Origin of the sequence: Limosilactobacillus mucosae DSM 13345, from assembly GCF_001436025.1 — a bacterium.
Taxonomy (GTDB): domain Bacteria; phylum Bacillota; class Bacilli; order Lactobacillales; family Lactobacillaceae; genus Limosilactobacillus; species Limosilactobacillus mucosae.
The window spans coordinates 57,672-154,520 of the sequence record NZ_AZEQ01000003.1; the positions used below are offsets into that span (position 1 = coordinate 57,672).

The following is a 96,849-nucleotide window of genomic DNA, read 5'->3' on the forward strand; positions in this document are numbered from 1 at the left end:
GGTTAAAAAAGAACGCAACATGCGGTTCCATATCATCGCGGCCGTTTTGGTGATTATCGCGGCCTTTTTGATGCAGGTCAACGTTTTTGAGTGGCTGTGGCTGCTGTCGGCCATCTTTGTCGTGTTTGCGGCTGAGTTTGCCAATACGATCGTTGAAGAGCTGGTTGATCTGGTCGTGCACCATCACTATGATCTTGATGCTAAATACGCTAAAGATATTGCCGCTGGGGTCGTCTTGCTGGCAGCTTTTTACGCGGTTTTGGTCGGGCTGCTGATTTTTTGGCCGCGCTTCAAGAATTTGTTAGGCATTTAGGAAAGGGAAAAATATGGACAATCCAAATTTTAAATCTGGTTTCGTTGCTCTGATTGGTCGGCCCAACGTCGGCAAGTCAACGCTTTTAAACTATGTCGTCGGACAAAAGGTTGCCATTATGAGCAACGTTGCCCAAACGACGCGTAATAAGATTCAAGGGATCTACACTACTGATGAGGCTCAGATCGTCTTCATCGACACGCCGGGGGTCCACAAGCCGCAAACCAAACTGGGCGACTTTATGGAGCGCTCAACGCTTTCGGCTTTGGATGAGGTCGACGCGGTTTTATACGTGGTCGCTGCTGATGAAAAGCGCGGTCCTGGCGATAACTTCATCATGGAGCGGCTCAAGCAGGTGCAAAAGCCGATCTACCTGGTCGTCAACAAGATCGATAAGGTACATCCAAACAAGCTGCCGGCAATCGTCAAGCAGTTTGAGGATGGCACGGTCAAGCTTGCCGATGTCGTTCCGGTTTCAGCATTGAATGGCAATAACGTCAATGCTTTGATCAACAAGTTGGTCGACCAGCTGCCAAATGGTCCGCAATACTATCCTAGCGATCAGATCAGCGACCACCCCGAACGTTTCGTGATTGCCGAGATGATTCGTGAAAAAGTCTTTATGCTGACGCGCCAGGAAGTGCCGCATTCGGTTGCCGTGGATGTCATGTCGGTCAAGCGTCAAGATGATGAGACGGTCCACATCAATGCCAACATCATCGTTGAGCGGCCGGGACAAAAGGGCATCATCATCGGTAAAAAAGGGCAGATGCTCAAACAGATCGGGACCATGGCCAGAAAAGACATCGAGCATCTGCTGGGCGATCGGGTCTATCTGCAGCTGTGGGTCAAGGTGGTTCCCGGCTGGCGCGATAAATCGGCAATGCTCAAAGACTACGGCTACCGCAGCAACGACTATTAAAAGGAGCTGAGAGCATGGCGCGGGAAAATACTTCCTTTGCCGGCATCGTAATGTATCGGCGCCCGTATAAAGAACGCGATCTGCTGGTTAAGTTTTTGACTGACAAGCGCGGACCGATGATGTTTTTCGTGCGGGGCGGCAATCGTTCGCATGCCAAAATCACCAGCGATATTCTGCCTTTTACGCATGGACAGTATACCGGCTGGCTGGCTGATGATGGCTCGCTCAGCTATCTGAGTGCCGCGCGTGATACGCGTCAATACGTTCATCTAGGCGAAGATCCCCTGCGCAGTGCCTATGCTACCTATATTCTTGAATTGGTGGATGCAACGTTTGAAGAAGGCCGATCGATTGGCGGCTGGTTTAATCAAGTGGCGGCCGCACTCGAGCTGATTGATAAAGGGCAGGATCCCCAAATCGCAGCCAACGTCTTGGAGGTGCAGTTTCTGCCTTTATTGGGAGCCGCGCAGACTTGGGACCGTTGCACGATCTGTGGTTTGAACGATCGCCCGCTGGATTTTTCCGAGGCTAACGGGGGAATGCTGTGCAGTCGGCACTGGAACCTGGATGAGCATCGATTTCACTTGGATCGCCGGACGGTTGGCTATCTGCAGCTGTTTGCCTCTTTGAATCTGGCCCAGGTCAATCAGATTCAGGTTGATCAAAGCGTTAAGAATCGGCTGCGCTATACGCTGGATCGGATTTATGACGATGAGCTTGGCCTGCACTTAAAGAGCAAGCGGTTCATTGATCAAATGGCGACCTGGGAAAATCAATTGAAAAATCTTCGCTCTGAAAATTGACAAGTGTAAAGTAGTTGTCTATGATAAAAGAGCAACTAAATTTAAATCTAATCGACGATGACAAAGAATCGCTGCTTACTGTCGAACCAAAGCGATCATGGGATGGTGGAAGCCATGATAACGATCAAGCAGCGTGGCACTTTAACAGTCGCTTAATTAAGCTGTTCTGCATGTCTAAGGTGCAGAAAAGCAGGGTGGAACCGCGAATTAACTTCGTCCCTGCAATGACCAGTCCAGCTGGCCATTGTAGGGGCTTTTTACGTTGAAAGGAGTCAGATTATGTCAAAGAAACTCACCGTTCAAGAGATTATTTTTACTCTTGAAAAATATTGGGCCGATCAAGGCTGTATGCTGATGCAGGCCTACGACAACGAAAAAGGTGCCGGGACGATGAGCCCATACACTTTCCTGCGGGCAATTGGACCTGAACCATGGAACGTTGCCTACGTTGAACCTTCTCGGCGGCCTGCCGATGGGCGCTACGGTGAAAACCCCAACCGTCTTTACCAGCATCACCAGTTCCAGGTTTTGATGAAGCCATCACCAGACAACATTCAAGAGCTCTACTTGGGCAGCTTAAAGCAGCTGGGAATTGAGCCGCTGGAACACGATATTCGTTTTGTTGAAGACAACTGGGAAAACCCATCAATGGGCTGTGCCGGGGTTGGCTGGGAAATCTGGCTCGATGGGATGGAAGTTACGCAGTTCACTTATTTCCAAGTCGTTGGTGAGCTGCAGATGGATCCGGTAGCTGCCGAGGTTACCTATGGCCTGGAACGATTGGCTGAATACATTCAAAACGTTGACAGTGTCTATGATCTGGAATGGGCAGACGGCGTCAAGTATGGCGACATCTTCAAGGAACCAGAATATGAGCACTCCAAGTACAGTTTTGAAGAAAGCAACCAAGACATGCTGCTTCAAGAATTCAACGACTACGAGGCTGAAGCCAAGCGTCTGATCAAGCTGGGGCTGGTTCACCCGGCATACGACTATGTTTTGAAGTGCAGCCACACGTTCAACCTGCTGGATGCACGCGGGGCGGTTTCAGTAACGGAACGGGCCGGCTACCTGCACCGAATTCGGATCATGGCCAAGTCTATTGCCAAGGCTTTTGTCGAAGAACGGCGCAAACGGGGCTTCCCATTGATTCATGATGAAAAGGAACGCCAGGCAACGGTCGAAAAATACACCAAGCTGGCTGAAAAAGCAGCGGCACGGGCGGCCAAGCAAGCTGCCAAGGCCAAGAAGGAGGACAAGTAAATGGCACATTCATATTTGTTGGAAATTGGGCTGGAAGAAATGCCTGCGCATGTCGTAACGCCAAGCATCAAGCAGCTGCACGAACGCGTTGCTCAATACTTAAAGGAACAGCGCATTGACTTTGCAAAGATTCAAGAATTTGCCACGCCGCGTCGCTTGGCTCTTTTGATTACCGGGTTAGCCGACAAACAGCCTGATGTCAACGAATCCGTTAAGGGCCCGGCCAAAAAGATTGCTCAGGATGCAGACGGCAACTGGACCAAAGCAGCGATTGGCTTTACGCGCGGTCAAGGCGTTAGTGTTGATGACATCGAGTTTAAGGAGATCAAGGGCGTTGAATACGTCTACGTTGAAAAGCACGTTGACGGCAAGCCGGTTGCTGAGGTTCTGCATGGCTTAAAGGACGTCATCGAAGCCATGAACTTCCCAACGATGATGAAGTGGGGCCGCCACTCGTTGCAGTTCGTTCGGCCGATTCGCTGGCTGGTATCGCTTTTGGATGATGAGGTCGTGCCATTTTCGATCCTGGACGTAACGGCTGGCCGCATGACGCGTGGTCACCGTTTCCTGGGTCATGACGTGGAGATCAAGCATGCCGAAGACTACGAAGCTGAGCTGAACAACGACTTTGTGATCGCCAATCAAAAACAGCGCAAGAACCTGATCAAATCTCAGATTGACGAGATCTTGGCGGAAAACGACTGGATCATCGACTGGGATGAGGACTTGTTGGAAGAAGTCAACAACTTGGTTGAATGGCCAACCTCATTTGCCGGTTCGTTTGATGAAAAATATCTGGTCTTGCCTGAAGAAGTCCTGATTACCTCCATGAAGGACAACCAGCGCTTCTTCTGCGTTCGCGATCATGAGGGCAAGCTTTTGCCGCACTTTATCGCGGTCCGCAACGGTAACAGCGACTACCTGGAAAACGTGATCAAGGGTAATGAACGGGTGCTGGTACCACGTCTGGAAGATGCCAAGTTCTTCTATGAAGAGGACCAAAAGATTACGATTGACCAATACGTGGCTCGCTTAAAGAAGGTCAGTTTCCATGACAAGATCAGCTCCATGTATGACAAGATGGCGCGGACGGCGGTCTTGGCCCAGCTGCTTGGTCAAAAGCTGAACCTTAGTGATGAAGAAATGGCGGACCTTGATCGAGCTGCTCACATCTACAAGTTTGACCTGACGACGCAGATGGTGGGCGAATTTGCCGAGCTGCAAGGGGTCATGGGTGAGATCTATGCCAAGCTGCTTGGTGAAAAAGCTGACGTCGCTGCAGCCATTAAGGAACACTATATGCCAATCTCTGCTGAAGGCGAGCTGCCAGCCGGCAAGATCGGCGCGGTTTTGGCAATTGCCGACAAGCTGGACAGCATCATCAGCTTCTTTGCCGTTGATATGATTCCGAGCGGCTCCAATGACCCATATGCACTGCGGCGGCAGGCTTACGGGATCGTGCGGATTATTGCTGCTCGCGGCTGGCATCTGCCGGTAATGGGGATGGCCGCTGAATTTGCAGAAGCATTGGCAGCTCAAGGACTGACGCCAGAATTTGACGTTTTGCACAATGCTGAACAGGTACACGCATTCTTCTTGGATCGGCTCAAGCAGTTCTTCAACACGCAGGATCTGCGCTATGACGTAATCGATGCCGTTGTGGACACAAAATCCGATGACATTGCCAACGTTCTGGCAGCTGCCGAGACGCTTGACGCGCACAAAGACGATGATGGCTTTAAAGAAGACGTCGAAGCCTTGACGCGGGTACTGCGGATTGCCAAGAAGGCTGACTTTAAGGATGGCGTACCAGCAGTTGATCCGGCCAAGTTCCAAAACCCATCGGAAACCGAGTTGTTTGATCTGGTGGCTTCCTTAAACAAGAAGTGGGATACGCAGACGCTGGCACAAAACTTTGCTGATCTGCGGGCAATGGCACCAGCCATCACCAACTACTTTGAAGAGAACATGATCATGGACAAAGACGAAAGCATCCGCAGCAACCGGCTGGCACTTTTGCAGCAGCTGGCTGATGATGTCTATGCACTTGGTAATCTTGACAAGCTGATCGTTAAATAGTTCCGGTTTATCGAGCAAATGAATTGTATTGTCCCAGACTTGTGGTATCATGTTAAATAGGTATATTAGGTAGTGTCTAAAAGCAGATGCTGTCTGAAGTCGTTGAAGGTCGCATTCCATCTGGAGGCGACCTTTTGCTACTATTCGCGGGAAATGGGGTGAACGAATGGCGCGACTTTCACAGGAACTCATCGATCAGGTGCGGCAGTCCGTTGATATTGCTGATGTCATCAGTCAAGACGTTCAGCTGCAGCGGCAAGGCAAGAACCTGGTTGGGCACTGTCCGTTTCACGAAGATAATACACCATCATTTTCAGTCAGTGAGCAAAAGCAGTTCTTTTATTGCTTTAGCTGTCATCGCTCGGGTTCAGTATTCGACTTTTTGATGGAGCTGCATCATCTATCATTTCCGCAGGCCGTTGAGCAGGTTGCCAAGCTGGGCAGCGTGGCCTTGCCAACTGATTTTCAAGCTGGTGCCGAGCCTAAAACGGAACAGGCGCCGGATTCGCAGCAGGGTCGCTTGATTAAGCTGCATGAAACGACCATGCGACTCTATCATCATATTTTGATGAATACGCCAGCCGGCGAGTCTGCCCGCCGCTATCTGCAAAAGCGCGGTCTGACTCAAGAGCTGATCGATCAGTTTAATCTCGGCTATGCTCCTAAAGAAGAGGTCTTAAAGGCCGTTTTGGAAAAAGAAGGACATGACTATCAGCTGCTGCGCCGATCGGGACTGTTTACCGAGGATCGCTCCGGCAGCCTGCATGATCGTTTCCATGATCGAGTCATGTTTCCGCTCAAGGATGGGCAGGGGCGACCGGTTGCCTTTTCAGGACGGCTATTGCAAAAAAATACTGACGCGCCGAAGTATCTCAACAGTCCAGAAACGCCGATTTTTAACAAGCGTCGTTTGATCTTTAATTTTGATCTAGCCAGAAAAGCAGCCAGAGAAAATGGGAAACTGCTGCTTTTTGAAGGTTACATGGACGTTATTTCGGCATATGGCGCCGGCGTTCATAATGGCATTGCCTCCATGGGGACCAGTCTGACCGATGAGCAGCTGGCGATGATCGTCAAGACGACCAATCAGCTGAACATTTGCTACGATGGCGATGCACCGGGACAAAACGCCATTGAGCGGGCGCTGAAGCTGATCGAGGCCAGTGCGGTTGCCAGTCAGCTTAAGATTCGCGTCGTGCAGCTGCCAACCGGACAAGACCCTGATGAATACATTCAGCAAAATGGCGGGGCTAAGTTTCGCGATTATCTGAAAAATACCGAAGAAACACCGACTGCATTTCGCTTGCGCTATCTGCGGCAGGGACTGAATCTGAGCAATCAGGCCGAGCTTTTGAGCTATTTGAATGCAGCAATCGGCGTAATTGCCAAGGTCGGTGATCCGGTTGCCAGAGATTTGTACGTACAGGAATTGGCCAGGGAGTTTCAGGTCAATCCGCAAAATCTGCAGCAGCAGCTGACGACTCAGCTTCAAAAACAGCCGGCTGCTCAGCCAGGCACGGCACCGCCAGTATCACAATGGCCTGATAATCCGCCAGCTGCCCCCAAGCGCCGGTCGTTTAATGGATCGTTTACGCGACCGGCTTACGGCCAAAAGCGGCGTGCTCAAGCACAACCGGCACCACAGGCAGTCACGCTGACGGCAGCCGAGCAGCAGTCATTGGCGCTTGACCAAACTGAGCGGGCAGAGCGCTTATTGCTGACGGCTGTGCTCCATGACTATGGTACCAGGGCTCAGCTGAAGGCAATGCCTGATTTTGCCTTTGTTCATGATCAGTATCAAGAACTCTATCAGCAGGCCTTGAATTACTTTACCGAGCATGATGAGTATGATTTAGCCAGTTTTTTAGACTACGTGGACGATCCGGCTTTAAAAGCGACTTTAACGCAGCTGGATGGCTTGAATGCGGCAGCAGTCCCACCAGCTGCAATTGACGATTGTCTGCGCATCATCATGCAAAAGACACCTTTAACGCAAAAGATCGCTCAAGCCAAATTGGCGCTGCAGGAAGCCAAGGCACGAAGCGATCACGAACTAATCACCCAGCTGACGATTGAGCTCATTCAGCTTTATAGTCAGCAGCAACGATTAAAAACGGAGGAGACCAGTTAATAATGGCAAACAGCAAAAAGAAAGACATGGTAATTTCCAACAAAGACGACTTTGATCAGACTGAATACGACAAAGCCGTGGGCAAGCTGATCAGAAGCTATAAGAAAGCCAAGGAAATTCAATACGATGACCTGACTGACCAGATCGCGACTCCGTTTGGCTTAAATGCCCAAGGAATGGATAATCTGCTTCAAAACGTTGAAGATGCGGGGATCAGCGTCGTTGACGAAAAGGGTGATCCAGATCCGCGCGCTTTGAAGGCCACGGAAAAACTGTCCAACAAGGCCTTAAAGGATACCGCTGCCCCAACCAACGTCAAGATCAATGACCCCGTACGGATGTATCTTAAGGAAATCGGGCGGGTCAACCTGCTGACGGCGGACGAAGAAATTGCTCTGGCTCAGCGGATCGAAAAAGGCGATGAACAGGCTAAGCAGGAACTGGCGGAAGCAAACCTGCGTCTGGTGGTTTCCATTGCCAAGCGTTATGTTGGCCGCGGCATGCAGTTTTTGGATCTGATTCAAGAAGGTAACATGGGGCTGATGAAGGCCGTTGAAAAGTTTGACTACCGGAAAGGATTCAAATTCTCAACCTATGCGACCTGGTGGATTCGGCAGGCCATTACGCGGGCGATTGCCGATCAAGCACGGACGATTCGGATTCCTGTGCACATGGTCGAAACCATCAACAAGCTGATCCGAATTCAGCGTCAATTGCTGCAGGATCTGGGTCGGGAACCGCTGCCTGAAGAAATCGGTGCTGAAATGGACATGCCAACCAAGAAGGTCCGCGAAATCCTCAAGATTGCCCAAGAACCAGTCTCTTTGGAAACGCCGATTGGTGAAGAGGATGACTCGCATCTGGGCGACTTTATCGAAGACCAGGATGCTACCAGTCCAGCTGACCATGCTGCTTATGAAATGATGAAAAAGCAGCTGGAGAACGTTTTGGATACGCTGACTGATCGTGAGGAAAACGTCTTGCGGCTGCGCTTTGGTCTTGATGACGGCCGGACGCGTACGTTGGAAGAAGTCGGCAAGGTCTTTGGCGTTACGCGGGAACGGATTCGTCAAATCGAAGCTAAGGCTCTGCGTAAGCTGCGCCATCCATCACGTTCCAAGCAATTAAAGGACTTCTTGGAATAATTGGTTTATCTTGATAATTGATAATAAAAGGTCTGCTCCTGAATTGAGGAGCAGACCTTTTGTCGTATTTAACGATTCTTACTTTAGGCTGTCAGGCAGGTTAAGCGTCGTCTTAGCCGGCGTGGTCTTGGCCAGCACCTTGCCACGGCGAATGTTGTAGAGAACCTCAACGTGCTTGTTTAAAGCGTTGTAGAAGTCTTCAGCGTTCAGCAGAATGCAGTTGGCTTCCAGACCTTCTTTAATGCCATAACGATCAGCAATATGCAGCGTCTTAGCGGCATTGTAGGTTACGAACTTGAATGAGTCTTGCAGCTGGCTGTAACCCATCAGATGAGCCGCATAGACTCCCATTGAGACTGAATCAAGCATGTTGCCATTGCCAAGCGGGTTCCATGGATCCTGAATGTCATCTTCACCAAACGAAACGTTGATGTTGGCAGCATCCAACTCCTTGATGCGGGTCAGACCGCGCCGCTTTGGATAGGTATCGAAACGGCCGCCCAAGTGCATGTTGACCAGTGGATTGGAGACAAAATTGATGTTTGACATCTTCAGCAGCCGGAACAGCTTGTAGGTGTAAGCATCATTGTATGATCCCATAGCTGTCGTGTGGCTGGCGGTTACCATGTCGGCAAGACCAGTCTTATAGGCCATCGTTGCCAAGACTTCCAGGTTGCGAGAAGCCGGATCGTCAATCTCATCACAGTGGACGTCAACCAGCTTGTCATATTTTTCGGCCAGCTTGACTAGGAACTTGACTGATTTCCAGCCATACTCAGTCGTAAACTCAAAGTGCGGAATACCGCCAACGACATCGGCCCCTTCCTTAACGGCCTGCTTCATCAGCTTCTTGCCGTGTGGATAGGAGAGAATGCCTTCTTGTGGAAAGGCAACCAATTGCAGATCAACCACATCCTGCATCTCATGCTTTAATTCCAGGAGCGCCTGCAGTGCAATCAGGTGCGGATCGGTAACGTCAACGTGGCTACGTACGTGCTGAATCCCATGACCAACCATATTGAGCAGCGTCTTTTTAGCCCGCTGCTTGACGTCTTGAATGGTGAGATCCTTTTTGCGTTCTGACCAGATGCGAATCCCGTCAAACAGGGTACCAGTTTCGTTCCATTCTGGCTGGCCGGCCGTCAGCGTGGCATCCAGGTGAACATGAGAGTCGATAAATGGCGGCAGCAGCACCTTGCCTTGACCATCGATAACTTCTTCGCCAGGCTTAGCACTCAGACCAGGCTTGATGGCTGCAAACTTGCCATCTTCAATCCGAACGTCAACGGCATCTTTTTGGTTATCTACATGAACGTTTTGAATCAGCATAGATTAAGCGACCTTTCGATTAAAAATTAGCATTAAGACATAGTAGATGGCACCGCTGATCAGCATGACCAAAAACGTTGCCCCAATCGTGTTCTTGAGTGCAGCAACGTTATGCAGCATTAAGAACAGTGCCGTACCGATGATCCAGGTAACTACGGCTGACCAGTTGATGCCGTGCGAGTACCAGTAGCTGCCGTTTTTCTTGGCCAGCTGCGTGACGTCGTATTTCTTGTGGCAGCGCAGATAGAAGTCGGTACAGATGATGGCAATGATTGGTCCCAGTACCATACCTACATAATCCAAGAAAGCGGTAAACGTGTCAAGGAAACTACCAACAATCATTGGAATAAAGGTAACGATAGTGGCGACGATGGCAACGATCCAAAGCGAGTACTTCAGCTTGATGTTAGTGAAGATGTTGGAAAGTGCCGAACCGGCTGCCAGCAGGTTAACGGCATTGGCGGTCATCGAAGTCAGAATGATAACCAGCAGTGCAACGACCCCCAGCCCCAGCCGACTGGCAATCGTACTTGGATCGGAGTTGTTGGCATTATAGGCACCAGAGGTAATGGCGATACTGATGGTTGAGATCAGGCCGATAAAGGCAAACCAGATTACCCCGACCATGGCACCGAAAAATGGCGTCAGCGTTGAATTTTGCTTTTTTGGCGTGAAACGAGTGAAGTCAGCCCCTGCCGTAACCCAGGCCAGATTGAAGGCTGCTACATAGTCGATGGCGGCTCCGGTAGCCATTTTGGCGCTGGCTGGGACCTGCCATTTAACGATATGCGAGAATGGTACGGTCTTTAAGACGACTACCGATTCCCAGATGACAAAGATCAAAACCAGGATAATCCCCAAGCGCTCAATCATCTGAACGGAACGCGAGCCGCTGGCGATGCTGATGATATGTAAAATGCTCATTACCACGATCCCGGCAACGATGCCTTTCCAACCGCCGGGCTTACCCCAGACTGGCCAGCCAAGCAGGTCATTTAAAAGCAGGCTGACGGATTGGGCCGCGATAAACGTATTGACGGCCGTCCAGCCAATAAACTGCGTCAGGTTGACCAAAGATGGCAGATAGCTGCCGCGCACCCCGAATGATGCCCGACTGACGGCCATGGTCGAGACACCGGTCTGATAGCCGATGTAGCCAATCAGACTCAAGAAGACGTAAGAAAGTGCTGATGACAGAACCAGCACGTTCATGGCGACTGAAAAACCGCAAGCTGCCAAAACCCCGCCGACAAACCAGGTGCCGTTGTTGGCATTGGCACCAACCCAGGTCGCAAACATATCCCAGGTTGAGGTCTTGCGTTGATGCATCGCGATGCTGGTAATCTGATCATTGTCGTTTTGCATGGTGTTACCCCCAAAGAAAAAAATCGTCACTGGCCAAGTGAGACCAGTGACGATGCAAATAATGTCCTCCCTAAAAAGGGCGAAGATTTTATTTTAACGAACATCCTTGGAGGCCTCACGGGACCAGATTAAAGGTTGAATAATAATTGATAAACTAAGTGTAAACAATGTTAATGTTCGTTGTCAATGTTTATTTTCCAATTTGTAGATCGTTAACGTGCGGTAAATCCGCAACAAACTTTTCATAAGCCGTTTCTTCACCAGTTGCGCTGGTTTGAGCATCCGCAAAGCCTGCTTGATGCAGTTCGGTTTCGGCAACCGTGATATGATGCGTGAAGGTGGCGTTGCCAACGAGTTCAATCCAGTAGCGATCAGCTTGATGGTGAACGATGGTCTTGACCATGCCACCAGGGTTGTAGATGGTCATCGGCTCATCAAAATGCGCCAGTTCAGGATGCGTCAGCGCAAAAGCCAATGAGGTTGCTGACATCCCGGTTCCGCAGGCATTGGTGAAACCGACGCCGCGTTCAAACGTCCGGACAAACAGCTCGTTTTCGTTCAAAATCTGGGCAAAGTTCACGTTGACGCCATCAGGGAAATATGGGTTTTGACCATTCAGTCGTTCACCTAAGACGCCTAAAACGTTATCGGACAATTCAGCGGCTGAAACAAAACTGATCAGATGTGGATTAGGAACCGCGATGCTGGTAAAACGCAGTCCAGGAATAAACTCGGGAACCAGCGTATCAAGCAGCCGTTCATGGCCCAGATTGTCAAACGGCAGGGCTTCTTTGTTAAAGCGGACGGGTGAGATCTCAACGGCAAAAGCAGGTACGCCCGGCGCAAAATCATGCTGGCGCCGAACAAGCAGGTTGGCATCGCGCGTATCAACCTGGAACTCGTCTTGATCAAATTTTTCGGCCAGATAGCGGGCCACGGTACGCAGCCCATTGCCGCACATGGATGCTTCGCTACCATCGGCGTTGATGACACGCATTTGCGCCAGGGCTCCGGCTTTAGTTGGCTGATTGACAACCAGAATGCCATCCGCGCCGCCTAAAAGGCCAGTCTGGGGATTGGTGATTCTAGGAGCAAGTGTCTGCAGCTCAGCATCGGTGAGTGGTTGTTCCAGCGTTGTCTGATCCAGGATAAAGAATTGGTTTTGCGATCCATGAACCTTTAGTAGTTCCGTCATAAAAATACCTCTTTGTCTGATTAATTTGCGAAGAATTGATGATAGATGACCTGGACGGCTTTATCGGCATCTGCCCGCTTGGTCCCCAGCATGATTGAGATCTGAGAGGCCCCTTGGTTGATCATCTGCAGCGAGATGTGAGCATCGGCTAATGGCTGCAGAATGCCGGCAGCAGCGCCAACGCGATCACGCATTCCTTCACCGACGATCATGGTAATGGAGTAGTCGTCAATCCATTCCAGACGATCGGGATTGATCTTATTTTGAATCTCATCGCACAAAACGTCAATCAATTGATCATTCAAAAACTTTTTGTCAAAGATAATCGAAATATCATCGATCCCAGATGGCATGTGCTCATAAGGAACGTTGTGCTTTTCCAGAATATCCAGAATACGCAGGGTGAAGCCGGCTTCTTTGTTTAAGAGATACTTGTGCAGATAAAGTGCCGAAAAATGCTTGCCTGAAGCGACACCAGTGATGATGTTTTCCGGCTTGAAGCCCTTTTCGGGAACGATCATGGTACCAGGCTTTTCTGGGGCATGCGTGTTTTTGACGTTGATGGGAATCTGCCCTTGAATAGCAGGAATCAAGGCCTCATCGTGGAAGACCGAAAAGCCGGCATAGGAAAGCTCACGCATCTCACGGTAGGTCATCGTGCGGATCGGCTCAGGATTGTCGACTACGTTTGGATTAGCGGAGAAGATTGCATCCACGTCGGTAAAGTTTTCATACAGTCGCGCGTGAAAGCCCCGGGCCAGGATCGCGCCGGTAATGTCAGAGCCGCCCCGTGAGAACGTTGCGATATGACCAGAAGGCGTGATGCCAAAAAATCCTGGAAAGACCAGCCGATCATAGACCTCATACTTGAAACCGGCCAGATTACGGTAGGTTTCTGGATTGACGATTGCGTCGTTGGGTGCCCCTGTAACCATGATGCCGGCTTCAGTTGGATCAACGAATCGTGCCTTGATGCCCAGATGGTTCATAATCATTGCGATCAGCCGGGCATTAAGCCGCTCACCGTGGGCCTTGAAAGCGGCCAGCAGATATTCATCGTTTGGGTAGTCTTTTTTAGGCAGATCAACCAGCAGTTCCTTGATGATCTTGATTTTTTCATCCGGCAGATCAAAAAAGTGACCGATCGTTTCGTAGCGCTCGAAAATTTCTTGAACCGTCTTGGCGGTATCTTCTCCGTTGATCGTTTCATTGGCATAGCGGATCAAAAGGTCGGTTACCTTGATATCGCCGTCGTGTCGTTTACCAGGAGCCGAAACCACAACGATTTGACGAGCTGGGTCAGCCGTGATGATGTTCAATGCCTGTTTAACGGCAGCCCCCGTAGCCAATGAGGTGCCACCGAACTTTACAACTTTCATATTACAGACTCCTTTGTGCGTTGAAAATAATAAAGAACGCGAATTAATTTAATAGGATTCTAACATTTATTGACATCCTTGCAAGTCTGCTTTTTTAAAATTCGATAGCATAAACGTTTTACAAATCATAGTAGAAAAAATAAATGAGAAAAATTATCAGAATTTACTTGACGATTATTAAACTTAATTATAGACTAACTATTAAATCGAAGAGGCGCAGTCAACATGAGTACCGTATGTTAGTCGCAGACCAGACAATGATCGTACGGAAAAGGGGCGATTGCCGAAGCTTTCAGACCGGGTCGCGGCTTGATTGCTGGGGCGTGGCTGAACAAGTCACGGACTGTCGCGGAGAAAAACTTCGCGGAGCGCTATCGACCAATCAGATTAAATTTGACAACAGCCGCAGTGGGTGGCTTTTTGAAAATGGGATCCGTTGTTTGTGTGCGCACGAACAATGGATTTTTTCTTAGCGTTTTCCCCGTCAGAACAACGGAGGTTTTAGATTATGAATTCTCAGATTGCACCGGATCAGATCAACGCAGCAGGTCATTTGACGATTGGCGGTGTTGACTCGCTCGAACTAGCCAAGGAATATGGCACGCCGCTGGTAGTCTACGACGTGGCCCAGATTCGCCGCCAGATTCGTGCTTTTAAAAAGGTGTTTGAGCAGCGCCAGGTTGACTACGCGGTCAGCTATGCCAGCAAGGCGTTTGCCGCGATTGCCATGTATCAGGTTGTAGCTCATGAAGGCGGTCATGTTGATGTGGTTTCGGCCGGTGAGCTCTATACGGCAATCAAAGCTAACTTCCCAATGGAAAACGTATCTTTTCATGGCAACAACAAATCGCGGGCCGAATTAGAGATGGCCGTTGATCACCATGTGGGCATGATTGTGATCGACAACTTTCATGAAATTGAGCTGCTTAATGAAGTACTGGCCAGTCGTGATCAGTCAATCGACGTTATGATGCGGATCACACCGGGGATTTCCGCACATACGAATAAGTATATTCAAACTGGTCAGGTTGACAGCAAATTTGGCTTTGATCTGCAGTCCGGTCAGGCTGATGAAGCCCTGCAAAAGATTCTGGCCAGTCCACGAATGCATATGAAAGGGCTGCATGCCCATATCGGTTCGCAGATTTTTGAATTGAATGGCTTTCAGATGGCGGCTGCTAAATTGGTTGAGATTGCAGCTCATTGGCGCGACGAGTTTGGCTATGAGCCAGAAATCGTCAATGTCGGTGGCGGCTTCGGGATTCGCTACGTCAGCGCCGACCATCCATTGAAGCCAGAAGATTTTGTGGCAGCGATCATCGAAACTATTAAGGAAGAAACGCAAAAGCTGAATCTGAAGATGCCGGCTGTCTGGATCGAACCAGGCCGCTCAATCGCTGGTCCCGCCGGCTATAACCTTTATACAGTGGGCTCGCGTAAAGACGTTCCCGGCTTGCTGCCATATGTCATGATCGATGGCGGGATGGGCGACAACATTCGGCCAGCGCTTTATGAGGCGGAATACGAAACGGTGCTGGCTGCCGATCCGCAGGCGGAAAACGCTGAAACGGTGCGGCTGGCCGGTAAGTACTGTGAATCAGGCGATATTCTCAGTCAGCATCAGCCACTGCCAAAAACCAAGCCAGGCGATGTTTTGGCAATGCTGGATACGGGAGCCTATGGATATGCGATGGCTTCTAACTATAACCGCAACCCGCGGCCAGCAGTAGTCTTTGCCGAAAATGGTCAGGCTCACCTGGTAATTGAACGCGAATCACTTGATGATCTGGTTCATCTTGATCGTTCCTATTCTCAAGCCTAAGACGTTTTAAAATTTGAATATTAATAATAGTAGAAAAAGATTGGAGTTAATCAAAATGGCACAATTAGACGCACAAAGCATTATCAACTACATCGGCAATGCACCCAAGAAGACGCCCGTAAAGGTATTTGTCAAGGGTGATCTGGCTGCCGTAGACGTTCCGGAATCAATTCAAAGCTTTTTAGAAGCACGTACCGGCGTTTTGTTTGGCGACTGGGCCGACGTTAAGCCATTCTTGACTGCCAATGCTGCGCAGATTGAAGACTATCGCGTGGAAAACGATGCCCGCAATTCAGCCGTGCCGCTGCTGGATCTGAAGGGAATCAACGCGCGGATCGAACCTGGTGCCTTGATTCGGGATCAGGTTTTGATTGGCGATAATGCCGTTATCATGATGGGGGCAATCATCAACATTGGTGCAGAAATCGGTGCCGACTCCATGATTGACATGGGCGCGGTGCTAGGCGGCCGGGCAATCGTCGGCAAGCACTGTCATGTCGGCGCTGGCGCGGTTTTGGCCGGGGTAATCGAACCAGCGTCGGCTGAACCAGTCCGGATCGACGACAACGTTTTGATTGGTGCCAATGCCGTAGTAATTGAAGGCGTGCATGTTGGCGAGGGTGCCGTGATTGCTGCTGGTGCCGTCGTAACCCAAGACGTTGCTCCTCACACGGTCGTTGCCGGCGTGCCTGCTAAGTTTATCAAGAACGTTGATGACAAGACCGAATCAAAGACGGGCCTGGAAGAAGACTTGCGGAAGCTGTGATGATCGATGACAGAATTAAATGAAACACAATTAATCAAGATTCGCCGCGATCTGCATCAGATTCCAGAACTGGCGCTGCAGGAAAAACAGACGCATGACTACCTATTAAATACAATCAGCGGATTTAACCAGACTTATCTGGAAATTCGCCAACCGGAAAAATTGCCAACTGCATTGATGGTGTTGGTACACGGTAGTCAGCCAACTAGAACGATCGGCTATCGAACCGATATCGACGCGCTGCCGGTAGCAGAACAGACCGGCCTGCCGTTTGCTTCCAAGCATCCCGGCGTCATGCATGCCTGTGGCCACGATATCCACATGACGGTTGCGCTGGGGGTTTTAAGCTGGTTCAGTGAGCATCAGCCAAAAGACAATCTGCTGTTTTTCTTCCAACCAGCCGAAGAAAGCGAAAACGGCGGCAAGCTGGCCTATGAGCAGGGACTGTTTGATGGCAAGTGGCGACCAGATGAGTTCTACGGTCTGCACGATAATCCGGACCTGCCGGCTGGCGCGATTGGCTGTCGCATGGGCACGCTGTTTGCCGGCACGACTGAAGTCAACATTGATATTACCGGTAAGGGCGGTCACGCGGCCTTTCCGCAGGATGCCAATGATACGGTCGTGGCGATGGCGTCTTTGATCATGCAGGTTCAGACGATCATTTCACGCAGCATTGATCCGATTCAAAGCGGTGTGATCACGCTGGGTAAGGTTGAAGCCGGCACGATCCGCAACGTGATTGCCGGTCATGCCCATCTGGAAGGCACGATTCGCGGTCTGACGCAGGAAATGATTTTGAAGATCGATCAGCGTTTAAAAGACGTCTGCGAAGGAATTGCCAAAAGCTTTAACGTTAAAGTTGACCTGCAGTTGAATCAAGGTGGCTACTGGCCCGTTGAAAACAATCCCGAACTGACCAAACGCTTTATTGAATATATGAAACAGGCTGCTGGCGTTGAATTTATCGAAACTGCGCCGGCAATGACCGGTGAAGACTTTGGCTATCTGCTGGCCAAGTTCCCCGGCACCATGTTTTGGCTGGGAGTTGAAGATGACTCACAGTTGCATTCGGCGACCTTAAAACCGGATGAACGCGCTATTAAACGGGGCGTGGATGCTATTACCGGATTTTTGAACTATCGTATGCAAAACTAGGGGGATTTAACTATGAATTTACAAGATGCTGATTTGTTAACTGCCATCGTAACACCATTTAATGAACAAAATGAATTGGACTTTGCCAGTTTGGCCAAGCTGACCAACCATTTGATCGAACAGGGCAGCAACGGTTTTGTCATTGGCGGTACGACTGGTGAGACGCCAACGCTCAGCCATGACGAAAAGCTGGCGCTGTATCGTGAGTTTGCTAAGATCATTGATGGCCGCGTTCCGGTGATTGCCGGCACTGGCAGCAACAATACTGCCGAAACGATTGCCTTTACCAATGAGGTGGCTGAGATCGAAGGCATTGACTATGCGCTGGTCGTGGTACCGCCATACAACAAGCCTAATCAGCGTGGCATGATTGCCCACTTTACGGCGGTAGCAGATCAGTCCAAGTTGCCAATCGTGATCTATAACATTCCTGGTCGAACCGGCGTTAAGATGGCTGCCGAAACGATCGTGGAGCTTTCACATCATGAAAACATCAAGGCCGTTAAGCAATGTGCCTCGCTGGAAGAGATGCAGTACGTGATCGATCACAAGGACGAGGATTTCCAAGTCTTTACCGGCGAAGACGCTCAAGCATTGACAGCGCGCGTCTTAGGAGCTAATGGCGTGATCTCGGTTGCTTCGCATAATTACTGTGCCCAGATGCGGGAAATGTATGATCAATTGTATAATGGTAATTGGCAGGCGGCCGCACGTCTGCAGCGCTGGCTGACGCCAAGAATGGCCGCGCTGTTCATGTACCCATCACCATCACCAGTCAAGGCGGTCTTAAACGCGCAAGGCTTTGGCGTGGGTGGCTGCCGTCTGCCGATTGCTACTCTGAACGACAACGAAAAGCAGCAGCTGGCACAGGCGCTGTCATTGCCTGCCGATGCGCTGGCTCATGAGTTGCCATTGAATCTTGGAAAGGGTGATGTTGATGACTAGTGTACTGATCGCCGGGTTTGCTGGTGCAATGGGACAAAAGGCCGTTGATCTGGTCAATGGCATGGCGGATTTTCAAATCGTTGCCGCTTTTTCGCCACAAGCCGACCGTAACGATCCGGAACGCTATAACTTAAATGACGATGTCCAGATCTTTAATGATTTAGCAGCGATTCCCGATCAAGCAGCTGATGTCTGGATCGACTTTACTGTTCCCAGTGCGGTTTATGAAAACGTCAAATTCGCGCTGAATCACGGGATGCGCCCCGTGGTTGGCACGACTGGTCTGACTGATGAACAGGAAGCCGAACTCAAGGCCCTTGCCAAAGCCAATCATTTAGGTGGCCTGATCGCGCCTAACTTTGGCATGTCGGCGGTCTTGCTGATGAAGTTCGCCCAGGAAGCCGCCAAGTATTTCCCAGACGTCGAGGTTATTGAAATGCACCATGCCGATAAGAAAGACGCACCATCAGGAACGGCATTGAGTACGGCTAAGATGATGGCACAAAATCGTCAGCCGCACGAAAGCAATCCAGATGAGGTCGAAACGCTTGCCAACGTCCGCGGTGGCGACTATCAAGGCATTCGCATTCACTCGGTCCGTCTGCCGGGCTACATTGCCCATGAGCAGGTGCTGTTTGGCGGCACTGGCGAGGCATTGACCATTCGCCAGGATTCATTTGATCGGGGCTCGTTTATGAGCGGCGTTAAGGTAGCTCTAGAAAAGGTTGCGTCGCTGAATGAACTGGTTGTCGGTTTGGAAAATATTCTTTGATGTAAAGGGGAAATTTGTTTATGCCAACTCTAGCAAAAGATCTTAATGAAACGGTCAACCCACGCGTGGCCGCAATCTCACCATCTGGAATTCGTTCTTTTGATGCGCACGTCTCTAAGATTCCAGGCATCGTTAAACTGACGATTGGCGAACCTGATCTTAACGTTCCTGAACACGTTAAGCAGGCAGCCGTGCAAAGTATTGTTGAAAATGATTCGCACTACACTTCTAACCGCGGCAAGATTGAACTGCGAAAAGCCATCAGCGGTTATCTGGAACGGACGCGCGGCGTGCACTATGACCCAGAAACCGAAATCGTTGCTACGGTTGGTGCAACCGAGGCTCTGGCAGCGACGATCTTTTCTCTGATCAATGAAGGCGACAAGGTGATCATTCCAACGCCGGCCTTCTCGCTGTACTTCCCGCTGGTTTCTCTGGCAGGTGGGACGCCGGTGCAGGTTGACGTTTCTGAGGACGATTTTGTCTTGACGCCTGAGCTGCTGGAAAACGTTTTGAAAAAAGAAGGTCCAGCGGTTAAAGCCGTTTTGCTGAACTACCCAGTCAACCCAACCGGCCGTGAATATCCACGCGAAGTGCTGGAAGGCCTGGCTAAGGTTATTGCCGATCATCATCTGTACGTATTTGCTGATGAAATCTACAGTGATCTGGTTTATGGTGTGGAACACACGTCAATGGCTACGCTTTTGCCGGACCGGACCATCTTTATCTCTGGCCTGTCCAAGTCGCATGCCATGACTGGTTATCGAATGGGATATTTTGCTGGTCCTAAAGAAGCAATCGACAACATCACCAAGCTGCATTCATTCTTGGTAACCTCAATTACCGACTCAACACAGGCAGCAGCCATTGAAGCCTACACCAATGGGGATGAGGATCCGGTTAAGGCACGGGCCATCTACCAAAAACGGCGTGACTATGTTTTGAAGTCTTTAAACGACATGGGCATCGAAACGGTTCCACCACAAGGCGCGTTCTACATCTTCGCCAAGATTCCAGCCAGCTATGGTACGGATGACATGCAGTTTGCCTTGGATCTGGCCAAGGAAGCCCAGGTCGGCGTAACGCCAGGCAATGCTTTTGGTGCTGGTGGTGCCGGTTGGGTACGGCTGTCATACGCGGCTTCTGATGAGGATCTGCACACGGCCATGGAACGCATGAAGCCATTTATTGAAAAGGTTAACGCAAAGAACTAAAGGAGCGATTATACTATGAGCAAGCAATACAATGTCGCAATTCTGGGTGCCACGGGGGCGGTCGGCACGCGGATGATTGAACAATTAGCCCAATCTACGATTCCCGTTAAGCATGTTAAGCTTTTGGCATCCAAAAAATCGGCCGGTAAGACGCTGCAGTTTAAGGGTCAGCCGGTAACCGTTGAGGAAACGACTCCTGAATCCTTTGACGGTGTTGACATTGTATTGTCGTCTGCTGGCGGATCGGTTTCCAAGAAGTTTCTGCCAGAAGCCGTTAAGCGCGGGGCAGTCTGTGTTGACAATACCAGCGCCTTTCGGATGGAGCCGGATGTGCCGTTGGTCGTACCAGAAGTCAACGAAGCCGCTCTGAAGGATCATCATGGCATCGTGGCCAATCCCAACTGTTCGACGATTCAAATGGTAATGGCTTTGGAACCAGTTCGCCGCAACTTCGGCTTAAAGCAGATCGTGGTTTCCACTTATCAGGCAGCTTCGGGTGCTGGTCAATCCGCTTTAAACGAAATGTATCAAGAAGCCCAAGACTTTTTGGATGGCAAGGACATGCAGGCGGATGCTCATATTCTGCCAACCAAGGGCGACAAGAAGCATTATCCACTGGCCTTTAACCTGTTGCCGCAAATTGACGTTTTGGAGGAATCAGGCTACTCGCATGAAGAATGGAAGATGATTCATGAAACCAAGAAGATCATGCTTGGCGACATGAATTCACAAGACATTAAGGTTACGGCTACCTGTGTCCGCGTACCGGTGCCAATCGCGCATGGCGAAAGCGTCTACTTTACGGTTGAGGATGAATCGGCTACGGCTCAAGATATTATGCGCGTAGTGGCTGACTTCCCTGGCAACGTTTTGGAAGACGATATTGCTCATCAGATCTACCCACAGCCAATCAATGCAGTCGGCAAGCGGGAGACGTTTGTTGGCCGGATTCGTCCTGATTATGAAAACAAGGGTGCCTTCAACATGTGGGTCGTTGCTGACAATCTGTTGAAGGGCGCTGCCTGGAATACGGTTGAAAATGCCGAGCGTCTGGTAGCACTGGGTCTGGTCTAAGCGATGTCTTGAAACTAGAATCAACTTAAACTGAAAATCCGTCTGGCTGATTGCGGGACGGATTTTTTGTTATACTGGAAATATAATTTGGAACCAGGAAGGAAGATTTATTTATGGATGCCAACCATCTTTCATTACGATTGGCGCGTGTTGCCAGCTATGTACCTAAAGGAGCCCGCATGGCCGATATTGGCTCTGATCATGCCTATCTGCCGGCACACCTGGCATTAAACGGACAGATTGAGTATGCCGTTGCTGGGGAGGTTGTCAAAGGACCTTTTGAAAACGCCGCGCATGAGATCAAGCAGCTGCAGCTTGACAACGTGATTCAGCCGCGGCTTGCCGATGGACTGGCGGCAATTCAAGCTGATGATCGCATTGATACGATTACGATTGCTGGGATGGGCGGAACCTTGATTGCCAAGATTCTGGCTGCCGACACGCAAAAACTTGCCAAAGTCAAGCGCTTGATCCTGCAGCCCAACGTTGGTGGTGAGCGCGTCAGAGAATGGCTCTTGGCTAATCAATGGCAGATCATAGCTGAAGAAGTGCTTGAAGAAGATGACCATATTTATGAGATCATCGTGGCTGAGCCTTCGATCGTGCCATTTACCTATAACGACCGTGAGCTTAAGTTTGGTCCTTTCTTATTGGAACAGGATCAGCCTGCTTTTCGAAAAGAATGGCTGGCCGAGCTTGAGCGAGAGCAGGTTGCCATTGAACAGATGAAAAAAGCGGCCCAGCCACCAGTTGCCAAGATCAAGGAGTTTGAACGCGAGGTGCAGATGATTAAAGAGGTGATCAAATGACGACTGGAAACGATCTTATTCAACGGTTTGAAATGTTTGCCAATCCGGCTTTGGCTGAATCATGGGATCATGTCGGCCTGCAGCTGGGTAATCCCGAACGACCGGTCAAACGGGTCATGACAGCGTTGGACTGCCGCCCAGAAGTCGTTCAAGAAGCAATTGAAAAAAACGTTGACTTTATCTTCAATCACCATCCAGCCATGTTTCATGCCGCTAAGACGCTAGACGTGCGCGACCCGCAGATTGCCATGTATCAAACGCTTTTGGAGCATGGTATTACGGTTTATGCGGCACATACCAACCTTGACAATGCCAATGGAGGGATGAACGATTGGCTGGCGACCCAATTAGAACTGACCAACGTTGAGCCGCTGCAGATTACGGGGATTGATCCGATCTCGGGACGCGACTATGGAATGGGACGGCTGGGCGACTTATTGCAGCCAATGAGTCCAGCGGCGTTTGGTCAATGGTGTCTGGAAAAGTTTCAGCTTAATGGGGCCCGTTTGATCGTTAATCCAGCCGATCAAAAGCAGCTGATCAAGCGAGTGGCGATTTTGGGCGGCTCCGGACAGGATTTTTGGCAGCTGGCGAAAAAGCGCGGGGCTGATGCGTATGTAACTGGAGATGTGAGCTATCACTTTGCTCATGACATGATTGCCAGCCATTTAACGGTGGTTGATGCCGGTCATCATATCGAAGCCGTCTGTCAGGATCAGCTGGCCAGTCTGCTTAAAAAATGGCGCCAGGAAAACGACTGGGATTTTGAGATCATAACCTCTGAGATCAATACGGAGCCGTTTAAGTTTATCGTCAAATAGGCTGACTTTGCCTGCTCTGTTTATTGAAAAAGTGATAAAGTTGACGTATTGGTAGTAATGACTAATTCATAAAGAAAAGGTGATCGATTTGACTGAAGAAAAATATCCTGAACTGCTGCCGCGTTTTTTGAAATACGTTCAAGTTGAAACGCGCTCAGATCCACAATCAGCCACGGTGCCTTCCAGTCCTAAAGAAACGGCCTTTTTAAAACAGCTGGCGCAAGAGCTGCAAGACCTGGGACTGAGCAACGTGCGCATTCATCCGCAAAACTCATATCTGTTGGCAACGATCCCCAGCAATCTTGATCATGACGCGCCGGTTGTTGGCTTGATTGCCCATATTGATACGGCGGACTTTAATGCCGACCATGTCCGGCCGCAGATGATTGACGATTATGATGGTCAATCTGACATTGCCTTGTCGGACAGCGGCTACCAGCTTTCACCGGCCGAGTTCCCATCATTGAAAAAATATGCGCATCAGACGCTGATTACGACGGATGGCCGCACGCTTTTAGGCGCTGATGACAAATCAGGCGTGGCTGAGATCGTAACGATGGCGTCATATCTGCTGAAGCATCCTGAAATCAAGCATGGCACGATTCAGATCGGTCTGGGGCCGGACGAGGAGATTGGTACTGGTGCCGACCACTTTGACGTTAAGGACTTTGGGGCTGATTTTGCCTATACGGTTGATGGTGGTCCACTGGGAGAGTTAGAGTATGAAACCTTTAACGCTGCTCAAGCCGAGATTACGATTACTGGTAAGGACGTCCACACTGGGGTTGCCAAGGGAACGATGATCAATGCCATTCAAGTCGGCATCGATCTGCACAACCGTCTGCCAGAACACGATCGCGCTGAGGAGACGGCCGGTCGCGAAGGCTTTTACCATCTCTACAAGTTCAATGGCGGCGTTGACCATGCCGAAATGACCTACCTGATTCGGGATCATGATCGCCAAAAATTCGAAGAGCGCAAGCAGAATCTCAAACAGATCGTTGCACAGCTAAACGAACAGCTGGGTGAAGAGCGGATTCAAATGAAGCTTTACGATCAATACTATAATTTAAAGGACGCGCTCAAGGATCACATGGAAGTCGTTGCAATTGCCAAGCAGGCGATGGAGAATCTGGATATTGAGCCAGTGATCTATCCAGTGCGGGGCGGTACGGACGGCTCCACGATCTCTTATCTGGGGCTGCCAACGCCAAACCTGTTTGCGGGTGGCGAGAACATGCACTCGCGCTTTGAGTACGTTTCTTTGCAGACCATGGAAAAAGCCTTGGATGTTTTGCTGGAGATCGTCAAGCTGACGGCCCAGACACCGATTAAATAGTTTTGCCGTTTAAAGAGTATATAGTATAAAATCCCTGCCGCAGCTGAGTGGTAGGGATTTTTAAGTTGAAATGTTTGAAAACGCTGTAATGATTGATTAGTTGGTGATATGCTTAAAAAAACGGCTTGAAATTGGAAAGGATGATGAGTCATGCAAACCGTTACGATCAATCAGCGCGTGCTGGCGGCAGTCGGTCTGGGCACCTGGCACATGGGAGATGATCCTGCTAAGAGTACGATGGAGATTCAAGCGCTGCAGGCAGGCATTAAAGCCGGTGCGCAGGTCATCGATACGGCCGAGATGTATGGCAATGGCAGGGCCGAGCGTCTGGTTGCCGAAGCCATCAAGCCGTTTGATCGGCAAGACCTGTTTATCATTGACAAGGTCTTGCCACAGCACGCGAGCCACGCGCAGCTGGAGCAGAGTCTGGATCGCAGTCTAAGAAACGTTGGCACGGATTATTTTGATTTATATCTTTTGCATTGGCGCGGACAGGTCCCATTGGCTGAAACCGTGGCCGAACTGGAGCGGGTCAAGCAGGCTGGCAAGATTCGAGCCTGGGGCGTCTCTAATTTTGACGTGGCTGATCTAAAAGAGCTGTATGCCCTGCCAAACGGCGATAACTGCGCGGCGAACGAAGATCTTTATAATCTTGATCGGCGGGGGATCGAATATGATCTGCTAGCCTGGCAAAAAAATCAAGGACTGCCGTTGATTGCTTATTCGCCGGTTGCACAAGGCGATACGTTAAGTGGCCGACTCACCGCGGATCCAACGCTGCAAAAACTGGCTGCTCGGCATCACGCTACGGTTTATCAGATCATGTTAGCCTGGACCATTCGCTGCGGCAATACGCTGACGATTCCTCAGACCGGCAACCCTGAGCATGCTCGGCAGAACGTAGCGGCTGGCGAGCTGGAATTTAGTGACGCGGAGTTGTTGGAGCTGGAACGAGCCTTCCCATCACCGCGCCAAAAACAGCCGCTGGCCACGATTTAGTCACTGCAATCGGAAGCAGCTCAAGAAAAGTTTAGCTGACTTTATACTTTGAAAATGATGTAAAGGGCGTCGCGTCACTAATTAAAACGTGTTACTATAGTTTTAAGGATGGAGCGGTTGAACGAAATCGCTCCTTTTATTATTGGGGGAGTAGTTAATGAAACAAAAAATGCTAAAGCTGCTGCTGATGCCGCTGCTGGCACTGGGAATCGGCATCCAGACGCCATCAATGCCGACTGGATCGCATACGGTGCAGTCAACAGTCGTTAAGGCAGCCAAAAAACATCAGTCGCAACGCGTAAAAAAGCAGGCCGCTGCGTCTTCCAGCCAGTCTGATGAGCAGCTGGCTCAGCTTAACTATCAAGGAACGCAGACCATCAGCGTCAATAATGGTCAGCCGGATTTTACCAGTGAGGATCTGGATACCAGTCATGGCGCCTGGCAGCAATACGGCAATCTGGATCGTTTAAATCGTGCCACGCAAGCCAACGCACTGCTGAATCGTTCTTTGATGCCCAAAGCCAAGCGCGAGCCGTTAAACGTCACGCCCACCGGCTGGCATAACAAAAAGATCAAGGGTGGCTATCTGTATAACCGCTCGCATCTGATCGGCTATCAGCTGACGGGGCAAAACAACAACTGGAAAAATCTGATTACCGGAACGCGCTCGCTCAATGATCCTGAGATGGTTCGCTATGAAGATGAGGTTGCCGACTATCTGCGGACGCATCCTAATGACTATGTCCGCTATCAGGTGACGCCGATTTTTCGGGGCGATGAGCTGCTGGCGCGGGGCGTGCACATGCAGGCTCAGTCAGTCAACACTCAGGCCATCAAGTTCAACGTCTATATCTTTAACGTGCAGGATGGCGTAACGCTCAACTATGCTGATGGGACCAGTACGGTTGACAATAGTGCCCAGAACGTCAGCTCAACGCCGGCTGTTTCTAAAACCGCAAACAGTCAAGCACCCAGCCAAGGCAATAATGACCAGACCACCGTCTATGTCACGCCTAATGGCACCAAATATCATCTGAACCGTAACTGCCGCGCCCTGGCCCGTTCCAAAACCGTTGATTCAATGACGCAGGGACAGGCAATTGCTGATGGTTATACGCTTTGCGGCTTTGAGCGCTAAGCAGAAAACAAAAAAGAGCACTGAAGACTTTCAGTGCTCTTTTTATAATTGCTGAGTAAAATTATTTAGCAGCCTTTTCTGGGTTAGCCTGCTTTGAAATCAGGGAAATGCAGTTGGTTGCCAATAATGCTACAACAACGGCAACAATACCAGTAGTTACGTAATTAACCGTGCAGCTTTCCAGTTGACCGGCAATGTAGCCCAAAACGTCACCCAGAATAAAGCTCCAGATAATGATCATAATTTCTTTGCCAATTGTACGCATTTTAGTTCACCCCTTAGTTGGATACAAAACTATTCTAACATAAAAAATCTGACTTGAGTATTGATAATCTAAGGCATTATTAAGCAACTGACTCAGGTGCCAAGCTGCCTGGTAAGAAAAGAAAAGCGTTCTCAGGTCGGTTGATTGATTCATGGTTCCAGGACTGACTGAGCCTGCGGAATTCAGATCAGATTTGGCGGAACGCTTTTAAGCCGAATAAATTTATAAAATAGCGCTTTGAATGTGAAAATGATGTTATAATTCCAATAATTTTCTAATTAAGGGAGGAAGAAACTATGTCAGCATCGCTCGGTGACTCGCAGTTGCTGTTAGAGACTATCGATGGTCAACAGCTGTTCGTTCGCCAAAACCTACCCGTGGCGCCGGCTGCCGTATTGGTTATCGTTCATGGTCTGGGAGGCCATCAAGGTCGTTACGACTATATGACCAATTATTTCGTTCGTCACCACGTTGCCGTTTATCGCTATGATCATCGCGGTCACGGTCAGACACCTGGGCCGCATGGCGTTTATGGCGATTTCAATCATTTTCCTGATGATCTTAAAACCGTCGTTGACTGGGCCAAGAAAAACACGCCGCATCTGCCGATCTTTGTGGTTGGACACAGTCTGGGCGGCGGTACGGCGATGGCATTTGGCGCCAAATATCCCCAGACGGTCAATGGCATTATTTCGGTAGGAGCCTTGACGCGCTATCACCATCAGATTTTTGGTCCGGTTCGTCATTTTGGCGATGATGAAACGATCAGTGGCAGCTTTGGTGATCGCAGCAACAGCAGTGCCTGGATGCGGCAAGACTATCAAGACGATCCATTGAACCTGACTGAGATTAAAGGCTCGCTGCTGAATGCGGCGATGGATCTGGTGACTTTTAATCGAACACATGCGGCCGATTTTGTCGATCCGGTCTTGATTCTGCATGGTGCCGAAGATGGCGTTGTCAGCGTCACGGATTCAATGGACAGCTACCGTGAGATTTCGTCGCGCGACAAAGAGCTTCACATCTATCCATTTTTAAGACATCAGGTATTAAATGAGCCATCGCGGCGGCTGGCGGTTTATCAAGAAATTTTGGACTGGATGAAAAAATATGGCTAAATCAATGAAAAGTCAGCTGATTGGGTACACACCAGTCAACTGGCTTTTTATTAATGCTGTAGCGCGCTTTTCAGCATTGGCTTCTGCTATAATTTTTAAGGAAAGGATGGATGCCAAATGGAAATTGTGCCGCTCAATGTGATCAGCACATACAGTCTCTTGCAGAGTCCGCTGCGCCCGACTGAATTGGTTCAAGGAGCCAAAAGCAGGGGCTATCGGGCGGTTGCCTTGGCTGACTGGAACGTGATGTATGGGGCAATTGATTTTTATAATGCTGCCAAAGCGGCGGGCATTAAGCCTTTGCTGGGGTTGCGGCTGCATTTGAAAACCATGGCAATGACCACGCAGGGCTTGGAAGTTTTGTTTTTGGCCCGTACGCAGGCTGGCTACGTTAACCTGATGCAGCTGTCGACCTTAAAGCAGACACAAGCACAGGGACGTTTTTTGACGCAGCAGGAGATCGAGCCGTTTTTAACGGACCTGGATCTGATTTTGCCTGCTCAGCCGCTGACGCTTGATCAAACGATGATTGACCAATGGCTGCCGGCGCTGATTGAGAAGACGGCAGGGCATTGCTGGCTGGGGGTTGATCTGGAGCTTGATGCCATTCAGCGCGAACAGATTAGACAAACGGCGCGACAATATGCCGTTTCACTGGTAGCAGCCCCTAAAATCGAGTATCTGGAAAATGATGATGCCTTTGCGACCGATGTTTTAAGACATATTGATGAGGGTGCCAAAATGACCAATCCGTTTTTCCAGGCTCAGAATACGATCAGTCACGCCTTGCCAACCAGAGAACAGCTGCAGCAGGCCTTTTTGGATTCTGAATTTGAAGGTGCGGCTGCTCAGACAGCGATCATCGCGCAGGAATGCAATGTTGAGATCAAGTTTCAAATGCCTATCCTGCCTAAGTTTCCTACGCCAAACCAGCAAAGCGCGGCCGATTATCTAAAGCAGCTTTGTTTGGCAGGTCTGAAAAAGCGTCCATTGGCAGCTGGCTATTCGCCAATCGATTATGAGAAGCGCCTGCAGCGTGAACTGACCACGATTCATGAAATGGGCTTTGATGATTATTTTCTGATTGTCTGGGACGTTATGCGCTTTGCCCACCAAAAAAAGCTGGCGACTGATCCAGGGCGTGGGTCGGCAGCTGGCTCGCTAGTGGCCTACGTGTTGGAGATTACTGAAGTCGATCCCCTAAAATACCAGCTGCTTTTCGAACGGTTCTTAAATCCAGAACGAGCTCAGATGCCGGATATCGACTTGGACCTGCCAGATAATCGGCGTGATGAGGTTTTGCAATACGTTCATCAAAAATATGGTCATGCCAGAGTTGCTCAGATCATTACCTTTGGGACGTTCGGTGCTAAGCAGGCCGTCAGAGACGTGGGCCGCGTTTTCGGTATGCCGGTCTATGCCATCGACGAACTAGCCCGAGCGATTCCCAACCTGCCTAAGATTACGCTGCAGCAGGCATTGAGCGAATCACGGGCTCTTAATAATCTGCTCAGTGATTCTGCGCAGAACGCACTTTTGATGAAGACGGCACTCCGTATTGAGGGACTGCCCAGACACTACTCGACGCATGCGGCTGGAGTCGTCTTGTCGCAAGCACCATTGAATCAGCTGGTTCCGTTGCAAAACGGCAGCGATGGCCTCTTAATGACGCAGTTTCCTAAAGACACGGTTGAGGCACTGGGACTTTTGAAGATGGATTTCTTGGGCCTGCGCAATCTGTCAATCATGGATTCAGCCCTGCAGCTGATTGAAAAAAGCCAGCCTGACTTTGACCTGCATCAGATCAATCTCAACGATCCGCTGACTTTAAAGCTGTTTCAAAAAGGAGCAACGGGAGGGATCTTTCAGTTTGAGTCAAGCGGGATTCGTCAGGTCTTGATTCGGCTGCATCCAGAAAACTTTGAGATGATCGTAGCAGTCAATGCCTTATATCGGCCCGGTCCAATGGATAACATTGCCCATTTTATTGCACGGAAGGAAGGGCGTGAAAAGGTCACTTTGCCTGATCCTTCATTGGCATCGATTCTGGCACCGACTTACGGCATTCTGGTGTATCAAGAACAGGTAATGCAACTGGCCGCTAAAATGGCGGGTTTCACTTTAGGACAGGCCGATCTGCTGCGCCGTGCCATGAGTAAGAAAAAAGCCGATGTGATGGAACGGATGCGGGGACGCTTTATTAACGGAGCAGTTGCCAATGGTTATTCCAGACCGGTTGCTGAACAGGTTTTTGAATATATTGATCGGTTTGCCAATTACGGTTTCAACCGTTCACATGCCGTGGCCTACTCAATGATGGCTTTTGAAATGGCCTATCTTAAATGTCACTTTGCGCCGGCTTTTTTTGCCGCGCTTTTGAATGCTCACGCGGGATCAGAAAAGATGCGGGCCTATTTTGAGGATGCCAAATCATTTGGCGTTGTCATTGCCGGCCCCAGCATCAATTTTAGTCAGGCTGATTTTAGTCTGTACCAAGGACGCGTCTTGTTTGGTCTGTCCATGATCAAGGGCGTGCGTCGTGATCTGATCAGCGAGATTCTCCTAAAAAGAAAGGATGGTCAGTTTGCCAGCCTGGCTGATTTTATCGGCCGCATTGACGTCAGATTTAGAAAGCCTGAGCTGATTGCACCGCTGATCTATGCCGGTGCGTTTGATCGTTTGGGCAGCAATCGTGCTGAAATGATTGATGCTTTGGCTGATTTAATTGAAGGTGCCGAGTTCAACCAGGCGCTTTTAGGCAGCGACACCTTTCAAACGATGATTCCGGCTCGTCCTGAGTATCCGTTGGCCCAGCGACTGGAAAAAGAGCATGAGTATCTGGGCGTGTATCTGTCAGGACACCCGGTCAGTCAATATCGATCATTGGCTGGTCAGCTGCACGCGGTTACGGTCGCCCAGCTAAAAGAAGGGATGAACGCGACCCTGATTCTCTACGTCAGCCGCGTTAAAACGATCAATACCAAAAAAACGCGTCAGCCGATGGCATTCGTCAGTACCTCAGATGAAACGGGCAGCATTGAGGCAACCGTTTTTCCCAAACAGTTTCAGCGTTACCAAGAACTGATCGCTGCACGTAATGTTTTGATTATCAGCGGTCGGGTAGAAAATCGTAACGGCAGTCTGCAGCTGCTGGCCAGTCGCATTCAGCTGGCCTCTTCTGCCGGTGAGCGTGGATCGGCGCCAGCTAAGACGCGCTGGTTTTTGCAGCTGAGAAAGAATGCGCTGACGCCGCGCTTGACCGCCCAGCTTCAGGAATTTATCAGCAGTCACCATGGCAACGTGCCGGTGATGGTCTACTATCCCGAAACGCGGCAGACGCGTCTGCTTCCGCGCAGTCAGTGGCTCAGTGGGGATGAGGCGACTAAAAAAGGGCTGATTGATCTTTTGGGAGTCAGCAACGTGGTCTATCAATCCACGTCGTAAAACGGTTTGTCGCCAGCGTCAAAAATAATTGAAGTGTTAGCGCTTTCTTGATGTAATTAGTAAAGACAACGAATTTAAAAAGTGCTATGATAAGTGTTGTGCAAATGAGGTGCGCAATGGCGCAGTTTCTGCATTAATGCAAAGGAGAGATGTCACTTATGAAGAAAACCAAGATTGTAAGTACCCTTGGTCCTGCAAGTACTGATGTTGACACGATTGTAAAGCTGATCAATGCTGGTGCCAACATTTTCCGTTTCAACTTCTCACACGGTGATCACCCAGAACACCTGGGCCGGATGAACAATGTTAAGAAGGCTCAAGAAATCACCGGTAAGCACGTTGGTCTGATGTTGGACACTAAGGGTGCTGAAATTCGTACTACTGTTGAAAAAGACGGTAAGATCGAATTCAATGCTGGTGACAAGGTTCGGATCTCAATGGACGACTCTATTGAAGGTACGCACGAAAAGATTGCTGTTACCTACCCAGGTCTGTACGACGACGTTCACGTTGGCGGCCACGTTCTGTTTGATGACGGTCTGATCGACATGATCATCGACGAAAAGGACGAAGCCAACCATGAACTGGTCTGCACGGTTCAAAACCATGGTCTGCTGGGTTCACGCAAGGGTGTCAACGCACCTGGCGTTTCCATCAACCTGCCAGGTATCACGGAAAAGGACTCCAGCGACATTCGCTTTGGCCTGGAACAAGGTATCAACTACATTGCCGCTTCCTTCGTTCGTAAGCCAGAAGATATCGAAGACATTCGTGCACTGCTGAAGGAAAAGAACATGGAAGACGTTCAAATCTTCCCTAAGATCGAATCTCAAGAAGGTATCGACAACTTCGAAGCAATCATGGCAGTTGCTGATGGTCTGATGGTTCCACGTGGTGACATGGGTGTTGAAATCCCAGCTGAAAACGTGCCATTGGTACAAAAGAAGATGATTCGCCGCTGCAACGAAATGGGCAAGCCAGTTATCACGGCTACCCAAATGCTGGACTCCATGGAAGAAAACCCACGTCCAACGCGTGCCGAAGTTTCTGACGTTGCCAACGCTGTCTTTGATGGTACTGATGCAACGATGCTGTCTGGTGAAAGTGCCAACGGTGACTGGCCAGTAGAAGCCGTTTCTACGATGGCTCGCATCGATGTTAAGGCTGAAAACAACCTGGACCTGTTCGGTACGGAAACGTTCAACTTTGACAAGAGCGACGTTACGGAAACGATCGGTTCTGCAGTTGCTCAAGCCGCTAAGGATCTTGACATCAAGGTTATCGTAGCCGCTACTTCTTCAGGCTACACGGCCCGCATGATTTCCAAGTACCGTCCAAACGCCGACATTCTGGCTTTGACGTTTGATGAACGGACTGAACGCGGTCTGATGGTTAACTGGGGTGTTCAACCATACGTTGTTGACAAGCCAGCTGACACTGATGAAATGTTTGCTCTGGCTGCTAAGAAGGCAGTTGAACTTGGTTTTGCCAAGTCGGGCGACAAGATCATCGTGGTTGCCGGTGTTCCTATGGGCACGCCAGGTGCAACCAACCTGATGCGGGTTGAAACGATCAAGTAGTCTTGATTATTTCATCCACAAAAACCGTCTGTCATTAGACAGGCGGTTTTTTTACTCCTTTGCTTTTATTTTGTTCTAATATTATGTAAAATAAGCTAGATACCCAACTGAGAAAATTAAGGATGATAAAATGATAAATTCAGTACTTGGCAAAGTCGTCGATGCCGTAATGATTGACGAAAACGACCATGATTATTTCGTACAGCCTGCGCGTAACGGTCAAACCTATCGCCTGCCAAAGGATGAAAGTCCCCAGGCCCTGCATATTGGTGGTTCCGTTCGTGGCTTTGTCTATGAAAATGAAAATCACCAGCTGCAGATGACCTGCCAGCATATTCCAACGATTCAAGTCGACCATTATGATTTTGGGACGGTTGTCGGTGTTCGCCGCGACTTAGGCGTTTTTGTCGATATTGGTCTGCCCAATAAAGATATCGTCGTGTCACTGGATGATCTGCCAAGTCTCAAGCATCTATGGCCGCAAAAAGGCGACCGCTTGATGATGGCGCTTAAGGTTGACGAAAAAAATCGAATCTGGGGCCAGCTGGCAGATGAAGGCGTTTTCGAAGCCATTGCCAACCGTCCGGATCCTCGGATGAAAAACAAGGACGTTAAGGCAACTGTCTACCGCTTGAAGATGGCGGGGACGTTTGCTATTACCGATGACTATTGCCTGGGCTTTATTCACCCAAGCGAGCGGGATCAAGAACCGCGGCTGGGTCAGCAGGTCTCGGCACGAGTAATCGGTCTATCCAGTCATGGCAGTCTTAACCTTTCGCTAAAGCCGCGTGCCTACCAGGCAATTGGCGAAGATGCCCAGATGCTTTTGGAAATGCTGCGCCGGACGCCAGACCACACGCTGCCATTTACCGACAAGAGCGATCCCGAGAAAATTCGTCAAGAGTTTGGCATCAGCAAGGGCCAGTTCAAGCGTGCGGTCGGCCGTCTTTTGAAAGTTCGGCTGGTCAGCATGGTCAATGGCAAGCTGATATTAATCAAGGATCCAGATGATGAATAATGAATAAAGCACCGCTGCAGCAAGCCGCTGCTGATTATATTGAACAGCTGCACACTGAACGACGGCTGGCCCGAAACACCATTGCCAGCTATCAGCGCGATCTTCAGGATGCCATCCGCTATCTGCAAGATGAGCATACAGATTGGCAGGAAGTTGATCAAACCGCGATTCTGGCTTTTTTGGATCAATTAAAAAAACAGGGCGTGGCTCAAGAAACCATCAATCGTCATATCGTTAGTCTGCGTCAGCTTTATAAGTTTCTGCGCCAGACGGGTCAAGTCGATAGTAATCCGTTGGCACAGCTGACGACTGCGGCAGCTCCGGCTAAGCCGACGCCGGTTTTATCTGCTGCTCAGGCTGCCAGTCTTTTAAGCATCCCTAATGTCAAAAATCGGACTGGACTGCGTGATCGGGCAATCTTTGAGCTATTGTACGCGACGGGAATGCGCGTCAATGAGCTGCTAAGTTTAAAAATGGCTGACGTTGATCTTAATGCTCAGTTGGTCATGCCGCATGATCGCGCTGGGCGCAGGCGAGTCGTGCCAATCAGTGATACATGCAGCAATTGGCTGAAGCGTTATGTAAGCGAGGCGCGGCTGGAATTGATGCGAGATGATACCGATGTCTTCTTTTTGAATAATCGTGGCCGAGCATTGACGCGGCAGGCAATCTGGCAAAAGCTGCGGTCAGCTGGCAGTCAGGCGGGAATTGATTTAGACGTGACGCCAGATGTCTTACGGGCTACGTTTGCCCATGAGATGCTGGCTAATGGTGCCGATCTAAGAGCCGTACGAGTGATGCTTGGTCATCAGTCGCTAAGTACGACGGAACGCTATGCACCAACTGCCGACGTTCATTTGGCTGCCCAGTACCGTCAGTATCATCCGCGATCAGCTGACAAGGAGGGATAGATGATGCTGGTACCGTATCGTAAAGACTATCGCAAAATCATTCTGGGTATTTTGTCATTTATTCCAGGACTGCATGACTATGACCGCGTGGCTGAAGAAGTCGACTGGTCGTTAGGCGTCGGCAATCCGATCTATTTGTGGCAAAATGATGAGAATGGCGATTTTAGCGGCGCGGCAATTGTTGAATTGGGGCCAGAGTATGTCTTGATTCGGCGGATTTCTTTTCTGCCCAGTGAGCGTTCTGGCAAAAACGTCTATGCTTTTTTAACGGCCCTGCATCAGAAATATGCCAATCGTCGTTTGATGGGAACCATGGCAACGCAGCCTTTGATTACGAACTGGGAGAAGATGCATGAAAAACAATGAAAATCAGCTGCTGCAGCATCCTTATCAGCCCAACATCAAACTGGCTGACTTTGAAGGCCCGCTGGATCTGCTGCTGCACTTGATTCGGCAGTCAGAGATGGATATTTATGATATTCCGATTGCTGAGATCACAGGCCAATACATGCAGTATCTGCGGCAGATGCAGCGCCATCAGCTAGAAGTTGCAGGGGAATATTTCGTTATGGCGGCAACTTTGATGGCCATCAAGAGTCAGATGCTTTTGCCCAAACCACCAGTGTCAGAAGATGAGGAATCGATTGAAGAAGATCCGCGTGAGGAACTGGTTGAGCAGCTGTTGGAATATCAGCGCTATAAGCAGGCGGCAGAAAAGCTTAAGGATAAAGAGGCCTTTCGTCAAAAAGAGTTTACGCGCACGGCAATGGCGGTCCCGTCAGAATTCATCCATCCGCAGACAGCGCCAGGAACGACGATTGAACAGCTTAAGGAAGCCTTTGAGCAGGTTCTAAAAAAACATCAGTCGCTTGAACCAGAAACGGCTACCGTTGCACCGGAAAAAACCACCGTTGAGCAACGAATTCGCTTTGTCATGCAGCGTGTCAGCCAGGGGGCAGTTGCTTTTGAAGAGCTGTTTGCCGACTTAAAGACGCGTGATAATCTGGTAACGACTTTTCTGGCAGTCTTGGAACTGGCCAAGCATCGTCGCATCGTCTTGCATCAGGCAGCGCGTTTTGCTCCATTGATTCTGACGCCAGGAAAACTAAGTGAGGAAGATTAAGCTTGAATCCATTAGCTGAAATTGAAGGGCTGCTGTTTATCAGCGGCGATGAAGGAATCTCACTGGGCGATCTGGCCAAGGTAACGGGATATCTAAAACCCGCGATTTTGGAAATGATCGCTCAGCTTAAAGAAAAATATCAACAAGACGAAAACTGTGCCTTGACGCTTTTGGACAGCGACTCGGTTTATCGTTTGGCAACCAAGGCCCAGCTTGCAGACGTCATGCAGCATTATTTTGAGGAACCGCTGACGACGCCATTGACGCAGACGCTGTTAGAGGTCCTGGCCATTGTTGCCTATAAGCAGCCATTGACACGGCTTGAGATTGACGAGATCCGTGGCGTGCAGAGCTCTGGTTCGCTGCAGAAACTTACGGCTCGCGGCTTGGTTGAGACGCATGGTCGGCTGGCAGTTCCGGGACGACCGTTTTTATACGTTACGACGCCGGCCTTTTTGGACTACTTTGGGCTGACGACTTTAGACGAGCTGCCAGAACTTGATAAGAATCTACAGCCAGAAGATCTGGATGGCGATATCTTTTTAAGAGCTCTGCAGTCACGACAAATGAGAAAGGAATCGTTAGAAAATGAAGATGGAAAGACTCCAAAAAGCAATGGCTGAAGCTGGGGTAGCCAGTCGGCGGGCTTCGGAAAAACTGATCGTCGAAGGTCACGTCAAGGTCAACGGCAAGCTGGTCACCGAACTGGGCACCAAGGTCAGCTCCAGTGATCAGGTAACGGTTGATGGGGTACCGTTGGAGCGCGAGCAGCCGGAATATTATCTGCTTAACAAGCCCCGCGGCGTAATCACGTCGGCCCATGATGAGCACGGCCGCAAGACGGTGGTCGATATCTTAAAAGAAGGCGGCGTAACCGCACGCATCTATCCGGTTGGCCGCTTGGACTATGATACGACCGGCGTTTTGCTTTTAACCAATGATGGTGCCTTGGCAAATAAGCTGATGCATCCCAGCTTCGAGATTGAGAAAACGTACGTTGCCAAGGTCAAGGGCTTGATTTCCAACCACGATCTGGAACAGCTGCGTCATGGCGTTGTGATTGACGGTAAAAAGACCAAGGAAGCCAAACCTAAGCTTTTGAGCGTTGACAAGCAGCATCGCGTCTCGATCGTGCGCCTGACGATTCATGAAGGTCGTTATCATCAAGTCAAAAAGATGTTCAAGGCAGTTGGTCATCCAGTTGAAAAACTTACGCGAGAAAGCGATGGCATTCTAAATCTTAAGGGGCTGCCTGGTGGTCAGTGGCGTGAGCTGAAGATGGATGAGATCAATGCCTTAAAAAAACTGTAAACTTTTGATTGAAGACGCGGAATGATTATGCTATAGTTTAGACGATCATGAAATTAATTTAATCATAGGTTTATCTTCAAGGCAGGGTGCAATTCCCGACCGGCGGTAAAAGCCCGCAACCCGATGACGTCCTTCGTTATCGGTGGAACCTGGCGCAATTCCAGGTGCCGACAGTACAGTCTGGTATATAGAAGATTTTCGCTCAAACGAAAGCAATGTTTGCCGCAGATGAACCGTTTTCATCTGCGGCTTTTTTTGTTGGGCGATCAGCCCCGGAGATGACCTTCATTTATTAGGAGGTTTTAATCATGACAGTTTCTAGCATTCGTATTCAGCGCCTGGCTGGGATTGCTTGCTTGAGTGCATTGGCATTTGTTTTGATGATGCTGGAGTTTCCAATTATTCCAGTTGCCGCATACCTAAAGCTGGACTTTTCTGACGTGCCGGTATTATTGGGAACGCTGATCTATGGACCGGTCAGCGGCATCATTATTGCAGCCGTTAAGTGCCTGATCCATGCCTTGGTCTATGGCTTTTCAATTGGCGAGCTTTTGGGCGTGGGCAGCGACTTTATTTCATCTTTGGCGCTGCTGCTGCCATTTGCATGGGCGGCCAAGAGAACGTCGCTTAAGCCGGCACAGCGCTATTTATTGGGAACCGGCGCGGGAATGCTGACTTTGACGGTGATCATGTCGCTTTTGAACTTGTGGGTCTTGACGCCGCTTTACATGAAAATCTGGGGCTGGAAGCCAACGATGCCGATTGCTTCCTTGGTGGCAATCGGGGTCGTCCCATTCAATATTATCAAGGGTCTGTTAGTTGGCGGGGTCTCCTCGCTGTTGGCAATGCGGCTTGCCAATTGGCTGGCTAAGCATCAAATGTAAGATTGATCAATAAAACGACTGTTAATGATGATCCGCGAACTGATTGCAATTGGCTTGCGTGGATCGATCAGCTGCAGTCGTTTTTTATTTTGGTGAAATTTCGTATAATTTGCATATAGTATTTCAAGGGGGTGAAAAATTGAAGAGCTATTTTATTGAGATGTTGACCGATCAGCCCAGGAGAACGGCGGTTTTGCGCAATACCGTCAAAAACAAGCGAACCGTTGCAACTTTGTTTTGGGCTCGCGAATATGGCGTCTTAAAGTGGCTGGGGTGCAATCCAAGACTTACGGTCAACGAATTTGAGCAATGGCTCGTTCAAATGCGACAGGCTGGCCTGATCAAAATGAATGATCAGACGGCATGGCTTACTCCCAGCGGCATTGCTGAAAAAGAAAAATTTCTAAAAACGCATTATCAGCCGCGGTTTGGAAACTGGTCTTGGCTGGCGCGACCTGATCAGCTGGCGCCACGCGTCTTGCTGGCAACACAGGCGGTCAGTCAGTATGCCCACCGACAAAAGCATTACGTTCCCTTGAATCTGGCCCCGGCTGAGCTATATTTTGTCCGTCAGTGGTTTTATGGAAATCGAAATCGGATCGTTGACGACTGGTCAGCAGAATTGCAGCAGGCAGCCGCTGCGCTAGCTAAAATGGATGAAAGACTGGCTAAGCTGCTGGTGTTTTCTTTGCCTGGCTATCAAACGACCGGCTGGACGATTGATCAGGCGGCACAGGCTTTAAAAATCTCGGTCGATGAAGTCATGATCATGGAGCGGGATGTATGGCTGGGAATCGGCTATCTGGCAGCCAGTCAGCCAGCAGGCTTGTTAAGGAGTCTGCTGTATGATCATCTGCATGATACGCCGCTTAATCACAGTGCCACGATTACTCTAAGAATGTTTGAACAGGGACTTTCGCTTAAACAGATCAGTCAAAGAAGGCGTTTGAAGCTGGGGACCATTCGCGAACATATTCTGGAAGCAGCAATCTTTATGCCAGAAGCGCTGCCGCTTGACCGCCTGCTGACTCCAGCACAAATCGACCGGCTGGCGGCGCAGTATCATGGCAAACCAGCTACCTGGGAATTTCTGCCGCCGATCGTTGAGCCGCAATCACCAGCCGACAAATTGCAAAACGAACAGAGCTTCTTTGAGTACCGGCTCTTTCAGATTATTAAGGGAGGTGAGCATAATGGATGAGCAGCGGCTGTATCAAACGCTGAAGCAGCAGTTTGGCTTTGATGAATTTCGGCCAGGTCAAAAGGAAACGATTCAAGCCGTCTTGAATCAAAATGACGTCTTGGCGGTTCTGCCAACGGGGGCCGGCAAGACGCTGCTGTATCAGCTGCCAGCCTATCTGATGCCGGGCAGCGTCTTGATCGTTTCGCCACTGATCTCTTTAATGCAGGATCAAGTCGACCGCCTGCGTCAGCATGGTGAGCGCCAAGTCGTAATGCTGAACGCTACTTTAACGGGTCGCTCGCGTCAGCAGGTCTTAAACCGGCTGGCGGCCTATCGCTTTATCTTCGCCTCGCCGGAAATCCTGGCTCAGCCTTCAATCAAGCATGCATTAAGAAAGTGTCGGATCAGTCTGTTGGTAATTGATGAAGCACATTGCATCTCGCAGTGGGGTCCTGATTTTCGCCCCGAGTATCTGCTGCTAAAAGAAGTCAAAAACGATTTGAGGCGGCCGCCGATCCTGTTGTTGACGGCCACTGCCACGCCACGGGTTCAAAATGATATTCTCCAAAAAATGGGGCTTGATGAAAAAAACGTCAAGCGGGTGATTCGCTCAGTCAATCGTCCCAATATCTTTTTGGCAGTCGATCAGGTTGAAAATGATCAGCAAAAGCGGCAGCGGCTAGCTAAATGGCTGCATGAGCTGGGTGGCGGCGGGATTATATATTTTTCCAGCCGCAAGCTGGCCAATGAGCTGGCAGACTGGCTGGGTGAAATGACTGGACTTGAGATCGCAGCATATCACGCTGGGATTTCGGCAATTGATCGCTTTCGCATTCAGCAGCAGTTCATGCAGGGACAATTGCAGGTCGTTTGTGCTACCAGTGCTTTTGGCATGGGCATTAATAAAGACGATATTCGCTATGTGATTCACTATCATCTGCCTGGCAGTCTGGAAAGCTACGTACAAGAGATCGGGCGGACAGGTCGCAATCAAAAACCAGCCCTCGCGCTGTTGATGTATTCACCAGGTGATGAACAGATTCAAAGACAGCTCAGTCAGATTGAACTGCCAAGTCAAGCAGTCGTGGAAAAAGTCCAGCAAAAAAAGCTGCCGGGAAATGCGCTGGGGCCGCAAGCCGAATTGATTGAGTTCTATCTTAGCCATGGCTGGAACTATGCACGATTAACCGCGATGCTCAAAAAAAGAGGCCGCCTGGTCAATCAGCAGCTGGCAGCCATGCTGAGCTACGTTAGTGAAAAAAAGTGCCGTCGTGCCAATATCATGCGCTATTTTGGCGAATTGCCGGTTGATTGTCCCAACTGCTGCGACTGTCACCAAAACGACTGGCGATTGAGTGATCTTAAGCTGCCGGACGCGGTGGATCCGGTCGTCAACGATCAGCTGGATTGGCAAAAGCGGCTGCAGTTTCTGTTTGCCAAGGAATCGAAAACTGGCTAGACAGGCATGGCTTTTTTGCGCTACAATCGACTCAATCACTGAAATATAAAGGAGCGTTCGTTAATGAGTGAACGACGTGAAGACCATCGCCAAGAGGCCGGCAAACTTTGGGACAAGACCTTTGAAGACAATCAAGATCTTGATGATTCCGGTCACCTGTCGCGAACGGCCCATCGCAAACAAAGCTCGCATAATTCACGCATCACGACGATACTGATCGTCTTGATCGTGATTTTAGCAGCAACCCCAATTATTTATTGGGTTCATCATGAGCAGTCATTCAATCATCCGCAGCAGACGGAAAAGGTTGCTCAGTCTGTATCGAGCAAGGCAAAAAAAGCATCCAGCCACGCGAAGTCTAAAACCAAGTCCAAGTCAAGCGCTGCTGAGACTGCCAAAACCAAGACGGCTAAAGCCAAAAGCAGCAGTCAAGCGGATTCAACCAGCATTACCAGTGCCCAGAGCAGCTCATCTTCAAGTGCGGCTGCCAGTACCTCATCAACCAGTGAGAGTGGGGCAAAGTATACGACGGTTGGCTCAGGACAGGGCATCTATCGCGTGGCAACCAATAATGGGCTGACAGTTGCGGAGCTGGCCAGCCTTAACAATATATCACCCAATACGCCGCTGTATCCAGGTCAGCGACTGCGGGTCAAATAAGGGGAGAATTTGAAAACTTATGGAAAAAGGATTGCAAGTGGCCATTGATGGTCCAGCTTCATCAGGAAAAAGCACGGTCGCAAAAATTATTGCCAAGCGGTTTGGCTACGTCTACTGCGATACCGGCGCCATGTATCGTTCGGTAACGTGGGCAGCGTTGGAAAATGGAATTGACGTCAGCGATACCAAGCAGGTAATCGATCTGGCCCGCCGAATCAAGATCACGTTTGAGCCCGGTCAGCCTGATCAGCGTGTTTTCGTTGATGGTCATGAGGTCACTAAAGATATTCGCACAGAAAAGATCGCGGCCAACGTTTCAGCAGTTGCCGCCATTCCAGAAGTCCGCGCTCAAATGGTTGAACAGCAGCGACAGATTGCTCAGGCTGGCGGGATCGTGATGGATGGTCGCGATATTGGCACGACGGTTTTGCCAGAAGCTCAGGTTAAGGTGTTTTTGGTTGCCAGTGCTCATGAGCGAGCCCGGCGCCGCTATGAGGAAAATCTGCAAAAAGGTCTGGCAACGCAATCACTGGACGAACTGGAAGCAGCCATCAAACTGCGTGATCAAAAAGATTCAACGCGCAAGGTCTCGCCATTGACCCAGGCTAAAGATGCGATTTTAATTGATACGACGAGCTTAACGATTGATCAGGTAGTTGATGAAATCAGCGCACTGATTAAAAAAAACCAGGACAATTAATTCTAAACACTGGTAAACTTGGTTCAACTCTAGTAAAATAGTGGCTAGAGTTGATTGTTGCAAGGAGGATTTTTTTTAATGGCTGAAAACGAAAACAAAGACGCGATGTTAGAAGCGCTCGACAGCATCAAAGAAGTTAAGGTTGGCGATGTTGTTAAGGGCAAGGTACTGCAAATTGATGATCGTCAAGCGATCGTTGGTATTGAAGACTCAGGTGTTGAAGGGGTTGTCCCGGCTAACCAACTGTCTTCCAAGCCCGTTGAAGACATCAACACGGTTGTGAAGGTCGGCGACGAACTGGACCTGGTTGTCATCTCCAAGATTGGCAGCGACAAGGAAAACGGCAGCTACCTGCTTTCACACCGGCGCTTGGAAGCCATGAAGGTATGGGACGATCTGGAAAAGAAATTCGAAGCTGGTGAAACGATCACGGCTAAGGTTACCCAAGCTGTTAAGGGTGGTCTGGTTGTAGATGCTGGCGTTCGTGGTTTCGTACCTGCCTCAATGATTACTGACCACTACGTTGAAGACTTGAACCAATTCAAGGGTCAAGAACTTGAATTCAAGATTGTTGAAATTGAACCAAGCGACAACCGCCTGATCCTTTCTCACAAGGAAATCGTTCAAGCTCAACACGAAGAAGCTGCTAAGAAGGTCTTCTCTGAACTGCAACCTGGCGACGTTGTCGAAGGTAAGGTAGCTCGGATGACTAACTTTGGTGCCTTCATCGACCTTGGCGGCGTAGACGGTCTGGTTCACGTTTCCGAAATTTCCTACGACCACGTTGACAAGCCATCTGACGTACTGGAAGTTGGCCAAGACGTTAAGGTTAAGGTTCTGAGCGTTGACCCAGAACGCGAACGGATTTCTCTGTCCATCAAGCAAACGCTGCCTGGACCATGGGATGACATTCAAGACAAGGCTCCAGTTGGTGCTGTCTTGACTGGTACTGTTAAGCGCCTGACCAGCTTTGGTGCTTTTGTTGAAGTATTCCCTGGCGTTGAAGGTTTGGTACACATTTCCCAAATCTCCCACAAGCACATCGCTACGCCAGCTGATGTTCTGAAGCCAGGTGAAGAAGTCAAGGTTAAGGTTCTGAACGTTGACCCTGAACACCAACGTCTGGGCTTGTCCATCAAGGCATTGGAAGAAAAGCCAGCTGGTTCTGACAACAACGAAGGCCACCGTGGCGGCAACCGTCGTCCTCGTCGTCGTAACAACGACTACAAGGCCAACATGCCAGAAGAAGAAAACGGCTTTACGCTGGGCGATCTGATCGGTGATGAACTGAAGAACGCTCGCAAGTAATTTAACATTGCGTTAAGAGCAAAGCTGGGATTTTTCCCAGCTTTGTTTTTTCATCAAGACTTTTTAGGCGCAAGTCGGAAAGTTTTATTTAAGAACAGATTAAATCTAATTAGAAAGAAGGTGCCGCTTTATGGCAAATCCAATTGTTGCTATTGTTGGACGCCCCAATGTTGGCAAGTCCACGCTGTTCAACCGGGTTGCCGGCGAACGAATCTCAATCGTTGAAGATACGCCAGGCGTTACGCGTGACCGCATCTATGCCCACGGCGAATGGCTGGGCAAGCATTTTAGCTTGATTGATACTGGTGGGATTGAAATGTCTGATCAGCCACTGTCAACTCAGATTCGTGAACAGGCTGAAGTAGCCATTGATGAAGCCGACGTAATCGTAATGGTCGTCGACGTGCGCAGTGGGGTTACTGATGCCGATGAGCAGGTTGCGCAGATTCTGTATCGTTCCGATAAGCCGGTCGTTTTGGCGGTCAATAAGGTTGATAATCCAGAACGACGCTCGGATGTCTATGACTTCTACTCGCTAGGTCTGGGTGAACCATATCCCGTTTCCAGCGTCCATGGCGTCGGGGTCGGGGATCTTTTGGATGCCGTCATCAAAAACTTCCCCGAAAATGCCGCTAATGAAGAAGATGACACGATTCATTTCAGCTTGATTGGCCGGCCCAACGTTGGCAAGTCCTCAATCGTCAATGCCATGCTGGGTGAAGACCGGGTAATCGTATCCAATATTGCCGGGACGACGCGTGATGCGATTGACACTCATTTCAAGGCTGATGGTCGTGAGTTTACGATGGTTGACACGGCTGGGATCAAGAAAAAAGGCAAGCTTTATGAAAATACCGAACGCTATGCTCTGATGCGCTCGATGCGGGCGATTGATGGCAGTGACGTGGTATTGGTCGTTTTAAACGCCGAAGAGGGCATTCGCGAGCTGGACAAGCATATTGCCGGTTACGCGCATGAGGCTGGCAAGGGGATCATTATCGTAGTCAACAAATGGGATACGATTCCAGATCGCGACCAGCGCACGATGACTGACTTTACCAATCTGATTCGCCAGGAGTTCCAGTATCTCAGCTACGCGCCGATTATCTTTGTTTCGGCTAAAACCCGCCAGCGGCTGATCAAGCTGCCAAAGATGATTGAAGAGGTCTATGATCACTGTCGTCGCCGGATTCAATCATCCGTGCTCAACGACGTCATTATGGATGCAATTGCGGCTAATCCAACGCCAAGCACGAATGGTCGTCGTCTGCGCGTCTATTATGCAACTCAGGTGGCAATTGAGCCGCCAACGTTCGTTATTTTTGTCAACGATCCCGACCTGATGCACTTCTCTTATGCCCGTTATTTAGAAAATCAGATTCGGCAGGCGTTTGATTTTTCAGGTACGCCGATTCATCTGATCAAACGGAAGCGGAAGTAGGCTGTGCCATAGGATCGACAGCGGTTTTTGTCCCCAAAACCAAACCGGACTAATCTTAGATGATGCTGGCTTTTATCAGCTTTTGGCAATTGGAAACGGCTAAATCAGCTAAATTTTAATGATAACGTTCGCAAATCGGCGTTTAATTGAAATTTCATTTAAAAAGTCCGTTAAACCGCTTGTCAGCGCGGTTTCACTATGCTAATCTAGTTTTTGAAATGATGCGTGAGCACGTTATTGTTTCGTTAATTTTGGACCACTCAAAATTAACTGATCCTATGACGAGGAAATTTCCATCGTCAATGGTGGGAGGTGAAACACATGGCAAACAAAGCACAACTGGTTAGCGACGTTGCTACGGCAACTGGTCTGACGAAGAAGGATGCTACGGCTGCTGTAGACGCTGTCTTCAGTTCCATCCAAGCATCTCTGGCCAAGGGTGAAAAGGTTCAATTAATCGGTTTTGGTAACTTTGAAGTACGGCAACGCGCCGCACGTAAAGGTCGCAACCCACAAACTGGACAAGAAATTGAAATCCCTGCAAGCAAGGTTCCAGCATTCAAGCCGGGCAAAGCTTTGAAGGACGCCGTTAAGTAATTAACGACGATAAAAAAATGAAGCGACGATCGTTTTTAACGGTCGTCGCTTTTCTTATCATGGATTTAAAATGACCACCATTTGGATTTGATAAAGTACTTAAATTTGATATCTCTGACTGATAGGACTTTATCATGAGTGCTGACGCTGTTTTATGTTAAACTAAAAAAGCATGATTAAATTAAGGGGGAAATAGCGTGACCTTTTCCGAAAAATGTCTGCAGGCAATTGAAGATGGCAACATGGAAGAAGCCCAAAAAGAATTTGCCTGGGCGCTGCGCAAAGACGATGATGAGATTCTGTTCAATCTGGCGGAACAGCTATACGCGCTGGGCCTGATGCCGCAAGCTCGCCGCGCCTATCTGAAGCTGTTGGAGCGCTATCCGGATGAAGATGAGCTGCGAACCGCGCTGGCTGAGATTGCGATCGATAATGGTCATAACGATGAGGCATTGGCCTATCTGACGCAGATTGCGCCTGATTCGCCAGCTTATGTCCAGGCACTGCTGGTGGCGGCAGACCTTTACCAAACCGAGGGACAGTTTGAGGTAACGGAAGCCAAGCTCAAACAAGCCTATCAAGCAGCCCCAGAAGAGCCGGCCGTTTTGTTTGCCATGGGTGAGTTCTACTATCTGGTGGGTCAATTTGACAAAGCAGTGCCGTTTTATTTTGCGCTGATTCAAACCGGTGCCGTAGAGTTTGCCAAGGTTGATATCGCGGCGCGCTTAGGAATGGCCTACGCACAAAGCGGTCATTATGAGCAGGCATTGGGCTATCTCAAGCAGGTTGCACCAGCATATCAGACCAGCGACGTTCGTTTTCAAACCGGACTGACGCAGCTGGAATTGGGTGAATTCAAGGATGCCATTGAAACGCTGACTGATCTGATCAAAGACGATGACCAGTACGCCTCGGCTTATCCTGCCTTGGCGCGGGCCTATGAGCAGACGCAACAGTATGAGGCCGGTCTGAAAGCCGTTCAAGAAGGTCTGGGCGTTGATCAGTACAATGAGAATCTTTTTGCATTGGCGGCAAGAATGGCCAGTCACGTTGGCGATTTTAAACTGATGCAAAAATATCTGCAGCAGGCTCATGAGCTGGATCCGGACAATTTGACGATTACTTTGGAATACAGCAATCTGCTGATCAAGCTGGGCGAGCACCAGGTCAATGTCAAGCTGCTGGCCCCGTTGGTCAAGGCAGATGAAGTCGATCCCCAGCTGGATTGGAATCTGGCAGTCTCCTATCAGGTATTGGAAAAATACGACCTGGCCGAACGGTTCTATCAGGCAGCGATGCCAAGCTATAATGAAAACGTTGATTTTTTAAAGAATCTGATCAGCTTTTACCAAGAAACCGGGCAGCGTGACTTGATGATCGATGAAATGGAGCATTACGTACGGCTTAATCCAGCTGATACTGAAATGCAGGAGCGCCTGGATCAAGAAATGTTCTAAATAAAAAAGGTTCCGTATCATGCGGAACCTTTTTATTTTAGCTGTAGCAAGAGACGCTGATAATAGAGCAGGGACTGTGGATTTAATCTGAGTCGAGTCTGCAGCTCTTGGGGCGTGGCGTCGCGATGCTGAGCAATCTCATAAAGAATATAGCTTTGGTGCAGATACTTGGGAGCCAGCTTAAAGCCCAGGTATTCCTCATCGGCTTTGAGGTATTTAAACAAACCGGCATTGCTGATCCAGGGATGCTCGCGGTTCAGCCGCTGCTTTAAAAAAATATCCTGGCAGTTCTGCAACTGCTGGATCGGTGCGATATAGGCAGCAAAGGTCTTCATAAAATCTCGTTCGACGGCGTTTTTGGGTTGCAGGCTGCGCCATACGTCGCCAAATCCTGGCTGCAGAAACTCAGCAACCGTATAGCCGCGACTGCTCAAAAACAAAACGGCGCGCGTGTAGAGCTGCAGCTGATCGTCGGCGAGAATGTCGTCCAGCTTGAGCAGCCATTTAGTGGAAAGATGCTGATTGGGCTTGGTTGCCTTGCCATGAATCGTCAGCGTGGGATAGTTGTCGATCAGCTGATGCGTAAACAAAAAGCGGAAATAGCGGCTGAGCTGAGAAAGCACCTTGTTAAAAGTCGCCAGGGTAATGTCCTGCTCGTCACGCAGCCAGTTCAGGTAGGCTCGGACATCGGTTTCCGTTACGTTGTTGGCACTGGGATCATGAGCATAGATCGGACGCTGATCCTCGAGATAGTTAAATAATTGACGCAGCGTGGCATCATAGGCATCAATGGTCATCTGCGCGCGGCCAATGGCTTTAAGCTCCCGATGAAAGGCAGTCTGGTAAGGATATTGATCCATAAAAAGATCCTTTCTGATTTATTTTAGGTAGTAATGATTTACCTTAACAATAACGCGAAACCTAACCGAAAGCAAGTATAACCGATTGCAGCTGCCGTTATAAACCAATCCGGGCTGTTGGGATTGGTTTCAAGTCGACTGGGTCGAATCAATGTTCTTAGACAATAATTACTAGGGAGAGATTGATAAAGTTGGCTAAATTGCAGATCTCGTTTTCGAGTCCTGGAAAGTTTGCTAAAATGGTTAGGACTGGTTATGACAACCAAATCCACGAAACAAGGAAATGATATCCGTGAAAATCGAAAAACTGCCGGCCGTCTTTGAACCAGCACGGCCGATTCTGCAGCGAATTGAACAGGCTGGCTATGAGGCCTATTTTGTCGGCGGCTGCGTGCGCGATACGATTTTGGGCGATCCGATTCATGACATCGACATTGCCACCAGCGCCTATCCGGCCGAAATCAAGCAGATCTTTAATCGTACGGTTGATACTGGCATTGAGCATGGGACGGTCATGATTTTAGATCATGGCGTTGGCTACGAAACGACCACTTTTCGAACTGAATCTGGCTACCAGGACTTTCGCCGTCCAGATTCGGTAACGTTTGTCCGCTCACTGGCAGAAGACTTAAAGCGGCGCGACTTTACGATCAATGCCTTGGCGCTGAAGGAAAACGGCGAGGTCATCGATTTATTTGATGGGCTGGGCGACTTAAAGCGGCACTTGATCAAGGCGGTGGGTGAACCGGCTGAACGTTTTCATGAAGACGCGCTGCGGATGATGCGGGCCGTTCGTTTTGCCAGCAAGCTTGACTTTCAGATTGATGAAAAGACCAGACAAGGCATTCAAGAAAATGCACCGCTTCTAGAAAAGATTGCCATTGAACGGATTCGCGTTGAATTTGAGAAGCTTTTGCTTGGTCAAAATCCAACCGCTGGCCTCAAGGACCTGCTCGTTACTGATCTATACCGCTACTGTCCAAGATTGGCCGATCAAAAAATGGCTCTGGAGCAGCTTTTGGACCTTAAGCAATGGCATCTGAAAACCGAAGCCGAAGCCTGGGCAGTGCTGATGCAGGTCATGCGGTTTGATCATCCCCAGCGCAATGCATTTTTAAAGGCTTGGAAGACATCCAATGATCTGATCAGCGACGTCCAAAAAATCGTACCAGCCGTCCAAGCAATCTTAAACGATCAATTGACGCCCAAGCTCTTGTTTGATACTGGCGACCGACTGCTGCTCAGTGCCAATCGCGTGGCGGCAATGTTTGGCCACAGCCTAGAAGAACTTGATTTGCGCGATCGCTATCAGGCTTTGCCGATTAAAAGTACAAAAGAGCTGGCAGTTAATGGCGGTCAGCTGATCAAACTGGCGCATGTCAAGCCTGGGCCAAAGATGGGGCAGATTTTGCATCAATTGCAGCAGCAGGTCTTGGATCGCAGTCTGCCCAATGATCAAAATGCTTTGTTGGCGGCAGCTGCACAATTAGCAAAAGAGGAAGATTAATGAAAACATTAAGAGCTGAAAATCTAACCAGCACGTATGGCGAAAAAACGCTGTTTAAAGACGTTTCGTTTATTATCAACGAACAGGATCGGATTGGATTGATCGGCACCAACGGCAGCGGCAAGACCTCGCTTTTAAACGTTATCAGTGGCGCGGTCAGTCCTGAGGCCGGCGAGATCATCAAACCCAGCGACTATTCGATTGGCTTTTTGAAGCAGCAGCCAGACCTGGATGAAGAAAAAACGATCATGGATGCCGTGTTTGCTGGCGGGCAGCCAGTCTTTCAAACGATTCGGCAATATGAAAAAGCGCTGCTGGATTATAGCGCGCATCCTGAAGATTCCAGATTAAGCGATCGATTTACCAAGATGCAGGCTGCCATGGATCAAGAGGACGCCTGGGAAGCCGACAGCCGCGTCAAGACGATTTTAACGCAGCTGAAAATCAATGACGCCAATCAAAAAATCAAGGAGCTTTCCGGTGGTCAGCGCAAGCGGGTTGGCCTGGCTCAGGTTTTGATTCAAGAACCCGATCTGCTGATGTTAGACGAGCCAACCAACCATTTGGACATCGACTCGATCATGTGGCTGCAGGACTATCTGGCCAGCTATCGTGGGGCCGTGCTGGTCGTTACGCATGACCGCTACTTTTTGGATCAGGTTGCCAATCATATCTGGGAGCTGTCGTTTGGCAAGCTTTATCATTATGACGGCAACTATCAGGACTTCGTAGCCCAAAAAGCGACCCGGGTTGAACTGGCACAGGAAGGCGAGCGCAAGCGGCAGGCCCTTTACAAAAAAGAGCTGGCCTGGATGCGGCATGGAGCCAAGGCGCGCTCAACCAAGCAAAAGGGCCGGATCAATCGTTTTAACGAACTCAAGGACAACCTGGGCAAGCTTAAAGTCGATGAGGACATCTCGATTGAACTGGGCTCGCAGCGACTGGGTAAAGACGTTATTGAAATGCAGCATGCCAATCTTAAGTATGGCGATCATGAAATTTTAGACGACTTCAACTGGCTGGTGCAGGCCGGCGATCGAATCGGTATTACCGGCGAAAATGGTGCCGGCAAGACCTCGCTTTTAAATGTGATTGCTGGCCGCACCAAGCTTGATTCAGGCGTTTTGAAGATTGGCGAGACCGTTAAGCTGGGATACTACACGCAGCAGACGGAAGGCATTGATGACGACAAGCGTATGATCAGCTATCTGACTGAAGTGGCTGACAATGTGGTCGATAAAAACGGCAATCGGGTCAACGTAACACAGCTGCTGGAGCGTTTCTTGTTTCCGCGATTTATGCATGGGACGCTGATTCGGAAGCTTTCTGGTGGTGAAAAGCGGCGGCTGTATCTGTTAAAGATCTTGATGCAGCAGCCAAACGTCCTGCTTTTGGATGAGCCGACCAACGATTTGGACATTGGCACGTTGACGGTATTGGAAGACTATTTGGACGATTTCGCTGGAACGGTCATTACGGTTTCGCATGACCGCTACTTTTTGGACAAGGTGGCTGATAATCTGCTGATCTTCCATGGTCAAGGCAAGATTGAGCGCTACCGCGGCTACTACACTGAATATCTCAAAAAGGCCCAAGCTGATGCACAGGCGGCTCAGGCAGCTAAATCCGCAGCCAAGGCAGCCGCCAAGAAAACGGCTGCCCCTGCTAAAACGGCCAACACTGCCAAGGTAAAGACCAAGCTGACCTATGCCGAAAAACTGGAATGGGATCATATTGACGAAGAAATCGATCAGCTAGACGAACGTCAAAAACAAATCGAAAATGAAATGGCCGCAAATGGTGACAACTATGCCAAGTTGGCTGAGCTGCAAAAAGAATTGAATGAAGTGCAAAAAGCCTTGGCAGACAAGACTGAACGCTGGGAGTATCTTAGCGAATTCGTAGATGAATAGTAAAATAGACGCGCCTATCGCAGTGATGTGCTAGAATGAAACTTATTTGATGATTGAAAGGAAGATAAGACATGGCAGTCAATGATAATGAACAGCAGTATCTGGATCTGGCCCGCTACGTATTAGAGCATGGGCACGAAAAGAGCGACCGGACAGGAACGGGAACGCGCTCGGTTTTCGGCTATCAGATGCATTTTGATCTCAACGCCGGTTTTCCGATTCTAACCACCAAATTTGTTCCGTTTGGTCTGATCAAAAGCGAGCTGCTGTGGTTTTTGCGCGGCGATACCAACATTCGCTTCCTGCTGCAGCACAAGAATCATATCTGGGATGAATGGGCCTTTAAAAAATGGGTGGAAAGTCCAGAATACCAAGGCCCTGATATGACGGATTTTGGTCACCGCTGGCTTAAGGATCCCGAATTTAAAAAGGTCTATCTCGAAGAAAAAAAGGCCTTTTGCGATCGCATCTTGAATGATGATGAGTTTGCGCAAAAATATGGCGATCTGGGGCTGGTCTATGGCTCACAATGGCGGCATTGGAAAACCAGCGATGGCCACTACATTGATCAGATTGCCAAAGTAATTGAACAGATCAAGACCACGCCGGATTCACGTCGGATGATCGTTTCGGCCTGGAATCCAGAAGACGTGGACAGCATGGCACTGCCGCCTTGCCACACGATGTTTCAATTCTACGTCAATGATGGCAGGCTAAGCTGTCAGCTGTATCAGCGCAGTGCCGATATTTTCTTAGGCGTGCCATTCAACATCGCCAGCTATGCGCTTTTGACGCACATGATTGCCAAGGAGTGCGGCCTGGGCGTGGGCGAGTTCGTGCATACTTTAGGAGATGCGCATATTTACAGCAATCACATTGAACAGATCAAAGAACAGCTTTCACGGACGCCGCATCCAGCACCAAAACTGATTCTGCCGGCCGATCCAAAACCAGTTGATCAGTATGAAATGGAAGACATTAAGCTGGAAAACTATGAGCACGAGGCCGGGATCAAGGCCCCAGTTGCCGTTTAAGGGGTGTTTTTATGAATCAGCTGGACTTTATCTGGGCTCAGGATCCAGACGGCTATATCGGCAAAAATGGTACCATGCCATGGCATTTGCCTGCCGATTTGAAGCATTTTAAAGCCGTGACGCTCAATCATCCGGTAATTATGGGTGCCAATACGTTTAAATCGATCGGCCGACCACTGCCGAAGCGAAAAAATATCGTCTTGACGCATCAAAAACTGGACGATGCCAAGATTACGGCGGTACACAGTGTCGAAGAGCTAAAGGAGCTGCTGACGGATCGCTTGGCTGGCCAGCGCTGTTTTGTCATTGGCGGAGCACAGATCTATCAAACGCTGCTGCCATTAGCTGGCGATCTTTATCGAACGGTGGTTGAACGGCGCTTTGGCGGAGATACCAAAATGCCGGCCATTGACTATCAGGGATGGCGTTTGGCAGATGTGGAGAAAATAAAAAGCGATCAGCCGGACGTTCCCGACTGCCGCTTTGAGCATTGGATTAAAAACTAGACGTAAAATAGGATCGAAAAGTAGATGAATGCCGTGCCGACCATGACAAAAAGATGCCAGATCAGATGCGTGTAACGGGTTGGCATGCTGTAGAGCAGGGCCCCCAGCGTATAGGTGATACCTCCCGCCAGCAGCAGGCCAAAGCCAACTGGTCCCAAGGCGTGCCAAAGCGGCCAGAATGCCAGTACGCACATCCAGCCCATAATCACGTAAAAAATCGTCGACCATTTGCTCTTTTTTTGAAACCAGATGCTTTTATAGATGATGCCAGCAGTCGCCATGGCCCAGATAATGCCAAACAGCGTCCAGCCCTGCCAGCCTTTAATGGCCACCAGACAGTATGGCGTGTAGCTGGCGGCAATGACCAGGTAGATCATGTTGTGGTCCAGAATCTGAAAGACCCGTCTAGCACGAGTAAAGATCAGCGAGTGAAACAGTGTTGAGGCTAAAAAGAACAGGACTAAAGCCGCGCCATAGATTGAAAAAGTAACGATGCGCATGGGGCTGCCGGTATGTACCGCCCGCACGATCAAGATCACTAATCCGGCAATGGCCAGGGCCGCGCCAACACCGTGAGTAATGGCATTGGCGATTTCAATTAAAAGAGTTTGGCGACGTGAGGTTGAGTTTTTCATCTGCAAGCTGAATACTCCTTTCATAAAAATGCTCGGCAATGAAATCAGCCGTTATTTCTGCTATACTAAAGTTAATTATCAAGGCAGTTTGCATGCCCGGCAGACTAAGTTTATAATGTATTTAGTCTTTAAAATAATGTATCTAGTTTACGATACTAGATACATTATATCAAACTTGATCAGGAAGTGGGTAATTTCCATGTCAAAGATTAAAATTGTGGCTGACTCTTCAGCTGGCCTTACCGACGAAGAAATTAAGAAATATGATATTACGATCGTACCGCTGTCAGTAATGATTGACGGGACGGTTTACGTTGAGCGAGAAACGATCACCAATGATCAGTTCCCAACGATGATGAAAAACGCCAAGTCGCTGCCTAAGACCTCACAGCCGCCGATTGGCAAGTTCGTTGATGCCTTTGACCAGGCAGGAGCTGATGGCAGCGAGGTGCTGTGCGTTACCATGATGGCTTCAATCAGCGGTACGGTTCATGCGGCGGAGCAGGCTGCCAACATGACCAAGACCAAGGTAACGGTTTATGATTGTCAAACTACTGATCGCTGCATGGCGTTTCAAATTATTGAAGCCGCTAAAGTCATTGAGAATGGCGGAACGGTTGCTGATGCAATTGCCAAGATGAAAGACGTCTTTCAAAAGAGTAAGCTTTATCTGGCAATCGACAATCTCGACAACCTGGTTGCTGGGGGCCGAATCAGCAAATTTGCCGGTGCCCTGTCGCGCTTTATGAATATCAAGGTTATGCTCCAAGTCTATGATGGTGAGATTCACGTGGCTTCTAAAGGCCGCGGGATGAAGGCCATTCATAAGGAATGGGACAAGATCTTAGATGAGATGGCAAATGGCCCTAAAGTTTTAGGCGTTGGTATCTCACACGTTGAGGGAATGAGCGAAGTTGAGCGCTTAAAAGAAAAGGTTCAGGCAATCTGCCCCGATCTGCCAATCGTTGTTCGTGAAACGGTACCAATTATTGCCACGCACACGGGCCTAGGTGCCTGCTGTCTGCTTTACTATACTGAGTAATCAAGAAGTCTGATGCGAAATTGCATCGGGCTTTTTTAATATCTACTGATGTATAAAAAATGAATAAAAATCATTAAACAATCAAAGTAAAATGATTTAATTTATTTAAATAAATGAGAATATCAGCAAAGATAAATGCAAAAAGATGGTCAAATTTAAGCGTATAAGGTCTAAAAAAACGTTTTTTTTGATTAATATGTAAGCGATTGATTTTGAAACAATAATCATTAATTTTAGAAATATGCTTGACAAACGCATAGCTATCCATTAAATTAAATAACAATCTATATGTCCTTTAAATTTAGTCCCGTGAGGCTAGCAAGGCAGTATCGTTTAAATTTGGTCGACGTTTGGTCGCGTTTTTTAAACAATATGTTGGAGCACTGGTTCACGAGTCGTGAGGCAGTGCTTTTTTATTGGACAAATTTTGTAAGGAGTTTGGCGAAATGAAGGAATTTTATGATGCGATGGCCATGAAACGGGCCTTAACGCGAATCACCTACGAAATTGTCGAAAGCAATAAGGGTACGCAGGATCTGGTTCTGGTTGGGATCAAGACGCGGGGAGTCTATTTGGCGCGTCGCATTGCCGATCAGCTGCAGAAACTGGAAAACGTGCAGGTACCGGTTGGTGAGCTGGACGTTACCAACTATCGCGATGATCGACGACCAGACACCGCTAAGGAAAATCTAAGGCTGGGCGTTGACATCAATGATAAGCGCGTGGTGCTGGTCGATGACGTGTTCTTTACCGGCCGGACGATCCGGGCAGCCATGGATGCAATTATGGATCAAGGGCGGCCCAAGCGCGTCCAGGTTGCGGTTTTGGTTGATCGTGGTCATCGTGAGCTGCCGATTCGGCCTGATTTTGTCGGCAAAAACATTCCAACGTCCATGCAGGAACGAGTAAAGGTCAACGTCAGCGAGACTGATGGACAAGACAGCGTCGTTTTGATCAAGCAGGGTGAATTGGCACAGGCCTGATTGAGTGAGATTGTTTAGAAAAGGGAGATTGCAATGAAACGTTATTTGATTATGGAGGATGGCTCGATCTATGAGGGCGAGGGCTTTGGTGCCGATGTGCAGACCACTGGCGAAGTCGTCTTTACTACGGGGATGACCGGCTATCAAGAGGCCATTACCGACCAGTCGTATGCCAATCAGATCCTGGTGTTTACCAACCCGCTGATCGGCAATTACGGTGTCACGCTGGATGATTTTGAATCACTGCAGCCGCAGATCAAAGGCGTCATCTGTCGACAGGTGGCGCGGATTCCTAGCAACTGGCGCATGCAGGACACGTTGCCCGGTTTTTTGGAAAAGATGAACATTCCGGGCCTGCAGGGAATTGATACGCGTGAGCTGGTTCGCAAGCTGCGTCATTTTGGCACGCTGCGCGGACGAATTGCCGATTCAATCACCGATGCTGACAGTGTGGTTAAAGAATTAAAGCGTCAAAATCCAACTAAAGGCATCATCAGTCAGGTCTCAACCAAGACGCTCTATCCTAATCCAGGAACCAAGCGCAATATCGTGGTGGTTGATTTTGGCGCCAAGCACAGTATTCTGCGCGAGTTGGCCAAGCGAGACTGCAATACGATCGTGGTACCTTATTCAACAACGGCTCAAGAAATCTTGAATCTGCATCCGGATGGCGTTTTGCTTTCCAATGGTCCCGGCAATCCCGAAGAAATGACGGCCGCAGCTGAAATGGTGGCTGAGATTGAGAAACACCTGCCAGTATTTGGCATCTGCATGGGTCATCAGATTTTTGCCTTGGCTAACGGGGCCAGCACCTACAAGATGAAATTTGGTCATCGTGGATTTAATCATCCGGTCAGAGACATTGCATCCGGTCAGATCGTCTTTACCTCACAAAATCATGGCTACGCGGTTGATCCCGCTTCAGTTGATAAAGAAAAACTGATGATCACGCATGTCGAGATCAATGATGGGACGGTTGAAGGTTTGCGTCATCGTCAATATCCGGCCTTTTCGGTTCAGTTCCACCCGGATGCCGCGCCGGGTCCGCATGATGCCGATGGTTTGTTTGATGACTTTATCAGCATGGTAGATCAACGAAAGGAAGCACGCACCAATGCCTAAACGGACAGATATTCATAAAATTTTGGTAATCGGCTCGGGGCCAATTATTATTGGTCAGGCCGCGGAATTCGACTATTCAGGAACTCAAGCCTGCATGGCCCTGCGCGAGGAAGGCTATGAAACGGTGCTGGTCAATTCCAATCCCGCTACGATCATGACGGATACGGAAATTGCCGATCACGTCTATATTGAGCCATTAACGGTCGAATCGGTATCACGAATTATTCGCCAGGAATATCCAGATGCAATTCTGCCAACGCTGGGTGGGCAGATTGGCTTGAACCTGGCCGTGGCGCTTGGCAAGACCGGTATCTTAGATGAACTTAACATCCAGATGCTGGGCACCAAGCTGGCTTCAATTGATGAGGCCGAGGACCGTGAAAAATTCAAAGAGCTGATGCAGCGCTTAAATGAGCCGGTACCTGCTTCCAAAACGGTGGCCACGGTTGCAGAGGCGCTTGAGTTTGCTCATGAGATCGGTTATCCGGTGATCGTGCGGCCAGCCTTTACAATGGGGGGTACTGGCGGCGGCATGTGTCATAATGATGACGAGCTGAAGGCCATTGCTGCTAATGGTCTGGATCTTTCACCGGCAACTCAGTGTCTGATCGAAAAATCAATTGCTGGCTATAAAGAAATTGAGTTTGAGGTGATGCGTGATGCAGCCGACAATGCCATGGTAGTCTGCTGTATGGAAAACTTTGATCCGGTCGGGATTCATACGGGTGACTCAATTGTTTTTGCTCCATGTCAGACGCTTTCTGATCGTGAATATCAGATGCTGCGTGACTGCGCGCTCAAACTGATTCGGGCGCTCAAGATCGAAGGCGGCTGCAACGTTCAATTAGCCCTTGATCCTAACAGCTATCAATATAACGTGATCGAAGTCAATCCGCGGGTTTCGCGTTCTTCAGCATTGGCTTCCAAGGCAACTGGCTATCCAATCGCTAAGATGGCAGCCAAGATCGCGGTGGGGCTGACCTTAGATGAGATCAAGAACCCGGTTACTGGGACGACGTTTGCTGAATTTGAGCCGGCACTGGACTATGTAGTCTGCAAGATTCCGCGTTGGCCATTTGACAAGTTTACGCATGCTGATCGTCGGCTAGGCAGTCAGATGAAGGCAACCGGTGAAGTCATGGCAATCGGCCGCAACTGTGAGGAAGCCGTTCAAAAAGCCGTTCGCTCCCTGGAAATCGATCAAAAAGACCTGTTTTCAAAGGAGGCGCAGTCAGCATCTGATACTGAGCTGGAAGATAAGCTGGTGCACGTTCAAGACGATCGAATCTTTTATCTGGCTGAGGCGCTGCGGCGTGGCTACAGCCTAGAAGACCTGCATGAGCTGACTAAGATTACCGTTTACTTTTTGGATATCTTAAAACATATCGTGGAACTGGAAGATCAGATCAAGGCCAGCCCTAAAGACGCCGCTGTGTTAAAACTGGCTAAGCAGTACGGCTTTTCTGATCCAACGATTGCCGATCTCTGGCAGACTGATGTCGACAGCGTCCGTCAGCTGCGGCTGCAAAACGGCATCGTACCAGTCTATAAGATGGTTGATACCTGCGCAGCTGAATTTGAGTCGCAGACACCATATTTCTACAGTACGTATGATCATGAAAATGAAAGCATCAAAAGCACGCGGCCGTCTGTCTTGGTTATCGGCTCGGGCCCGATTCGAATTGGTCAAGGGGTAGAGTTTGACTATGCCACCGTCCACAGTGTTAAGGCAATTCAACGACTGGGCTATGAGGCCATTGTCATGAACTCCAATCCCGAAACGGTTTCAACTGACTTTTCGGTTTCTGACAAGCTTTATTTTGAACCGTTGACGCTGGAAGACGTGCTGAATGTGATCGATCTGGAGCAGCCAATGGGCGTGATCGTTCAATTTGGCGGTCAGACAGCGATCAATCTGGCAGCTGGCTTGGCTGAGCATGGCGTCAAGATTCTGGGAACTACGGTTAAGGATTTGGATGCGGCCGAGGACCGAGAAGTCTTTGATCAAGTCATCAAGAATCTGCAGCTCAAGCAGCCGATTGGGTTAACGGCCACGACTGGAGTAGGCGTCTTAAAAGCGGCTAAGGAGATTGGCTATCCGGTCTTGGTACGGCCAAGCTACGTCTTAGGCGGTAAGGCAATGGAGATCGTCTACAATGAAAAAGAACTGCACGAATATCTCAGCCAAAACGCGCCAGCCGCTGAAGATCATCCAATTTTAGTCGATGCCTATCTGGAAGGGCGTGAATGCGAGGTTGATGCCATCTGTGACGGCAAAGAGGTTCTTTTGCCGGGAATCATGGAGCATATCGAACGCGCCGGCGTGCACTCTGGCGACTCAATGGCCGTCTATCCGCCACAAAGCTTTGATGACGATATTAAGCAGCAGATCGTGGCCGCTACCAAGAAGCTTTGCGTAGCTTTGAAGTGCGTGGGCATCATGAATATTCAATTTATTATTCATAACCATGAGGCCTATGTCTTGGAAGTCAATCCACGGGCCAGCCGGACGGTACCGTTTTTGAGCAAGATTACGGGAATCGAAATGGCTCAGGTAGCAACCCGCGTGATTTTGGGCGAGTCATTGGCCAGTCAAGGATATCAAGATGGTCTCTACCCAGAGTCAAAGACCATTCATGTTAAGGCGCCAGTCTTTAGCTTCAATAAGCTGGATGACGTTGACAGCTACCTGGGACCTGAAATGAAATCTACTGGTGAGGTCATGGGCAGCGACTACACGTTTGAAAAGGCACTCTATAAAGCGTTTGAAGGCGCCAAGATGCATCTGCCGGACTATGGCAATGTTTTACTGACGATTGAGGACCGTGATAAAGAGACGATTTTGCCACTAGCCAAGCGCTTTGCCAAGATCGGCTACCGAATTTTGGCTACGGATGGCACGGCAGATTTCTTAAAGCAAAACGGCCTGCACGTTACGACCGTTGGCAAGCTGCATGAAGAGGATTCCAAGCGGGCCAACATTTTAGACGTCTTAAAGAACAATGACGTGGACCTGGTTATCAATACCATGGAACATGATTATGAAAAGGCTTCTGATGGCTTTGTGATTCGGCAGACGGCAATTGAGCACAATATCCCGCTTTTGACGGCGCTTGATACGGTCAATGCCCTGTTGAAGGCTTTGGAGAGTCGTTCATTTGCTACGCAGGCACTTTAGGCTCAATCATTAAATTTATCAAGCAAAATCGGCTGCCCGTGGTGGTGGTCGGTTTTTATTTTTGAAAAATTTCCGAGCTGATATTAAAAGCGATCCAGCGTAGCGGGACGCTATCAATAGCCTAAGATTAAAGTCAGATGATTCGAATCGTGCTGTTTTTAACGACTGAACGGGTTGACTTAAAGTACGCTTTAAGGATTAAGCTGTACCTAAGTCGATGTATCCGGTTGCTGAAATCGTAAGGAGGAATTTTGGATGAAAACGGCAATTTTTGCTGAACCCGGTAAAATGGTGATTAAAGAGGCTGCCAAGCCAACCTTGCAGGCCGATGATGACGTAATTATTCGCGTGATCCGGACCTGTGTCTGCGGTTCAGATCTATGGGCCTACTCAGCAGGTGATCAAAAAGCCAACGACTCAGTTAACAGCGGTCACGAAGCGCTTGGGATCGTTGAAGAGGTCGGCAGTGCGATTACAACGGTCAAGCCAGGTGATTTTGTTATTGCTCCATTCACGCATGGCTGTGGACATTGTGCTGCCTGTCTGGCCGGCTATGATGGCACCTGCGACGAGCGGGTCCTTTATGATAACTGGAGTGAAGGTTTCCAATCCGAATATATTTGCTTTAAGCATGGCAACTGGGCTTTGATTAAGATTCCTGGTCAGCCAGAAGACTATAGCGAAGGCATGATGAAGTCGTTTATGACGTTGGCCGACGTGATGGCAACTGGCTATCATGCCGCACGAACGGCTGAGGTTAAGCATGGCGATCGTGTTGTTGTCGTTGGTGACGGCGCGGTTGGTCAATGTGCCGTAATTGCTGCTAAAATGATGGGAGCCTCGCAGGTCGTTATCATGAGTCGTCATGAGGATCGGCAAAAACTGGCCCAGGAATTTGGCGCGACGGCGTATGTTGCTGAACGTGGCGATGAAGGAGTAAAAAAGGTCAAGGAGCTGCTTGGCGGTGGTGCTGACGCGGCATTAGACTGTGTCGGTACAGAAGCTTCAATCAATCAGTGTCTGGCAGTAGTTCACAATGGCGCTCACGTCAGTCGAATCGGCGTGCCGCACAGCAATGTCGATCCATTCACGCTGTTTGCCCACAATATTGCAATGGCTGGTGGTTCGGCAAGTGTGACGACCTATGATAAAAACGTGCTTTTAAAGGCGGTCTTGGATGGGCAGATCAATCCAGGCAAAGTGTTTACCAAAACCTACACGCTGGATCAGATCAACGAAGCCTATCGTGATATGGCTGACCGTAAGACGATCAAATCCTACATTGTAATTGAGTAACCCAAATAGTCGCAAAAAAATCGTCCTGTCTGAAGCAAGGCAGGGCGATTTTTTGACTAAAAATAATGCATGAATTCTTAATTTACATATAGTAAGATGAGGGCATTTAAGAAATTATTGCGACTGACGGATTGTTGATCAGACCGTAAGAAAGTTTGATATACTGGTTACTGATGGTCAGGCTGATTGACCCATTCATGCAGAGCCTGATTGGCCAGCTGGTGGGCGCCTTGATTTTCTTTTTCAGGTACCCACTGGACTACGACGGTTTTAAAATCGTCCATGCTGGTTAACAGCTCGTTTAGCTCGTTTTCATAATGACGCGCATGCTCTTTGCCCACAGCGTCGCTCAGCAGGCGGCTGTCGGTATAAAACAGCACGGTCTCTTGATTGGAAAAATGTTTTTTTAAATAGGCAAAGCCTTCAATTGCCGCGGCAAATTCGCCTTGATGATTAGAAGCCCGCGGCAAAAAAGCTTTAAGCTGCTGCTGATGGCCGTCTTTGACAATCAGCATTCCCAGTCCGGTGGGGCCAGGATTGCCTTTGGTGGCAGCATCGGTATATAGTTTGATCATTTGATTACCTCATTGACATTAGGAAGTGATATTTTGGAAGAAGAAAAACGCTACTTTTATCAGCCGGATCTAACCTCGGCAACCATTCAATGGTGCTGGATGCTTTTGATTGGCATTGCCGGTGTCGTAGTCTGGCTGGAGATTACCCATTTTAACTGGATTACGGCATTGCTTTTAGCGCTTTTTATTATTTTAGCAGTTTTGGCGATTGGCCGGCGCACGGTTTTGGTAACGCCGACCAAAATGGTATTTGATCGTATGCTGCAGAATCGTTTTTTGGTCATTCCGCTTAAAGACATTCGCCAGCCTCGCTTTACCAAGCATACCATGACGATCACGGTTAATGGCGAGGTCATGACCTTTTCATTTTCCGCGCGCTCAATCGACTCTTTAAAGATTACGCTGGGTAATGCAGTAAAAAATGAACATGAATAAAACAGAAAAGAATCAATTGAAAAAACAATCGCTGCTGCCATGGTCTTTGATTTTAATCGTTGGTCTGATCATTGTCGATCAAATCGTCAAGCACTGGGTAACCAGCAATATCCCGTTAAATGGCAGCCGAACGTTCATTCCGGGACTGCTGGATCTGGATAATCTGCATAATACCGGGGCAGCTTGGAGCATGTTGGAAGGGCGGCAGTGGTTTTTTGCGGTCATAACGGTAATTGCAATTATCGTGGTAGCTTATCTGATGTGGAAAAATCGCCGCTCTGCCTGGATGATGACAGGACTTTCGCTGATTATGGCTGGTGCAGTCGGTAATTTTATCGACCGGCTCAGTCAGGGATACGTGGTTGATATGTTTGCCCTAAGAAACGTCAATTTCCCAGTATTTAACGTTGCCGATGCCTGTTTAACGGTTGGCGTGTTTATCATGCTGATCGTAGTTTTGAAAGAGGATGATCACAAATGAACTCAGAACGCCAAATCAAGATTGATGCCGATCTGACCGGCCGCATTGACAAGGTTTTGGGCCATTTTCTAAATGATGTTTCCCGCTCGCAGCTGCAGAAATGGATTGAGGATGGCCACGTTACCGTTAATGGGCAGTCCGTTAAAACCAAGTACAAGCTTCAAGTGGGCGATATGGTGCGCATCATACCTGAAGAACCGCAAACCATTGATTTGGAACCAGAAAACATTCCCCTGGATATCGTTTATGAGGATGATGATGTGATCGTCGTCAATAAACCGGCCGGAATGGTAGTGCATCCCGCGCCTGGGCATCCCAGTCATACGCTGGTCAACGCACTGTTGTATCATTCGCCGCTGTCGACGATCAATGGTGAGTTTCGGCCAGGAATCGTCCACCGCATCGATAAGGATACCTCGGGCCTGTTGATGGTGGCCAAAAATGATCTGGCACACCGCAGTCTGGCCGCGCAGCTGAAGTCCAAGACCAACCAGCGCGAGTACGTCGCCTTGGTGCATGGCGTGATCAAAGAGGAGCAGGGAACGATTGATGCGCCGCTGGGTCGTTCCAAAAAAGATCGCAAGAAACAGGCAGTCGTCTTGGATGGCCGTCATGCCGTAACGCATTTTAAGGTACTGAAGCGTTATCAGCACTATACGCTGGTCAAATGTCGGCTGGAGACTGGGCGAACGCATCAGATTCGCGTTCATATGGCCTATATCGGGCATCCCTTGGCTGGCGATCCACTGTATGGGCCACGCAAAACCCTGGCTGGACCGGGACAGTATCTGCATGCTGGTCTGTTGGGCTTTCGACACCCCCGCAGCGGTCAAGAGATGACGTTTACCGCGCCGCTGCCGGACTACTTTACCAAGATGCTTGAACATTTGGACAAAACCGACCGCCGTGATGAATAGTTTTGAGGCGGCTTAAAAAGTGAGATGAGATTGGATGACAGCAAGATATTTGATATTTGAGGATGGCTCCATCTTTGAGGGTGAGGGATTTGGCTCGCCTGCCGTAACTTTTGGCGAGATGGTTTTTAATACCAGTATGACGGGATATCAAGAAATCATTACCAACCAAATCTACCATAATCAAATTGTCGTTTTTACCAACCCCAATATTGGCAATTATGGAATTCAGCGCAATATCTATGAATCAATCGTACCTTCAATCAAAGGCGTTGTCTGCCGTAATTTGGCGCCCTTAAAGGAACGGCGTCATGGAACGACTCTGGATCAGTATTTAAAACAGATGAATATTCCTGGGGTTACCAACGTTGACACGCGGGCCATCGTGCGGCATCTGCGGAAGGTTGGCCAGCCGATGAAGGGCAGTATCGTCCCAGTCCCTGATGATCACGCGTTTGATCAGCTGCATGCTACCGTTTTGACCAATCAGCAGGTTGCTCAGGTTGCCACGCCAAAGCCATTTCCCAATCCAGATATTGGCCGCAGCGTGGTCGTGATTGACTTTGGCCTTAAAAACGGGATCTTAAGGGAGCTTTCGCGGCGTAAGTGCAATGTTACCGTGCTGCCATATACGGCCAGCGTTGATGATATTTTGCGATTGGATCCGGATGGCGTAGTGCTCTCCAGCGGCCCAGGAAACCCTGAATCATTGAAACGATCAGTCTTGGAAATGATTCGGCAAGTTGAGGCTAAGGTCCCCATGTTTGCCATTGGACTGGGGCACGAGCTGTTTGCCTTAGCGAATGGGTGTAAGGTTGAGCGTTTGGCAACCGAGCATCATGGCATGAATCATCCAATCCGAGAGATCATCACCGATCACATTGTTTTTGCTTTTCAAGGTGAGGGTTATGTAATTCGGCGCAACTCAGTCGATCGTTCGCAGCTTTTTATTACCTATGTCGATATGCTTGATGGCACGGTTCAAGGGTTGCGGCATCGTCACTATCCGGCTTTTTCGGTGCAGTTCTTCCCTGATGGCGCGCCTGGTCCGGATGAAACCAACAATCTTTTTGATGAGTTTATGGACATTATGAAGCAGCGCGAGGAGGGATGGCGATGAAAAAGGTTCTTCTGATTGGAGCCGGCGCCGACAGCATTGAACATGGCGATGAGCTTGATGCTGCGGCTTTTCAGGTTGCCAGCGTCTTAAAAGAGCAGGGCTGGGAGACGATCCTCATTGATGACAATCCATTTTCTTTTACCTTGGATTGTCCGGATGCCATCGATCATGCCTGCATCAAGTCACTGACGGTTGAAAATGTCGTTGCCACGATCAAGCAGTATCATCCTGATGCAATCCTGCCAACGTTGGGCGGCCGGCGTGCGTTTGAGCTGATTCAGGCAGTCAGCGAGACCGGCATTCTGCAGGCCGATGACATTGAGCTTTTGGGAGTACCTGAAGCTACGATTCGTCAGATCAACAACCCAATGCTGCTCGGCAAGACGCTGCATAATCTCAACGTGCCTACCAAGGCCATCTCTAAAGTCGATAATTACGTTGATGCACTGGAGATGGTCCAACGGGTCGGCTATCCGATTATAGTGCGCTCTGTATTACCCAAAGGAGCGGGCTGGCGTTCGCTGGTACATGATCAAGATGAGCTTAAGCGGGCCGTGGCAACTGGTCTCAGACAGTCACGCTCGGGTCAGATTACAGTTCAGCAGAGTCTGGCTGGGTTTAAGGAAATCGAGATCGTTGTTTTAAGGGACGGCTTTGGGACGATGATGCAGCTGGCCTGCGTCGAAGATATCGATCCGATTGGCATTCATGCTGGCGATTCAATTGCAGTACTTCCGGCCCAGACGCTGCTTGACCGCGAGATTCAAGACATGCGCGATACGGCATTTGCCATAACGCGCAAACTGCGGATCGTCGGCGTCAATCACGTTCAATTTGCGCTTGATCAAGCTAACGGAAAATTCTACGTGATCAAAAATAATCCTTATTTTGACCGCTTAACGGCTTTTGCGGCAACAGCAACCGGCTATGCCCTGCAGGTCGTCTGTGGCGAATTATATGCCGGCAAGACGCTGCGTGACATTCATCTTGACCACGGCTACTATAAGCACGCGGCCGTGACGGAACCGGTTATGGATCACGTTGCCGTCCGGATGCCAGTCTGGCCGTTTGCCGAACTGCCCGATGCAGATCGGCAGCTTGGCACGCGCAAGAAGTCAACGGGGACGATGATTGGCGTTGGTCGCAGTCTGACTGAGGCCATGTTTAAGGCAATCAGTGACTTTCCAAGAATAGAGCAGGATTCACGCCTGGCAAAACAGGATCAGCTTTCCGATGATGAGCTGGTGCAGCTTTTGATCCATCCGCATGCCGGTCGTCTGTTTACGCTGTTGGCAGCTTTGCGGCGCGGCTACACTGATGATGAGCTGACCGAGCTGACTAAGATCGATGCCTATTACTTTGCCTGTCTGCGTCAGATGCAGACGATTGAAGATGCGCTCAAGGGCCATCCTGGCGATACAGAGCTGTTGGTCAAGGCCAAATACTGCGGCATGAGCGATGAAAGCATTGCTAAGATCTGGCAATGGCCAACGACTAAGGTGGTAGCAATGCGAGACGAGCATGTCATTCACCGAACCTTTAAGGAGCTGGAGCCTTCTGCGGGCGAATTTGATCAGCACACCAACGTTTTTTACTCTACGTATGAAATGGAGGATGAGGCCAATCCAAGTCCTTCGCCAACCGCAGTCGTTGTAGGTACGGGACCATTGCGGCTGGGCAACGGAACTTCCTGTGACTATTTTGTTGCCAACACGCTGCGTGAATTGCGCGACCATGGCTACCAGACCGTCATCATCAATGACAATCCCAGCTCGGTAACCTTGGCGCCGATGCTGGCTCGCAAGCGCTATCTGGAGCCGCTGCAGTCAGAAAACATTCGTGCGGTTTTGGACGTCGAGCATCCGGAAGTCGTATTGATTCCGGCTAGTCGTCATGAATTGATCGACCAGCTGGGACCAATTGCCAAAAACATCCAGATTGCCGAGATTCCTGAAGATCAGCGCCCAACTTCATTAACGGTCGGTGAGCCGCTGGACAGTTTTAACGCACTGTTTGACGGTCAGCTCATCTATCCGCTGGGCATTACGGCAGATCTGCAGTCAACCGATGATCTGAGCTATCAGCCGACTGCGCAGCGTTTTCCGGCCCGCTTGACGCCGCATGATTTTGCTTTGCTGGAAAAGCAAGGTGGTCAGGCTATTAGTGAGCAGAAGGCGCCAGGACTTTACCAGGTTGTTTTTGTACACCGCTTTGATGGTACCTTTAAGCAGCTTTTGGTTCAGCATATGCCATTGCCGGAAATTGCCTTTTTGTCGAAGGTCTTAAAGTTGAATCTGCCGGGAATTACGGTACGCATGGCATTGGGCCGGCTGGATGGCGATGCCCTAAATGAAGCGCTGGTTCCTAAAGGCGAAACCAAAATGGCAGTCTATCGGGCAGTCTTTCCGTTCAAGTCGCTGCATCTTGTTCATGAAAAGCCAACCATCAACCGGGTTTTGGGTGGTCAGATGCAGTTTTTGAGTGATGATGATTTTGAATAGCAATTAAAAGAACCAGGCAGGTCAAGATGTCTGGTTCTTTTAATTTTGCAATCGTTTTTAAATTTGTAAAAAATACAAAAATATTTGATATTTATTAATGAAAGCGCTTAAATTTAGGCGGAAAATATGTTATGATTTAATCATGTTAAGTCGTGAAGCGTTTTATAAACAGAAAGAAGCTTGCAAAATGAATGAAAATAAAGTCGTAAAATTTTCCTACGAACAGCTTGATCGTCTTTGCATGGATGCTTTTCAAAAGTTTGGTTTTAACGCGAAACAGGCTTCCATCATTACCGATGTTTTATTAACTGCCGATATGTATGGTATTCAAAGTCATGGCATGCAGCGAATGGTCCGCTACTATAAGGGAATTCAAAAAGGGACGATGAAAGTTGATGCCAAGCCAGAAATCGTTTTTGAAACTCCAGTTTCGGCGGTAGTTGACGGCCATGATGGCATGGGACAGCTTAATGGGCATTTCGCGATGGAACTGGCAATCGCCAAAGCCAAGAAAGCAGGCGTTGGAATCGTTTCGGTTCGTAATTCAAATCATTACGGTATTGCCGGGTACTATGCCAAAATGGCCGCTAAAGAAGGCATGCTTGGTTTTTCCTGTACCAACAGCGAGGCCATCATGGTCCCAACGTTTGGCAGACAGGCAATGATCGGTTCCAATCCACAAGCCTGGTGCGTGCCAGCACGGCCTTATGACTTTTTGTTTGATGCGTCAACGACGGTCGTTACGCGGGGCAAGCTGGAGATGTACAATAAGCTGGATCAGCCATTGCCAGATGGTTGGGCCTTGGATGCACAAGGCGAGCCAACCAACGATGCGGCGATGGTCTTGGACAATATCGTTCACAAAAACGGCGGCGGCATCATGCCTTTGGGCGGCAATACGGAAACGCTGGGGTCGCATAAGGGCTATGGCAATGGGATGGTCGCCGAGATCTTCTCATCGATTCTTTCAATGGGTACGACCTCTGAATCAACCATGCAAAATGGCAAGTCAGGAATCTGCCACGGCTTTATGGCCATCAATCTCAACGCATTTGGTGATGGTGAGGCAATCAGTCAGCACCTTTCTGAATATCTGCAAAAGCTGCGCGATTCTGCTAAGGCAGATGGTCACGACAAGATCTATACGCATGGCGAAAAAGAGATCCTGGCCATGGCTGATCGTAAGGCAAACGGGATTCCGGTCATTGATAAGACAATGACTGAGGTCAAGGATTTATGCGACTACCTGGATCTGGATTTTGCCGACTACTTTGGCGAATATCAACCGCCAAAAGCTGAGGGAATGTTTGTCGGCAATTATTAAAATAAAAGGACTTTGGTGGCAATGCATCAAAGTCCTTTTATTTAGTTCGGCAGCTTTTTTGGCGTTACCGACAGCGTTTTTTGACCACGGAAGGTTACAAAACCAGGCTTGGCACCGCTTGGCTTATGCAGGTTCTTTACCGGCAGATAGTCAACCGATACGTGGGCAGAGTCGCGCCCCTTAGAGAACCATGCTGCCAGCTGAGCCGCCTGCAGGATCGTTTCTTTGCTAGGGTTGGAATCGCGAATCACGACATGCGAGCCAGGCATATCCTTGACGTGCAGCCAGATTTCGTTTTTATTGGCCGTTTTAAAACTCAGCCGGTCGTTTTGCAGATTGTTTTTGCCGACCAAAATGACCGTACCATCAGCGGCATGGAAGACTTCAGGCTTGGAAACAGGAATCTTGCGCTGCTTTTTGCCTTTTTTGTGTTTAGCCTTGATGTATTCCTGCTGCTGGAGCTCAAGTCGAATCTCTTGAACGTCACTTGGATTGGCCAGGTCGATCTGGCTGAGAATCGTTTCAAAGTAATCAATTTCTTTTTGCGTAATCGCCATTTGCTCGTTGACGTATTTAACTGAAGCCTTGAGCTTGTTATAGCGCGTGAAGTATTTTTGAGCGTTGCGAGAAGGCGACAGATCAGGCTGCAACGTGATCTTAAGCGGTCGATTCTCATCATAGAAATTAGGCAGCTCAACTGACTGGGCGCCACGGGGAACTTGATGCAGCCAGGTAGTGAGCAGTTCGCCTCGGATTCGATAGCGGTCGGCGTCAGCAGCATCAGCCAGCTCTTTTTGAAACTTCTTCATCTTGCGCTGGTCTTTTTTGAGTTCATTATGCACCACTTTTAATACCTGACCGGCTAATTCCTTGGTGCGATCAGACTGTGCCTTGTTGACATAGTAGGCATCGAGCAGCTCAGAAAGCGTGGCAAACGACTGCACCTTGAGATCAGCGGTATTGATAGGAGTAAAAGCCGCGAAACTAGTTTTGTTTTTTTCGTTAGTAATCAGAACTGGTTGCGGGGCCTCGAAATGACGCAGAAAAGTTTGGTAGGCGCTTGGCAGACTGTCGCTGGCCAAAAGCTCGGCCGCCAGTTCGCTAGCAGTTTCCGGTGCCAGTCCTTGATAGCTGGCCTGCAGTTTTTTGGCAAGCTGAATCGGATCATCTTTTAACTCGCGAACCAGGTCAGAATAAATCTGGTTGGGCAGGTAAGGATTGAACCGCGGCTGTTTAGGCGGCATGATGAAGGCTGCTCCCGGTAAAAGCAGGCGGACGCGGTTGACGTCGCTGCCGACATGTTTGATGGCATCAATGATCTTGCCGGTCTTGGCATTAACCAGTGTAACGTTGCTGTGGCGCGCCATGATTTCGACCATCATCACCAGTTCCAATGGGTCGCCCAGCTCATCTAAAGTCGAGAAGGTCAGCTTAACGATCCGGTCGTTTTCAATCTGGGCGACTTCTTTCACCAGCGCTCCTTCCAGATATTTGCGCATGGTCATGGCGAAATTGCTGGGAACAGCGGGATTTTGATAAGGAATCTGCGTGATCTGAATGCGTGGATAGGATGGATTGGCCGAGATCAGCAGGGAGTAGTTATGGCGATTGGCGCGAATTACCATCACCATTTCGGCAGGATAGGGCTGGTTGACCTTGGAGACGCGGCCGCCCTGCAGCGTTTGATTCAGCTCGTGAACCATAGCATGAGTAAAGAAACCGTCAAATGGCATTTTTGCGTTCCTCCTTTGTTTTGCATAACTAATCCATTATAACGTTGATTGCCATCTAAAACCAAATCAGACCAACGATTTATGAAATTAAGGCAACTGGAATTACTGGATAATTGGTTTTGTGAGTTGAATGTGCTATCCTATTAAAATGCAGACCTTGTTTTGAGGCCGGCAGTTTTTAACATGCTATTATTTTTCTAAAATATTATTTTAAATCTGCAATCATACTGGAGGAAAACTAAATGAAAATCGCGGTTGTAACCGACAGTACCGCTTATTTAACCCCACAAGAAGCTGCGGAGAATCAGATTACGGTAGTGCCGATTCCACTGGTGATCGACGGCCAGAGCTATCAAGAAGGCGTCGACATTACGACTGAAGAATTTTACGACAAACTGGCTCATTCAAAGTCATTTCCAAGCACCTCGCAGCCATCGATCGGTCTTTTGATGGAAACCTATCAAAAGCTGGCTGATGAAGGCTACGATGCCGTCATCAGCATTCACCTGACCAAGGCAATCTCAGGCCTGCTCAACACGATTACGCAGATTGCCCAAGACATGCAGGATACGATCAAGATCATCCCGTTTGACTCGCACTTGACGGTCAAGATGATGGGCTATCTGGCCTTGGAAGCCGCTCAATTAGCTCAGGCAGGCGATGATCTGGATGATATCTTAAAAAAGCTGCGCGAATATCAGGATACGTTCAATAATGTCTTTGTCGTTGACGATCTGCAGAACTTGGTGCGGGGCGGCCGGCTTTCCAATGCGTCGGCTTTTATCGGCTCAATTCTAAAGATCAAGCCGCTTTTGACAATGCACACGCAAAACTATGCCATTGAAGCATTTGAAAAGGTACGCTCAATGAAAAAGGCCAAGGCGCGCTGTGAACAGATCTTTGACGAGGACGTGGCCAAGCTCGACTATCCGGTACGGGCAATGGTGCTGCATGCCAACTGTCCTGAAGAAGGGCAAAAATGGCTGGACAAGCTGCAGGCTGATCACCCCGACATTCGCTTTGAATTGAGCTACTTTGGCCCAGTAATCGGCGTTCACCTGGGGCAAGGCGCGCTGGCACTGGCTTGGATGCAGGATACGGCTAAAAAGCCACTGGACTAAGCCTATGCAGCAGCGAACAAAAGACTGTCTCTGGGCACTGGGACTAACGGCTTTAATGGTGATCGTTGGTCTGCTGCGTCTGTCAACGCCACTGCCGAGCGGACAGGTTGCCATTGAGCTGGCCGGAGTCATTGGCCTGAGTGCAATGGTTGGCTTGAATCTGCGCTGGGGTGCCGGCATTACGACGATGGGAACGGTGATTCTGCTCTTGCTTGGCAAGGCCGATTGGATGACGGTTCTGGATATGGCCGTTGACATGGTGATGGTCAGTGCCTTGATTGGCTGGCAGCTGCCACGCGACGTTAAGGTAACGCATCGGCAGGCGATTGGAGTCGGCGTGGCAGCCGGCATCTCACAATGGATTACGGCCGAGGTGCTTTGCGGCATTGCGGGGGATGCATTTGCTCATGGAACGGGCATCATGCCTTTTATGCGGCTGGCCCTGCCTGCGACGCTGCTGACGGCCCTGTTGTACATGCTGCTGATTCCGCCGCTTTCACTGGTGATTCGGCATTTCAACTGGCAGCCGCCGCAAGATAGCAATCAGTCGAAAAAAACGCGTTCCATGGTAATTGACTTGAGCGATCATCAGGGAATGCCGAAAGAACAAGATGATCATCATGATAAGGACTAACCTGGTTTGAATTGACAAACGCTGCTGGTTAGGATATTCTTAAATTATTAAAAAACAATGAGGTAAACTGATGGCTATTCAAATGATGATGCAAAAAATGTGCTGTCCATGCTGCATGCATTGCCGCGTGTTTTTTGCTCTGCCATCAGATTACATGACCAAATGATGCAGCCGTGACAGGTTGCTGATCGAGTCAAGGGATTACTGGCGGTGAGCTGGTAGTCCCTTTTTTATTTTGTAAAGGAGATAAGTTTATGAAAAAGCCGATCGTTGGCATTTCAGGCAGCGAACTGACCAAAAATGTCGGTCCTTTCGTTGGCTATCGCCGCAGCTACGTCAACAAGGACTATAGCGAGGCGGTCATCAAAAATGGCGGTGTTCCGATGATTATTCCGTTCAATGAGGATGCCGACGTAACCGAGTCTCAGCTAGAACTGGTTGATGCCTTGATTCTTTCGGGCGGTCAAGATATTGATTCGGAAAGTTATGGCGAAGAGCCGCAGCCCGAACAAGGCACGGTCTGGCAGGCGCGCGATCAGTTTGACATGCAGCTGTTAAAGCTGGCCGAAAAGCGTGGCATCCCGGTGCTGGGCATCTGCCGGGGCGCTCAGCTGATCAACGTCTTTCACGGCGGCTCGCTCTATCAGGATCTTAAGTACTATCCGGTGCCGACGCTCAAGCATTGGCAGGGCGATACGCCATGGTGGCAGGCGACGCATCAAGTCAAGCTGGTTAAGGATACGCATTTGGCGGCGATTTTTGACCAAGTGCCTCGCCTGCGGGTTAATTCCTACCATCATCAGCTGATTAAAAAAGTTGGTAAGGGACTAAAGGTTAATGCATTAGCGCAGGATGGCGTCTATGAGGGAATTGAAAACGAAACGGGAACGGTGCTTGGTGTCCAGTGGCATCCTGAAATGCTGCGCAATCACCAAGCAGAAATGAACCGGCTGTTTGACTATCTGATCAAATGCGCCAACGGGAAAGGCAGGGATGAACATGCAGAATAAGACTGACAAACTGGGCTTTTGGTCAATCGTCTTATTGGCAATCAATTCAATTATCGGTTCCGGAATCTTTTTGACGCCAGGTTCGGTCGTGACCATGGTGGGAACTAAGGCGCCGCTGGTTTATCTGATCGCGGCGGTTTTTGCGGCAATGCTGGCCTTGACGTTTGCCGCGGCAGCCAAGTACGTTACCAAAAGCGGTGCGGCCTATTCCTATGCTAAGGCAGCCTATGGCGAGAACATGGGCTTTTACATGGGCGTCGTGCGGTTCTTTTCGGCTAGCGTTGCCTGGGGCGTGATGGGAGTTGGCGTAATCAAGAGTACGCTTTCCATTTTTGGTGCTGACTCAACCAGCTTTAAAAACATTACCTGGGGGTTTGTTGTCTTAATGGCGATTATTTTACTGATCAATTTCTTTGGGCAGCGCTTCTTAACCTGGGTCAGCAACCTGGCAACCATCGGCAAGCTGTTGGCGCTGGGCTTGATTATCATTGCGGGAATCATTGTCTTTTTAAAAACCGGCGTCAGTCATTTTCACGATCTGGACACGCTTAAAGCCGCCAATGGACAGCCTTTGATTCCCAAGCTCACGACTTCTGGCTTGGTGATGGCAGTTATCGCAGCCTTTTATGCCTTTACCGGTTTTGAGAGCGTGGCGAGCGGTTCTGAAGACATGAAGGATCCGCAAAAGAATCTGCCCCGGGCTATTCCATTAGCAATTATGGTCATCGCACTGGTTTATATCGGTACAATTTTGGTGGCGATGGCAATCAATCCGGCTGCAATTGTCAAAACTAAACAGGTCGTAGCCATTACCGCGATTTTTCAGGCTCGATGGCTGCGCGTCTTGATTGAGCTGGGCGCGCTGATTTCAATGTTCGGGATCAATGTCGCCGCTTCGTTTCACACGCCGCGGGTTTTAGAGGCCATGGCCAAAGAGCATCAGGCACCGCAATGGCTGGCCAAGCGAACCAGGCATGACTTTCCGGTTTATCCGTTTATAATTACGCTGGCTTTGGCAATCTTTATCCCAATGGCTTTTCAGTACAACATGACGGCAATTATCGTACTGAGTGCCATGGTGCGGTTCTTTGAGTTTATCGTGATTCCATTGGGCGTGATTCGTTTTTATCGGGGAGCCAATGTTGAACCGGTGCTTACGGCAGAGCGGAACAGGCTGACGGATGTATTGCTGCCGGTACTGTCGGTTGCCTTTACGATCTTTTTGCTGTTCAAGTTTGACTGGGTCGGTGAGTTTGGTATCAGTACTGCTCAAGGCATCGTGCCCAATTGGTTTGCAATCATCGGTATGGCAGTTGGGTTCGTAATTTTGCCAGCAGGACTCTTTATGATGCTTCGCCATGAAAAAAGTTAATTATCTGATGCGACCCAGCGGACTGGCTGGGTCTTTTTAATGTTTTGGTTGGCAGACGCAGATGCTCAGTAGCAGCCAGATGGCAAAAATCGCTAAAAAACTGCCTCAAGTAGGTAAATTTTTAAAAATCCAGTATGCACTTACCTACTATTGAGAAAAAAGCGACGCATAGTAGGTAATTTTAGTTTCCGCTACCATTGAATTTTAATTTTCTGCCCAAAGTCAGTTTTGCGACCGCTCCACAGCGCTGATAATTAGCTTTCTGTAGGGATGGTGCAATGGTGATCTAGTTAATTAGCTTAGAACATCAGCATCTTTATAACAAGTCACTTAACAGTTTTAAAAATTAGACGGTAATATTAAAAACGTCCATTATATCCTCGATGATGCAATTCTGCTATTTAACTGTATTGAAGCAATTACGGTTAATAAGACTTTTCAAAAAGGGCTGGCATTATGAATAATGAAAAAAAAATCATCTGTTTATAAAATGATATTTATTTTTTTATAAACAGTTATTTGTAAGCGCTTAATAAAAGACGTAATGGCTGAGAAAAAGCAAAAATTTAAAGTTTAATCCTCTGTTTATCTGCGCTATTTTTAGAGTAAGAAGGAGATTGTTTATATACTTTTTCTTAAAAATAGTCGAATTGCAATTGAATAGGCTTAAGGATAGCAGAGAGTGTTTTTGCAATCCAAAAGTGAATGGGGGAAGTCAATATGCATGATGAAAAAATACATTACAAAATGTACAAAGATGGCAAACAGTGGGCCTTTGCCGCGATCGTGACGTTTACTTTTACGATTGTGCCCATGACGATGATGACGAATCGTGCGGCCGCGGCCAGTACTGCTGAGCCGGCTGTTAATCTGCAAAATAGCGCGGCCACGTCAAGCAGCAGTGCCGTTACTTTGTCAGCCGGCGCAACACAGGACACGGCAACTGGCAGTTCTGCTGCTGCAACCGTAGATTCACTGACGAATTCGACGGCTGCCCAGGCACAATCGGTATCGACATCCAGTATGGCGGCAACCGTTGCTAGCCAGTCAGCCGCGATATCAGCAGAACGTGCTGCTGCAGCGACGGCAAGTCAGACGGCGGCTTCAGCGACTGCGGCAAAGTCCGGCCAAACGTCATCGACAGCTAGTCAGACCGTGACATCTAGTCAAGCAGCTTCATCCAGTACCAAATCGGCAAGTCAGGTGTCGGTGGCCCGTCAATCAGCAGCCAACAGTCAAGCGGGCACTGGCAAAACGATTACGCTTGATCTAAAACAGGTCGCGTCAACGGCAGCCGTCAGCACGGATGCAATTGCCAATCGTCTGGTCGCTAATGGTCTTAACGATACGGCAGCAACTTTTTCGGTTAAGGATCCTGAATATCCAAGCTCAATGTACGTTGATCCTGATACAAACCGCTACACCTTCTTTTGGGCCACCAGCCGCAATAATCGGACTGGCAAGACCGGGGAATACAACATTGTCTTGTCAACGGATCGTTCCGGCAGCGGGATCTTGTACGTAACGATTCTTGATTCTACCAATAAAAAAGTTCTTAATGAATATACGATTAATGAAGATGACTATGAATATTACGTTGAAACAAGTAAGGATTCATGGTCAGGAGTATATCTGGGTCGCATCTATAATGACCATTATTCAGGCGTCATTCGTAATCCCTATGATTCTAGTACATACTACAACTGGAGCCCGCGTTTTAACGTCAACCAAGGGGGCGCAGTTTCTGACAGTACCTACTACACGATTCTTAGTTTTATGATTCCTAAGCTGGTTACGCAGACCACGTCCTATGTTGACGACAGCGGCAATCAGATCGCTCAAAGCCACGTTCAGCAAGGATTAAGCGGTCAAGTCTACACCACGACTGGCGGCAAGGTCGTCAATGGCTACTATGAAACCGTACCAAGCAACAGCAGCGGCTACATGTCTGAATTTGGCAAGATTGGCGATACATATACCAAAGACTGGCACAGTGGCGATAAGGTCGACTTCACTCAGACTGGCGCTGATGGAACGATGCGCGCAGACTACTACTATAACAATCGTCTGCGTGGTTCCTACACGTTGACGCCAAGCGGAGCAGGATCGTCAGTTACCGTCGAATCTGGCAGTGGCGGTAATATAACGATCTACAACATCTATATCCCGCAGACGCGCAACGTGCAGTATGTCTACAAAAAACTGGGTAATCTGGTGATTGATTCAACTGACGCGGCGTTTGATGCTGCCAAAAAGACCAAGACGCAGTATGCCAACGATCCTGATGACGCAACCAGCGCGGCTGATGTCACGTTACCGACAATTGCCGGCTTCGTACCGTTCATCAATGGCGTCGCGGTTACGGATTATACCTTTAACCCAACCAAATACATAACTTCTTTGGATCAAGACATTACGGTTGTCTATCGGGCCAAGCAGAATGCGCGGGTTGACTTCATTGATCAAGACAGCGGCAATCAGGTGATCTCCAGCAGCGGCACGCTGACTGATTTTGATGGTCAGCCGATCAACTTCTCAACGGCTGATCAGCTTAAGCAGCTGGTCTATGATGCCAAGACGAATCCAAATGGCAAGTACGATCTGGTCAACGACGGCTTTCCAGCTGGCGCCACTTATGACAGCAATGCCAATATCGATCAGGTCTATCAGGTCGTCTTAAAGCATCATCATGAAACCGTTGATGGCAAGACGGATCCAGCCAACGGTCAAAAAACGGTCAAGCGCACGATCGAATACTACTACCAAGGTGATGGCCAAGCCGCGCCATCGGTTGAGCAAAAGGTTACGTTTACGCGGACCGGTGATCGTGACCGTGTAACTGGTGCTACGACTTGGGAAGATTGGAGCAAGGTCGCTGCCCAAAACGTTGAGCAAAAAGACTCGCCAAAGATCAATGGCTATACAGCTGATAAACTGACGGTGGCTGGCGCGACGATCAAGGCAACGGACAAAGACTCGACCGTGACGGTAACCTACGTGCCAAATAAACAGGCGGTCAAGGTTATCTATCATGACGATACGACCAATCAAGATCTGGCCGTTAAGGAATTCTCCGGTAATTCCGGGGCTGACAGTGGCCGAAACACGAAGGCCGCGATTGCTGAATACGTCAAGCAGCACCTCAAATTGGTCAGTGACAGCACGAATGGTCAAAACATCATCTTTGACAAGGACGATAAAAATGATCAGACCTATGTCGTTCATTTCGTTCATGAAACCGAAGCCGTCAAGCGAACCAAGACCGTTACTGAAACGATCGAACACCACAAGGCCATCAAGCAGCTGGATGGCACGACTAAATATGTCGACGTCAAAGACCAGCTGCCAGTCTACTATGATACGCTGACCTTCAATGAATCTGGGGTGCATGACCTGTACACCGATCAGACGACCTGGAACGGTGACTGGACCCCAACGCAGACTTTTAAGACCGTTGTTTCGCCAACGCTTGCCGGCTACACGCCTGACGTGGCTCAAGTCGATGCCGTTGCAATTACGGTTACTGATGCCAACTATGGCCAGTCGCTAAACGTTCACCATGACATTATCTATGTCGGCAAGAGTCAGATCCTGGTTGTCAACTATATTGACGACACAACGCATCAAGTCCTTGAACACTGGACGGGAACCGGTCAATCAGGTCAGACGCTGGACTACACGACCGCAGCGACGATCAATAAGTATCTAGGGCAGCATTACGTCTTGGTATCGGATGCCACCCACGGAAACCAGCCAGTCCTGGATGAAGACGACATCAGCAACAACCAGGTTCTGGAGGTTCATCTGAAGCATCAGACGACAAGTACCAGTCGGACGATGAAAGTCACCGAAGAAATCAAGTATGTCTACAAGGGTGATGCCAATTATCAGGACGGCACGCTGGTTGATCAGAGTCTGCTGAAGCAAGCCAACCCGCTGACCAGAGAGCTTGTCTTTGAACAGGATGGCGTAACTGATAACGTCACTAATACAACGACCTGGAATCAAGACTGGAAACAGACCAAATCATTTAAGGCAGTTACCACGCCAAATCTGATGGGCTATTCCGTTTCTGTCGATGAGGTTCCGGCTCAAAGCGTGACGATCGATGCCTCAACGTTTGATCAAAAGGGCAAGACCTACTCGTTTACGGTCAACTATACGCCGCTCAAACAAACCGCGCTGATCAAATATATCGATGGCTCAGATAACGATAAAGTGCTGGAGACTGACACGCAAACCGGGCTTTCCAATCAAAAACTGGACTACACGAGCATTCGCAACCAGATCCTGGCCAAGTATGCCAACTACGAGGTTGCTTCTGATGAAACGGAAAACGGGATCGTCTTTAATGATAATGCCGGCCAAGATCAGATCTTTAAAATCGTCTTAAAGCACAAGACAGCAGCAGTAACGCGTTCAGTTGAAGTTAAGCAGATCATTCACTTTAAGTTCAGCGATAACCATCAGCAGCCTTGGGATCAGACCAGCACGCTGACGTTTACGCAAAATGGGGTCAAGGATCTGGTAACCGACCAGATTGACTGGGACAGCAGCTATTCAAAGACCCAGTATTTTAAAGAAGTAAAAGCCAAACCAATCGCCGGCTACACGCCAGATATCCAGATGCTGGCTTCGCGTAAGATTACCGTTACCAATGACAACTTTGTAAATGGTCAGTTTGAAGGAACGATCACCTATTCGCCAAATCGGCAGTACATTTCAGTCTCGTATATTGACGATACCACGGGCAAGCAGCTGGCAAACGAGGTCTTAAACGGCTATTCAAATACCATCGCCTACAGTACGACTGAACCGAACAAAAAATATAGTACGACTGAACTGATCAAAAACTATCTTGGCCAAGGTTATGAGCTGGTTTCTGATTCAACCAATGGAGCAGCTGAGCTGAAATTCGATGCTACTGATGATCCTTATGACCAGGTCTATGCCGTTCATCTAAAGCATGGCTATGAAGATACACAACGGACTAAGACAGTCGTTGAAGAAATCAAGTATCAATACGAAAACGGCAAATCGGTACAAGATCCGTACCACAAAGAGCTCACGTTTACGCAGAAAGGGCAGTTAGACAAGGTCACCAAGGCAACGGACTGGAACGGTGACTGGACACCTGCTCAGACGCTGGCTAAGGTTGACTCGCCAACGATTACTGGCTATCACTATGACTATGCTGGCGAACCGGAGCGTACAATTACCATTACTAATGACAACTATGACACGGACTTGAATATCTATCGGACGGTTACCTACTATGCCGACTCACAAAACGTCGCGATCGTCTACGTTGATACCAAGACGAACAATGCGATCGCCAGCGAGTCTTTGGAAGGCAAGACGGGCAATCAGCAGCAATACGATGCCGATGCGTTTATTCAAAAGAAACTAAAGAACTACCAAAACTACACGCTTGTTAAAGATGAGACGCAAAATGGCATCATGTTCCCAACTGATGGCCAGTTGAAGGTCTACTATGTCTACCTTGGTCATAAGACTGAAACTGTTTCTCGAACCGCAAACGTCAAGCAGATTATTCACTACCAGTCGACTGATGGACGCAAGCTGGCAGAGGATACGATTGTCAACAAGCAGGCCAGCCAAACTGGAACGCATGACCTGGTTGACGACACAACGGCTTGGGGTGAATGGACGCAGGCCGATTTTGATGCGGTTCAGGCACCGATGATCGCTGGCTACACCGACCCTAACCCTGATCAGATTGTTGGCGAGTCATCAGCGGTTACCAACGACAACTGGCAGCAGGATAATACGCTGGAGCATACGATTCTCTACACGCCTAAATCGCAGACGGCGACGATCACCTTTATTGATGACGATGCTAAAGACGCAAGCGATCAGCAAATGTCAACCGTGACTCTGAACGGCTACTCCAACGAAGACAGCGGCTACAATACCAGTTCGGCAATCGCCAGCTACGAACAGATTGGCTACGTTAAGTTCAGTGATGGCACTAATGGTCAAAACGTGATCTTTGATGCTAATGATGCTGCCGACCAAAGCTTTGAGGTTCACTTCAAGCACGGCAAGAAATCGACTTCGCGCAATGTCACCTACCAGCGGGTTATTACCTATATCTATGGCAATGGCGGCAAGGCGGGCCAAAACGTCTTTGATCCCGAGACGCAGACCCTTGAGTTTACACAGAATGGGACTCAGGATCTCGTCAACAAGCAGGTTACCTGGGACAAGCTTGACGCGCAAAGCTTTAAAGAAGTGCCTTCGCAAAAGATCGCGGGCTATGTCTATGACAAGGCAGTCGTGCCAGTTTCTGCGATCAGCCCGGCTGATAGTGATTTTGCCCAAAAAACGGTGGTCATTAATGAGACCGTAACCTACACGGCCCAGCCGCAAAAAGCCAAGATCTACTTTATCGATGGCACGACGCCAACTGGCCACCAGCTGCTTTTTAAGGAACTGAGCGGCTTGTCGGACATGAACAGCGGCTATACAACGACCGACATGATCAAAGGCCTTGAACAGTTGCATTACCAATTGCTTACCGATGAAACGAACGGCCAAGAGATCGTCTTTGATCATAATGATGAAGATCAGGTCTACTATGTCTACTTTGGTCATGAAACCGAAAAGGACTCGCGCACTAAGACCGTTACCGAAACCATTGATTATGTAAAAGATGGCGTTGTGCTTAAAGATCAGCGGGTAACTAAAGAACTGAACTTCAAACAGGATGGGGTCAAGGATCTGGTTAACGATATCGTTGACTGGAACGGCACGTGGACGCCAACTCAGAAATTTGCTGCCGTACCTTCACCAACGATTAAAGGTTATAAGGCGGTTCCTGGTCAGGTTGATGAGATTGCCATTACGGTAAATAATGACAACTACAACCAGGATCTAGACGTCTACAAGCAGGTTGTCTACACTGCCAACCCGCAGTCAGCCTACATTGAATACTTCGATCAGGATACTGGGACCATCATTGGCGAAAAGAATCTGACTGGCTTTAGCAATCAATTAAGCGACTATTCGACGGTCAATGTGATTAAAGCTTGGGCAGCCAAGGGTTATGATTTAGTCAAAGATGAGACGGGCGGCCAGCCAATCCGGTTTGATGATGACGATAATGTTTCGCAAAGCTTTGTCGTCTACCTCAAGCATCGTCATGCAGCAGTTAACCGGTCAGTTAAGGTTCAGCGGGTCGTGCACTACGTCTTTCGGGATGGACCAAAGCAGGGGCAAATGGCGGCATCTGACTATCATGACCCAGCTGCCGATTTGACCTTTGAACAAACCGGTGATGAGGATCTGGTCACGCATACGATCGTTTATGATGCCACATACAAGAAGCAGGCCCAATTTGGCGAACTGATCCTGACGCACGGAGCAGACTATGACGCCATTGCCGAATTGATTCCAGGCTATCATCTGAACGTCAACACGCTTAGTCCTAAGACGGTCGTTATTGATGCTGATACGTTTGACAAGGCCAGTGACGGGGTCTTCACGGTTGCCGATACGGTCTACTACATTATCGACAACCAACTGGCTAACATCAATTACGTCGATGATGATCTTGATGAAAAAGTCGTCACGATTGATCAGACAACCGGTCAGTCTGGGGCCAAGAGCAGCTATGACTCGGCTAAGACTTTGGGACAGCTTCTCTATGATAAACAGACCAACCCGACCGGCCAATACGATCTAGTCAGTGACGGCACAAAAGATGGCATTGTTTTTGACTTGGATGACCAGGTTGATCAGACGTTTGTCGTTCATTTGAAGCATCATATTCTAAAACAGGCGGCCAACCGTGAAAAGACCATCAAGCAGACGGTGCTCTATAAATACGCGGATGGCACGCAGGCGGCTGATCCATACTCTGGAAAGGACATGACGTTTAAGCAGACTGGCGACCTGGACATGGTTACCGGCGCGATTGACTGGAATGGTGCCTGGATGACTGACGAACGGCAAGGTAAGTTTGACGATGTTACCTCACCGACGATCAAAGGCTACACGCCAGACGTGACGGTTCTGTCGCACAGTTCGCTGACTATGGACAACGACAAGTATGACGCGCCAATCGATCTGCTGGACATCGTAACCTATAGTCCAAATGATCAGACGGCAATCATCAAATATGTCGACATCGATAATGGCGGCTCATTGGTTGCCTACGATGAAGCAAAGGGCAAGACCAATGAGCAGATTAATTACTACACTAAAGATCAGCTCAGCAAACTGGTCTACGATGAGCAGACCAACCCAACCGGCAAGTACGTTTTGGTCAGTGATGGCTTTGCCCAGGCATTAGTCGCCGCGCAAGCCCAAGGACAACAGCTGCGGTTTGACAATGATGATCAAAATTACCAGCTGTTTACGATCTATCTGCGTCACCATTACAGCAGTGTTGATCCGGACACTGATCCGGCCAGCGGCATTCGCAAGGTTTCTCAGATCATCCACTATGTCTACCAAGACAGCCAGCAGCCGGCCGCCAACGATAACGTGCAGGTACTGACTTTTAAACGGGTTGGCTACCAAGATGACGTGACGGGCAAGGTGTACTGGCCGCTTTGGGAAACCGTGGCATCACAAAAGACGGTTGCCGTTGCTTCACCGACAATTAAGGGCTATACGCCAGTCAATGGTCAGACTGAGATTGGCGCAAATGAGATCGCGGCCGTTCAAAAAGACGATGTCGTGATCTATGTCAACTACGCCGCTGATCCGCAACAAGCAAGAATCAATTACGTTGATCAAGATACTGGTCAGACGATTCAAAGCGATAAGGTTGATGGCGTAACCGATGCCAAGATTGACTACAGCACGGCTGATCAGATCAAGCAGCTGATCAATAAAGGCTACGTTTTGGTCAGTGACGAGTTTACTCAGGCTCAAGACGCAGGAAAGGCAGTCTTTGATCGGGATGGCAATGCTTTGCAGACGTTCACCGTTACGCTCAAGCATGGCACGCAGGTAATCGATCCCAACCATCCGGATCCTGACAATCCAATTTTGCCGGAAACTCCAATTAATCCTGCCGATCCAACCGGTCCAGTTTGGCCAGCCAAGGATCAGTATGACCACACGACGCGGGCTATCGTACATTATCAAGATGCATCCGGCAACTCATTAGCACCAGACAGCATTCAGACGGCACGGTGGACGCGGACGATTACGGTTGACAAGGTGACAGGACAGATCATTGCCGCCACGGACTGGACGAGTGATCCGACTGAATACGCGACAGTCAGTTCACCAGCAATTGACGGCTACACGCCTGATCAGACGACGGTTGCATTTGAGATGACGCCAGCCGACCAAGTCAAGACGGTGCTCTACGCTAAGAACGCCGTGCCGGTTGAACCAGAACAGCCAGCTGAACCAAGTCAACCAGCTGAACCAAGCGAAATCGTTCAGCCAAGCATCGTACGTGATTCGCAGTCAATGCAGACGTCAGCTGAATCGCCAACTGCCAAGACGACGATAAAGCAGCTGCCGCAGACTGGCAATGACAATGATAATGACGCGTCATGGAGCATTATGGGGCTGTTGACGTCATTGCTGGGCATGCTAGGTCTAGCAGGACTCTTTAAGAAGAAGCATGATCGCGGCTAATATTGAATCATAAAGGAAAAGGCTCGCTTAAGGCGGGTCTTTTTTGGTACTCTGATTTGAGATGCTTGGCGAAGTTGGCTAACTAGGTTTTAGCTTCAAATAGCGTCTAGTTTGGAGCGAGCAGGATAGTGTGATTTTGCGGGAGGTTCGATGGGAAGAAACGACAATGCCAGCTTTTAATGTCTTTTTTCATGCGGTGGATTGTAGTTTTGAGGACTTTCAATGCTGTCGAGCTGTTCTGATAGTCCTGATCGCGCAGATTGCTTTGGGTTAATTGAAACGTTGATCAAGCTGCAGCATACCGACCGCAGAAGGGAGCCAGCTGCGGTTATTATGCAAAGAAATCTTGCATAAAACATATGACGAGAAAATCATTACCTATTTTTTCAAAAAGCTGCTGTAAGTAGGTAAAGTTAAGCTAAATATACAATTACCTACTATTGGCTCAAAATCAGCGAATAGTAGGTAGTTGCAGATCCGCAGCCAGTTAAAAACTGATTTTCTTTACAAAGTCAGCAGGCAGATAGTCGTAAAACCGCTGTCAGACTTATGATTTTTGAGTAAACGGATATTGCCATAACTCAGTAACAAAAGCAGTCGATATCGCTGAGCGGCCAATGTCTAAGGTTAGAAAAATCATTAAAAACGCAGCGCGATGATGAGCAAAATGGGGATGTCCGATACCCTTGAAAATTGATTTGGATCCTGTCTACAGGCAAACAAAACAGGAATATCCGGTGCCATAAAATCGTGACTAGCAAAAAAGACCATCTTCAAATAGCTGAAGATGGCCTTTTTCATTGTGGCTTAGGATGGAAAACAGGGGAAAGTGGATTATTTTTTGACCAGTTCAGGGTCGTTTTTGCCGGGATTCAATTCGACGATCTTACCGGTCTGCGCATAAACGATCCATTCAGCAACGTTGACGATATGGTCGCCGACGCGTTCCAATTGACGACTGATGATCAGGTAGACGTCAGAGGCTTTTAGCTGCTGCTTGTCTTTGACCTGCTGACTCAAAACCAGTTGCCGCAGCTGCAGGTAGAGCCGGTCAACCTTGATGTCTTCGCTGGCAATGGCATAGGCAGCGTCACTGTCATCATTGACATAGGCCTCATCAACCTTGTCCAGCATCTGACGCACTTGGTAGGTCAGTTGTTGAATCAGCTTTTCAGCGGCAGTAAAGGTTGGCTTGTCAGACATGCGCAGCGTTTGACGAGCAATGCGGATCGCGGCATCGCCAATTCGCTCCATGTCAGAACTAGCCTTTAGAATTGACATGGTTTCACGAAAATCAGAGGCCATGGGATTTTTGCGAATCAAGACGTCAAAAACGTTCTTTTCCAGTTCGACCTCAGTTTGATTGACTTGCTGATCCTTGGAAATTACCTGTTTGGCTAGGATCATATCATGTTCCAGAAAGGATTTGGTTGCTTGGTGAATCTGCGAGCTGACCAGTGTCCCCATAGCAACGAACTGCTTTTTTACCTTTAAGATTTCTGCTAGATTTTGATCTCCCATTATAAACTCCTTTTAGCCGAAGCGCCCATTCAAGTAGTCATCAGTCAGCTGGTTGTCTGGCTTTTCAAACATCTGCTTGGTTGAGTTGAACTCAATCAAAGAACCATTGAGCATAAATACCGTGTAGTCAGAGATCCGGGCAGCCTGCTGCATGTTATGCGTAACGATGACGATCGTGTATTCATCTTTTAGCTTCATCAGCGTCTCTTCAATCAAACCGCTGGAAATCGGGTCCAAGGCACTGGTTGGCTCGTCCAGTAAGATTACCTGCGGCTTGACGGCCAGCGTGCGGGCGATGCAGAGTCGCTGCTGCTGACCACCGGAAAGGCCCAAACCGCTTTTTTTCAGATCATCTTTGACTTCATCCCATAAGGCAGCCTGTTTGAGACTTTCTTCGACGATCTGATCCAGCTGCTGCTTATCCTTAACGCCGCCAATGCGTGGTCCATAGGCGACATTGTCATAGATGGAAAGCGGGAAGGGAACCGGCTGTTGGAAGACCATGCCAATCTGCCGCCGCAGCTCAACCATATCTTCTTTTGGATCATAAATGTCTTGATCATTAAACAGAATCTGGCCTTCAACCGTGGCATTATCATCAAGGTGCATGCGGTTAAAGCATTTTAACAGCGTTGACTTGCCGCAGCCAGACGGACCAATCAAAGCCGTGATCTTGTCTTGCTCAATCTCCATGTTGATCCCGTGCAGTGCTTCTTTAGTGCCGTATTTGAGCACCACGTTTTTACATTTAAGAATTTTTTCCATGATGCCCTCCTAGCCGAAGTTACCGGATACGTAATCATTGGTTGCCTTGATCTTAGGGTTGCTGAAAATGTCTTTGGTGGAGTTGAATTCTAAGACATGTCCTAAGTAGAAGAAGGCACAGTAATCAGAACAGCGTGCGGCCTGCTGCATGTTGTGCGTAACGATGATGATCGTGTGGTCCTTTTTCAGAGTCTGCATCGTTTCTTCCAGCTTAGAAGTCGAAATTGGGTCCAAGGCACTGGCCGGCTCGTCCATCAAAATGATTTTAGGATCCATGGCCAGTGAGCGGGCAATGCAAAGCCGCTGCTGCTGACCACCAGAAAGGGAAAGCGCGCTGCGATCAAGCGAATCTTTGACCTCATCCCAGAGAGCCACGCTTTTTAACGATTCTTCCACCATCTGATCAAGCTTTTGCTGGTCTTTGATGCCATAAAGCTTGGGCGCAAAGGTGATGTTTTCACGGATCGATTTGGCAAATGGATTTGGATGCTGGAAGACCATGCCGATTTCACGCCGCGTCTCGTAGACGTTGACTTGAGGCGAGTTCAGATTGATTCCGCGATACAGAATCTCGCCATCGATGCGGCCCAGTTCGTCATTCATCCGGTTAAGACAGCGCAGATAAGTAGACTTCCCAGAACCGGATGGACCGATCAAAGCCGTAATCTTGTTTTCAGCAAAGTCCATGCTGACCTGATGAAGCGAGGGCGTTTCCTGCTTGCCATAGTATACGCTGACGTTTTTAGTCTTCATTGCCAATGGTTCTTTGACGGGCAGCGTGTAGGTATCTTCAAAAGAATATTCAGCCATCTGTTTTCACCTCTAATTTATTTACGAGCCGACATCTTTTTGTAAATATGGTTGCCTAAGTAGCGAGCGCCCAGGTTGAACAATAAGATGACGATGATCAGTACGGCCGAAGCCCCACTGGAGATTGCGTGGGCATTGGAAACCAGCCCTTCAGTATTTAGCTTCCAAATGTGGACGGCCAGCGTTTCAGCAGGACGAGTCGGGTTTAAGAAGCTGGTTGCGGAAAATGGATTCCAGTTGCTGTAGTCGACGGTTGGTGCGCTTTGACCAGAAGTGTAGATCAAAGCAGCGGCTTCACCAAAGACTCGGCCAGCCCCCAGAATCACCCCGGTTAAAATGCCAGGCAAGGCTTCTGGCAGCATGATCTTAGTCATGGTCTTCCAGCGGGAAAGCCCCAATGAAAGGCCGGCCTGACGCTGCAGCGGTGAGACGTCGTTTAAGGCGTTTTCGCAGTTCCGCGTTAACAGCGGCAGGTTGAAAAACGTTAAGGCAATGGCACCTGAGATAACCGAAAAGCCCAGATGCAGCTTGATTACGAAAAACAGGTAACCGAACAGACCAACTACCACGCTGGGCAGTGAGCTCAAAATTTCAATCGCGGTCTTAAAGACTTCCGTAACGCCATTTTTAGGCGCGTATTCGGCTAAGAAGATCCCAGCGCCAATTGAAAGCGGCGTGGAGATCAAAAGCGTCAGAACCAATAGATACAGCGAGTTGAACAGCTGGTCGCGAATCCCGCCGCCTTCACCAACGCTTTGGGCAGCTGAGCTCAAAAACTGCCAGTTGATGTGCGGCAGACCGCTTAAGATGATATAGCCCAGCAGACCAAACAGAATCAAGACCACCAGACCGACTAAGACATAAATGATGCCCATTGCCAGCTGATTGGCTTTTTTGGCATTAAGCATTGCGTGAGACTCCTTTCTTGTTGACCAGTTTTACCAGCAGGTTGAAGGCCAAGGACATCAGCATCAAGACCAGCGCCAAAGACCAGAGTGCGTCGTTTGGCAAGGTCCCCATAACGGTGTTGCCGATGCCGACCGTTAAAGTACTGGTCAGGGTTGAGGCTGGTGAAATCAGGTTTTCTGGCATCAAAGGCGCGTTACCGATAACCATTTGAACGGCCAGGGCCTCACCAAATGCTCGTGCCATCCCGAAGATAACGGCGGTCAAGATCCCGGGAATGGCCGAGCGCAGAATTACCTTGTAGATCGTCTGCCAAAGAGTGGCCCCTAATGCGATTGAAGCCTCACGATAGTTTTTAGGCACGTTTTTAAGACTGTCGATTGACATGGAAGTGATCGTTGGCAGCACCATGACGAACAGCACCGTAACGGCTGCCAAGATCCCACTCCCGGTACCGCCGAAAAGATGGCGGATAAAGGGAACGACGACGACTAAGCCGACGAACCCGTAAACGACGGATGGAATCCCCACCAAAAGCTCAATGACCGACTGCATGAATGAGGCTGCCTTTTTAGGGGCCAGCTCAGTCATGAAGATGGCAACGGCCAAAGCGAGCGGCGTTGCGACCAGCGTGGCCAGAATCGTAACGGCAAATGAGGTAAAGATCATTGGCCAGGCGCCGACTTCTGGCTTGCCGTGAGCGTCAGTAACGGTTGGATCCCAGGTCATACCGGTTAGGAAGTCCTTGAGGCTGACGCCATCTTTAATAAACATGTTCAAGCCTCGTGCGGCGATGAAGTAAATAATTGAAATGACCAGCAGTCCAATTACCGTAATGCAGAAATAGCTGACTAATTTGCCCCAATGGTCCTGCCTGGTTTGAAAACTGCTTTGCATCAGTTGATCTTGTTCATTCATCTTGCTTCCTCCGGTTTCTCTCCTTTATTGATTGACGCGGTGGTTATTTCTTGGTAACTTGACCGTCAGCGTTCTTGGTAACCTTCATGTCGTGAATGCTGATGTAGCCAAGGTTCTTAACGTCCTTGCTTTGAACTTCCTTGGAGTTCATGTAGTTCAAGAATTTCTTGGTCTGACCCTTGGCAGCGCCCTTAGTGTACATGTGTTCATAGGACCAGATCTTCCAAGAGTTGTTTTCAACGTTCTTGTCAGTTGGCGCAACGTTGTCAACCTTCAAAGCCTTGATCTTGTCAGACTTGGTGTATGAGAAGGCCAGGTAGCTGATGGCACCAGGCGTGTTGGCAACCAGCTTTTGAACCGTGCCGTTGGAGTCTTGTTCCTGAGTCTTCATGGCCGTCTTGCCCTTCAAAACGGCTGATTCAAATGTTGCCCGCGTACCAGAGCCTTTAGCACGGTTGATAACGGTGATCTTTTCGTTTGGACCGCCGACTTGTTTCCAATTGGTGATCTTACCAGTGAAGATCTTTTGCAGCTGGCTCATTGACAGATTGTTGACCTTCAGGCTCTTGTTAACGACTGGGGCCATCCCGACAACGGCGACCTTGTGATCCTGCAGCTTCTTGGCATCGATACCGCTTTGTTGTTCAGCGAAGATATCGGAGTTGCCAATTGAAACGGCACCAGATTGAACCTGGCTCAAACCAGTACCGGAGCCACCACCCTGGACATCGATGTTGACGCCAGAGTTTTTGCTCATGTAGCTGTGAGCCGCCGTTTCGGCAAGCGGCTGCAGAGCCGTTGAGCCGACAATGCTGATCTTATTGCTGTCAGATGCAGCGTGAACCGTGCCGACCGTACCGCCAAACAGGCTAAAACCTAAAGTAGCGACGGCAGCTAAAGAGATAAGTGACTTCTTGTTCATGTTATTTGCTTCCTTTCTCAATATCCCATGAATAAAGCATGTACCTGAGTACGGTTTATAATTTAAGGCAGAAACGTAAAGAAAAAAGACGGTTTTCCGTAAAAAACACGTAAGGTTCAAATTTACAAAAACGATACAAAGCAAACAACTAATTAAATAAAGACGGCTGATCAGCTTTATTTCACACTATTAAGCGAACGATAACCGGTGTTAAAACTATAATAGTTCGAATTATCGCTAAGCGTTGGCAGGTAGATAGTTTTAATTAACGCTAAAAAGCTTAAAATAACCTAAAAATTACAAAGGAAACTGCTTAATAAAATTAACCAGGGCAAGCAGGCGCGACAGATCAATGATTGAATGGCGATTGCTTGGATGTTGGTCGTGGCAGTTTACAGAATTTAAAACAAAACATCGCCGACCCGAAACAATCCGAGTCGACGATGCTGATAAACTATTTGACGATTATTGAACGTTTAAGATTAAAAGGTCATTGGTAATTGAACGAGCGGGATGGGACAGATGCCGCCAGCAGCGTTGCCACCATTTTGGCTGCCAAGGTGCAACGACCAGCTCATAACCGCTTTTTTGAATCAATTGGCTGATAACCAGATATTGATTGCCAACTGCTAATTGATGCTCAATCTGATGGGCACCAACACTTTGAAGCAGTCGTTCGATCCGCGTCAGTTGGTGTGCGGCCAGGCTTAACGTTAAGTCTGGATCAAGATTTGGCAATCCAGCGGCTAGCCAGCGGCAGTCGCGTGGCTCAAAAATATACAAAAGCATAAAGCAGGCATTGGGATGAGCCTGGATCAGATGTTTGAGCTGATTGGCAAATGATGGATCGATTTCGCGGCTAAAAGAACGTGTGGTAACAGGAATTAGAATTCGATCGTACATAAAATGACCCCCTAAAATGGGGAAGCAGTCATGAATGAACTACTGATGCGGCAAGATCATTGGAGCACTTTCATTTTAGCATCAAAAAAAGACTTTGACCCGCCTTCACGAGTAAAGTCTTTGTAAATTTTAACTAGTCTTCATTGTCGCTTTTTTGTTCATCCTTGCGGTCACGCTTGAGACGACGCTTGCGATCCGATGAGCTGTCGTCAGAATCTTCGGTCGCTTTCTTTTTAGGCTTGATCTGAACCACCTTGAACTGGCTGACATAAGCATTCTTCAGATCCAGTGGCGTAAAGCTGAAATCTTCGACTCTAACGGGTTGTCCCACCTTCAAGTCGTATTGACGTTCCAAGAAAAAGCCGGTCAAAGTCGAGACGTCGGTCTGATCAAACTGTGGAATCCGGACGTTGAAGTAACGTTCAAAGTCGTCAAGCGGCATCTTGCCGGATACCAGGTAGGTTGAGTTACCTTTTGAATCCGGCTCCTTTTTTTCAATCATGTCGGAAGAAACGTGATCAATTTCTTCGCCAACCGTACCAAACAATTCTTCGTAAATGTCCTTATCGGTAATAATCCCGGCCGTGCCACCATATTCATCTTGGACGACAACGATTGGCACCTGCTTTTTCATCATGATCTGTAAGACATCCGTCAATTCCTCGCTTTGGTAGACGATTGGAATCTTACGCATGATGGAGCGAATGGCCTGCTTAGGATTGATCTGATTTTGCCGCATGATGTCGTAGCTGAAGATATAGCCTAAGATGTGGTCCTTATCGTTATTGGCAACGACTGGAAAACGCGTGTACTTCTTTTGAAAGTAAAGTTGGGCGGCATCAGCTACCGTAGCAGTAATATCGATCACGCTTAATTGAGTCCGGTCGACCATGACGTCATCAGCAACCTTGTCGTTCATTCGAAAGGCTCGTTCCATAAATACGACGTCTTCTTTATCCATCTCACCAGCCCGTTCGGATTCCTGTGATAAGGTCACGATTTCGTTTTGGGTGTAGATGTCTTCGTCTGGGTTGACCGAGAAGCCAAGCATCTTGGTAATCAGCTTAGCCGTCCAGTCAAACAGCCAGATCAGCGGGTAGAAGATAATGTGGAAGAACGTCATTGGGTGGGCAATTGCCAGCAGAATCTTAACCGGTTGATCAATCGCCATGTTTTTGGGAACCAAGTCGGTAAAGACCGCGTGTAGGAACGTAAACAGCAGAATCCCAATGATTGAGCTGAAGTTATTGGCAATTGCCGGTGGGAAGATGTGTGACTTTTCCAGCAGTTCGGTAATATACGTTTCACCAATCCAACCTAAGATCAGTGACGTCATCGTAACCCCGACTTGCGCCGTAGACAGGTATTCCGTCAGGTGCTCAATCATATTTTCGGCACGTCGTACGCTGGATGTTTGTTTGAGCTCTTTTAACTCGGTTGGACGAACCTTGATCAAGGAATATTCCAACAGGGTAAACAGCGCTGCTAAAAGCAGAATGAATATAATTGTAAAAAGTGTTATGGGACTGGTACTAACTTCCATATTTTGCAATTTTCCTTTCAAAATTAGCTTTGCAATTATTATAGCAAATAAAAAGGTCAGCATTCAGCAAAATCGCTTTTTGTTATGTAAGAAATGGTCCATAATAGAATAAAAGCATTTATTCAAAAGGAAGATGGTGAAAAAATGACGGCTAGATTGATTGATGATGCGCACTGGCAGATCTTGGTCACGGCAGCGCGTCAGTTGAAGCAAAGTGCGCGCTATCAAAATGCCAGCCAAAAAGCGCCATTCGATGCCGCCTATGCACAGCTGCAGGATCTGGAGCAGAACCGCGACGTGACGCTCAAGCAGTTTTTAAAAGTACAGGAAAGTCTGGCGCATGCCGTTACAAGGCTCGATGGTCAAGAGACGACGACTTTTGTTTTGCGGCAGGCAGTCAGTGACGCTGAGCTGTTGATGGAGACGGCCCGCTATGTCAATGCCAGTCCACTGGCAAAAGAAGAGCTGAACAAAGCGTTGGCGGCCGCGCGAAAAATCATTCAGACCGATGAATTCGTGCTGCAGTCACAGGTGGATCAAACCGTTGAAAAGCTGCAGCATTCAGCAACGGCACTCAGTGGGATTGAAAGCGACTTTAGTCAATTAGTATTGGTTTTCAAAAACGCTCAAAACGATCTGACCACGCTGCGCTACCTGAACGCGGATGCTAAACACCGGCAGACCTTTAAAGCCAGTTTTGATCAAGCTAAGCAGCTGTTGAGTCAAGCCGCGGCCAACCAAGAATTGAACGCCACGGTGGCCGATCTGTCGAAGCTGGCGCCTGATTTTCAGTCGGCAGCCCAAGAAACGATTGACCTGACAACCAGTGAACTGTTGAAAGCGCGCAAGGCCCTTAATGGCAAGACCAGTGATTTGACGCAGCTGAAAAAAGCAGTCGCTAAAATGACCGGTGTTGATCAAACCAAGCGCTATCAAGCGGCCTATGACTCCAGACAGGCTGCGTTTGATCTGGCATTTAAGGAGGCTCAGACTGCCTTGGCTGATCCGCAGACGACGCAGATGCTGGCTGATCGCCTGGTCAGTCAGCTTGATGTAACCTATGAAACGTTAAATGGCGAAGAAATCGAGGCGTTCGTGCCGATGTCTGAGGGTTCAACTGCTTCGCCGATCACAGCTGAATCAAGGGATGACGATGCCGGGATGCTTCAAAATGATGACGATCAAAACGATACCGAAGCTGAAGCTAAGACATCTCAAAATAGTTATGATGGTGCGCCGCATACCCAAGGCCAATCAGGAGTGGTTCAGACGGCAACATTAACCAAACCAGATTCAACCAAAAAAAGCAAGCCGGCTACTGCGGCGTTGAGCAGCATGCTGGGCTTTAAACGCAATTTAAAGTAGAGAAAGGAAGATCTTTTTGGAAAATTCGATAACGCCGGCAGAATGGCAGGTAATGCGGATAGCTTGGACGCTCAAGCATGTTACAAGTACGCAGATGATCGAGATTCTGCAGGGCAAGGTAGCTTGGAAACCGGCCACGGTCAAAACGCTGCTGCGCCGGCTGGTTCAAAAAGGCGCCTTAAAAACTACGCGGGTTGGGCGGGCGTTTGTCTATGAGCCATGCGTTGAAGAACAGCCGACGATGAACGAAGCTGCGGATGATCTGTTCGATAATCTGTGCGATATGCACGTTGGCAAGACGCTGGCACATGTGATTGAAAGGGCCACGCTCAGCCAAGCAGACATCAGGCAGCTGCAGGAACTGCTGACCCAAAAAGCCGCAGTGGCACCGGTTGAGGTTCCCTGCGACTGTGTTCCGGGAATGCGCTGTGAGGATATGAACTGATACCGTCAAGTCTTGTCTAAACAATGATGCTATCGGCAAGACGCGTTGAAAGGAAGTGTCGCTGGTGATCGTGCCCCCAGAACTGGATCAGTCATTGTTCGTTGACCAGCACCATGATCAAAATCAGCTGCTGGTAGTTCTTGGCAATGGCTTTGATCTTTTTCATGGTTTTAAGAGCCGCTATCAGGATTTTTGGCAGCACGTGGGAACGACGCCGTTGGATGAGATCGTTCATTTTAATCGCCGCGCTCGCAGTCAGCAGGTCCGCTGGTCGGATGTCGAGGCCCAGATTCGCGTGGCGGCTGAAAATGCCTATCAGCTAAGTGCAACGCGTAAGATGCCGGGAGCGGGCGTAATGGTTCAGCAGCGCAGCACGCGGGCGATTCGCCGCTTTGAGCATGAATTCTCTCGTTATCTGCGGACGGAGCGAGAACGCGTCTTAGTCAGCGATCCGACGCGTTCACAAACAGCACGGGAATTTTTAAGCCAGGCTGGCGCGGTTTTAAATTTTAACTATACTGATACGGCGCAGCAGCTGTATGACGTCTGGCCAGCGAATATCTACTATCTGCATGGGTCGCTTTTGGAAGGTCAGACCATTCTTGGGGTTGACAATGATGACGTGTTGGCACGCGAGCCTTATGAATATGCCAGTACGACCAAGGGCTACCGGCGCGACATTCTTGATTTTAAACGCTGGGCCTGGCAGCAGAATGGCTGGCAGCCGCTTGATGAAAAAACACTGGCTGCCTTTCGAAACTATGATGCCTATTATTACGGTTGGCGGCGCTTGTATCCGGTCTTTGGCGATCAAGAGATTATCTCGCTGCTCTATACGCTTGACAGCGATATGCCCGTTACCAGCCGCTATTTTGCAACCCGCTTTTTTGAGCAGTGGCAAACGCGGCGCCAGTGGCTGATTGATGCGATTGCCAGCCGCTGTGCTAAAAAACGCATTGATCCTCAGGTGCTGGCCTATACCGCGGCAAATGCATTTCGGCCGTTTAAGATCAAACTGCCCAATGACGTCTATCCAGAAGACATTGCCACGATTGTTATCATGGGCCATTCTTTGCGGGCTGATCACGGCATCTTAAGCGATCTGTTCAAGACGGCTCGTCAGCTCAAGCAGGTTATTTTGTTTGTTTTTCAAGGCGAGCCGCCTGAAGAACTGGCCATGCAGAAGCGAATGCTGACCTGGCTTTTGGGTGAGGGCAGTCAGGTCAAGATTTTGACGCTTGAATACTGAAAGGAGAATTTTTATGACCAGAATTGCGATGGCCGGCAAGTTTGCAATCGAAACGCGTAAAATCGTCTATATGTCAGGTGATTCGCTGGCTCCCAGAGAAGGAATCGCCAATTTAAGCGAGCTGCCGCCAGAAACCAGATTTAGCTGGCAGAAAAAGCCGGTGCTAGAAACGCCGGGACTGACGCAGGCAACGATCATGGTTGAGTATCCAGATGCCTCACAAGCAGCGGTCAAGGTGCCAATCGAGGTGCTGCCGCGACCGGTAAAGCAAAAAGGACCCAGTCAAAACGTCTCGATTCAATTTGATCATCAAAACAAGCGCACGCCGGGAACCATTCTGTCAGGCAATCAGCGCGGTACGATGGTCGATGCGTTTGCGGGAATCGGACTGTTGGTCAAGGCGGTCAAGAAGGGACTGTCCAGGCATCGGCAATAAGACGACTGGAGGGGATGGCGTGGAAAACAGCAAAACCAGCCTAAGCGAACTGATTAGTTTGGAACGGCCCAATTGGCAGCACCAGCCGAAAAACGCCTTGTCAGCTGCTAACGCGGTCACGACGCTCAAACAGGTTCACGAAATCGTTAATGGTCCAGCCAGGCTGCTCAGTCTTGATCTGGAGTTCTATTGCGATGGCCAGCCCCAGATGCCGGGAACCACGCGGCTGGGCCAGATTGCCGGCCGTGTCTATGGTCAGAATGATGCATTCAATTATTATGTGTTTAGCAGCAAAATGACGCCCAAAGATCAGCTGAGTCTGTTGAAACGCCTTGATCTGCGCTATTCAGAAGCAGAACGGCTTACGGTAGCCAGCGTTTTGAAAAAGGTGTTAAGGTTTATCGATCGTGTGCAGCCCGACTACCTGGTCAGCTGGGACAATCGCTTGGATCTTAGCGTGCTCAATCAAGAGGCCAATCGCCTGCAGCTGGCGGAAACCAGTCGTTCTTGGACCAGAATTCAGCCATTGGATCTAGAGAAGATCATCAGCAGCGACGTATTTGAGAAAAGCTCAGGCATCAGTCTGGCCAGGATGTGCGATCTCTTGCAGCTGCAGCATCCTAAGCCTCATTTGGCCGATCATGACGTCTTGATGATTGATAAGATTCTCCAGTTTTACGCGCTGGATTTAAATAAAATTCTGCAGTCAACCACCATCGGCTAAAGTCGATGGCTTGTGGGCAAACACCCCAGTATTGAGTATCCGAACCACAATTTGCATAGATACGGACGATTTACTCAAACAGCCGCAGTTGCTTGAGCAGTGATCATCTAATTACCAATGCCTTTTACATTCCCAGGTTGTCATAGGAATGAGCCTAGTTTTTTTGACTAGGCTTTTTGTTG

79 protein-coding genes and 2 riboswitches (1 of these 81 cut by a window edge) are annotated in these 96,849 nt (G+C 49.0%); of the genes, 62 read left to right on the forward strand and 17 right to left on the reverse strand.

What is annotated here, in order from left to right; all coding sequences use genetic code 11:
* From FC47_RS02050 to rpoD, 7 genes are all read left to right on the forward strand, one after another.
* Positions 1–313 carry the 3' portion of a diacylglycerol kinase family protein gene (locus FC47_RS02050; protein WP_403096997.1) on the forward strand. Its footprint begins 92 nt before the window's first position, so 313 of the gene's 405 nt are visible here — the last part of the coding sequence; the start codon falls outside the window, past its left edge; it ends in the stop codon at positions 311–313.
* Between the two features lie 13 nt (positions 314–326).
* A complete protein-coding gene (era, locus tag FC47_RS02055; RefSeq protein WP_045025441.1) occupies positions 327–1,235 on the forward strand; it encodes a GTPase Era in 909 nt (302 codons plus the stop codon).
* A 14-nt stretch (positions 1,236–1,249) separates the two neighbouring features.
* Positions 1,250–2,038 carry a DNA repair protein RecO gene (recO, locus tag FC47_RS02060; protein ID WP_034540910.1) on the forward strand — a complete coding sequence of 263 codons (789 nt, stop codon included), beginning with the start codon at positions 1,250–1,252 and terminating at the stop codon, positions 2,036–2,038.
* 279 nt (positions 2,039–2,317) lie between these two features.
* On the forward strand, positions 2,318–3,301 hold the full coding sequence (gene glyQ, locus FC47_RS02070) for a glycine--tRNA ligase subunit alpha (protein ID WP_033935605.1): 984 nt from the start codon (positions 2,318–2,320) through the stop codon (positions 3,299–3,301).
* Positions 3,302–5,380, forward strand: coding sequence for a glycine--tRNA ligase subunit beta (gene glyS / locus FC47_RS02075; RefSeq protein ID WP_048345165.1), 2,079 nt, complete (start codon positions 3,302–3,304; stop codon positions 5,378–5,380).
* Positions 5,381–5,546: 166 nt separating this feature from the next.
* Entirely contained in the window at positions 5,547–7,511 is a 1,965-nt protein-coding gene (gene dnaG / locus FC47_RS02080) for a DNA primase (RefSeq protein WP_045025438.1), read from the forward strand.
* 2 nt (positions 7,512–7,513) lie between these two features.
* Positions 7,514–8,656, forward strand: coding sequence for an RNA polymerase sigma factor RpoD (gene rpoD / locus FC47_RS02085; RefSeq protein ID WP_056967709.1), 1,143 nt, complete (start codon positions 7,514–7,516; stop codon positions 8,654–8,656).
* A 78-nt stretch (positions 8,657–8,734) separates the two neighbouring features.
* On the opposite strand, the gene codA is transcribed toward rpoD, so the two are convergent.
* The 4 genes from codA to FC47_RS02105 all read right to left on the reverse strand — a co-directional run bounded on the left by codA (position 8,735) and on the right by FC47_RS02105 (position 13,924).
* Complete coding sequence (gene codA, locus FC47_RS02090; protein ID WP_056967711.1) at positions 8,735–9,985, reverse strand: cytosine deaminase; 1,251 nt, start codon at positions 9,983–9,985, stop codon at positions 8,735–8,737.
* 3 nt (positions 9,986–9,988) lie between these two features.
* Entirely contained in the window at positions 9,989–11,350 is a 1,362-nt protein-coding gene (locus FC47_RS02095; RefSeq protein WP_045025437.1) for a cytosine permease, read from the reverse strand.
* 190 nt (positions 11,351–11,540) lie between these two features.
* Positions 11,541–12,545 carry a diaminopimelate epimerase gene (gene dapF / locus FC47_RS02100; RefSeq protein ID WP_056967713.1) on the reverse strand — a complete coding sequence of 335 codons (1,005 nt, stop codon included), beginning with the start codon at positions 12,543–12,545 and terminating at the stop codon, positions 11,541–11,543.
* A 20-nt stretch (positions 12,546–12,565) separates the two neighbouring features.
* A complete protein-coding gene (locus FC47_RS02105; RefSeq protein ID WP_045025435.1) occupies positions 12,566–13,924 on the reverse strand; it encodes an aspartate kinase in 1,359 nt (452 codons plus the stop codon).
* Between the two features lie 201 nt (positions 13,925–14,125).
* Positions 14,126–14,307: riboswitch (Lysine riboswitch) on the forward strand.
* A gap of 125 nt (positions 14,308–14,432) precedes the next feature.
* Between FC47_RS02105 and lysA the strand changes: the two genes are divergently transcribed.
* The 12 genes from lysA to FC47_RS10375 all read left to right on the forward strand — a co-directional run bounded on the left by lysA (position 14,433) and on the right by FC47_RS10375 (position 26,781).
* Positions 14,433–15,746: a diaminopimelate decarboxylase gene (gene lysA / locus FC47_RS02110; protein WP_048345160.1), complete on the forward strand. Its 1,314-nt coding sequence runs from the start codon at positions 14,433–14,435 to the stop codon at positions 15,744–15,746.
* Between the two features lie 55 nt (positions 15,747–15,801).
* Positions 15,802–16,512 carry a 2,3,4,5-tetrahydropyridine-2,6-dicarboxylate N-acetyltransferase gene (dapD, locus tag FC47_RS02115; RefSeq protein ID WP_045025433.1) on the forward strand — a complete coding sequence of 237 codons (711 nt, stop codon included), beginning with the start codon at positions 15,802–15,804 and terminating at the stop codon, positions 16,510–16,512.
* Between the two features lie 6 nt (positions 16,513–16,518).
* The gene (locus tag FC47_RS02120; protein ID WP_056967715.1) at positions 16,519–17,670 is read left to right on the forward strand and encodes an N-acetyldiaminopimelate deacetylase; all 1,152 of its coding nucleotides are present in this window, start codon (positions 16,519–16,521) and stop codon (positions 17,668–17,670) included.
* 12 nt (positions 17,671–17,682) lie between these two features.
* Positions 17,683–18,615: a 4-hydroxy-tetrahydrodipicolinate synthase gene (gene dapA / locus FC47_RS02125; protein WP_045025431.1), complete on the forward strand. Its 933-nt coding sequence runs from the start codon at positions 17,683–17,685 to the stop codon at positions 18,613–18,615.
* Positions 18,605–19,387 carry a 4-hydroxy-tetrahydrodipicolinate reductase gene (dapB, locus tag FC47_RS02130; RefSeq protein ID WP_162258414.1) on the forward strand — a complete coding sequence of 261 codons (783 nt, stop codon included), beginning with the start codon at positions 18,605–18,607 and terminating at the stop codon, positions 19,385–19,387. The genes dapA and dapB overlap by 11 nt, the downstream gene beginning before the upstream one ends.
* A gap of 20 nt (positions 19,388–19,407) precedes the next feature.
* Entirely contained in the window at positions 19,408–20,601 is a 1,194-nt protein-coding gene (locus FC47_RS02135; protein ID WP_033935593.1) for an aminotransferase class I/II-fold pyridoxal phosphate-dependent enzyme, read from the forward strand.
* 15 nt (positions 20,602–20,616) lie between these two features.
* Positions 20,617–21,675: an aspartate-semialdehyde dehydrogenase gene (locus FC47_RS02140; protein ID WP_033934767.1), complete on the forward strand. Its 1,059-nt coding sequence runs from the start codon at positions 20,617–20,619 to the stop codon at positions 21,673–21,675.
* A gap of 113 nt (positions 21,676–21,788) precedes the next feature.
* Positions 21,789–22,484 carry a tRNA (adenine(22)-N(1))-methyltransferase gene (locus tag FC47_RS02145; protein ID WP_056967717.1) on the forward strand — a complete coding sequence of 232 codons (696 nt, stop codon included), beginning with the start codon at positions 21,789–21,791 and terminating at the stop codon, positions 22,482–22,484.
* Positions 22,481–23,305: a Nif3-like dinuclear metal center hexameric protein gene (locus FC47_RS02150; RefSeq protein WP_045025430.1), complete on the forward strand. Its 825-nt coding sequence runs from the start codon at positions 22,481–22,483 to the stop codon at positions 23,303–23,305. The genes FC47_RS02145 and FC47_RS02150 overlap by 4 nt, the downstream gene beginning before the upstream one ends.
* Positions 23,306–23,393: 88 nt before the next feature.
* Complete coding sequence (gene pepT, locus FC47_RS02155; protein ID WP_045025429.1) at positions 23,394–24,644, forward strand: peptidase T; 1,251 nt, start codon at positions 23,394–23,396, stop codon at positions 24,642–24,644.
* A gap of 150 nt (positions 24,645–24,794) precedes the next feature.
* Positions 24,795–25,643, forward strand: coding sequence for an aldo/keto reductase (locus FC47_RS02160; RefSeq protein ID WP_056967719.1), 849 nt, complete (start codon positions 24,795–24,797; stop codon positions 25,641–25,643).
* A gap of 157 nt (positions 25,644–25,800) precedes the next feature.
* A complete protein-coding gene (locus tag FC47_RS10375) occupies positions 25,801–26,781 on the forward strand; it encodes a DNA/RNA non-specific endonuclease (protein WP_045025427.1) in 981 nt (326 codons plus the stop codon).
* Between the two features lie 61 nt (positions 26,782–26,842).
* Here the strand turns inward: FC47_RS10375 and FC47_RS02170 are convergent, their stop codons facing one another.
* Positions 26,843–27,046, reverse strand: a complete 204-nt coding sequence (locus tag FC47_RS02170) for a YjzD family protein (protein ID WP_033934762.1) — start codon at positions 27,044–27,046, stop codon at positions 26,843–26,845.
* A 296-nt stretch (positions 27,047–27,342) separates the two neighbouring features.
* On the opposite strand from FC47_RS02170, the gene FC47_RS02175 reads away from it, so the two are divergent.
* The 18 genes from FC47_RS02175 to FC47_RS02260 all read left to right on the forward strand — a co-directional run bounded on the left by FC47_RS02175 (position 27,343) and on the right by FC47_RS02260 (position 47,240).
* Positions 27,343–28,164 carry an alpha/beta hydrolase gene (locus FC47_RS02175; RefSeq protein WP_056967721.1) on the forward strand — a complete coding sequence of 274 codons (822 nt, stop codon included), beginning with the start codon at positions 27,343–27,345 and terminating at the stop codon, positions 28,162–28,164.
* A gap of 117 nt (positions 28,165–28,281) precedes the next feature.
* Complete coding sequence (locus FC47_RS02180) at positions 28,282–31,608, forward strand: DNA polymerase III subunit alpha (RefSeq protein WP_056967723.1); 3,327 nt, start codon at positions 28,282–28,284, stop codon at positions 31,606–31,608.
* A gap of 158 nt (positions 31,609–31,766) precedes the next feature.
* Positions 31,767–33,188 carry a pyruvate kinase gene (gene pyk / locus FC47_RS02185; RefSeq protein WP_034540901.1) on the forward strand — a complete coding sequence of 474 codons (1,422 nt, stop codon included), beginning with the start codon at positions 31,767–31,769 and terminating at the stop codon, positions 33,186–33,188.
* A 133-nt stretch (positions 33,189–33,321) separates the two neighbouring features.
* A complete protein-coding gene (locus tag FC47_RS02190) occupies positions 33,322–34,206 on the forward strand; it encodes a CvfB family protein (RefSeq protein ID WP_056967767.1) in 885 nt (294 codons plus the stop codon).
* On the forward strand, positions 34,206–35,117 hold the full coding sequence (locus FC47_RS02195) for a tyrosine-type recombinase/integrase (RefSeq protein ID WP_056967726.1): 912 nt from the start codon (positions 34,206–34,208) through the stop codon (positions 35,115–35,117). Before FC47_RS02190 ends, FC47_RS02195 begins: the two co-directional genes overlap by 1 nt.
* On the forward strand, positions 35,118–35,483 hold the full coding sequence (locus FC47_RS02200; RefSeq protein ID WP_321065852.1) for a reductase: 366 nt from the start codon (positions 35,118–35,120) through the stop codon (positions 35,481–35,483).
* Entirely contained in the window at positions 35,470–36,240 is a 771-nt protein-coding gene (locus FC47_RS02205; RefSeq protein WP_056967728.1) for a segregation and condensation protein A, read from the forward strand. Before FC47_RS02200 ends, FC47_RS02205 begins: the two co-directional genes overlap by 14 nt.
* A 2-nt stretch (positions 36,241–36,242) precedes the next feature.
* On the forward strand, positions 36,243–36,863 hold the full coding sequence (gene scpB, locus FC47_RS02210; protein WP_179944444.1) for an SMC-Scp complex subunit ScpB: 621 nt from the start codon (positions 36,243–36,245) through the stop codon (positions 36,861–36,863).
* Positions 36,835–37,551 (forward strand): pseudouridine synthase, encoded by a 717-nt coding sequence (locus tag FC47_RS02215; protein WP_033934788.1) that lies wholly within the window; start codon positions 36,835–36,837, stop codon positions 37,549–37,551. Before scpB ends, FC47_RS02215 begins: the two co-directional genes overlap by 29 nt.
* A gap of 68 nt (positions 37,552–37,619) precedes the next feature.
* Positions 37,620–37,751, forward strand: a riboswitch (FMN riboswitch).
* A 108-nt stretch (positions 37,752–37,859) separates the two neighbouring features.
* Complete coding sequence (locus FC47_RS02220) at positions 37,860–38,435, forward strand: ECF transporter S component (RefSeq protein WP_033934759.1); 576 nt, start codon at positions 37,860–37,862, stop codon at positions 38,433–38,435.
* 139 nt (positions 38,436–38,574) lie between these two features.
* Positions 38,575–39,636, forward strand: a complete 1,062-nt coding sequence (locus tag FC47_RS02225) for a helix-turn-helix domain-containing protein (protein ID WP_052088876.1) — start codon at positions 38,575–38,577, stop codon at positions 39,634–39,636.
* On the forward strand, positions 39,629–41,077 hold the full coding sequence (locus FC47_RS02230; protein ID WP_056967730.1) for a RecQ family ATP-dependent DNA helicase: 1,449 nt from the start codon (positions 39,629–39,631) through the stop codon (positions 41,075–41,077). The genes FC47_RS02225 and FC47_RS02230 overlap by 8 nt, the downstream gene beginning before the upstream one ends.
* 63 nt (positions 41,078–41,140) lie before the next feature.
* Complete coding sequence (locus FC47_RS02235; RefSeq protein WP_045025415.1) at positions 41,141–41,737, forward strand: LysM peptidoglycan-binding domain-containing protein; 597 nt, start codon at positions 41,141–41,143, stop codon at positions 41,735–41,737.
* A gap of 19 nt (positions 41,738–41,756) precedes the next feature.
* Positions 41,757–42,437, forward strand: coding sequence for a (d)CMP kinase (gene cmk, locus FC47_RS02240; RefSeq protein WP_056967732.1), 681 nt, complete (start codon positions 41,757–41,759; stop codon positions 42,435–42,437).
* 78 nt (positions 42,438–42,515) lie between these two features.
* Entirely contained in the window at positions 42,516–43,745 is a 1,230-nt protein-coding gene (gene rpsA / locus FC47_RS02245; protein WP_033934755.1) for a 30S ribosomal protein S1, read from the forward strand.
* Positions 43,746–43,875: 130 nt separating this feature from the next.
* The gene (gene der / locus FC47_RS02250; RefSeq protein WP_033934754.1) at positions 43,876–45,186 is read left to right on the forward strand and encodes a ribosome biogenesis GTPase Der; all 1,311 of its coding nucleotides are present in this window, start codon (positions 43,876–43,878) and stop codon (positions 45,184–45,186) included.
* 321 nt (positions 45,187–45,507) lie between these two features.
* On the forward strand, positions 45,508–45,783 hold the full coding sequence (locus tag FC47_RS02255; RefSeq protein WP_033934753.1) for an HU family DNA-binding protein: 276 nt from the start codon (positions 45,508–45,510) through the stop codon (positions 45,781–45,783).
* Between the two features lie 197 nt (positions 45,784–45,980).
* Positions 45,981–47,240: a tetratricopeptide repeat protein gene (locus FC47_RS02260; protein ID WP_056967734.1), complete on the forward strand. Its 1,260-nt coding sequence runs from the start codon at positions 45,981–45,983 to the stop codon at positions 47,238–47,240.
* A gap of 32 nt (positions 47,241–47,272) precedes the next feature.
* On the opposite strand, the gene FC47_RS02265 is transcribed toward FC47_RS02260, so the two are convergent.
* Entirely contained in the window at positions 47,273–48,100 is an 828-nt protein-coding gene (locus tag FC47_RS02265) for a site-specific integrase (RefSeq protein ID WP_033934751.1), read from the reverse strand.
* A gap of 292 nt (positions 48,101–48,392) precedes the next feature.
* Here FC47_RS02265 and FC47_RS02270 point away from each other — a divergent pair, with 292 nt between their 5' ends.
* The 4 genes from FC47_RS02270 to FC47_RS02285 all read left to right on the forward strand — a co-directional run bounded on the left by FC47_RS02270 (position 48,393) and on the right by FC47_RS02285 (position 53,060).
* Entirely contained in the window at positions 48,393–49,607 is a 1,215-nt protein-coding gene (locus FC47_RS02270) for a CCA tRNA nucleotidyltransferase (protein ID WP_056967736.1), read from the forward strand.
* A complete protein-coding gene (locus FC47_RS02275; protein ID WP_056967738.1) occupies positions 49,607–51,520 on the forward strand; it encodes an ABC-F family ATP-binding cassette domain-containing protein in 1,914 nt (637 codons plus the stop codon). Before FC47_RS02270 ends, FC47_RS02275 begins: the two co-directional genes overlap by 1 nt.
* A 71-nt stretch (positions 51,521–51,591) precedes the next feature.
* Positions 51,592–52,554 (forward strand): thymidylate synthase, encoded by a 963-nt coding sequence (locus tag FC47_RS02280; RefSeq protein ID WP_033934748.1) that lies wholly within the window; start codon positions 51,592–51,594, stop codon positions 52,552–52,554.
* Between the two features lie 11 nt (positions 52,555–52,565).
* A complete protein-coding gene (locus FC47_RS02285) occupies positions 52,566–53,060 on the forward strand; it encodes a dihydrofolate reductase (protein WP_056967740.1) in 495 nt (164 codons plus the stop codon).
* On the opposite strand, the gene trhA is transcribed toward FC47_RS02285, so the two are convergent.
* Positions 53,057–53,695, reverse strand: a complete 639-nt coding sequence (gene trhA / locus FC47_RS02290; protein WP_056967769.1) for a PAQR family membrane homeostasis protein TrhA — start codon at positions 53,693–53,695, stop codon at positions 53,057–53,059. The two genes, FC47_RS02285 and trhA, sit on opposite strands and share 4 nt — an antisense overlap.
* Before the next feature lie 199 nt (positions 53,696–53,894).
* On the opposite strand from trhA, the gene FC47_RS02295 reads away from it, so the two are divergent.
* The 5 genes from FC47_RS02295 to FC47_RS02320 all read left to right on the forward strand — a co-directional run bounded on the left by FC47_RS02295 (position 53,895) and on the right by FC47_RS02320 (position 61,316).
* Positions 53,895–54,737, forward strand: coding sequence for a DegV family protein (locus FC47_RS02295; RefSeq protein WP_056967742.1), 843 nt, complete (start codon positions 53,895–53,897; stop codon positions 54,735–54,737).
* A 446-nt stretch (positions 54,738–55,183) separates the two neighbouring features.
* The gene (gene pyrR / locus FC47_RS02305) at positions 55,184–55,720 is read left to right on the forward strand and encodes a bifunctional pyr operon transcriptional regulator/uracil phosphoribosyltransferase PyrR (RefSeq protein ID WP_056967745.1); all 537 of its coding nucleotides are present in this window, start codon (positions 55,184–55,186) and stop codon (positions 55,718–55,720) included.
* Positions 55,721–55,753: 33 nt separating this feature from the next.
* On the forward strand, positions 55,754–56,842 hold the full coding sequence (locus FC47_RS02310) for a carbamoyl phosphate synthase small subunit (RefSeq protein ID WP_033934743.1): 1,089 nt from the start codon (positions 55,754–55,756) through the stop codon (positions 56,840–56,842).
* Positions 56,835–60,020, forward strand: a complete 3,186-nt coding sequence (gene carB / locus FC47_RS02315; RefSeq protein ID WP_056967747.1) for a carbamoyl-phosphate synthase large subunit — start codon at positions 56,835–56,837, stop codon at positions 60,018–60,020. The genes FC47_RS02310 and carB overlap by 8 nt, the downstream gene beginning before the upstream one ends.
* A 255-nt stretch (positions 60,021–60,275) precedes the next feature.
* A complete protein-coding gene (locus tag FC47_RS02320; protein WP_045025407.1) occupies positions 60,276–61,316 on the forward strand; it encodes a zinc-binding dehydrogenase in 1,041 nt (346 codons plus the stop codon).
* Positions 61,317–61,483: 167 nt separating this feature from the next.
* On the opposite strand, the gene FC47_RS02325 is transcribed toward FC47_RS02320, so the two are convergent.
* Positions 61,484–61,891 carry a ribonuclease HI family protein gene (locus FC47_RS02325; RefSeq protein WP_045025406.1) on the reverse strand — a complete coding sequence of 136 codons (408 nt, stop codon included), beginning with the start codon at positions 61,889–61,891 and terminating at the stop codon, positions 61,484–61,486.
* A 33-nt stretch (positions 61,892–61,924) separates the two neighbouring features.
* On the opposite strand from FC47_RS02325, the gene FC47_RS02330 reads away from it, so the two are divergent.
* The 6 genes from FC47_RS02330 to FC47_RS02355 all read left to right on the forward strand — a co-directional run bounded on the left by FC47_RS02330 (position 61,925) and on the right by FC47_RS02355 (position 68,666).
* Positions 61,925–62,326 carry an EbsA family protein gene (locus FC47_RS02330; protein WP_045025405.1) on the forward strand — a complete coding sequence of 134 codons (402 nt, stop codon included), beginning with the start codon at positions 61,925–61,927 and terminating at the stop codon, positions 62,324–62,326.
* Positions 62,319–62,807, forward strand: a complete 489-nt coding sequence (gene lspA, locus FC47_RS02335) for a signal peptidase II (RefSeq protein ID WP_048345222.1) — start codon at positions 62,319–62,321, stop codon at positions 62,805–62,807. The genes FC47_RS02330 and lspA overlap by 8 nt, the downstream gene beginning before the upstream one ends.
* Positions 62,804–63,724, forward strand: a complete 921-nt coding sequence (locus tag FC47_RS02340; protein WP_056967749.1) for an RluA family pseudouridine synthase — start codon at positions 62,804–62,806, stop codon at positions 63,722–63,724. Before lspA ends, FC47_RS02340 begins: the two co-directional genes overlap by 4 nt.
* A gap of 34 nt (positions 63,725–63,758) precedes the next feature.
* Complete coding sequence (locus tag FC47_RS02345; RefSeq protein WP_034540874.1) at positions 63,759–64,841, forward strand: carbamoyl phosphate synthase small subunit; 1,083 nt, start codon at positions 63,759–63,761, stop codon at positions 64,839–64,841.
* Entirely contained in the window at positions 64,838–67,342 is a 2,505-nt protein-coding gene (locus FC47_RS02350; protein ID WP_235803981.1) for a carbamoyl phosphate synthase preATP-grasp domain-containing protein, read from the forward strand. Before FC47_RS02345 ends, FC47_RS02350 begins: the two co-directional genes overlap by 4 nt.
* A 187-nt stretch (positions 67,343–67,529) precedes the next feature.
* Positions 67,530–68,666, forward strand: coding sequence for an Ldh family oxidoreductase (locus FC47_RS02355; protein WP_045025402.1), 1,137 nt, complete (start codon positions 67,530–67,532; stop codon positions 68,664–68,666).
* A 41-nt stretch (positions 68,667–68,707) separates the two neighbouring features.
* Here the strand turns inward: FC47_RS02355 and FC47_RS02360 are convergent, their stop codons facing one another.
* Positions 68,708–70,399 carry an NFACT RNA binding domain-containing protein gene (locus tag FC47_RS02360; RefSeq protein ID WP_056967752.1) on the reverse strand — a complete coding sequence of 564 codons (1,692 nt, stop codon included), beginning with the start codon at positions 70,397–70,399 and terminating at the stop codon, positions 68,708–68,710.
* Between the two features lie 242 nt (positions 70,400–70,641).
* On the opposite strand from FC47_RS02360, the gene FC47_RS02365 reads away from it, so the two are divergent.
* The 5 genes from FC47_RS02365 (at position 70,642) to FC47_RS02385 (ending at position 84,160) form a co-directional block, all read left to right on the forward strand.
* The gene (locus tag FC47_RS02365; RefSeq protein ID WP_033935340.1) at positions 70,642–71,520 is read left to right on the forward strand and encodes a DegV family protein; all 879 of its coding nucleotides are present in this window, start codon (positions 70,642–70,644) and stop codon (positions 71,518–71,520) included.
* A 4-nt stretch (positions 71,521–71,524) separates the two neighbouring features.
* Positions 71,525–72,154, forward strand: coding sequence for a hypothetical protein (locus FC47_RS02370; protein WP_033935341.1), 630 nt, complete (start codon positions 71,525–71,527; stop codon positions 72,152–72,154).
* Between the two features lie 254 nt (positions 72,155–72,408).
* Complete coding sequence (locus FC47_RS02375; protein WP_056967754.1) at positions 72,409–73,164, forward strand: gamma-glutamyl-gamma-aminobutyrate hydrolase family protein; 756 nt, start codon at positions 72,409–72,411, stop codon at positions 73,162–73,164.
* Entirely contained in the window at positions 73,148–74,536 is a 1,389-nt protein-coding gene (locus FC47_RS02380) for an APC family permease (protein WP_056967756.1), read from the forward strand. Before FC47_RS02375 ends, FC47_RS02380 begins: the two co-directional genes overlap by 17 nt.
* 720 nt (positions 74,537–75,256) lie before the next feature.
* Positions 75,257–84,160: a mucin-binding protein gene (locus FC47_RS02385; RefSeq protein ID WP_056967758.1), complete on the forward strand. Its 8,904-nt coding sequence runs from the start codon at positions 75,257–75,259 to the stop codon at positions 84,158–84,160.
* Between the two features lie 834 nt (positions 84,161–84,994).
* Here the strand turns inward: FC47_RS02385 and phoU are convergent.
* The 8 genes from phoU to FC47_RS02425 all read right to left on the reverse strand — a co-directional run bounded on the left by phoU (position 84,995) and on the right by FC47_RS02425 (position 92,448).
* Positions 84,995–85,681 carry a phosphate signaling complex protein PhoU gene (gene phoU / locus FC47_RS02390; RefSeq protein ID WP_033935346.1) on the reverse strand — a complete coding sequence of 229 codons (687 nt, stop codon included), beginning with the start codon at positions 85,679–85,681 and terminating at the stop codon, positions 84,995–84,997.
* 12 nt (positions 85,682–85,693) lie between these two features.
* Complete coding sequence (pstB, locus tag FC47_RS02395; protein ID WP_048345137.1) at positions 85,694–86,446, reverse strand: phosphate ABC transporter ATP-binding protein PstB; 753 nt, start codon at positions 86,444–86,446, stop codon at positions 85,694–85,696.
* A gap of 9 nt (positions 86,447–86,455) precedes the next feature.
* The gene (pstB, locus tag FC47_RS02400) at positions 86,456–87,256 is read right to left on the reverse strand and encodes a phosphate ABC transporter ATP-binding protein PstB (protein ID WP_056967760.1); all 801 of its coding nucleotides are present in this window, start codon (positions 87,254–87,256) and stop codon (positions 86,456–86,458) included.
* Positions 87,257–87,273: 17 nt separating this feature from the next.
* Complete coding sequence (gene pstA / locus FC47_RS02405) at positions 87,274–88,164, reverse strand: phosphate ABC transporter permease PstA (protein ID WP_033935349.1); 891 nt, start codon at positions 88,162–88,164, stop codon at positions 87,274–87,276.
* On the reverse strand, positions 88,157–89,080 hold the full coding sequence (gene pstC, locus FC47_RS02410; RefSeq protein WP_056967762.1) for a phosphate ABC transporter permease subunit PstC: 924 nt from the start codon (positions 89,078–89,080) through the stop codon (positions 88,157–88,159). Before pstC ends, pstA begins: the two co-directional genes overlap by 8 nt.
* A 43-nt stretch (positions 89,081–89,123) precedes the next feature.
* Positions 89,124–90,002 (reverse strand): phosphate ABC transporter substrate-binding protein, encoded by an 879-nt coding sequence (locus FC47_RS02415; RefSeq protein ID WP_033935351.1) that lies wholly within the window; start codon positions 90,000–90,002, stop codon positions 89,124–89,126.
* A 465-nt stretch (positions 90,003–90,467) separates the two neighbouring features.
* Positions 90,468–90,905 carry a hypothetical protein gene (locus FC47_RS02420; RefSeq protein ID WP_056967764.1) on the reverse strand — a complete coding sequence of 146 codons (438 nt, stop codon included), beginning with the start codon at positions 90,903–90,905 and terminating at the stop codon, positions 90,468–90,470.
* Positions 90,906–91,038: 133 nt separating this feature from the next.
* Positions 91,039–92,448, reverse strand: coding sequence for a hemolysin family protein (locus FC47_RS02425; protein WP_045025547.1), 1,410 nt, complete (start codon positions 92,446–92,448; stop codon positions 91,039–91,041).
* Positions 92,449–92,592: 144 nt separating this feature from the next.
* On the opposite strand from FC47_RS02425, the gene FC47_RS02430 reads away from it, so the two are divergent.
* From FC47_RS02430 to FC47_RS02450, 5 genes are all read left to right on the forward strand, one after another.
* Entirely contained in the window at positions 92,593–93,813 is a 1,221-nt protein-coding gene (locus FC47_RS02430) for an FIVAR domain-containing protein (RefSeq protein WP_056967765.1), read from the forward strand.
* Positions 93,814–93,829: 16 nt separating this feature from the next.
* A complete protein-coding gene (locus FC47_RS02435) occupies positions 93,830–94,258 on the forward strand; it encodes a CopY/TcrY family copper transport repressor (protein WP_268888865.1) in 429 nt (142 codons plus the stop codon).
* A 64-nt stretch (positions 94,259–94,322) separates the two neighbouring features.
* Positions 94,323–95,507, forward strand: coding sequence for an AbiH family protein (locus FC47_RS02440; protein ID WP_033935355.1), 1,185 nt, complete (start codon positions 94,323–94,325; stop codon positions 95,505–95,507).
* Positions 95,508–95,520: 13 nt separating this feature from the next.
* The gene (locus FC47_RS02445) at positions 95,521–95,943 is read left to right on the forward strand and encodes a Rib/alpha-like domain-containing protein (RefSeq protein WP_033935356.1); all 423 of its coding nucleotides are present in this window, start codon (positions 95,521–95,523) and stop codon (positions 95,941–95,943) included.
* 19 nt (positions 95,944–95,962) lie between these two features.
* Positions 95,963–96,667: a hypothetical protein gene (locus tag FC47_RS02450; RefSeq protein ID WP_033935357.1), complete on the forward strand. Its 705-nt coding sequence runs from the start codon at positions 95,963–95,965 to the stop codon at positions 96,665–96,667.
* The last annotated feature ends 182 nt before the right edge of the window (positions 96,668–96,849 follow it).

Bases quoted from the DNA above. Each gene is read 5' to 3' on its own strand.
- FC47_RS02425 (WP_045025547.1), bottom strand. From the start codon at position 92,448: ATGGAAGTTAGTACCAGTCCCATAACACTTTTTACAATTATATTCATT.
- FC47_RS02370 (WP_033935341.1), top strand. From the start codon at position 71,525: ATGCAGCAGCGAACAAAAGACTGTCTCTGGGCACTGGGACTAACGGCT.
- FC47_RS02355 (WP_045025402.1), top strand. From the start codon at position 67,530: ATGAATGAAAATAAAGTCGTAAAATTTTCCTACGAACAGCTTGATCGT.
- FC47_RS02340 (WP_056967749.1), top strand. From the start codon at position 62,804: ATGAACTCAGAACGCCAAATCAAGATTGATGCCGATCTGACCGGCCGC.
- FC47_RS02295 (WP_056967742.1), top strand. From the start codon at position 53,895: ATGTCAAAGATTAAAATTGTGGCTGACTCTTCAGCTGGCCTTACCGAC.
- FC47_RS02430 (WP_056967765.1), top strand. From the start codon at position 92,593: ATGACGGCTAGATTGATTGATGATGCGCACTGGCAGATCTTGGTCACG.
- rpoD (WP_056967709.1), top strand. From the start codon at position 7,514: ATGGCAAACAGCAAAAAGAAAGACATGGTAATTTCCAACAAAGACGAC.
- phoU (WP_033935346.1), bottom strand. From the start codon at position 85,681: ATGGGAGATCAAAATCTAGCAGAAATCTTAAAGGTAAAAAAGCAGTTC.
- FC47_RS02365 (WP_033935340.1), top strand. From the start codon at position 70,642: ATGAAAATCGCGGTTGTAACCGACAGTACCGCTTATTTAACCCCACAA.
- glyQ (WP_033935605.1), top strand. From the start codon at position 2,318: ATGTCAAAGAAACTCACCGTTCAAGAGATTATTTTTACTCTTGAAAAA.
- FC47_RS02310 (WP_033934743.1), top strand. From the start codon at position 55,754: ATGAAACGTTATTTGATTATGGAGGATGGCTCGATCTATGAGGGCGAG.
- FC47_RS02195 (WP_056967726.1), top strand. From the start codon at position 34,206: ATGAATAAAGCACCGCTGCAGCAAGCCGCTGCTGATTATATTGAACAG.
- pyrR (WP_056967745.1), top strand. From the start codon at position 55,184: ATGAAGGAATTTTATGATGCGATGGCCATGAAACGGGCCTTAACGCGA.
- pstB (WP_048345137.1), bottom strand. From the start codon at position 86,446: ATGGAAAAAATTCTTAAATGTAAAAACGTGGTGCTCAAATACGGCACT.
- FC47_RS02445 (WP_033935356.1), top strand. From the start codon at position 95,521: ATGACCAGAATTGCGATGGCCGGCAAGTTTGCAATCGAAACGCGTAAA.
- der (WP_033934754.1), top strand. From the start codon at position 43,876: ATGGCAAATCCAATTGTTGCTATTGTTGGACGCCCCAATGTTGGCAAG.
- rpsA (WP_033934755.1), top strand. From the start codon at position 42,516: ATGGCTGAAAACGAAAACAAAGACGCGATGTTAGAAGCGCTCGACAGC.
- era (WP_045025441.1), top strand. From the start codon at position 327: ATGGACAATCCAAATTTTAAATCTGGTTTCGTTGCTCTGATTGGTCGG.
- dapF (WP_056967713.1), bottom strand. From the start codon at position 12,545: ATGACGGAACTACTAAAGGTTCATGGATCGCAAAACCAATTCTTTATC.
- cmk (WP_056967732.1), top strand. From the start codon at position 41,757: ATGGAAAAAGGATTGCAAGTGGCCATTGATGGTCCAGCTTCATCAGGA.
- FC47_RS02230 (WP_056967730.1), top strand. From the start codon at position 39,629: ATGGATGAGCAGCGGCTGTATCAAACGCTGAAGCAGCAGTTTGGCTTT.
- FC47_RS02200 (WP_321065852.1), top strand. From the start codon at position 35,118: ATGATGCTGGTACCGTATCGTAAAGACTATCGCAAAATCATTCTGGGT.
- FC47_RS02360 (WP_056967752.1), bottom strand. From the start codon at position 70,399: ATGCCATTTGACGGTTTCTTTACTCATGCTATGGTTCACGAGCTGAAT.
- FC47_RS02120 (WP_056967715.1), top strand. From the start codon at position 16,519: ATGACAGAATTAAATGAAACACAATTAATCAAGATTCGCCGCGATCTG.
- carB (WP_056967747.1), top strand. From the start codon at position 56,835: ATGCCTAAACGGACAGATATTCATAAAATTTTGGTAATCGGCTCGGGG.
- FC47_RS02105 (WP_045025435.1), bottom strand. From the start codon at position 13,924: ATGAAAGTTGTAAAGTTCGGTGGCACCTCATTGGCTACGGGGGCTGCC.
- FC47_RS02285 (WP_056967740.1), top strand. From the start codon at position 52,566: ATGAATCAGCTGGACTTTATCTGGGCTCAGGATCCAGACGGCTATATC.
- FC47_RS02345 (WP_034540874.1), top strand. From the start codon at position 63,759: ATGACAGCAAGATATTTGATATTTGAGGATGGCTCCATCTTTGAGGGT.
- FC47_RS02255 (WP_033934753.1), top strand. From the start codon at position 45,508: ATGGCAAACAAAGCACAACTGGTTAGCGACGTTGCTACGGCAACTGGT.
- codA (WP_056967711.1), bottom strand. From the start codon at position 9,985: ATGCTGATTCAAAACGTTCATGTAGATAACCAAAAAGATGCCGTTGAC.
- FC47_RS02145 (WP_056967717.1), top strand. From the start codon at position 21,789: ATGGATGCCAACCATCTTTCATTACGATTGGCGCGTGTTGCCAGCTAT.
- FC47_RS02205 (WP_056967728.1), top strand. From the start codon at position 35,470: ATGAAAAACAATGAAAATCAGCTGCTGCAGCATCCTTATCAGCCCAAC.
- FC47_RS02265 (WP_033934751.1), bottom strand. From the start codon at position 48,100: ATGGATCAATATCCTTACCAGACTGCCTTTCATCGGGAGCTTAAAGCC.
- FC47_RS02420 (WP_056967764.1), bottom strand. From the start codon at position 90,905: ATGTACGATCGAATTCTAATTCCTGTTACCACACGTTCTTTTAGCCGC.
- FC47_RS02150 (WP_045025430.1), top strand. From the start codon at position 22,481: ATGACGACTGGAAACGATCTTATTCAACGGTTTGAAATGTTTGCCAAT.
- FC47_RS02280 (WP_033934748.1), top strand. From the start codon at position 51,592: ATGGCAGTCAATGATAATGAACAGCAGTATCTGGATCTGGCCCGCTAC.
- FC47_RS02220 (WP_033934759.1), top strand. From the start codon at position 37,860: ATGACAGTTTCTAGCATTCGTATTCAGCGCCTGGCTGGGATTGCTTGC.
- FC47_RS10375 (WP_045025427.1), top strand. From the start codon at position 25,801: ATGAAACAAAAAATGCTAAAGCTGCTGCTGATGCCGCTGCTGGCACTG.
- FC47_RS02415 (WP_033935351.1), bottom strand. From the start codon at position 90,002: ATGAACAAGAAGTCACTTATCTCTTTAGCTGCCGTCGCTACTTTAGGT.
- FC47_RS02380 (WP_056967756.1), top strand. From the start codon at position 73,148: ATGAACATGCAGAATAAGACTGACAAACTGGGCTTTTGGTCAATCGTC.
- FC47_RS02140 (WP_033934767.1), top strand. From the start codon at position 20,617: ATGAGCAAGCAATACAATGTCGCAATTCTGGGTGCCACGGGGGCGGTC.
- FC47_RS02350 (WP_235803981.1), top strand. From the start codon at position 64,838: ATGAAAAAGGTTCTTCTGATTGGAGCCGGCGCCGACAGCATTGAACAT.
- FC47_RS02095 (WP_045025437.1), bottom strand. From the start codon at position 11,350: ATGCAAAACGACAATGATCAGATTACCAGCATCGCGATGCATCAACGC.
- FC47_RS02275 (WP_056967738.1), top strand. From the start codon at position 49,607: ATGAAAACATTAAGAGCTGAAAATCTAACCAGCACGTATGGCGAAAAA.
- lspA (WP_048345222.1), top strand. From the start codon at position 62,319: ATGAATAAAACAGAAAAGAATCAATTGAAAAAACAATCGCTGCTGCCA.
- FC47_RS02135 (WP_033935593.1), top strand. From the start codon at position 19,408: ATGCCAACTCTAGCAAAAGATCTTAATGAAACGGTCAACCCACGCGTG.
- FC47_RS02235 (WP_045025415.1), top strand. From the start codon at position 41,141: ATGAGTGAACGACGTGAAGACCATCGCCAAGAGGCCGGCAAACTTTGG.
- FC47_RS02320 (WP_045025407.1), top strand. From the start codon at position 60,276: ATGAAAACGGCAATTTTTGCTGAACCCGGTAAAATGGTGATTAAAGAG.
- glyS (WP_048345165.1), top strand. From the start codon at position 3,302: ATGGCACATTCATATTTGTTGGAAATTGGGCTGGAAGAAATGCCTGCG.
- recO (WP_034540910.1), top strand. From the start codon at position 1,250: ATGGCGCGGGAAAATACTTCCTTTGCCGGCATCGTAATGTATCGGCGC.
- pstC (WP_056967762.1), bottom strand. From the start codon at position 89,080: ATGAATGAACAAGATCAACTGATGCAAAGCAGTTTTCAAACCAGGCAG.
- FC47_RS02385 (WP_056967758.1), top strand. From the start codon at position 75,257: ATGCATGATGAAAAAATACATTACAAAATGTACAAAGATGGCAAACAG.
- pstB (WP_056967760.1), bottom strand. From the start codon at position 87,256: ATGGCTGAATATTCTTTTGAAGATACCTACACGCTGCCCGTCAAAGAA.
- trhA (WP_056967769.1), bottom strand. From the start codon at position 53,695: ATGAAAAACTCAACCTCACGTCGCCAAACTCTTTTAATTGAAATCGCC.
- pyk (WP_034540901.1), top strand. From the start codon at position 31,767: ATGAAGAAAACCAAGATTGTAAGTACCCTTGGTCCTGCAAGTACTGAT.
- dapD (WP_045025433.1), top strand. From the start codon at position 15,802: ATGGCACAATTAGACGCACAAAGCATTATCAACTACATCGGCAATGCA.
- dapA (WP_045025431.1), top strand. From the start codon at position 17,683: ATGAATTTACAAGATGCTGATTTGTTAACTGCCATCGTAACACCATTT.
- lysA (WP_048345160.1), top strand. From the start codon at position 14,433: ATGAATTCTCAGATTGCACCGGATCAGATCAACGCAGCAGGTCATTTG.
- pstA (WP_033935349.1), bottom strand. From the start codon at position 88,164: ATGCTTAATGCCAAAAAAGCCAATCAGCTGGCAATGGGCATCATTTAT.
- FC47_RS02325 (WP_045025406.1), bottom strand. From the start codon at position 61,891: ATGATCAAACTATATACCGATGCTGCCACCAAAGGCAATCCTGGCCCC.
- dnaG (WP_045025438.1), top strand. From the start codon at position 5,547: ATGGCGCGACTTTCACAGGAACTCATCGATCAGGTGCGGCAGTCCGTT.
- FC47_RS02180 (WP_056967723.1), top strand. From the start codon at position 28,282: ATGGAAATTGTGCCGCTCAATGTGATCAGCACATACAGTCTCTTGCAG.
- FC47_RS02215 (WP_033934788.1), top strand. From the start codon at position 36,835: ATGGAAAGACTCCAAAAAGCAATGGCTGAAGCTGGGGTAGCCAGTCGG.
- FC47_RS02375 (WP_056967754.1), top strand. From the start codon at position 72,409: ATGAAAAAGCCGATCGTTGGCATTTCAGGCAGCGAACTGACCAAAAAT.
- FC47_RS02175 (WP_056967721.1), top strand. From the start codon at position 27,343: ATGTCAGCATCGCTCGGTGACTCGCAGTTGCTGTTAGAGACTATCGAT.
- FC47_RS02170 (WP_033934762.1), bottom strand. From the start codon at position 27,046: ATGCGTACAATTGGCAAAGAAATTATGATCATTATCTGGAGCTTTATT.
- FC47_RS02160 (WP_056967719.1), top strand. From the start codon at position 24,795: ATGCAAACCGTTACGATCAATCAGCGCGTGCTGGCGGCAGTCGGTCTG.